This window comes from Flavobacterium gelatinilyticum, from assembly GCF_027111295.1.
GTDB classification, from domain to species: domain Bacteria; phylum Bacteroidota; class Bacteroidia; order Flavobacteriales; family Flavobacteriaceae; genus Flavobacterium; species Flavobacterium gelatinilyticum.
The window spans coordinates 3,344,945-3,460,287 of record NZ_CP114287.1; the positions used below are offsets into that span (position 1 = coordinate 3,344,945).

General features: G+C 33.1%; 111 protein-coding genes, 1 tRNA gene and 1 pseudogene (2 of these 113 running past the window's edge). 65 read left to right on the forward strand and 48 right to left on the reverse strand.

What is annotated here, in order from left to right; translation table 11 throughout:
* Positions 1 to 1,418 carry the 3' portion of a hypothetical protein gene (locus OZP11_RS14175; protein WP_281231207.1) on the forward strand. Its footprint begins 205 nt before the window's first position, so 1,418 of the gene's 1,623 nt are visible here — the last part of the coding sequence; its start codon lies off the left edge, out of view; it ends in the stop codon at positions 1,416 to 1,418.
* Between the two features lie 54 nt (positions 1,419 to 1,472).
* Here OZP11_RS14175 and OZP11_RS14180 read toward each other — a convergent pair.
* Positions 1,473 to 1,577 (reverse strand): annotated as a pseudogene (locus OZP11_RS14180) (transcriptional regulator); the annotation flags it as partial.
* Between the two features lie 59 nt (positions 1,578 to 1,636).
* Entirely contained in the window at positions 1,637 to 2,887 is a 1,251-nt protein-coding gene (locus OZP11_RS14185; RefSeq protein WP_281231208.1) for an NAD(P)/FAD-dependent oxidoreductase, read from the reverse strand.
* A gap of 101 nt (positions 2,888 to 2,988) precedes the next feature.
* Here OZP11_RS14185 and flxA point away from each other — a divergent pair, with 101 nt between their 5' ends.
* The 35 genes from flxA to dusB all read left to right on the forward strand — a co-directional run bounded on the left by flxA (position 2,989) and on the right by dusB (position 36,678).
* Complete coding sequence (gene flxA / locus OZP11_RS14190) at positions 2,989 to 4,509, forward strand: flexirubin biosynthesis tyrosine ammonia-lyase FlxA (protein WP_281231209.1); 1,521 nt, start codon at positions 2,989 to 2,991, stop codon at positions 4,507 to 4,509.
* Positions 4,510 to 4,608: 99 nt separating this feature from the next.
* Positions 4,609 to 5,775 carry a WG repeat-containing protein gene (locus OZP11_RS14195; RefSeq protein ID WP_281231210.1) on the forward strand — a complete coding sequence of 389 codons (1,167 nt, stop codon included), beginning with the start codon at positions 4,609 to 4,611 and terminating at the stop codon, positions 5,773 to 5,775.
* A 36-nt stretch (positions 5,776 to 5,811) separates the two neighbouring features.
* Positions 5,812 to 6,543 (forward strand): flexirubin biosynthesis SDR family reductase FlxB, encoded by a 732-nt coding sequence (gene flxB / locus OZP11_RS14200; RefSeq protein ID WP_281231211.1) that lies wholly within the window; start codon positions 5,812 to 5,814, stop codon positions 6,541 to 6,543.
* A 101-nt stretch (positions 6,544 to 6,644) separates the two neighbouring features.
* The gene (locus tag OZP11_RS14205) at positions 6,645 to 7,880 is read left to right on the forward strand and encodes a beta-ketoacyl-[acyl-carrier-protein] synthase family protein (protein ID WP_281235531.1); all 1,236 of its coding nucleotides are present in this window, start codon (positions 6,645 to 6,647) and stop codon (positions 7,878 to 7,880) included.
* Complete coding sequence (locus tag OZP11_RS14210; protein ID WP_281231212.1) at positions 7,873 to 8,127, forward strand: acyl carrier protein; 255 nt, start codon at positions 7,873 to 7,875, stop codon at positions 8,125 to 8,127. The genes OZP11_RS14205 and OZP11_RS14210 overlap by 8 nt, the downstream gene beginning before the upstream one ends.
* Positions 8,127 to 9,008 carry a lysophospholipid acyltransferase family protein gene (locus OZP11_RS14215; RefSeq protein ID WP_281231213.1) on the forward strand — a complete coding sequence of 294 codons (882 nt, stop codon included), beginning with the start codon at positions 8,127 to 8,129 and terminating at the stop codon, positions 9,006 to 9,008. Before OZP11_RS14210 ends, OZP11_RS14215 begins: the two co-directional genes overlap by 1 nt.
* Positions 9,009 to 9,164: 156 nt before the next feature.
* Positions 9,165 to 10,067 (forward strand): NADPH-dependent FMN reductase family protein, encoded by a 903-nt coding sequence (locus tag OZP11_RS14220; RefSeq protein ID WP_281231214.1) that lies wholly within the window; start codon positions 9,165 to 9,167, stop codon positions 10,065 to 10,067.
* 16 nt (positions 10,068 to 10,083) lie between these two features.
* Positions 10,084 to 11,217: a dialkylresorcinol biosynthesis protein DarB gene (darB, locus tag OZP11_RS14225; RefSeq protein WP_281231215.1), complete on the forward strand. Its 1,134-nt coding sequence runs from the start codon at positions 10,084 to 10,086 to the stop codon at positions 11,215 to 11,217.
* Positions 11,217 to 11,645, forward strand: coding sequence for a hotdog family protein (locus OZP11_RS14230; RefSeq protein ID WP_281231216.1), 429 nt, complete (start codon positions 11,217 to 11,219; stop codon positions 11,643 to 11,645). Before darB ends, OZP11_RS14230 begins: the two co-directional genes overlap by 1 nt.
* Before the next feature lie 8 nt (positions 11,646 to 11,653).
* Entirely contained in the window at positions 11,654 to 12,121 is a 468-nt protein-coding gene (locus OZP11_RS14235) for a hotdog family protein (protein WP_281231217.1), read from the forward strand.
* A 28-nt stretch (positions 12,122 to 12,149) separates the two neighbouring features.
* Complete coding sequence (DarG, locus tag OZP11_RS14240; RefSeq protein ID WP_281231218.1) at positions 12,150 to 12,554, forward strand: flexirubin biosynthesis protein DarG; 405 nt, start codon at positions 12,150 to 12,152, stop codon at positions 12,552 to 12,554.
* The gene (gene darH, locus OZP11_RS14245) at positions 12,554 to 13,552 is read left to right on the forward strand and encodes a BtrH-related acyltransferase DarH (protein WP_281231219.1); all 999 of its coding nucleotides are present in this window, start codon (positions 12,554 to 12,556) and stop codon (positions 13,550 to 13,552) included. The genes DarG and darH overlap by 1 nt, the downstream gene beginning before the upstream one ends.
* Positions 13,553 to 13,612: 60 nt before the next feature.
* The gene (locus OZP11_RS14250; RefSeq protein ID WP_281231220.1) at positions 13,613 to 14,311 is read left to right on the forward strand and encodes an ABC transporter ATP-binding protein; all 699 of its coding nucleotides are present in this window, start codon (positions 13,613 to 13,615) and stop codon (positions 14,309 to 14,311) included.
* Between the two features lie 7 nt (positions 14,312 to 14,318).
* Entirely contained in the window at positions 14,319 to 15,584 is a 1,266-nt protein-coding gene (locus OZP11_RS14255) for an ABC transporter permease (protein ID WP_281231221.1), read from the forward strand.
* On the forward strand, positions 15,559 to 16,008 hold the full coding sequence (locus tag OZP11_RS14260; protein ID WP_281231222.1) for an acyl-CoA thioesterase: 450 nt from the start codon (positions 15,559 to 15,561) through the stop codon (positions 16,006 to 16,008). Before OZP11_RS14255 ends, OZP11_RS14260 begins: the two co-directional genes overlap by 26 nt.
* Positions 16,009 to 16,131: 123 nt before the next feature.
* A complete protein-coding gene (locus tag OZP11_RS14265) occupies positions 16,132 to 17,271 on the forward strand; it encodes a beta-ketoacyl synthase N-terminal-like domain-containing protein (protein ID WP_281231223.1) in 1,140 nt (379 codons plus the stop codon).
* Positions 17,268 to 17,804: a hypothetical protein gene (locus tag OZP11_RS14270; RefSeq protein ID WP_281231224.1), complete on the forward strand. Its 537-nt coding sequence runs from the start codon at positions 17,268 to 17,270 to the stop codon at positions 17,802 to 17,804. Before OZP11_RS14265 ends, OZP11_RS14270 begins: the two co-directional genes overlap by 4 nt.
* Before the next feature lie 5 nt (positions 17,805 to 17,809).
* Positions 17,810 to 18,421, forward strand: a complete 612-nt coding sequence (locus OZP11_RS14275) for a hypothetical protein (RefSeq protein ID WP_281231225.1) — start codon at positions 17,810 to 17,812, stop codon at positions 18,419 to 18,421.
* A gap of 9 nt (positions 18,422 to 18,430) precedes the next feature.
* Entirely contained in the window at positions 18,431 to 19,045 is a 615-nt protein-coding gene (locus OZP11_RS14280; RefSeq protein WP_281231226.1) for a beta-ketoacyl-[acyl-carrier-protein] synthase family protein, read from the forward strand.
* A 2-nt stretch (positions 19,046 to 19,047) separates the two neighbouring features.
* A complete protein-coding gene (locus tag OZP11_RS14285) occupies positions 19,048 to 19,305 on the forward strand; it encodes a phosphopantetheine-binding protein (protein ID WP_068841663.1) in 258 nt (85 codons plus the stop codon).
* Between the two features lie 140 nt (positions 19,306 to 19,445).
* Complete coding sequence (locus OZP11_RS14290) at positions 19,446 to 20,645, forward strand: beta-ketoacyl-[acyl-carrier-protein] synthase family protein (RefSeq protein ID WP_281231227.1); 1,200 nt, start codon at positions 19,446 to 19,448, stop codon at positions 20,643 to 20,645.
* The gene (locus tag OZP11_RS14295) at positions 20,645 to 21,706 is read left to right on the forward strand and encodes a beta-ketoacyl synthase N-terminal-like domain-containing protein (protein WP_281231228.1); all 1,062 of its coding nucleotides are present in this window, start codon (positions 20,645 to 20,647) and stop codon (positions 21,704 to 21,706) included. Before OZP11_RS14290 ends, OZP11_RS14295 begins: the two co-directional genes overlap by 1 nt.
* A gap of 92 nt (positions 21,707 to 21,798) precedes the next feature.
* Positions 21,799 to 22,479, forward strand: a complete 681-nt coding sequence (locus OZP11_RS14300; protein WP_281231229.1) for a polysaccharide deacetylase family protein — start codon at positions 21,799 to 21,801, stop codon at positions 22,477 to 22,479.
* A gap of 119 nt (positions 22,480 to 22,598) precedes the next feature.
* Positions 22,599 to 23,225, forward strand: coding sequence for a flexirubin biosynthesis/transport protein LolA2 (lolA2, locus tag OZP11_RS14305; RefSeq protein ID WP_281231230.1), 627 nt, complete (start codon positions 22,599 to 22,601; stop codon positions 23,223 to 23,225).
* On the forward strand, positions 23,191 to 23,826 hold the full coding sequence (lolB2, locus tag OZP11_RS14310; protein ID WP_281231231.1) for a flexirubin biosynthesis protein LolB2: 636 nt from the start codon (positions 23,191 to 23,193) through the stop codon (positions 23,824 to 23,826). Before lolA2 ends, lolB2 begins: the two co-directional genes overlap by 35 nt.
* A gap of 37 nt (positions 23,827 to 23,863) precedes the next feature.
* Positions 23,864 to 24,469 carry a porin family protein gene (locus OZP11_RS14315; RefSeq protein WP_281231232.1) on the forward strand — a complete coding sequence of 202 codons (606 nt, stop codon included), beginning with the start codon at positions 23,864 to 23,866 and terminating at the stop codon, positions 24,467 to 24,469.
* Complete coding sequence (locus tag OZP11_RS14320; protein ID WP_281231233.1) at positions 24,469 to 25,080, forward strand: outer membrane beta-barrel protein; 612 nt, start codon at positions 24,469 to 24,471, stop codon at positions 25,078 to 25,080. Before OZP11_RS14315 ends, OZP11_RS14320 begins: the two co-directional genes overlap by 1 nt.
* A gap of 12 nt (positions 25,081 to 25,092) precedes the next feature.
* Positions 25,093 to 25,464 carry an ApeI family dehydratase gene (locus tag OZP11_RS14325; RefSeq protein ID WP_281231234.1) on the forward strand — a complete coding sequence of 124 codons (372 nt, stop codon included), beginning with the start codon at positions 25,093 to 25,095 and terminating at the stop codon, positions 25,462 to 25,464.
* Positions 25,465 to 25,466: 2 nt separating this feature from the next.
* Entirely contained in the window at positions 25,467 to 25,952 is a 486-nt protein-coding gene (locus OZP11_RS14330) for a hypothetical protein (RefSeq protein WP_281231235.1), read from the forward strand.
* 18 nt (positions 25,953 to 25,970) lie between these two features.
* Positions 25,971 to 27,155 carry a DUF2062 domain-containing protein gene (locus tag OZP11_RS14335; RefSeq protein ID WP_281231236.1) on the forward strand — a complete coding sequence of 395 codons (1,185 nt, stop codon included), beginning with the start codon at positions 25,971 to 25,973 and terminating at the stop codon, positions 27,153 to 27,155.
* Positions 27,156 to 27,243: 88 nt separating this feature from the next.
* Entirely contained in the window at positions 27,244 to 30,918 is a 3,675-nt protein-coding gene (locus OZP11_RS14340; RefSeq protein ID WP_281231237.1) for an MMPL family transporter, read from the forward strand.
* Complete coding sequence (locus OZP11_RS14345; protein ID WP_281231238.1) at positions 30,919 to 32,436, forward strand: phytoene desaturase family protein; 1,518 nt, start codon at positions 30,919 to 30,921, stop codon at positions 32,434 to 32,436.
* A gap of 6 nt (positions 32,437 to 32,442) precedes the next feature.
* Positions 32,443 to 34,107: a C45 family autoproteolytic acyltransferase/hydrolase gene (locus OZP11_RS14350; RefSeq protein ID WP_281231239.1), complete on the forward strand. Its 1,665-nt coding sequence runs from the start codon at positions 32,443 to 32,445 to the stop codon at positions 34,105 to 34,107.
* Entirely contained in the window at positions 34,104 to 35,390 is a 1,287-nt protein-coding gene (flxY, locus tag OZP11_RS14355; RefSeq protein ID WP_281231240.1) for a flexirubin biosynthesis putative acyl-CoA ligase FlxY, read from the forward strand. Before OZP11_RS14350 ends, flxY begins: the two co-directional genes overlap by 4 nt.
* Positions 35,391 to 35,685: 295 nt before the next feature.
* Positions 35,686 to 36,678 carry a tRNA dihydrouridine synthase DusB gene (gene dusB / locus OZP11_RS14360; RefSeq protein ID WP_281231241.1) on the forward strand — a complete coding sequence of 331 codons (993 nt, stop codon included), beginning with the start codon at positions 35,686 to 35,688 and terminating at the stop codon, positions 36,676 to 36,678.
* A 72-nt stretch (positions 36,679 to 36,750) separates the two neighbouring features.
* Here the strand turns inward: dusB and OZP11_RS14365 are convergent, their stop codons facing one another.
* The 5 genes from OZP11_RS14365 to rbfA form a co-directional block, all read right to left on the reverse strand.
* Positions 36,751 to 36,969, reverse strand: a complete 219-nt coding sequence (locus tag OZP11_RS14365) for a hypothetical protein (RefSeq protein WP_281231242.1) — start codon at positions 36,967 to 36,969, stop codon at positions 36,751 to 36,753.
* A gap of 16 nt (positions 36,970 to 36,985) precedes the next feature.
* A complete protein-coding gene (locus OZP11_RS14370; protein WP_281231243.1) occupies positions 36,986 to 37,528 on the reverse strand; it encodes a DUF6934 family protein in 543 nt (180 codons plus the stop codon).
* A gap of 96 nt (positions 37,529 to 37,624) precedes the next feature.
* Positions 37,625 to 39,052, reverse strand: coding sequence for an MATE family efflux transporter (locus OZP11_RS14375; protein ID WP_281231244.1), 1,428 nt, complete (start codon positions 39,050 to 39,052; stop codon positions 37,625 to 37,627).
* Positions 39,053 to 39,226: 174 nt separating this feature from the next.
* Positions 39,227 to 40,426 carry an ABC transporter permease gene (locus OZP11_RS14380; RefSeq protein ID WP_281231245.1) on the reverse strand — a complete coding sequence of 400 codons (1,200 nt, stop codon included), beginning with the start codon at positions 40,424 to 40,426 and terminating at the stop codon, positions 39,227 to 39,229.
* Position 40,427: 1 nt separating this feature from the next.
* Positions 40,428 to 40,820 (reverse strand): 30S ribosome-binding factor RbfA, encoded by a 393-nt coding sequence (gene rbfA / locus OZP11_RS14385; RefSeq protein ID WP_281231246.1) that lies wholly within the window; start codon positions 40,818 to 40,820, stop codon positions 40,428 to 40,430.
* 227 nt (positions 40,821 to 41,047) lie between these two features.
* Between rbfA and OZP11_RS14390 the strand changes: the two genes are divergently transcribed.
* Positions 41,048 to 41,467 (forward strand): CBS domain-containing protein, encoded by a 420-nt coding sequence (locus OZP11_RS14390; protein ID WP_281231247.1) that lies wholly within the window; start codon positions 41,048 to 41,050, stop codon positions 41,465 to 41,467.
* A 46-nt stretch (positions 41,468 to 41,513) separates the two neighbouring features.
* Here the strand turns inward: OZP11_RS14390 and OZP11_RS14395 are convergent, their stop codons facing one another.
* The 18 genes from OZP11_RS14395 to OZP11_RS14480 form a co-directional block, all read right to left on the reverse strand.
* Positions 41,514 to 42,764, reverse strand: coding sequence for a murein hydrolase activator EnvC family protein (locus OZP11_RS14395; protein WP_281231248.1), 1,251 nt, complete (start codon positions 42,762 to 42,764; stop codon positions 41,514 to 41,516).
* A gap of 23 nt (positions 42,765 to 42,787) precedes the next feature.
* Positions 42,788 to 43,567, reverse strand: coding sequence for a lipoprotein insertase outer membrane protein LolB1 (gene lolB1, locus OZP11_RS14400; protein WP_281231249.1), 780 nt, complete (start codon positions 43,565 to 43,567; stop codon positions 42,788 to 42,790).
* 12 nt (positions 43,568 to 43,579) lie between these two features.
* The gene (locus tag OZP11_RS14405) at positions 43,580 to 44,929 is read right to left on the reverse strand and encodes a tetratricopeptide repeat protein (protein WP_281231250.1); all 1,350 of its coding nucleotides are present in this window, start codon (positions 44,927 to 44,929) and stop codon (positions 43,580 to 43,582) included.
* Positions 44,930 to 44,979: 50 nt separating this feature from the next.
* Entirely contained in the window at positions 44,980 to 45,996 is a 1,017-nt protein-coding gene (locus OZP11_RS14410; protein WP_281231251.1) for a sugar phosphate nucleotidyltransferase, read from the reverse strand.
* 102 nt (positions 45,997 to 46,098) lie between these two features.
* Entirely contained in the window at positions 46,099 to 46,533 is a 435-nt protein-coding gene (gene dut / locus OZP11_RS14415; protein WP_281231252.1) for a dUTP diphosphatase, read from the reverse strand.
* A gap of 29 nt (positions 46,534 to 46,562) precedes the next feature.
* Positions 46,563 to 48,023 carry a lipopolysaccharide biosynthesis protein gene (locus OZP11_RS14420; RefSeq protein WP_281231253.1) on the reverse strand — a complete coding sequence of 487 codons (1,461 nt, stop codon included), beginning with the start codon at positions 48,021 to 48,023 and terminating at the stop codon, positions 46,563 to 46,565.
* A gap of 90 nt (positions 48,024 to 48,113) precedes the next feature.
* Positions 48,114 to 48,560: a GNAT family N-acetyltransferase gene (locus OZP11_RS14425; RefSeq protein ID WP_281231254.1), complete on the reverse strand. Its 447-nt coding sequence runs from the start codon at positions 48,558 to 48,560 to the stop codon at positions 48,114 to 48,116.
* Between the two features lie 735 nt (positions 48,561 to 49,295).
* Positions 49,296 to 50,156 carry an ATP synthase F1 subunit gamma gene (atpG, locus tag OZP11_RS14430; RefSeq protein ID WP_281231255.1) on the reverse strand — a complete coding sequence of 287 codons (861 nt, stop codon included), beginning with the start codon at positions 50,154 to 50,156 and terminating at the stop codon, positions 49,296 to 49,298.
* 89 nt (positions 50,157 to 50,245) lie between these two features.
* Positions 50,246 to 51,823, reverse strand: coding sequence for a F0F1 ATP synthase subunit alpha (gene atpA, locus OZP11_RS14435; RefSeq protein ID WP_281231256.1), 1,578 nt, complete (start codon positions 51,821 to 51,823; stop codon positions 50,246 to 50,248).
* 38 nt (positions 51,824 to 51,861) lie between these two features.
* Positions 51,862 to 52,395, reverse strand: coding sequence for an ATP synthase F1 subunit delta (gene atpH / locus OZP11_RS14440; protein ID WP_281231257.1), 534 nt, complete (start codon positions 52,393 to 52,395; stop codon positions 51,862 to 51,864).
* A gap of 4 nt (positions 52,396 to 52,399) precedes the next feature.
* On the reverse strand, positions 52,400 to 52,900 hold the full coding sequence (locus OZP11_RS14445) for a F0F1 ATP synthase subunit B (RefSeq protein WP_281231258.1): 501 nt from the start codon (positions 52,898 to 52,900) through the stop codon (positions 52,400 to 52,402).
* A gap of 121 nt (positions 52,901 to 53,021) precedes the next feature.
* Positions 53,022 to 53,213, reverse strand: coding sequence for an ATP synthase F0 subunit C (gene atpE, locus OZP11_RS14450; RefSeq protein WP_163409503.1), 192 nt, complete (start codon positions 53,211 to 53,213; stop codon positions 53,022 to 53,024).
* 96 nt (positions 53,214 to 53,309) lie between these two features.
* On the reverse strand, positions 53,310 to 54,464 hold the full coding sequence (atpB, locus tag OZP11_RS14455; protein ID WP_281231259.1) for a F0F1 ATP synthase subunit A: 1,155 nt from the start codon (positions 54,462 to 54,464) through the stop codon (positions 53,310 to 53,312).
* A 568-nt stretch (positions 54,465 to 55,032) separates the two neighbouring features.
* Complete coding sequence (locus tag OZP11_RS14460; protein ID WP_281231260.1) at positions 55,033 to 55,260, reverse strand: AtpZ/AtpI family protein; 228 nt, start codon at positions 55,258 to 55,260, stop codon at positions 55,033 to 55,035.
* Positions 55,226 to 55,636, reverse strand: coding sequence for a bactofilin family protein (locus OZP11_RS14465; protein WP_281231261.1), 411 nt, complete (start codon positions 55,634 to 55,636; stop codon positions 55,226 to 55,228). Before OZP11_RS14465 ends, OZP11_RS14460 begins: the two co-directional genes overlap by 35 nt.
* A gap of 4 nt (positions 55,637 to 55,640) precedes the next feature.
* Positions 55,641 to 58,247, reverse strand: coding sequence for a type IX secretion system periplasmic lipoprotein PorW/SprE (gene porW, locus OZP11_RS14470; protein WP_281231262.1), 2,607 nt, complete (start codon positions 58,245 to 58,247; stop codon positions 55,641 to 55,643).
* An 87-nt stretch (positions 58,248 to 58,334) separates the two neighbouring features.
* A complete protein-coding gene (locus tag OZP11_RS14475) occupies positions 58,335 to 59,030 on the reverse strand; it encodes an ABC transporter ATP-binding protein (RefSeq protein WP_281231263.1) in 696 nt (231 codons plus the stop codon).
* 64 nt (positions 59,031 to 59,094) lie between these two features.
* On the reverse strand, positions 59,095 to 60,564 hold the full coding sequence (locus OZP11_RS14480) for a DUF5687 family protein (RefSeq protein ID WP_281231264.1): 1,470 nt from the start codon (positions 60,562 to 60,564) through the stop codon (positions 59,095 to 59,097).
* A 130-nt stretch (positions 60,565 to 60,694) separates the two neighbouring features.
* On the opposite strand from OZP11_RS14480, the gene OZP11_RS14485 reads away from it, so the two are divergent.
* The 3 genes from OZP11_RS14485 (at position 60,695) to OZP11_RS14495 (ending at position 62,827) form a co-directional block, all read left to right on the forward strand.
* Entirely contained in the window at positions 60,695 to 61,747 is a 1,053-nt protein-coding gene (locus OZP11_RS14485; RefSeq protein WP_281231265.1) for a ferredoxin--NADP reductase, read from the forward strand.
* Between the two features lie 137 nt (positions 61,748 to 61,884).
* Positions 61,885 to 62,193 carry a hypothetical protein gene (locus tag OZP11_RS14490; protein WP_281231266.1) on the forward strand — a complete coding sequence of 103 codons (309 nt, stop codon included), beginning with the start codon at positions 61,885 to 61,887 and terminating at the stop codon, positions 62,191 to 62,193.
* A 391-nt stretch (positions 62,194 to 62,584) separates the two neighbouring features.
* Positions 62,585 to 62,827, forward strand: coding sequence for a hypothetical protein (locus tag OZP11_RS14495; RefSeq protein ID WP_281231267.1), 243 nt, complete (start codon positions 62,585 to 62,587; stop codon positions 62,825 to 62,827).
* 12 nt (positions 62,828 to 62,839) lie between these two features.
* Here OZP11_RS14495 and OZP11_RS14500 read toward each other — a convergent pair whose 3' ends face one another.
* Together OZP11_RS14500 and OZP11_RS14505 are read right to left on the reverse strand one after the other, a co-directional pair.
* Positions 62,840 to 63,835, reverse strand: coding sequence for a glycosyltransferase family 9 protein (locus OZP11_RS14500; protein WP_281231268.1), 996 nt, complete (start codon positions 63,833 to 63,835; stop codon positions 62,840 to 62,842).
* A 40-nt stretch (positions 63,836 to 63,875) separates the two neighbouring features.
* Positions 63,876 to 64,481, reverse strand: a complete 606-nt coding sequence (locus OZP11_RS14505; protein WP_281231269.1) for a DUF4254 domain-containing protein — start codon at positions 64,479 to 64,481, stop codon at positions 63,876 to 63,878.
* Positions 64,482 to 64,591: 110 nt separating this feature from the next.
* On the opposite strand from OZP11_RS14505, the gene upp reads away from it, so the two are divergent.
* Positions 64,592 to 65,245 carry a uracil phosphoribosyltransferase gene (gene upp, locus OZP11_RS14510; protein ID WP_281231270.1) on the forward strand — a complete coding sequence of 218 codons (654 nt, stop codon included), beginning with the start codon at positions 64,592 to 64,594 and terminating at the stop codon, positions 65,243 to 65,245.
* Here upp and OZP11_RS14515 read toward each other — a convergent pair.
* Positions 65,240 to 66,169: a DUF6427 family protein gene (locus OZP11_RS14515; protein ID WP_281231271.1), complete on the reverse strand. Its 930-nt coding sequence runs from the start codon at positions 66,167 to 66,169 to the stop codon at positions 65,240 to 65,242. The genes upp and OZP11_RS14515 overlap by 6 nt on opposite strands.
* 136 nt (positions 66,170 to 66,305) lie before the next feature.
* Here OZP11_RS14515 and OZP11_RS14520 point away from each other — a divergent pair, with 136 nt between their 5' ends.
* Complete coding sequence (locus OZP11_RS14520) at positions 66,306 to 66,536, forward strand: DUF6341 family protein (protein WP_025571310.1); 231 nt, start codon at positions 66,306 to 66,308, stop codon at positions 66,534 to 66,536.
* 41 nt (positions 66,537 to 66,577) lie between these two features.
* Here the strand turns inward: OZP11_RS14520 and purD are convergent, their stop codons facing one another.
* Positions 66,578 to 67,852, reverse strand: a complete 1,275-nt coding sequence (gene purD, locus OZP11_RS14525) for a phosphoribosylamine--glycine ligase (protein ID WP_281231272.1) — start codon at positions 67,850 to 67,852, stop codon at positions 66,578 to 66,580.
* 133 nt (positions 67,853 to 67,985) lie between these two features.
* Here purD and OZP11_RS14530 point away from each other — a divergent pair, with 133 nt between their 5' ends.
* Together OZP11_RS14530 and OZP11_RS14535 are read left to right on the forward strand one after the other, a co-directional pair.
* Positions 67,986 to 69,296 carry a phenylacetate--CoA ligase family protein gene (locus OZP11_RS14530; protein ID WP_281231273.1) on the forward strand — a complete coding sequence of 437 codons (1,311 nt, stop codon included), beginning with the start codon at positions 67,986 to 67,988 and terminating at the stop codon, positions 69,294 to 69,296.
* 40 nt (positions 69,297 to 69,336) lie between these two features.
* Positions 69,337 to 69,864 carry an ORF6N domain-containing protein gene (locus tag OZP11_RS14535; protein ID WP_281231274.1) on the forward strand — a complete coding sequence of 176 codons (528 nt, stop codon included), beginning with the start codon at positions 69,337 to 69,339 and terminating at the stop codon, positions 69,862 to 69,864.
* A gap of 36 nt (positions 69,865 to 69,900) precedes the next feature.
* Here OZP11_RS14535 and OZP11_RS14540 read toward each other — a convergent pair whose 3' ends face one another.
* Both OZP11_RS14540 and OZP11_RS14545 read right to left on the reverse strand, forming a co-directional pair.
* Positions 69,901 to 70,668, reverse strand: coding sequence for a glycosyltransferase family 2 protein (locus OZP11_RS14540; protein WP_281231275.1), 768 nt, complete (start codon positions 70,666 to 70,668; stop codon positions 69,901 to 69,903).
* A gap of 72 nt (positions 70,669 to 70,740) precedes the next feature.
* Positions 70,741 to 71,724, reverse strand: a complete 984-nt coding sequence (locus OZP11_RS14545; protein WP_012023123.1) for a UDP-glucuronic acid decarboxylase family protein — start codon at positions 71,722 to 71,724, stop codon at positions 70,741 to 70,743.
* A 183-nt stretch (positions 71,725 to 71,907) separates the two neighbouring features.
* On the opposite strand from OZP11_RS14545, the gene OZP11_RS14550 reads away from it, so the two are divergent.
* A complete protein-coding gene (locus OZP11_RS14550) occupies positions 71,908 to 72,984 on the forward strand; it encodes a glycosyltransferase (protein WP_281231276.1) in 1,077 nt (358 codons plus the stop codon).
* On the opposite strand, the gene OZP11_RS14555 is transcribed toward OZP11_RS14550, so the two are convergent.
* The 8 genes from OZP11_RS14555 to OZP11_RS14590 form a co-directional block, all read right to left on the reverse strand.
* Positions 72,961 to 74,160, reverse strand: coding sequence for an O-antigen ligase family protein (locus OZP11_RS14555; protein ID WP_281231277.1), 1,200 nt, complete (start codon positions 74,158 to 74,160; stop codon positions 72,961 to 72,963). The genes OZP11_RS14550 and OZP11_RS14555 overlap by 24 nt on opposite strands.
* Before the next feature lie 64 nt (positions 74,161 to 74,224).
* Positions 74,225 to 75,289: a hypothetical protein gene (locus OZP11_RS14560; protein WP_281231278.1), complete on the reverse strand. Its 1,065-nt coding sequence runs from the start codon at positions 75,287 to 75,289 to the stop codon at positions 74,225 to 74,227.
* Positions 75,290 to 75,304: 15 nt separating this feature from the next.
* Positions 75,305 to 76,606 (reverse strand): MATE family efflux transporter, encoded by a 1,302-nt coding sequence (locus OZP11_RS14565; protein ID WP_281231279.1) that lies wholly within the window; start codon positions 76,604 to 76,606, stop codon positions 75,305 to 75,307.
* A gap of 6 nt (positions 76,607 to 76,612) precedes the next feature.
* Complete coding sequence (locus OZP11_RS14570; protein ID WP_281231280.1) at positions 76,613 to 77,599, reverse strand: hypothetical protein; 987 nt, start codon at positions 77,597 to 77,599, stop codon at positions 76,613 to 76,615.
* 8 nt (positions 77,600 to 77,607) lie between these two features.
* Entirely contained in the window at positions 77,608 to 79,287 is a 1,680-nt protein-coding gene (locus tag OZP11_RS14575) for a DUF6909 family protein (RefSeq protein WP_281231281.1), read from the reverse strand.
* A gap of 123 nt (positions 79,288 to 79,410) precedes the next feature.
* A complete protein-coding gene (locus OZP11_RS14580; protein WP_281231282.1) occupies positions 79,411 to 80,016 on the reverse strand; it encodes a hypothetical protein in 606 nt (201 codons plus the stop codon).
* A 37-nt stretch (positions 80,017 to 80,053) separates the two neighbouring features.
* On the reverse strand, positions 80,054 to 81,538 hold the full coding sequence (locus OZP11_RS14585; RefSeq protein ID WP_281231283.1) for a GH3 auxin-responsive promoter family protein: 1,485 nt from the start codon (positions 81,536 to 81,538) through the stop codon (positions 80,054 to 80,056).
* 12 nt (positions 81,539 to 81,550) lie between these two features.
* The gene (locus OZP11_RS14590) at positions 81,551 to 82,051 is read right to left on the reverse strand and encodes a peptidase (protein ID WP_281231284.1); all 501 of its coding nucleotides are present in this window, start codon (positions 82,049 to 82,051) and stop codon (positions 81,551 to 81,553) included.
* 209 nt (positions 82,052 to 82,260) lie between these two features.
* On the opposite strand from OZP11_RS14590, the gene OZP11_RS14595 reads away from it, so the two are divergent.
* Together OZP11_RS14595 and OZP11_RS14600 are read left to right on the forward strand one after the other, a co-directional pair.
* Positions 82,261 to 82,437, forward strand: a complete 177-nt coding sequence (locus tag OZP11_RS14595; protein ID WP_035646675.1) for a Sec-independent protein translocase subunit TatA/TatB — start codon at positions 82,261 to 82,263, stop codon at positions 82,435 to 82,437.
* Between the two features lie 100 nt (positions 82,438 to 82,537).
* Positions 82,538 to 83,935 (forward strand): glycosyl hydrolase family 8, encoded by a 1,398-nt coding sequence (locus tag OZP11_RS14600; RefSeq protein ID WP_281231285.1) that lies wholly within the window; start codon positions 82,538 to 82,540, stop codon positions 83,933 to 83,935.
* 78 nt (positions 83,936 to 84,013) lie between these two features.
* Here OZP11_RS14600 and OZP11_RS14605 read toward each other — a convergent pair whose 3' ends face one another.
* Entirely contained in the window at positions 84,014 to 86,137 is a 2,124-nt protein-coding gene (locus OZP11_RS14605; protein WP_281231286.1) for a Tex family protein, read from the reverse strand.
* 116 nt (positions 86,138 to 86,253) lie between these two features.
* On the opposite strand from OZP11_RS14605, the gene OZP11_RS14610 reads away from it, so the two are divergent.
* Positions 86,254 to 86,523 (forward strand): DUF1294 domain-containing protein, encoded by a 270-nt coding sequence (locus OZP11_RS14610; protein ID WP_281231287.1) that lies wholly within the window; start codon positions 86,254 to 86,256, stop codon positions 86,521 to 86,523.
* A gap of 153 nt (positions 86,524 to 86,676) precedes the next feature.
* On the opposite strand, the gene rpiB is transcribed toward OZP11_RS14610, so the two are convergent.
* Together rpiB and OZP11_RS14620 are read right to left on the reverse strand one after the other, a co-directional pair.
* A complete protein-coding gene (gene rpiB / locus OZP11_RS14615; RefSeq protein WP_281231288.1) occupies positions 86,677 to 87,108 on the reverse strand; it encodes a ribose 5-phosphate isomerase B in 432 nt (143 codons plus the stop codon).
* 802 nt (positions 87,109 to 87,910) lie between these two features.
* Positions 87,911 to 88,144 carry a putative signal transducing protein gene (locus OZP11_RS14620; protein WP_281231289.1) on the reverse strand — a complete coding sequence of 78 codons (234 nt, stop codon included), beginning with the start codon at positions 88,142 to 88,144 and terminating at the stop codon, positions 87,911 to 87,913.
* 111 nt (positions 88,145 to 88,255) lie between these two features.
* On the opposite strand from OZP11_RS14620, the gene rnr reads away from it, so the two are divergent.
* From rnr to OZP11_RS14635, 3 genes are read left to right on the forward strand one after another with little or no spacing between them, the layout of a single operon-like run.
* Positions 88,256 to 90,439 carry a ribonuclease R gene (rnr, locus tag OZP11_RS14625; protein ID WP_281231290.1) on the forward strand — a complete coding sequence of 728 codons (2,184 nt, stop codon included), beginning with the start codon at positions 88,256 to 88,258 and terminating at the stop codon, positions 90,437 to 90,439.
* Positions 90,440 to 90,462: 23 nt separating this feature from the next.
* Positions 90,463 to 91,131, forward strand: coding sequence for a head GIN domain-containing protein (locus tag OZP11_RS14630; RefSeq protein ID WP_281231291.1), 669 nt, complete (start codon positions 90,463 to 90,465; stop codon positions 91,129 to 91,131).
* A gap of 12 nt (positions 91,132 to 91,143) precedes the next feature.
* Positions 91,144 to 91,824: a LysE family translocator gene (locus tag OZP11_RS14635; protein WP_281231292.1), complete on the forward strand. Its 681-nt coding sequence runs from the start codon at positions 91,144 to 91,146 to the stop codon at positions 91,822 to 91,824.
* Between the two features lie 212 nt (positions 91,825 to 92,036).
* Here the strand turns inward: OZP11_RS14635 and OZP11_RS14640 are convergent.
* Both OZP11_RS14640 and folB read right to left on the reverse strand, forming a co-directional pair.
* Positions 92,037 to 92,107: transfer RNA gene (locus OZP11_RS14640), tRNA-Cys, on the reverse strand.
* A gap of 94 nt (positions 92,108 to 92,201) precedes the next feature.
* The gene (gene folB / locus OZP11_RS14645; protein WP_095930566.1) at positions 92,202 to 92,561 is read right to left on the reverse strand and encodes a dihydroneopterin aldolase; all 360 of its coding nucleotides are present in this window, start codon (positions 92,559 to 92,561) and stop codon (positions 92,202 to 92,204) included.
* Between the two features lie 127 nt (positions 92,562 to 92,688).
* Here folB and OZP11_RS14650 point away from each other — a divergent pair, with 127 nt between their 5' ends.
* The 5 genes from OZP11_RS14650 to OZP11_RS14670 all read left to right on the forward strand — a co-directional run bounded on the left by OZP11_RS14650 (position 92,689) and on the right by OZP11_RS14670 (position 97,575).
* Positions 92,689 to 94,806, forward strand: coding sequence for a glutamine--tRNA ligase/YqeY domain fusion protein (locus OZP11_RS14650; RefSeq protein WP_281231293.1), 2,118 nt, complete (start codon positions 92,689 to 92,691; stop codon positions 94,804 to 94,806).
* A 1,195-nt stretch (positions 94,807 to 96,001) separates the two neighbouring features.
* Positions 96,002 to 96,481, forward strand: a complete 480-nt coding sequence (locus tag OZP11_RS14655; RefSeq protein WP_281231294.1) for a hypothetical protein — start codon at positions 96,002 to 96,004, stop codon at positions 96,479 to 96,481.
* Positions 96,482 to 96,560: 79 nt separating this feature from the next.
* The gene (locus OZP11_RS14660; RefSeq protein WP_281231295.1) at positions 96,561 to 96,887 is read left to right on the forward strand and encodes a YtxH domain-containing protein; all 327 of its coding nucleotides are present in this window, start codon (positions 96,561 to 96,563) and stop codon (positions 96,885 to 96,887) included.
* Positions 96,888 to 96,965: 78 nt separating this feature from the next.
* Positions 96,966 to 97,316 carry a competence protein gene (locus OZP11_RS14665; protein ID WP_281231296.1) on the forward strand — a complete coding sequence of 117 codons (351 nt, stop codon included), beginning with the start codon at positions 96,966 to 96,968 and terminating at the stop codon, positions 97,314 to 97,316.
* Between the two features lie 4 nt (positions 97,317 to 97,320).
* Complete coding sequence (locus tag OZP11_RS14670; protein WP_281231297.1) at positions 97,321 to 97,575, forward strand: DUF6327 family protein; 255 nt, start codon at positions 97,321 to 97,323, stop codon at positions 97,573 to 97,575.
* 20 nt (positions 97,576 to 97,595) lie between these two features.
* Here OZP11_RS14670 and OZP11_RS14675 read toward each other — a convergent pair whose 3' ends face one another.
* Positions 97,596 to 98,579 (reverse strand): SPFH domain-containing protein, encoded by a 984-nt coding sequence (locus tag OZP11_RS14675; protein WP_281231298.1) that lies wholly within the window; start codon positions 98,577 to 98,579, stop codon positions 97,596 to 97,598.
* Between the two features lie 254 nt (positions 98,580 to 98,833).
* Complete coding sequence (gene gltX / locus OZP11_RS14680) at positions 98,834 to 100,339, reverse strand: glutamate--tRNA ligase (protein ID WP_281231299.1); 1,506 nt, start codon at positions 100,337 to 100,339, stop codon at positions 98,834 to 98,836.
* A gap of 165 nt (positions 100,340 to 100,504) precedes the next feature.
* Between gltX and OZP11_RS14685 the strand changes: the two genes are divergently transcribed.
* The 8 genes from OZP11_RS14685 to OZP11_RS14720 all read left to right on the forward strand — a co-directional run bounded on the left by OZP11_RS14685 (position 100,505) and on the right by OZP11_RS14720 (position 112,546).
* Positions 100,505 to 103,918: a DUF4175 family protein gene (locus OZP11_RS14685; protein ID WP_281231300.1), complete on the forward strand. Its 3,414-nt coding sequence runs from the start codon at positions 100,505 to 100,507 to the stop codon at positions 103,916 to 103,918.
* Positions 103,915 to 104,334 (forward strand): rRNA maturation RNase YbeY, encoded by a 420-nt coding sequence (gene ybeY, locus OZP11_RS14690; protein ID WP_281231301.1) that lies wholly within the window; start codon positions 103,915 to 103,917, stop codon positions 104,332 to 104,334. Before OZP11_RS14685 ends, ybeY begins: the two co-directional genes overlap by 4 nt.
* A gap of 453 nt (positions 104,335 to 104,787) precedes the next feature.
* Complete coding sequence (mnmG, locus tag OZP11_RS14695) at positions 104,788 to 106,659, forward strand: tRNA uridine-5-carboxymethylaminomethyl(34) synthesis enzyme MnmG (protein ID WP_281231302.1); 1,872 nt, start codon at positions 104,788 to 104,790, stop codon at positions 106,657 to 106,659.
* Positions 106,660 to 106,751: 92 nt separating this feature from the next.
* Positions 106,752 to 107,225: a GNAT family N-acetyltransferase gene (locus OZP11_RS14700; RefSeq protein WP_281231303.1), complete on the forward strand. Its 474-nt coding sequence runs from the start codon at positions 106,752 to 106,754 to the stop codon at positions 107,223 to 107,225.
* Positions 107,226 to 107,303: 78 nt separating this feature from the next.
* A complete protein-coding gene (locus tag OZP11_RS14705) occupies positions 107,304 to 108,152 on the forward strand; it encodes a class I SAM-dependent methyltransferase (RefSeq protein ID WP_281231304.1) in 849 nt (282 codons plus the stop codon).
* 564 nt (positions 108,153 to 108,716) lie between these two features.
* Positions 108,717 to 109,292 carry an OmpH/Skp family outer membrane protein gene (locus OZP11_RS14710; RefSeq protein ID WP_281231305.1) on the forward strand — a complete coding sequence of 192 codons (576 nt, stop codon included), beginning with the start codon at positions 108,717 to 108,719 and terminating at the stop codon, positions 109,290 to 109,292.
* Positions 109,293 to 109,399: 107 nt separating this feature from the next.
* Positions 109,400 to 111,679: a helix-turn-helix domain-containing protein gene (locus tag OZP11_RS14715; RefSeq protein WP_281231306.1), complete on the forward strand. Its 2,280-nt coding sequence runs from the start codon at positions 109,400 to 109,402 to the stop codon at positions 111,677 to 111,679.
* A gap of 108 nt (positions 111,680 to 111,787) precedes the next feature.
* Positions 111,788 to 112,546 carry a hypothetical protein gene (locus OZP11_RS14720; RefSeq protein ID WP_281231307.1) on the forward strand — a complete coding sequence of 253 codons (759 nt, stop codon included), beginning with the start codon at positions 111,788 to 111,790 and terminating at the stop codon, positions 112,544 to 112,546.
* 257 nt (positions 112,547 to 112,803) lie between these two features.
* Here OZP11_RS14720 and OZP11_RS14725 read toward each other — a convergent pair whose 3' ends face one another.
* Positions 112,804 to 113,268: a hypothetical protein gene (locus OZP11_RS14725; protein ID WP_281231308.1), complete on the reverse strand. Its 465-nt coding sequence runs from the start codon at positions 113,266 to 113,268 to the stop codon at positions 112,804 to 112,806.
* Positions 113,269 to 113,394: 126 nt separating this feature from the next.
* Positions 113,395 to 114,357 (reverse strand): HU domain-containing protein, encoded by a 963-nt coding sequence (locus OZP11_RS14730; protein ID WP_281231309.1) that lies wholly within the window; start codon positions 114,355 to 114,357, stop codon positions 113,395 to 113,397.
* A gap of 238 nt (positions 114,358 to 114,595) precedes the next feature.
* Here OZP11_RS14730 and dprA point away from each other — a divergent pair, with 238 nt between their 5' ends.
* Positions 114,596 to 115,343, forward strand: partial view of a DNA-processing protein DprA gene (gene dprA, locus OZP11_RS14735; RefSeq protein WP_281231310.1) — the 5' portion only. The gene runs 353 nt beyond the window's last position; the window shows 748 of its 1,101 coding nt (coding positions 1-748); it begins with the start codon at positions 114,596 to 114,598; its stop codon lies off the right edge, out of view.

The window sequence follows — 115,343 nt, forward strand, 5'->3', positions numbered from 1 at the left end:
ATGCAGATAAGCCAGAATTTATTTCTGAAAAGGAATACGAAAAATACTTTCCAAAAGATCGTGTAATCGAAGCTGTTAAGGAAATCAACAACAATTTTTATATTTTCTATTCTATTTACGAAGATAAAAAAGAACAATTGTACAGCCAGCAGATTGATTTTGCAAAAGGAGAATTTTCAGGGAGCCCAAAACTTCTGATTACGGTTAACGAAAAAATAGTCCCAACTTATTTAGAGAGCGGCTACAAGTTTAACATTCTTCCCACTTTAGATAAAAAGTCTCTTTTGGTAAAATATCGTAAAAAACCGGAGTTTAAAAACGATAAAAAAAGTTTTGACATCATAGGATTATATGCTTTTGACGGAAACCTGAATAAAGTTTCAGACAAAGAAATTACAATGCCTTATACAGAACGCCGTATGGATAATCTGGATTACAAGATTGACAACAAATCAAATTTGTATATGCTGACCAAAGTATTTCATGATGACAGTAATGATGATAAAAAAAGTAAAAACGATACTGTAGCGAACTACCATATCGAATTGTTTACCATTTCGCCCGATTCTGAAAAAATGAACATTACAAAGATTGAGAATAAAGACAAATTTATTACCCGTCTCTGGATGTTTGATTCGCCTAAAGGAGGCGCATTTGTAGGCGGTTATTATAATAACGGAAAAGGAAAAGACTTTGCTGACAACTGCGATGGTATTATTTTGTATAAAATGAAAGAAGACGGCAGTTTGACTGATCAGTACAGTTATCAAATTCCTTTGGATTTAATTAACGAATACAGCAGCGAAAAAGAGAAGAAAAGAAACAACAAAAAAGAGGAAAAAGGCGAAGGTGCCAAAATAAAAAATTTAAAGCTGAAAGACCTTCATATGCGTGAAGACGGAAGCATTGTTCTCGTTGGCGAACAGGATTATACGGTTACCACAACCATAACCAGTTTCTCAAACGGAAGCACCAGTACGCATACCTCAACCAGTTATTATTTTAACGATATAATTGCTGCCAAAATTAACCCTGACGGAAAATTAGGATGGATGAAAAAAATCCCGAAGTTCCAAAGAGGTGGTGCCGGTCAGGGCAGTATGTCTTATAAATTTTTCTGTAACGATACCGATAATTTCTTCGTGTTTCTGGACAATGTAAAAAATATTGATCTTCCAATCGATAAAACACCTGCCATGCATTCAGACAAATACGGAGGTTACTTAACAGCGGTAAAGATCAATGATAAAACCGGAGAACTAAAAAAAGGTTCGATCATGAACCTGCGCGAAATAGAAGATTTTGAACTTTATCAGTTTTCTACAAAACGTTTAACCAAAACAAGCGACACGACTTTTGTGCTTGAAGCATACAAAAAGAAAAAAGAAGATGTAATGCTTAAAGTTACTTTAAAATAAAAAAAATAAGAGACCTACGGGTCTCTTATTTTTTTTATTTACTTTTATAAAGATCTATTTCTCTTTTAATAATTTTTCCAAATATTCAATTTTTTCTTTTTCAGCCTGAACCAAACGTTCATACAATTCAACAACTTTGTCAAGGGGATTGAATGTTGGCTGAAATTGAACATTTGAATTCATCGAAGCATTGTCATCTCAGCAAAAAAAAGCCCTGATTATTCAGAGCTTTGTTCTTTTTGCATATTTAGTAAATACGCCATATTGGCTATTACGTGATCGTGTTTTTTGACGAATGAATTTTCTTCGTCCCAGACATAACCCGCTAAAACAGCGCATATTTTTTCTTTTACTTCCGGGTTTTCGGGCTGATGGAAAAACAACGTCTGCAGGTTTCCTGTGTACCATTCTTGTACATAAGTAGTAAAAACTGCAATTCCGCGTTTCATGTATTGCGTGAATTCTTCCTCCCAATCAACAGGAATTCCTTGTGATTCTTTCAAATATAATTTTGCAGCCAGCATTCCGGACTCAGTTGCAAAAGCTACACCTGATGAAAATACAGGATCAAGGAATTCAGAACTATTTCCGGTTAAGGCAAAACCATCACCGTACATTCTTTTTACCGCTCTTGAATAGTTTTCAAGCTTTACAGGTTCAAATAAAAATTCTGTTCCTTTAAATCTTTTGATATAATAATCAGATTTCTGAATGGCATTTCGCAAAGCCTCAGCATTATCTTTATTTTCAGAAAGCGAATTGATAAAATCTGTTGGACCAACAACTCCTAAACTTGTATTTCCGTTTGAGAACGGAATTACCCAAAGCCAGACTTCGGTTTCCAGAATATCAAATGAAATTTGAGTTCCCTCTTCGCCTTCTTCTCTGTTAATGTCTTTTACATGAGTAAAAATAGATGAATGCGGATCTAATTTAGACGGCGTATCCAAATCTAAAAGTCTTGGTAAAACACGTCCGTATCCGCTGGAATCGATAATAAAATCAGCGTGGATTTCTTTTAAATTTCCGTCTTTATCTTTTACGATAGTTTTTGATTTTTTTCCTTCAAAAGAAACTTCCAAAACTTCGGTTTCAAATTCCAGATCAATACCTTTACGAACTACTTCCTGAGCCATAGTATTGTCAAAATCAGCACGCGGCACCTGCCAGGTCCAGTCCCAGCCTTCTCCAAATTTTTTACTGAAGTCAAAAACACATATTTCTTCTCCCCTGATAAAACGGGCACCTAGCTTTTTTTCAAAATTCATAGAATCAAGAGCTTCAAAAAGCTCAGCTTCAGCAAAATGATCCATTACACGAGGAATTAAACTTTCGCCAACCACAAGTCTCGGAAACTTTGTTTTTTCTACAACTTTTACTTTTACATTATTTTTATGAAGATATGATGCAGAAACACATCCTGAGGGTCCTGCCCCAATGACTAAAACATCTACAAACTCCTTTGTCATAATAAAAATATTATCAATTATTAACCTACATTTGCCATCATCAAAATAACTACATTTATTTTGATAAATAAAATTAAATTAGCACAACTAAAATCGATTTAATGAATACAATTAATGAATTTCTAAGTTTAGAAGAATTCGAGGCAATAATCTTTGGAAATCAAAAAGTTACAATTAGCGAAGTGGTTCTAAACCGAGTGAACGAAAGCTTTAATTTTCTAAAAGAATTCTCCGGAAACAAAGTAATTTACGGCGTAAATACCGGATTTGGGCCTATGGCTCAGTACAGAATTAAAGAATCCGATCAAATTCAGCTTCAATATAACTTAATCCGAAGCCACTCTTCCGGAACAGGAAAACCTTTAAGTCCGGCTTGTGCTAAAGCAGCGATATTAGCTAGATTGAATACACTTTCATTAGGAAATTCAGGAGTTCATCCTTCTGTAATTCATTTAATGGCAGAGTTAATCAACAAAGATATTACACCTCTTATTTTCGAACACGGCGGTGTTGGGGCAAGCGGCGATTTAGTTCAGTTATCACACTTAGCTTTAGTTTTAATTGGCGAAGGCGAAGTTTTTTATAAAGGAGACAGAAGACCAACTCAGGAAGTTTTTGAAATTGAAGGTTTAAAACCAATTCAGGTAGAAATCAGAGAAGGTCTGGCGTTAATCAACGGAACTTCTGTAATGACCGGAATTGGCGTTGTAAATATTCATCATGCCAAAAAATTATTAGACTGGTCATTAAAATCTTCATGTGCAATCAATGAACTGGTTCAGGCATATGATGATCATTTCTCTGCCGAATTAAACCAGACAAAACGCCATAAAGGACAACAGGAAGTGGCAGCGCAGATGCGTAAAAATCTTTCCGACAGTACTTTGATCCGTAAAAGAGAAGACCATTTATATTCTGGTGAAAATACCGAGGAAATCTTCAAAGAAAAAGTTCAGGAATATTATTCTTTAAGATGTGTTCCTCAAATTCTTGGGCCGGTTTTAGAAACTATCAACAATGTAGCTTCTATTCTGGAAGACGAGTTTAACTCTGCAAATGACAACCCGATTATCGACGTTAAAAACAAACACGTTTATCACGGAGGAAATTTCCACGGAGATTATATTTCGCTGGAAATGGATAAACTGAAAATCGTTATTACCAAATTAACGATGCTGGCAGAACGTCAGTTGAATTATTTATTAAATTCAAAAATCAACGAATTACTGCCTCCTTTTGTAAATTTAGGAACATTAGGATTTAATTTCGGAATGCAGGGTGTACAGTTTACCGCAACCTCAACCACTGCCGAAAGCCAGATGTTATCGAACCCAATGTACGTACACAGCATCCCGAACAATAACGACAATCAGGATATTGTAAGTATGGGAACAAATTCGGCTGTAATTACATCAAAAGTGATCGAAAATGCGTTTGAAGTATTAGCAATCGAGATGATCACCATTGTTCAGGCAATTGATTATTTAGGACAAAAAGACAAAGTTTCATCTGTAACCAAAAAATGGTACGATGATGTCCGCCAAATAATTCCAACATTTAAGGAAGATCAGGTTATGTATCCTTTTGTTCAAAACGTAAAAGATTATCTGATTAACAGTTAAAATTTTTTACCCTATATTATTAATATTGAATTTTAAATCATGAAAAAAACACTTATTTTTTTGCTGCTATTCTTTATTCAATTTGTTAATAGTCAAGAATTGGCATTAGTTAAAAAGAATTCAAAAATTGGATATATTTCCAAAGACGGATCTTTTAAAATCGAACCTCAATACAAATCAGCCAGAAGTTTTTCTGAAGGTTTAGCAGCTGTTGAAAACGGCGGCAAATGGGGATATATAGACTCTAAAGGAAGCTGGGTAATTCCTGCTGATTTTAAAGATGCCAAAGATTTTAACAACGGAATAGCAATCGTACAGAAAGATAAGGAATGGGTTTATATTAATACAAAAGGAGAAATCCAGAAAGCACCCGCTTCTGAAAAATTATATGATTTTAATGACGGTGTGGCTTTTATCAAACAAAACAATAAAATAGGGCTTATCAATAACAAAATGGCTGTGGTTTTAGAACCAAAGTACGATATGATCAAACCTTTTGAAAATGGTTTTGCAAGGGTCGAACTAAACAAAAACTGGGGAATTATTAATACCGACGGAAAAGAATTGGTAGAACCTGCTTATTCAGAAATTGGGAATTATTTTAAAAGTACAACCTGGGCCAGAAAAGACAAAACTTTCGGACTTGTAATTGGCGGAAAATTTGTTCCGGTTGATGGTGCTGAAAAAATATGGGATTTTGAAACTCAGGATCTCACATTTGCCAAAAAGAACGGAAAAATCGGGTATATTGATTTAAGAGGAAACTGGGCAATTCTTCCAATTTATGACAAAGGAAAAGCTTTTTCAAAAAATATGGCTCCGGTTCTGGTTGGAAAAAAATGGGGATTCATTAATCCGGAAGGAAAATTTATAATTGAACCAACGTACAGTGATGCCGAAGTTTTCAGTACAAACGGCCTTGCGCCTGTAAAAGAAAGCAATTGGGGATTCATTAACGAATCCGGCAAACTGGTAATCCCAACACAATACGGCATTACTACAAATGCTATTATTGCCATGTTTACAGATCAGGAAAAAGGATTTATAGGCGGAGTAGCAAGAGTAAAAAACGAAGGCAAATGGGGTTTTCTTAAACCAGATGGAACTGTTTTAGGAAATCAGTGGTTTGAAAATGCCGAATTGTTTTCTAAATCTGCCGAAAAAACTGCCAAAACCGAAACAGTTCAGGAAAAACCAAAACAGGAAGCAAAAGCTGAAACTAAAACAAAACCTGCGGCGAAACCTGCAGCGAAAAAAAAGAAGTAAATTTATCTCTGATAAAAAATAAAAATACCACACAATATGAAATGTGTATTAGTAACAGGCGGCTCAAGAGGAATTGGAAGCGCTATTTGTAAAAAATTAGCCGTTGAATCTAATTATCATATTCTGATTAATTATCATTCAAACAAAACCGCTGCCGAAGAAACACTTCAGGAAATACAAAAATTAGGTGCAACCGGAGAAATTTTAGGCTTTGATGTTTCAAATTTCGAAGAGGTACAAAATACTTTAACACAATGGCAGGAAGCAAATCCGGAAGCCATTGTAGAAGCGATTGTTAACAATGCCGGAATTACAAAAGACGGTCTTTTTATGTGGATGACTCCCGAAGACTGGAACGGCGTTCTAAACACAAGTGTAAACGGGTTTTTTAATGTAACGCAGTTTTTTATTCAAAAAATGCTGCGCAATAAATACGGCCGAATCGTAAATATGGTTTCGGTTTCCGGAGTAAAAGGAACTGCCGGGCAAGCCAATTATTCGGCTGCAAAAGGTGCCATAGTGGCCGCTACAAAAGCTTTGGCCCAGGAAGTGGCAAAACGCAATATTACAGTAAATGCCGTGGCACCGGGATTCATTAGAACCGATATGACCAGCCAGCTGGACGAAAAAGAATTACTAAAACTAATTCCTGTTAATCGTTTTGGGGAAGCCGAAGAGGTAGCTGATCTGGTAAGCTTTTTGATTTCAAAAAAATCGAGTTATATTACCGGAGAAATTATCAATATAAACGGAGGAATATATTCTTAAAGCCCAAACAAACAGAAACATAGATTTTCACAATGACGGCTCTGTTTCTAAGGGTTTAAAAACAATTACACCTAACGGTTAAAAAATTACTTTGAAAGATGATGAATAAGAGAGTTGTAATTACTGGAATGGGAATTTATTCTTGTATCGGAACTTCTTTAGATGAAGTAAAAGATTCATTATATCAGGGAAAATCTGGTATTCAGTTTGATTCTGAAAGAAAAGAATTTGGTTTTCAGTCGGCTTTGACCGGAATGGTGCCAAAAGCGGATTTAAAAAATTTACTGACCCGCAGACAGCGTATGAGCATTGGCGAAGAAACCGAATATGCTTATATGGCAACAATCGAAGCTTTGAAAAATGCAGGAATCGACGATGCTTTTTTTGATACTCGCGAAGTAGGCATTATGTATGGAAACGACAGTGTTTCTAAAGCTATTATTGATGCTACAGATATTGTACGCGAAAAAAAAGACACAGCCTTAATTGGTTCCGGAGCGATTTTCAAATCGATGAATTCTACGGTTACCATGAACCTTTCGACGATTTTTAAACTTCGAGGTATCAACTTAACTGTAAGTGCAGCCTGTGCAAGTGGTTCTCATTCTATCGGACTGGCTTATTTTTTAATAAAAAGCGGTTTTCAGGATATTATTATCACCGGAGGAGCACAGGAAATAAATAAGTATGCTATGAGCAGTTTTGACGGATTGGGTGTTTTTTCTAACAGAGAAATCGATCCTGAAAAAGCCTCAAGACCTTTTGATTCCGGTCGCGACGGATTAATTCCAAGCGGCGGAGGTGCGACTTTAATTCTCGAAAGCTACGAGTCGGCCATTGCGAGAGGCGCCAATATTATTGCCGAAGTTTCCGGTTACGGATTTTCATCAAACGGCGGTCATATTTCGACCCCAAATGTCGAAGGACCGGCAACAGCCATGAGAAGAGCCCTGGAAGAAGCCAATTTACAAGCATCAGACATTGAATATATAAATGCTCACGCTACCTCAACACCTGTTGGCGATGCAAACGAAGCCAAGGCTATTTTTGAAGTTTTTGGAGAAAAAAATCCCTATATAAGTTCAACAAAATCAATGACAGGCCATGAGTGCTGGATGGCCGGAGCCAGCGAAATCATTTATTCGATCATCATGATGCAGCACGATTTTATCGCGCCAAACATCAATTTAGAAAATCCGGACGAAGATGCTTCAAAATTAAATTTAGTTAAAACTACGTTAAACAAAAAATTTGACATATTTTTGTCCAATTCTTTCGGTTTCGGAGGAACCAACTCTGCGTTGGTGGTTAAAAAGTTTAAATTGAACGATGAATAAAGAAGAGATTATAGCAAAAATTAATGGTTTTTTAGTTGATGAATTTGAAGTAGACAATGACGACATTGAACCAAATGCTAATTTAAAAGATACACTTGGGTTAGACAGTCTGGATTATGTTGATTTGGTAGTTTCAATAGAGGCAAACTTTGGTGTAAAACTGGTAGAAGCAGATTTTGTTGGAATTTCTGATTTTCAAAGTTTCTATGACCTTATCGAAACTAAACTAAAAGCCAAATCAGCTTAATGAATCAATGGGATGGCAAATCAAAAGGAACTGTTTTAGGTTATAGGATATTCGTTTTTTTGATACGAAAAGCGGGTCTTAAATCTGCTTATGTTTTACTTTATTTTGTTGCCTCTTACTATTTTCTTTTCCTGAAAAAAAGTAACGGATCTATTTTCTATTATTTTAAAGAAAGGCTTCAGTATTCTTACTTTAAATCTAAAAAAATGGTTTTCAAAAGTTACTACACTTTTGGGCAGACCATTATTGATAAGGTTTCTATTTCGGCCGGAATGCGAAACAAATTCACTTACGAATTTGATGGAATCGAAACACTTAAAAAATTATTAGCCGAGAAAAAAGGCGGTGTTCTAATTAGCGCACATGTTGGTAATTTTGAAATTGCCGAACATTTTTTGGGAGATATTGATCTTAATTTCCAAATCAATCTTGTTACGACAGATTTAGAACATTCTGCAATTAAGAATTATCTCGAAAGTGTTTCTCAAAAACATACCGTAAAATTTATTATCATAAAAGAAGATCTCTCTCATATTTTTGAGATTAATGCCGCTTTGGCCAATAACGAATTAATCTGCTTTACGGGCGACCGCTATTTTGAAGGAACAAAATCGCTTTCTGAAACCCTTTTGGGCAAAGAAGCCCATTTTCCAGCTGGTCCGTTTTTAATTGCTTCAAGATTAAAAGTACCAGTCGTTTTTGTTTATGTAATGAAAGAGCCAAACCTGCATTACCATTTATACGCAAGAGAAGCCGAAGTAAAACACCGCGACGAAAAAGCACTTTTGAAAGAATATGTAAAAAGTGTAGAAAGCATTTTGAATCGTTATCCACTACAATGGTTCAATTATTTTGATTTTTGGAATGACATAAAATCTTAATTTTTATTAGCACAATCATTTATCACTGCAGTATTTTAAATAATTGGTAATCCCGATAGCTATTGGGAGCGGCTAACAAAGAGACCCTTCGTCGAAATAAGAAAATTCGTTTAAATAAATTTACTTACTTTTGCTGACGATCAAAGTCAAAATCTAATGAAAAATGTTCTCGTAATTTATTATTCTCAGTCTGGACAGCTGGAATCTATTGCAGAAAATATTGCAAAACCGTTTCTAAATTCGGAGGAAATAAATCTCACTTTTCACGAAATACAACTGGAAAAACCATTCCCTTTTCCGTGGAATAAGGAAGCATTTTTTGATGCTTTCCCTGAATCTTTTTTACAGATTCCAACCGCATTAAAACCTGTTCCCGAAGCAATCCTGAATACAAAATTCGACCTGATCCTTTTTCATTATCAAGTGTGGTATTTATCACCTTCGATTCCTATTAATTCATTTTTAAAAAGCTGGGAAGGAAAAAAAATACTCCATAATACACCTGTAATTACCATAAGCGGTTCGAGAAACATGTGGATTATGGCACAGGAAAAAATCAAAGTTTTACTTAAAGAAGCCAATGCAAAACTTGTTGGAAATGTCGCATTAGTAGACCGTGTTGGCAACTTAATCAGCGTTATAACCATTGTAGAATGGATGTTCTCCGGAGTTAAAAAAAAGTATCTTGGTATTTTTCCTTTACCTGGAGTTTCAGATAAAGATATTCAGGAATCTTCAAAGTTTGGAGAAGTAATGTTGTCTGAGTTTAATGCAGATAATTTAGATAATTTACAGTCAAAATTAGCCAAAATCGAGGCCGTAAAGATCAGTTCGTATTTAGTAACTGTTGACAAAACTGCCAATAAAATTTTCAATAAATGGTCAAACATCATTTATAAAAATCAAAAAAAACGAAAATTGCTTCTAAAAGTATTTAATGTTTATTTATTCCTGGCGATTTGGTTAATCTCACCAATAGTGTATATATTGCACCTTATTTTATATCCGTTTAAGTTAAAAATCATAAAAAAAGAAACTCAATATTATCAGGGAGTTTAGAAGACGTATTTAGATTATGTTTGAAGTATATATTACAAAAGCTGCAAAATATTTGCCAAATGAAGCTGTTTCTAATGACGAAATGGAAGCCTATTTAGGTCTTATCAATGATACTGCTTCAAAAGCAAGACGCATTATTTTGCGCAACAACAAAATTACAAGCCGATACTACGCTGTTGATAAAGAAGGAAAAAGCACTCACAGTAATGCAGAATTAACGAGAAATGCAATTTTGCCGTTATTCGACGAAAATTTTACGCCTCAGGATTTAGAAGTACTTTCATGCGGAACCTCAACTCCGGACATATTTCTGCCTTCGCATGCTGCGATGGTTCATGGTTTATTAAAAAACAAATCGGTAGAATTAAACTCTTCAACCGGAGTTTGCTGTGCCGGAATGAACTCATTAAAATTTGGTTTTCTTTCAGTAAGATCCGGAAATTCAAACAATGCAATCTGCACAGGATCAGAAAAAGTTTCGACCTGGCTGAATGCACAAAAATACAATCACGAGGCTGACAATTTAAAAAGCCTGGAAGAACAACCTATTATTGCTTTCAAAAAAGATTTCCTTCGCTGGATGTTATCTGATGGTGCAGGAGCTTTTCTTTTAGAAAACAAACCAAGAGGCCCAATATCTCTTAAAATAGAATGGATGGAAGCTTTTTCGTATGCTTACGAATTAGAAACCTGCATGTACGCCGGAGGTGATAAATTAGAAAACGGAGAAATTAAAGGCTGGAGCGATTATTCTCCGGAACAATGGCTGAATGAATCTGTTTTCTCTATTAAACAAGATGTTAAATTATTAGACGAATTTATCCTGTCTAAAGGTGCAGAAAGCATGAAAGACGCAATGGATAAAAACAATATAAAATCTGAAGATATTCAATATTTCATTCCTCACGTTTCTTCAAACTTTTTTGTTGAAGGATTGAAAAAAGGATTAACAGAAAAAGGAATCGGAATGAGTGATGAAAAATGGTTCATGAATCTTTCCAGAGTTGGAAATGTGGGTTCTGCCTCTATTTATTTGGCTCTTGAAGAATTAATGAATTCAGGAAATTTGAAAAAAGGAGATCATATCCTTTTATCTGTTCCGGAAAGCGGAAGATTTTCTTTTGCGTATGCGTATTTAACTGTTTGCTAATGGACGTTGTACTTTTAGAAAAAGAAGCTGTCGAAAATTTATTACCTCAAAAGTTTCCTTTTGTAATGGTAGACAGCATGCTTTCTTATAGTGAGACATCATTAGTTTCTGGTTTTAATATTAAAAGCGACAATATATTTTTTGACAATAATACTTTTTTAGAAGCTGGTTTAATCGAACATATGGCACAATCTGTGGCATTGCACACTGGTTATCAGTTTTTTCTAAAAAATGAAATTGCACCAACAGGTTACATCGGATCTATTAAAGAAATTGAAATTAAAAAACTACCAGAATTAAACGATATCATTCAATCTGAAGTTACCATTTTGCAGGAATTTGCAGGAATTACTCTGGTTGATATTGTGACGACTTTAAATAATGAAGAAATTGCCAGAGGACAAATGAAAACCGTTCTGGCAAAATAAAATCAATAATGAAAACCTCTTCTGCTGTTGACATACAAAATTATTTACCACACCGGGCACCAATGCTTATGGTGGATTTGATTTTGAATATTGATTCTCAATTTGTCGAAACAGTTTTTGAAATCAAACAAGACAATATTTTTGTACAAAACAATGTTTTTATAGAGGCAGGTTTAATCGAAAACACAGCACAAACTTGTTCATCTATTGTTGGAAAAAAGTATTTTTTTGAAGAAGACGGAACAGAAAATGAAAACGTAAATGTAATTGGATTTATCAGCGCTTTAAAAAATGTAAAAATTCACGCGCTTCCAAAAGCCGGTGATACTATAATTACCAAAGCCAATTTGGTTTCAAAATTCGTTGGCGACGATTACACTTTATGTACGATGAGCTGTAAAAGCTTACTTGGAGAACAAATACTCTTAGAATGCGAAATTAACTTGTTTATTCAAAAGACAGTTTCTGTTTCGTAGCAATTCCACTTGAAAATAAAACTAGGTAATGGAAAAAGACAAAGTACCTCAGGATCAAAGTAATTTAACGAAAAACAACGTTAAAGAACTTTTGTACGCAACAGATGAAAATGGCAATTACACCACAACCTTAAGCACAGGTTGGGAACCAAAAACAATTGCACTTTCCAATTCTATTGACGAAATAAACGAAAGAATCGCCGATGCTAAACAACAAGTTTTAAATGGCGAAGTAAGTCCGATTGTGTATTTTATGGAAATCAACAAAATGGATCTTACGATTTTATCAAGCTACGTAGGATTCTGGAAATGGCGCGTAAAAAGACATTTCAAACCAAGTGTTTTTGCGAAACTAAACGATAAGATCTTAAAAAAATATGCCGATACTTTCGAAGTATCAGTCGATGAATTAAAAAACAGCATTACCAAATAATGGAATTAAATTTCACACATCATCAGTCTGCTCATTGCGAGAATGGAGTAGCGTCAAATCTGCTAAAAAACAGCGGATTAAACATCAGCGAACCGATGGTTTTTGGTATTGGCTCTGGGTTGTTTTTTGTATATCTCCCTTTTATAAAAGTCAATTATGCGCCAGCAATTAGTTACAGAACTTTGCCTGGTCAGATTTTTAATAAAGTGGCAACCCGTTTAAATTTAAAAATAAAAAGACAAAAATTTTCTTCTGTATCAAATGCAACTAAAGCTTTAGACGAAAATTTAAAAAATAATATTCCAACCGGATTACAAGTTGGCGTGTACAATTTAAGTTATTTTCCAGACGAATATCGTTTTCATTTCAACGCACACAATTTAGTTGTTTACGGAAAAACCGAAACCGATTATTTAGTGAGCGATCCTGTTATGGAAACCGTTACAACGCTAACGCACGAAGAATTAAATAAAGTTCGTTTTGCCAAAGGTGCTTTTGCACCACGCGGTCAAATGTATTATCCGATTCAGATTCCTGCAAATGTCGATTTAAAAAGCGCCATCATTAAAGGAATTAAAAATACATGTCGAGATATGCTGGCGCCAATGCCAATTGTTGGTGTTCGTGGAATCAAATTTGTTTCGAAGCAAATTAGAAAATGGCCGATAAAACACGGAACTAAAAAAGCCAATCATTACTTGGCGCAAATGGTTCGTATGCAGGAAGAAATTGGAACTGGAGGCGGAGGTTTCCGTTTTATTTATGCCGCATTTTTACAAGAAGCTTCGGTTATTTTGGGTAATGAAGAACTGAAAGAACTTTCTAAAGAAATGACAAAAATTGGCGATTCATGGCGTGATTTTGCTGTAGAAGCTTCACGTATTTATAAAAACAGAAGTGCCAAAGAAGACGCTTACAACGCTATTGCCGATGAACTTTTGGACATTGCCAATAGAGAAGAAATCTTTTTCAAAAAACTAAAAAAAGCCATCAGCTAAGATATTTTGCAGTCTATCATTCAAATAGAATCCCTTTCGAAAAAGTACAAAAATGCAGAAATGTATTCTTTGAACAACGTTTCGCTAAACATAAATGAAGGTCAGATTTTTGGTCTATTAGGTCCAAACGGTGCTGGAAAAACCACTTTGATTTCAATGCTTTGCGGATTGGTAAAACCAACTTCGGGACATTTTACTATTGATGGTTTGGATTATCAGCATCATGCTTCAAAAATTAAAAAAATTATAGGCGTTGTTCCTCAAGAATATGCACTATATCCGACTTTGACGGCAAGAGAAAATCTGCATTATTTTGGAAGTATGTACGGTTTAAAAGGTTCTGATTTGAAAGATAAAGTAATCGAAGCTTTGGATCTTTTGGGTTTATTGAAATTTGCCGATAAACAAGTTCAGACTTTTTCTGGTGGAATGAAACGCCGTGTAAACCTAATTGCAGGAATTCTTCATAAACCAAAAGTTTTGTTTTTGGATGAACCAACTGTTGGTGTCGATGTGCATTCTAAAACTGCTATCATCGATTATTTAAAAGTTTTAAACCAAAACGGGACAACTATTATTTATACGTCGCATCATTTGGCTGAAGCCGAAGATTTCTGTACGCAGATTGCAATTTTAGATCAAGGACAGATTTACGCACAAGATACTCCGTCGGCATTAATTGAAGCTACAAAAGATGCCCGAAATCTCGAAGATGTTTTTATTTCATTAACCGGAAAAGCACTAAGAGATGGTATATAAAATTTGGATGTCAGTTGTAAAAGAATTTCTTTTATTGAGAAGAGATTTAGGCGGATTAATCATTTTATTTATCATGCCTTTGGTTTTGGTTATTACGGTAACCTTAATTCAGGACAGTACTTTTAAAGCTGTAACCGATTCAAAAATTCAGATTCTTATTGTTGATAACGACAAAGGATCTGTTTCGAAAACCGTTTTTGAAAATTTAGAAAAAAGCAATTTGTTTACTGTTGTAACACAAATTGACAACAAACCTATAACGGAAGAAATTGCCAAAGAAAATGTTCATAAAGGAAAATTTCAATTGGCGATTGTAATTCCGGAAAATTTAAGTGCTGATTTACAAGCAAAAGTAGATCAGAATGTAGAGAAAATCGTCAGCAGTTTAGGTTTGACAGACAGTACTGCAACTGCAAAACCTCACCGTGTTATTAAAGAAAAAGAAGTGAAATTGTATTTTGACCCAGCGGTTCAAATGAGTTTCAAAAATGCGGTGATGAGTTCGATTGACAAAATGATTTCGCAAATTGAAACCAAATCGATTTACAAAACTTTCGAGAATCAGTTGGGGGTTGAAACTGCCAATTTTGAACAGAAAAGTTTCATCTCTTTCAAAGAAATAATTCCGACAATCAATAACAAAGAAGTTCGTCCAAATTCGACACAACATAACGTTCCGGCTTGGACACTTTTTGCGATATTTTTTATTGTAATTCCGTTATCGATTAATATTGTAAAAGAAAAATCGCAGGGAACTTTTGTTCGATTGAGAACAAATCCTGTTTCTAATTTGGTTGTGATTATTGGAAAAACCATCACCTACTCGATCATTTGTATGATTCAGTTTTATATGATGGTTGCCGTTGCGGTATTTTTATTTCCGTCCATCGGATTACCTCCTTTAAACATCGAAGGACATTTATTGATGATGAGTGTCGTAGCTTTATTTTCTGGTTTCGCAGCCATCGGTTTTGGAATTTTATTAGGAACCGTGGCAAGTACGCAAGAACAATCTGCTCCGTTTGGTGCAACAAGTGTGATTATTTTAGCTGCTGTAGGCGGTGTTTGGGTTCCCGTTTTTGCCATGCCGAAAATTATGCAGTTTATCGCTAAATCTTCGCCAATGAACTGGGGATTAGAAGCTTTTTATGATGTTTTACTTCGAAGCGTCTCTTTCCTGGAAATCATACCAGAAATAAGTTTATTATTTTTGTTTTTCATTATTACAACTTGCATCGCATTATTTTATGATAAAAAGAAAAGAGCAGTTTAACGAGGCTGCAGACTTGACCGTTTCACACGAAATCAGAATTCGTTTTAACGAAACAGATCCGCTTGGAATTGTTTGGCATGGAAACTACATAACCTATTTCGAAGATGGACGCGAAGCATTCGGGCGTAAACATGGTCTTACTTATCTGGATATTGCAGCAACCGGTTACACAACCCCAATTGTAAAATCGACCTGCGAACATAAATTGTCTTTGCGTTATGGCGATGTGGTAACGATAGAAACAACAGTTGTAGACACACCAGCCGCCAAAATGATTTATCGTTTTAAAATTATTGATGATAAAGGAGAAATTGCCTGTACCGGAGAAACCGTTCAGGTTTTTTTAGATAAAGATGGAAATTTAATGCTGACAAATCCTCCTTTTTATGAGGAATGGAAACGAAAAGTTGGGTTGTTGAAATAGCACGTTTTCCTGCAAGGTTTTCAAAACCTTGTAGGTATAATTTCTAGACAAACCAGTAAAACAAAATCAAAGAGACCTACAAGGTTTTAAAAACCTTGCAGGAGAAGAAAATGAAAATTGAAAATGATAAGAGAAATATATATTACAGAAACGAATTGTATCACGCCTTTAGGTTTTGATGTTCCTTCGAATATAGAAGCGATCCTTCGCGGCGATTCTGGAATTCAGCTTCACAGCAATATTTCTTTAATGCCGAATTCATTTTATGCTTCTATTATCAGCGATGAAAAAATAAACAGTGCTTTTGCCAAAATCAGCACTGAAACCAAATATTCCCGTTTAGAAAAAATGATGATTTTGGCTTTAGAGCCGATTATTAAAAATTCTAAAATCGAATTAAATCCAAAAACCGCATTTATACTTTCTACCACAAAAGGAAATGTAACGTCTTTAAAAGACAATTCTGAAGAAAGTTTCAACAACGCTCATTTAGATGTTTTGGCAAAAAACGTTGCCGATTTCTTCGGATTCCAAACACAGCCAATCGTAGTTTCTAATGCTTGTGTTTCCGGAATTTTAGCCGTTTCTGTTGCTAAAAGAATGATTCAGTCAGAGCTTTATGATAATGTTTTTGTCGTGGCAGGCGACGAAGTTTCAGAATTTGTTTTGTCTGGTTTTAATGCATTTCAAGCGATGAGCGAACTGCCTTGCAAACCGTATTCTAAAAACAGAACAGGCGTAAGTTTAGGCGAAGCAGCTGCTGCCGTTTTAGTTTCGGCGAATCCGGCAACCGCGAAAATAAAAGTCATTGGAGACAGTTCGATAAACGATGCCAATCATATTTCCGGACCATCAAGAACAGGCGAAGGTTTGTTTAGAAGTATTCAGAATGCTTTGAAAGAAGCGCAGATTGACGCCAACAAATTAGATTATATTTCAGCACACGGAACCGCAACTCCTTATAACGACGAAATGGAAGCGATTGCTTTAAATCGTTTGGATTTACAGAATGTTCCAGTAAATAGTTTAAAAGGATTTTACGGTCACACTTTAGGCGCTTCGGGATTATTAGAAACGGTAATTGCAATAGAAACTGCCAATCAAAATAAACTTTTTGAATCAAAAGGTTTTGATGAAATTGGAGTTAGTGAAACTGTAAATGTTATTGAAAAAAATGAAGAAAAGAAGATTGATTATTTCCTGAAGACAGCTTCTGGATTTGGAGGTTGTAATACGGCTGTGGTTTTTGAGAAAATAAAATGAGACGTTTAAAAAACTTAAATTATAAAAAAAGTATTGAAAAAAATAAACTGATCTATTCTGAAGATTGGTTTGATAAATTCGATACCATTTCTATTTACATGTTTTATAGCGTTCTATTTTTGATGCCTTTTTTAGTTTATTTTAATCCACATCGTGATTATTCAAAAACTGGAATTGAATTTTATTTGCTTTTTATTTTTAGTTTTTATGCTTTATATACAATTTATAGAAAGGCAACAGAAAAACTACTCACAAAAATTGTAAGTAAGTATGATGTCGAAAAAAACAGAATTCTTATTAATGAATATTGCAAAAAAAATGGATTTGAAAAATATAGAGATGCAAAAAATATTATAGTTTATAATAATCTAAATTATCTCGCTATTAATCCGAGATTTCAAACAAGCAGAATATTTATTCTAGATAAAAATGATATTTATTTGACGATGATAAAAGAAAATCAAAAAATGAATATTCCAGTTCTTTTTTCGCAAATAAGCTTAAAAAGAGATATTAAAAATTTGTGTCAATAAGGTTAATGAAACTATCAAAATTCATATTTATAACTCTAGTTCTTCTTTCATCTTTTGGATGTAAAAAGAAAGTAGTTCCTGAATCTGATTTTGAAAAAGAGGTTTTGAATAGTGTCTTTGTCGAAATTGTAGATTCTATTTATATGGATAGGAGAATTGTAACTCCACCGCCAATGCCAAGGAGAGATTTTAAAACTAATAAAGAAGATACAATTGGATATGATGCTAAACTAAAAAAATACGAGCATTTTCAGGATAGTATAAAAAAAGATACAACGAGAATATTAATTGGTGTTTATGATTATGTCGTTAATAACAAAATCAGAAATGAAAAGTTTGATTTAACACCTTTTAAAAACAATAAAAAATTTAATTTTCAATATACATCTAAATTTCCTAATGAATTAATTTGGATAGTACACGATTATAATAGTGGAATGCCTGTTGGCACAATTGAAATTTCCAATATTAGGTTTAATAAAGACAAAACCTCAGGAATTATCGAAGCAACTGCTTCTTGCGGGGGCGGAAAATGTGGAAGAGGATTTGAAATTAAAATTGAAAATAAATCGGGAGAATGGCATATCATAAAAGTTTTTCAAACCTGGGTTTCTTAAATTAAAAAAATGACTCAAAAAACCAACATACAATCCTACATCAAAATTGAAAACAACGAAATTGTTCTCAACGGAACTTCTGTATTCAAAATTGAACCGACAGATTTTGCCGATTTTGCCAAACAAGCCTATCGTAATTTTGAAATGCAGTATCCAAAGTTTTTCAAAATGGACACTTTAAGCAAGTTGGCTTTTTTGGGTTCAGAATTGCTTTTGAGTCCTATTACCTCAACGGAAGAGGAAAATAATATCGCTTTGGTTTTGGCGAATAAATCGTCGAGTTTAGATACCGATGTAAAATATCAGGAATCCATTTCTGACAAAGAAAACTATTATCCGAGTCCGGCGGTCTTTGTTTATACGCTTCCAAATATCTGTTTGGGCGAAATAAGTATCCGTCATCAGCTGAAAAGTGAAAATTCTTTCTTTATATTTGATGCTTTTAACACCGAATTTATGTCGAATTATTCGAATATTCTTTTGAATACCAATAAGGCAGATACGGTTTTATGCGGCTGGGTAGAATTTTTCAATGACAATTATAAAGCTTTTCTTTGCACTATAAACGCAGACGAAAACACCGAATATAAAAACGAAACAATCAATACATTATACAATAAATAATCATGGAAGCATTAAAAGAAGAATTAAAAAATAAAATCATAACGACTTTGAACCTTGAAGATATCGCAGTTGAAGACATTGCTGATAACGATCCTTTGTTTGGAGACGGTTTAGGTTTAGACTCGATTGATGCACTTGAATTGATCGTGATATTAGATAAAGATTACGGAATTAAATTAGTTGATCCGAAAGAAGGAAAAACAATTTTCCAATCTATCGAAACGATGGCGGCGTATATTAGTGCTAACAGAACTAAATAAATTTTAGATTTCAGACTTTAGATTTTAGATTTCTTAAACCGAAATATTAAAATCTAATTCAGATACTACATCAACTTTATCAAAGTTTTAAACTTTGACAAAGTTCAAGAAAATCTAAAATCATAAATCTAAAATCTAAAATGACAAGAGGTGTTGCAATAACGGGAATGGGAATTATTTCTGCGATTGGTAATTCGGTTGAGGAAAACTATATTTCTTTGATCGAAAACAAAATCGGTGTTTCTCGCATTCAGAATATTTCGACTGTTCATGCAGATGTTATCAAAGTTGGTGAAATCAAAAAAACCAATGAAGATCTTGTGTCTGAACTGAAATTAAACGAGGATAATAATTTCTCAAGAACCGCTATGATTGGTACTTTGGCAGCAAAACAGGCTGTCGAAAATGCCGGCATTACCGCTATCAATGAATTTAGAACCGGGCTTATCTCTGCTACCAGTGTGGGCGGCATGGATATGACGGAAAGACATTATTACGATTATTTCGAAAAACCGGAATTAATAAAATACATTACCTGTCACGACGGAGGTGATGTTGCCGAAAAAATTGCCGAAGAATTAGGTTTAAAAGGAATGGTTACGACGATTAGTACTGCTTGTTCCTCTGCAGCCAATTCTATTATGTTGGGCGCAAGATTAATCAAAACCGGAAAATTAGATCGTGTAATTGTAGGCGGTGCTGATGCTTTGGCAAAATTTACCATCAACGGGTTTAAGACTTTGATGATTTTATCTGACGATTATAACAAACCTTTCGATAATAATAGAAAAGGATTAAATCTTGGAGAAGCTGCCGCATTTTTGGTTTTAGAATCGGATGAAGTTGTAGCAAAACAAAACAAAAAAGTATTGGCAAGAGTTTCAGGTTACGGAAATGCAAATGACGCTTTTCACCAAACTGCTTCTTCAGAAAACGGAGACGGCGCTTTTCTGGCAATGAAAAAAGCCTTTGAAATTTCGGGTTTAAAACCTTCTGAAATTGATTATATCAACGTTCACGGAACCGCAACGCCAAATAACGATTTATCTGAAGGAAGAGCTTTAAAACGTATTTACGAAAACGAAAAAGTTCCTGATTTCAGTTCTACAAAACCTTTTACTGGTCACACTTTGGCAGCAGCAGCAGCGATTGAAGCGGTTTACAGTGTTTTGGCAATTCAGAATAATGTGGTGTATCCGAATTTGAATTTTGAAACTCAAATGGAAGAATTTGATTTGACGCCGCAAACTTCTCTAAAAAATAAAAACATCGAACACGTTTTATCCAACTCTTTTGGATTTGGAGGAAATTGTTCAACCCTTATATTTTCAAAAAGCTAATGAAAAAAACATATATAAATGGAGTAGGCTGTATTTCGACTCAAAAAACATTTGATACTGTTTTTTTGGAAGAAGCTGTTGTAAACCATGACGAAAATGTACTGGCGATTGTTCCGCCGGCATACAAAGAATACATTTCTCCCGCTGCCAGTCGAAGAATGGCAAAAGGTGTAAAAAACGGAATCGTTGCTTCGGCTTTGGCCATGAAAGATGCCAATGTTGAGAATGTTGATGCCATTATTACCGGAACGGGTTTAGGATGTATCGAAGATTCTGAAAAATTCCTAAAAAGTATTTTAGATAATAAAGAAGAGTTTCTTACTCCGACTTCTTTTATTCAATCAACTCATAATACCGTTGGTGCGCAAATTGCACTTTTACAGCAATGTAAAGGGTATAATTTTACGTATGTAAACGGTGCAGTTTCTTTTGAATCGGCACTTTTGGATGCTAAAATGCAGATTGAAGAAGATGAAGCGAATTCAATTTTAGTTGGTGGTGTCGACGAAAATGGAGATTATACAACTGCTCTTTTCAAACTAAACGGACGTATTAAAGCAGATAATACCGCACCTTATGATGTTTTAACTTCTAAAACTAGCGGTGCCGTTTATGGAGAAGGCGCTAGTTTTTTTGTTTTAGAAAATGAAAAAAAAGACAATACTTACGCCGAACTTTTGGATGTTGCTATTGTTAATGCTTTAGAAGAAAATGAAGTTGAAGCTTCAATTGTATCTTTTCTAAAATCAAATAATTTAGAGATTTCAGATATCGATGCTTTGGTTTTAGGTTTTGATGGAAATGCAGATTTCGAAAATTATTACAGAAATCTTGCTGAAAAATCGTTTGCTCAAACTCCTGTTTTGTATTACAAACATTTAAGCGGTGAATACGATACAGCTTCGGCATTTGCTTTTTGGATGGCTTCAAAAATTTTAAAAACACAGGAAATTCCAGAAATTATAAAAGTAAACTCGGTTACAAAATCAGCTTACAAAACTATTTTATTGTACAATCAATTAAGCGGAAAAAATCATAGTTTTACGTTACTTTCAAAATGATAACGCATAAAAACATCTCGATATTTTTTATCTTTTTATTGCTTTTATTGTTTCTTCTGAATCTTTATATCGCAATAAGTATATGGTGTTTTTTGGCTGTAATTTTTATTTGGATTGGAATAAATGCATTCGGTTCGGCCCGGATTTCTTCCAATTATCATATAAAAACGTTTTGCAGTAATCCGTTAGAAACTGAGAAAAAAATTGCCCTGACTTTTGACGACGGCCCAAGCATTTATACTTTGGAAGTTTTAAATCTTCTTAAAAAATACAATGCAAAAGCGACTTTCTTCTGCATTGGAAAAAATATCGAACAACATCCTGAAATTCTCCAAAAAGTGATTGATGAAGGTCATTTGCTTGGAAATCATTCCTATTCGCATTCTAAGTTTTTTGATTTTTATAATGCAAAAAAAATAACCGAAGAACTTCGCAAAACAGATGAGCTTCTGGAAAAATTTACTTCCAAAAAAATCAACTTCTTTCGTCCACCTTATGGAGTTACAACACCTTCAATTCGAAGAGCTTTAAAAGTTACCCAACATAAAACAATTGGCTGGAATATTCGTTCTCTTGACGGAGGAACTACAAATGTGGAATTGATTTTGAGTCGAATTAAAAAACGTGTTTCTCCCGGCGGAATTGTACTTTTGCATGATACAGGAACACATTCTGTTTTTGTCTTGGAACAGTTTTTGCAATTTTTACAGCAAAATAATTATCAAGTCGTTTCGATTGAAGAGCTTTTGAATTTTAAAGCTTATGGAAATTGAACGCGGATGAAACGGATTCGCTTATGCGAAGACGCGGATAAAAACGGATTTTTTAAATAATAATCTGTGTGAATCACTTTATCCCGATAGCTATCGGGAGTGGCAAAAAAATTTAAAACATGAAAACTAAAATAGCAATACTAATTCTTTTTATTTCAGGCAGTTTGTTTGCTCAGGAACAAAAAATGACTGCTGTAGAAATAGCTCAATTTAAAGAAGATGTAAATGTGGTCGCGAAAAAAATCAAAACCTTAAGTACAGATTTTGTGCAGTATAAACATTTGGATTTTTTGTCGAAAGACATCGAAACTTCTGGAAAAATGGTTTTTAAAGAACCTTCACTCCTTCAATGGCAATATAAAAAACCATACAATTACAGCATTACTTTCAAAAACGGAAAAATCCTGATTAACGACGAAGGAAAGAAAAGCGCCGTTGATATTGGCGACAGTAAAATCTTTGCTCGAATCAATAAATTAATAGTTGGAAGTGTGAGCGGAAATATGTTTGACGATAAAGAATTTACGATTTCTTATTTTAAACTAAAAGGTCAGAATCTGGCGAAATTTATTCCCAAAGATGCTACGCTGAAAAAATACATCAAACAAATCGAACTGACTTTTGATAAAGAAGAAGCAACTGTGGTTCAGGTAAAACTTTTAGAATCATCTGAAGATTATACCCGAATTGTACTCAAAAATAAAGTGATCAATGCAAAAATCGACGATTCAGTTTTTACTAATTAATTGCTTTCTGGCAGTTTTTTTAATTTCTTGTGGTTCGGTCACAAAAAATTATACACCAAAGAAATTAGACAAAACGTCTTATACTGTTCCTTATTTTGCAGATTCCAAAACCGATTATGTTTACAAAACCAATATCAGCGTTTACGGAAATGAATTATCGGGAATTTTTATCGCCAAAAAAATAAACGACACCACACACCGAATTGTTTTTACAACCGAATTTGGAAATAAATTAATGGATTTTGAAATTTCTGAAAGTGATTTTAAAGTCAACTCGATTGTATCAGAATTAGATAGAAAAATATTTATCAACACCTTAAAAAAAGATTTTCGATTACTTCTTAAAAAAGAATATCTAATTGAGGAACAATTTGAAAATGAATCGGCAGACATTTATAAATCAGCAGATGGCAGACGCGCTAATTATATTTTTATCTCAAAGAAAGATCAAAAATTAGAAAAGATCGTTCATGCCTCTAAAACAAAAGAAAAATTTACACTGATTTTCAATTCAGAAAACAATATTTTTGCCGAGAAGATTCAGATCATTCACCAGAATATAAAGCTTAAAATTGAGCTAAATTATTTTAAATCAGAATAGAAATTTAAACTAACCATAAAATTAAACTAATCAAGATATGAAAAAAATAGCCTTAATTGCATTTGTTTTATGTATAGGTCTTGCAAAATCGCAGGCGCAGGTAAAAGTTAATCCCGGACTTAGAGGCGGTATAAATTTTTCGACATTAACCAATATTGATGATAATAGAGCAAAAACTGATTTTTATGTCGGCGGATTGGTGAATATTAAATTTAATAAATATTTTTCGTTACAGCCTGAGGTAACCTATTCAAGACAAGGCGATGAAGGAAGAGAATATCTTGGAAACGGTTATAGTTATCGTTATATAAATTATGAATTAAACTACTTAACACTTGGAGCGGTTGCAAAATTTAATATTGGCGGTAAAGGTTTTCACATTTTAGGAGGTCCGTCTTTAGATTTTAAAATTTCTGATAACTATATCAACACTAAACCTGAAAATTTTGATCTTGCTATTGTTGGAGGTGTTGGATATTCACTGCCAAACGGATTAACGTTTGAAGCCAGAATTAAACAAGGATTAGTTGATATTTATGGTTACGACGGTATTGATTATGATGATAACGATTATTATTATAATGATGTTATTTTAAATCAGGTTTTCCAAATTGGTATCAGTTATACTTTTAAAGTAAAATAATGAAGAAACTAATTCTACTCGCTTTTGTTTTATTTATTGGATTTTTTTCATCAAATGCTCAAGTAACTTTCAGACCAGGACTACGAGGTGGATTAGGACTTTCTAATTTGGGAGGTCATGGCGATTTTAAACCTGATTTTTATGTTGGAGCTTTTGGGCAGATAAACTTAACGAAAAGATATTCGCTTCAGCCTGAAGTTACTTACAGCCGTCAAGGAGCAAATAATTGGGAACAGAAACAGGTATATTTTAATAATGATACTTACGAATCTTATAAAATAAGTACATATAAGGATATAAATATCGATTACTTGTCGGTTGCCATGATAAATAAATTCTCGTTTAAAACAGGATTTTTATTAGAATTTGGTCCAACACTTGATTTCATAGTAAATACAAATTTACCATATTCTAATCATGATGTCGATCTTGGATGGGTTTCCGGAGTTGGTTATAAACTGCCTTCAGGCCTTTTGATCGAAGCTCGATTTAAAGCCAATATCATCAATAATTACGACAGTATTAATGACGGATATAATTATGATGAAAATCAATACAGTCCAAGTATAACATTTCAATTAGGAGTTTCTTACACTTTTGGTGGGAAATAAAAAAATAAAAATATGGTTTTAAAAGACTTTTACAAAGTACTTTCAGAAGAGAAAACAGGCGATGCTAAATATAATTTTCGTATATTAGTTAATGCCAATCATGAGGTTTTTAAAGGTCATTTTCCTGGAAACCCAATCATGCCGGGCGTTTGCATGATTCAGATTATTAAAGAATTAACAGAAAAAATTACAGAAAGTTCTCTAATGATACAATCTTTGTCTAACGTAAAATTCATGGCATTGATAAATCCGGAAATCAATCCGGAACTTCTTTTAGAACTTGACATTGTAACCACAGAAGATGATTTGGTAAAGGTGAAAAACACCACATATTTTAACGAAACCACAGCTTTGAAATTAAGCAATGTGTATAAAAAAATATAATTATGAAATTACTCATATCATTACTTCTATGGATCAATTTTGCCAATACTCCGGATTTGGCATCGATCCGAAAAATGTATCCTGATGTTGCAAAATCAGAAACCAATGCGAAAGAATTTACAGATAAACTTTCGGGAGTTTCAAACAACGACGAGAAAATCCTTGTAGCGTATAAAGCGGCTTCAATTTTAGTAGATTCTAAATTTGAGAAAAAAATAGGCGAAAAAATCGAACGTTTTAAAGAAGGTGCAAAACTTCTTGAGGCAACTATAAAAAGTGACCCAAGTAATATCGAAATGAGAATGATCAGACTGAGTATTCAGGAAGATGTTCCGGGTATTACGGGTTATAAAAAAAACATTAAAGAAGATAAAAAATTCATTACCTCTTATTATGCAGCCCAGAGCGGTGCTTTAAAAGAATATCTAAAAGAATTTGTTTTACAATCTAAAAGCTTCTCCGAAAAAGAGAAACAGTTTGTAAAGTAAGCCCACGAAAAATTCCAAATGAAACCTATTTTATCAAGGCAGGAACTGCTTAGTTCTATTTCGTTTTGTGTTATTGTGCCTACCTACAATAACCATAAAACATTGAAAAGAGTGCTCGATTCTATTTTAGATTTCACTTCAGATATTATTATTGTCAACGACGGTTCTACAGATGAAACGCCTGAGATTTTAAAACAATATTCGCAGCTTACCCAAATTCACCATCCTAAAAACTTAGGCAAAGGAAGGGCGCTGCGAAATGGTTTTAGAAAAGCCATCGAGCAAAATTTTGAGTACGCCGTTACAATAGATTCTGACGGCCAGCATTTCCCATCAGATATTCCGGTTTTTCTGGAAGAAATACACAATCAGCCCAATTCGCTTTTAATTGGAAGCCGAAACATGACGCAGGAAAATGTACCGCGAAAAAGCAGCTTTGGAAACAAATTCTCTAACTTTTGGTTTAAGTTCGAAACCGGAATCAAACTCGAAGACACTCAATCCGGTTTTAGATTGTATCCGTTAAAATTAATTCCGAAACGATTTTGCACCAATAAATTTGAGTTCGAAATTGAAGTAATCGTGCGTTCTGCCTGGAAAGGGATTCCGGTAAAAAATGTTCCGGTTCAGGTTTTGTATGATCCGGCTGAAAGAGTTTCGCATTTTCGCCCGTTTCAAGATTTTACCCGAATCAGTATTTTGAATACAGTTTTGGTAACCAATGCTTTGCTTTACATAAAGCCGAGAGATTTTTTTAGAAGAGCAAAAAAAAAAGGTTTTAAAAGATTCTTTCTAGAAGATATTTTAGAAAGCAACGATTCTAATTTTAAAAAATCTGCCGCAATTGCTTTAGGTATTTTTATCGGACTTTCGCCTTTTTGGGGATTTCAAACCGTACTCCTTTTTACTTTTGCCGCTTTGTTCAGACTCAACAAAGTCATTGCTTACCTTACGTCAAACGTAAGTTTTCCGCCTTTTATTCCGTTTATTATTTATGCTTCGCTTCAAGTCGGCAGTGTTTTTGTTTCCAGTAATGCGCCACTGGTTTTAGACAGTTCGATTACACTCGACGATATTCAAAAAAATGCAACGCAATATATCGTAGGAAGTCTTATTTTAGCATCCGTTTCTGCACTAACCGTTGGCTTGATAAGTTATTTACTTTTAACGGCTTTTAGTTCTAAAAACGAAACAAATATTTAAGTTATGTTTTCTACTAATTTCACAAATTAGCACAAATTAATTCGTGAAAATTAGTGAAATTCGTGGCTAAAAAACTTAAGCGATAATCATGCACCAATATTTCTACGCCATTCATTTGTTTGTAACCCGAAGAAAAACGCTGTCGGTTCTTTTGGCTGTTTTGATGCTTGTGGTTTTTGGTTTCTTTGCTTCGAGATTAAAATTTGAAGAAGACATTACCAAACTTATTCCGACCAACGACAAAACCGATGTTACCGCCAAAGTTTTAAAACAATTAAATTTTGCCGATAAAACAACTGTAATTTTCAGCTTGGATAAAAACGGTTCTGCCGAGGATTTAAAAGAAATGGCAACTGTATTTTCGGACAGTGTTTCTAAATCCTGTAAACCTTACATAACTGGAATTCAGGGAAAAATTGACGAAGAAAACATTCAGGAAACCATCGATTTTGTTTACAATAATCTCCCTCTTTTTCTAGACGATAAAGATTATGCTGCTATCGAAAAGAAGCTTCAAAAAGACAGTATTGCAGCGACCGTTCAGGGAAATTACAAATCGATTATTTCTCCGTCTGGATTTATTACCAAAGATTTTATTCTGCAAGATCCGTTTGGAATTTCATTTATCGCTTTAAAAAAATTACAGCAATTAAATATTGGCGACGATTTTACGCTGGAAAATGGTTTTGTAATGACAAAGGATAAAAAGAAATTACTGCTTTTTATCACTTCGAATATTCCTTCGAGCGAAACGGAAAAAAATACCATTTTCGCCGAAAAACTAAAATCGATTCAGGAAAATCTAAATCAGAAATTTAAAGGGAAAACTTCTATCAGTTATTTTGGTTCGGCGTTGATTGCCGTTGCCAATGCCAATCAGATTAAAGGAGATATTATTTTGACAACATCAATCGCGATGTTTACCTTAATGCTGATCTTGATTTTATTTTACCGAAAAGTTTTAATCCCGCTGATTATTTTTCTTCCAACAGTTTTTGGAGGTTTGTTTGCAGTTGCATTTTTATATTTCGTTAGAGAACAGATTTCGGCCATTTCATTAGGAATTGGTTCTATTTTATTGGGAATCACGATTGATTATTCTATTCATATTCTCACGCATTACAAACACAACAGCGATGTAAAAACTTTGTACAAAGACATTACAATGCCCGTGATTATGAGTAGTTCTACAACTGCGGTTGCGTTTTTATGTCTGCTTTTTGTAAAATCGGATGCGTTGAATGATCTCGGAATTTTTGCAGCCGTTATCGTAATGGCTTCGGCTATTTTCTCGCTTTTGATTATTCCTCATTTATATAAACCAAAAGAAAATCCGGCAGAACACAAGAAAAATTTGATCGATAAAATGGCTCATTTTTCTTTTCACAACAATAAAATCTTAATCGGACTTTGTGTTATCATCACCATTATTTGTTGTTTTACGTATAATGATGTTGGTTTTAATAACGATTTATCGCAGCTAAATTTTATTCCGAAAGACATTAAAGCTGCCGAAAAACAATTGGAAGAAAGTACAAGTTTAACTTCCAAAACCATTTACGTGGCTTCTTACGGAAAAACAATGGAAGAAGCTTTGCAGCATAACAGTCGTCTTTTCGAAAATTTAAATACAGAGAAACAACAACATAAAATTTTAAATTTCAGTTCGGTTGGCGGAATTGTGCTTTCCAAGGCAGCACAACTACAAAAAATCGAGAAATGGAATTCATTCTGGAATTCGCAGAAAAAACAATTCGTTAAATCAGAATTAATTGCTGAAGGCGCTAAACTTGGTTTTAAACCAACAACTTACAATTTGTTTTTTGATCAGTTAGATTCTGATTTCAAACCAATTTCTGCCAAAGATTATCTTCAAATAAAAGCACTTCAGCTGCAAGAATTCATTACAGAGAAAAATGGTTTTTATACCGTTTCGACTTTAGTAAAAGTTGCTCCGGAACAGCGCGATGCTTTTGTAAAATCTACTTCTAAAACAGAAAACGTAATTGCAATCGATCGTCAGCAAATGAACGAAACGTTTTTCAGTACTTTAAAAACCGATTTTAATTCGCTTGTAAATTATTCTTTTGTCGCCGTAATTTTAATTCTGTTTTTCTTTTTCAGAAGAATCGAATTGGTCATTATCAGCTGTATTCCAATTGCTTTAACGGGAATTGTAACGGCAGGAATTATGGGCATTTTTGGCATTCAAATGAATATTTTCAGCATGATAGTCTGCACCCTGATTTTTGGTCACGGAGTCGATTTTAGTATTTTCATGACGAGCGCTTTACAAAAAGAATACACAAACGGAAAAAACGAAATTGCCATTTACAGAACATCGATTATTCTGGCGGTAATTACAACTATTCTCGGAATCGGAGCGATGATTTTTGCAAAACATCCTGCTCTGACTTCTATTTCATCTGTTTCCTTAATCGGAGTTTTTGCCGCATTGATTATCACTTTCATTTTTTACCCAATTCTGTTCAAAGTCTTTTTATCAAATCGTCCGAAAAAAGGAAATCCTCCTTTTCAATTGCGAACTTTTACTCATGGTGTAATTTCGTTTGCTTATTATGGTTTGGGCGGAATTGTAATGTCGATTTTCAGTTTTACCATAATGCCGATTCTGCCATTGAACAAAAAAACCAAAATGCAGGCTTTTAGATACGTGATTTCAAAATTCATGAAATCTGTCTTGTACTCGAATCCGTTTATTCGCAAAAAAGTCATTAATAATTTCAACGAAACATTCGAAAAACCAGCGGTAATCATTGCCAATCATTCTTCGTTTCTAGACATTTTATCGATCGGAATGCTGAGTCCAAAAATCATTTTCTTGGTAAGCGACTGGGTTTATAACTCTCCTATTTTTGGCGGTGTTGTTAGAAAAGCAGGTTTTTATCCCGTTTCTGAAGGTCTTGAAGGCGGCGTTGAACATTTACGCAAAAAAGTAAATGAAGGATACTCGCTAATGGTTTTTCCCGAAGGAACGCGATCAGAAAACAATGTTATCAAAAGATTCCACAAAGGTGCATTTTTCCTTGCCGAAGAATTTAAAATAGATGTTCTTCCTGTTGTTATTCATGGTGCTTCAGAGTTAATTCCGAAAGGTGATTTTGTTATTCATCACGGAAAATTAACGGTTACCATTTTAGAAAGAATCACACCAGAAAATCTTTCGTTTGGAAGCAATTATACAGAAAGAACCAAACAAATAAGTTCGTTTTTTAAAGCCGAATATCGCAAAATCAGACAAGAACTAGAAGGTCCGGATTATTTTAAAACGATGCTCGTTAACAGTTACGATTATAAAGAAATCGAAATTGGAAATAGCGTAAAGAAAGATTTAAAACAGAATCTCGAAACGTATTACAATCTAAATAAACACATTGGCCCAAAAGTAAAAATGCTTCATTTAGGAAACGATTACGGGCAATTGGATGTTTTACTGGCGCTGCAGGAACCACAGCGAAAAATAGTTTCTTTTATAAATGAAGAAGAAAAATTGCTGGTTGCCAAAACGAATTATTTAGTCAAAAAGAGAAAAATAATATATCTCGAAAAATTAGAATCAGCACTTGAAAATCATTACGATATACTTTTAATTTCTGATGAAAATTATCAAGAGGAAATCGAAAAAGTAATTTCAACCGCTTCTTCTATAATTTTAGTGAATTGTTCTCGTTTAAAAAATCAGTTGAAGGATTTCGAAATTGTTTTTGAAGAAAATACTTTAATCGTTTTTAAGAAAAAATAAATGAAAAAACAGTACGATGTAGTCATCATTGGCAGCGGTTTAGGCGGATTGGTTTCTGCTGTTATTCTGGCAAAAGAAGGCTGCAGCGTTTGTGTACTCGAAAAAAACAATCAATATGGCGGCAATCTGCAGACTTTCGTTAGAGATAAAACCATTTTTGATACCGGGATTCATTACATCGGAGGTTTAGGCGAAGGCCAGAATCTGCATCAATATTTCAAATATATTGGAATAATGGATCATTTGAATCTGAAAAAATTGGACGAAAATGGTTTTGATATTATTTCTTTTGATGATGATAAAACCGAATATCCGCATGCGCAAGGTTTCGAAAATTTCATTGAAAAACTAACTCAATATTTCCCAGAAGAAAAAGAAAATCTTGAAAAGTATTGCCAGAAAATAAAAGCGGTCTGCAAAACATTTCCGCTTTACAATCTGGAATCTGAAGGAAAATATGATGATGAAATTTTAACGCTTAACGCGAAAGAAACGATCGATTCTTTTACTCAAAATGAGAAGCTAAAAGCGGTCTTGGCAGGATCTAATTTTCTTTATGCCGGCATAGCCGAAAAATCGCCGTTTTATGTTCACGCACTTGTTGTCAATTCGTATATCGAAAGTTCGTGGCGTTGCGTAAATGGCGGAAGTCAGATTACGAAACAGCTTTTGAAACAGCTCAAAAATTTTGGAGGCGAATTCTTCAAACATAAAGAAGTAACCCAATTTGAAGTTGAAAATCAAAAGGTAAATTCGGTTAAAATGAAAGACGGAACAGAAGTTTCCGGAACGTATTTTATTTCGAACATTGAACCAAAAACAACTTTGAAAATGGCGGGTCAGGAAAACTTTAGAAAACCCTTTTTCAATAGAATTCAAAATCTGGAAAGTGTACTTTCTGCTTTCAGTTTGTATATCGTTTTTAAGCCGAAAACTTTTAAATATATCAATCATAATTATTACCATTTTAAAAGTGCCAATGATGTTTGGACTTCGTATGAATACGACGAAAATTCTTGGCCCAAAACTTTTATGGCTTCTATGAATCCGTCAAAAAAAGATGAAGAATGGGCAGACGGAATGACGTTTTTAACGTACATGAAATATGATGATGTTAAAGCTTGGGAAAACACGTTTAATACCACTTCTGAAGAAAACGAAAGAGGCGAAAGTTACGATGAATTCAAAGCCAAAAAAGCAGCAAAGTTTTTAGACGAAATCGAGAAAAAATTCCCCGGAATAAGAGATTGCATCAAATCAGTGCATACTTCTACTCCACTTTCATATCGTGATTATATTGGCGGAGACGGCGGAAATATGTACGGGTATGTTAAAGATTCAAATAATCCGATGAAAACGATGATTCCGACTAAAACTAAGGTAGAAAATCTTTATCTTACAGGCCAAAGTATTAACATGCACGGTGTCTTGGGAGTTACGGTTGGAGCAGTCATAACTTGCTCAGAAATTGTAGGAAAAGAATATCTGCTCGAAAAAATTAAAAAAGCATCTGAATAAGTAATCATGAAAAACCGAATTTTTTACCTCTTCCTTATCGGTTTTTTAAGCTTGCTGACTTCCTGCGGTACTTCAAAATCAAAAAAACATACGCCTGATATTACGGCTTTCAACAATTCAAAACCTGTTGTTGAGAAATTATCAGACAGTCGTTTTCTTTCCGGAAAAAATTCGTTTTTAAAAAATAAACAAGGTCTTTGGGAATTGTATGTCGAAGGAGATCCGCTCGAAATTGGACTTTCAACCGGCGCTTTGACTGATTCGCTTTTGCAAAAACAACAACGTATTTTTTTCTCTAAAATAACCGATCTTATTCCTTCAAAATTTCAGCAGAAACTGCTTCGCCATTTTCTAAAATGGTACAATCGCAAACTGTATTTAAATGTTCCCGACGAATATCAAACGGAGATTTACGGCGTTTCTCAATATACTTCAAATGAATTTGACAATATCGCGCCACAATATCAACGCGGTTTGTATTTGCATGCGGCACACGATATTGGTCACGCGTTGCAGGATTTGGCTTTGGTCGGCTGTTCGTCTTTTGCTGCTTGGAATGAAAAATCGGAAGATGGAAATTTAATCTTAGCACGAAATTTTGATTTTTATGTAAATGACGCTTTCGCGGAAAATAAAATTGCAGCCTTTATCAAACCAGAACAAGGATTTCCGTTTATGATGGTGACTTGGCCAGGAATGATTGGTGCCGTTTCCGGAATGAATCTCGAAGGTTTGACCGTTACCATAAACGCTTCAAAATCTAAAATTCCGCTTAGCGCGAAAACTCCGATTTCGATTTTAACTCGTGAAATTTTACAGCACGCCAAAAATCTGGATGAAGCAATTGCTATTGCAAAAAAACGAAAAGTATTTGTTTCTGAATCGATTATGGTTGGAAGTGCAAACGATAACAAAGCAATTCTAATTGAAGTTTCTCCCAATAAAATGGATGTTTACGATGTTCCAAACAGCGATCGATTAATTTGTTCAAATCATTTTCAAGGCGAAGCTTTTGCAGGAGACAAACGAAATATGGAGCAAATTGCCAACAGCCATTCTGAGTATCGCTATGAAAGAATGCAGGAATTGCTGTCTGAAAATTCAAAAGTAAATCCTGAAATCGCTTCGAAAATTCTTCGAAATAAAGACGGTTTAAAAAATGAAATTTTGGGTTTTGGCAACGAAAAAGCATTAAATCAGCTTTTGGCACATCACGGAATTATCTTTAAACCAAAAGAAAAATTGGTTTGGGTTTCGGCAAATCCGTTTCAATTGGGCGAATTTGTTTGTTATGATTTGAATTCGATTTTTGGTGAAAACCAAAATACAACAAAATCATTTCAGAAAGAAAATCTGAATATTGCCAAAGATCCTTTCTTGGAAACGGCTGCTTTTCAGAATTTTAAAAAATTTAAAATTGAAGATCATAAATTAGATTCGATTTTAGAAAAAAAAGGAACTGTTGCTCCAGAGTTTCTTCAGAATTATCAAGCGTTAAACCCCAATTATTGGGTTGTATATTATAAGACAGGATTGTACTTTTACCAAAAAAAGGAATTTCTTCAGGCAAAGCTGAATTTTGAAAAGGCTTTAACCCACGAAATCACTACAGTTCCTCAGAAGGAAGAAGTTGAAAAATATTTAAAAAAAGTCAAAAGAAAATTACAATGATTCCAGCAATAGAAAAAGATTCTTTAGAAGAAATTAAAATTTTTCAGGAAAAAAAATTAGTTGAACTTCTAGAATATATCAGTGAGAATTCTCCTTTTTACAAAAGACTTTTTGCTGGACAAAATATTGATATTTCGAAAGTTAAAACGCTGGAAGATTTACAGTTTTTGCCTGTTACAACCAAAGAAGATTTACAACAATATAACGATGATTTTTTGTGTGTTCCGCAACATAAAATTATCGATTACGCTACAACATCCGGGACTTTAGGAGATCCTGTTACTTTTGGTTTAACCGATTCTGATTTAGACAGACTGGCTTATAATGAAGCCATTTCGTTTGCCTGCGCTGGAATTGCAGAAGGAGATGTGGTACAATTAATGACTACAATTGATAGAAAATTTATGGCTGGTTTGGCTTATTTTCTTGGTCTTCGAAAATTGAAAGTTGGAGTTATCCGTGTTGGCGCTGGAATTCCGGAAATGCAATGGGATTCAATTTTAAAATACAATCCGAGTTATTTAATTACGGTTCCTTCTTTTCTTTTGAAATTAATTGAATACGCCGAAATGCACGGAATCGATTATAATAATTCGAGCATAAAAGGCGCAATCTGCATTGGAGAATCTTTGAGAGAACAGGATTTTTCGATGAATATTCTATCGAAAAAAATCACGGATAAATGGAAAATTAAGTTGTTTTCGACTTATGCTTCTACAGAAATGAGCACCGCTTTTACAGAATGCGAACATGGAAAAGGCGGGCATCATCATCCGGAATTAATTATTGTTGAAGTTCTGGACGAAAATAATATCCCGGTTAAAAACGGCGAAACCGGCGAACTTACTTTTACTACTTTAGGTATTGAAGCAATGCCTTTACTTCGTTTTAAAACGGGAGATATTGTACAGTTTCATGATGAACCTTGCGAATGCGGACGAAATACGTTGCGCGTAGGTCCAGTCGTTGGGCGTAAAAAGCAAATGATCAAATATAAGGGAACAACCTTGTATCCGCCTGCTATGAATGATGTTTTGAGCAGTTTTGATAATATCGAAAATCATCTTATCGAAATCTCTACCAATGATTTAGGTACAGATGAAATCGTGATTAAAATTGCGGTGAAAAACCAATCTCCAGAATTTTTACAGGAAATAAAAGATCACTTTAGAGCTAAATTAAGAGTAACTCCAAAAATAGAATTTGTTCCAAAAGAAATTCTAAATCCGATAGTTTTTAATCCAATGAGTCGAAAACCAATTCGATTTTTTGATTACCGATAATTTTTTAAAGGTACAAAGCTAGAAAGTTTCAAAGGAGCAAAGGCTCCTAATCTAACTTAAGTTTTATTGTCATTTCGACCGAAGGGAGAAATCACACTCGCAAATCGGCAAAGATTGGATATACTTTGTGGAGTTTCTAGTGTGATTTCTCCCTTCGGTCGAAATGACAAATATTTGACTATAAACAATTTATCAAACAACTTCAAAAACTTTGTTACTTTGTCACTTTGAACCTTTGATCCTCAATTTGGTACAAATTGAACTAAAAATTGTAATTTTGCAAAAAATATTGAAGATGGTCAAGATTGGCAACATAGAATTACCCGAATTTCCTTTATTACTAGCACCGATGGAAGACGTTAGTGATCCGCCGTTTCGCAGATTATGCAAAACGCACGGTGCTGACATGATGTACTCTGAATTTATTTCATCGGAAGGATTGATTCGTGATGCTATTAAAAGCCGTATGAAGCTGGATATTTTTGATTACGAACGTCCGGTTGGAATCCAGATTTTTGGTGGTGATGAAGAGGCCATGGAAATGTCGTCTAAAATTGTTTCTACTGTAAAACCGGATTTGGTTGATATCAATTTTGGATGTCCGGTAAAAAAAGTAGTCTGCAGAGGTGCAGGAGCCGGAGTTTTAAAAGATGTTGATTTAATGGTTCGTTTAACTCAAGCCGTTATCAAGGGAACTAATTTGCCTGTTACGGTAAAAACGCGTTTAGGCTGGGATGAAAACTCTATTAATATTGATGAAGTTGCTGAAAGACTTCAGGATATTGGAGTTCAGGCTTTAACGATTCACGCCAGAACCCGTGCTCAAATGTACAAAGGTCATTCTGACTGGTCGCACATTGCCCGAGTAAAAAACAACCCAAGAATTACAATGCCTATTTTCGGAAATGGCGATATTGACAGCCCGGAAAAAGCATTAAAATATAAAAACGAATACGGAATTGACGGTATCATGATTGGTCGTGCTGCGATTGGTTATCCGTGGATTTTTAATGAAATAAAACACTATTTTAAAACGGGTGAACACTTACCTGCTCCAACGGTTATTGATCGTGTTGAAGCAGCCAGAAATCATTTGCAATGGTCAATGGACTGGAAAGGCGAACGTCTTGGAATTGTAGAAATGCGCCGCCATTATACTAATTATTTCAAAGGAATCCATTCGTTTAAAGAATTCAAACAAAAATTAGTTACTACTGACGCTCCTGAAGATTTATTCGCTATTATGAAAGAAATCGAACAGGTTTATGCAGGATACGAATTTGTTTAAATTAAGATTTAAAAAATAAAAAAGACCTTCAATATTGAAGGTCTTTTTTTATATTGTTTAAGCGAAATTATTTTAAACTTTTTTTGCAAAATTTCTTTTGGCTAAATCAATAGCTAAATTTAGCTCAGAAAAAAATAATTCAGCTTCTTTCGCATTTCGAATAGATCTAGTCAAATTGTCATTATTATGTGTTTCTATAACATCTTCAATACCAGCAATATTTCTCTGCGATGTAGAAGCTAATGCAGTCTCCTGTATCTTATTAATTTTATTTTGAATAGATTCTTTCATAAAGCAAATTTAAACATTATTGATTTAAATTAAACATATAATATCTGTAAAGATCATTAGTTTTTCTTTGAAAATCAAAAGGTTCTGGTTTTGGTTTAAAAAATACCAATCCATTATCATCTAATTCAATTGTTCCATTTCTAAGTAATCTTACATACCAATCCACTCCAATAATCACTAAAAAATCTTGTAAATCTTTGTAATTATATCTAAACATTCGATGATAGAGATTAGCTCTTAAATCATCTGAACCATCAATACCAATTGTCATACGAGGATTGTTTTTTAAAAAAGTTATCGCAAATAAAATAATTGTGGAAAAGACTTTATTACTATCCTTGTGTTTAAGATTTATAGAATCATTAATTTTTCCATTTACATCAAATGGACCAAAAGCTAAATTATAAACATTCGGTAATAATGATTCAGCGATATTTGTAAACTTAACTTTAAGTTGAATTATGGTATCATCTTTTAATGCAGATTCAAAAATGTATTGATCAAAATTCGCACTCACATATATTGCTTCAAAAGTGTTTTCTAAATTAATTTTAATCATAAGAAATATTAATTCTATCTAAATGCAAAAAACAAATTTAGTATAAATTTCTTACAAATAAAAAGACCTTCAAAATTGAAGGTCTTTTTATTTGTATTAGACTTGAACTCGTTTCCACTTTCCTCTTTTATAGAAAAAGATTCCGGCTAAGGTTATGGCAGTTTCGGCAACCGGAATAGCGATAAAAACTCCGGTTGGTCCCATATTGAAATGTTTTGCCAATACGTAAGCTAATGGAATCTGGAACAGCCAAAACCCAAAGAAATTAATTCCGGTTGGTGTCCAGGTATCTCCTGCTCCATTAAACGTATTAATTAGAACCATACCTATTCCGTAGAAAATAAATCCGATACTCATGATTTGCAATGCTTCTATCGCAACGGTTTTTACCTGTTCATCATTCGTGAAAAACGAAATAATATATTGTCCAAAACCCAAAGTAATTATCATAATCGAAGCCATGAAAATTACATTATATCTTGCTGTTGTATAAACCGATTTTTCAGCGCGTTCAATTTGTTTGGCTCCTAAATTCTGCCCCACTAAAGTGGCTGCCGCATTACTTAATCCCCAGGCAGGAAGAATGAAAAACATCATAATTCTCAATGCCGTCTGATAACCCGCAGAACCATGGTCGCCTCCTGTTGTTGCTACTAATTGTGCCAGGAAAATCCAGCTGCAGGAAGCGATTACAAATTGTAAAATTCCCGGTGCAGCAATTTTAACTAATGCTTTTATTTGTGTAAAATCTGGAGCAAAATATGGAATTTTGATTTTTAAAATTCCATTTCCGAAAAATAAATGATATACCTGATATATAACTCCAATACTTCTTCCAATAGTAGTTGCCAAAGCAGCGCCGACTAATCCAAAAGCCGGAACGGGTCCGAAACCATTAATTAAAATCGGACATAAAATGATATTGCAGATGTTAGCAATCCAAAGACTTTTCATAGCGATTGCAGCATTTCCTGCTCCGCGGAAAATTCCGTTGATTAGAAACAAAAGCATAATACACAAACTCGAACCAATCATGATTTGGGTAAATACGAAACCGTGCTCGGCTGATTCTATTGAGGAACCCATTAAAATCAAAATATCTTTTGCATAAATAATTCCGAAAATACTCAAAACACAGTTCACAGCAAATGCTACGATTATTGCCTGCATTCCGGCTTTTGCGGCGGCGACAGGATCTTTTTCTCCAATTCGTCTTGCTACCACTGCGGTTGCGGCCATACTCATTCCGATGGCAATTGAATAAATAACGGTTAATACAGATTCGGTTAAACCAACAGTCTGAATCGCAAAACTGCTGTGTTCCAAATGGCCTACAAAATACAAATCGACCAAAGCAAAAACCGATTCCATCATCATTTCCAAAACCATGGGAATGGCCAGCAGAATTACGGCTTTTTTAATACTTCCGGCAGTATAATCGAATGATTCGTCTCCTTTTAAGGCTTGTTTTAATGTGGTAAAAAATTTAGAAAAGAAACTTTTCTTTATAGTTGTTTCTGTCATGATATTTTAGGATAAATGATAAAATGGTCCAGATATTTTTTTCAATCTGAACTAAAAAATAAAGCGTAAAGTATCCTAATTATTATAAAAAATAAAATAGGATTAGGCAGAAACAATCATATGCTGTAGTTATTTGAGGCGATAAATATAAGTAATATTTTTTAGTACGAAATATTAATCTAATAACTTTTTACTTACACGGCTGCTTGCAATAAGTGAGGCAGCAAATCCAAGAGAAATAATAGTCGCCATAACAATCAGGACATTTTCGAGTGTAAAAACTACAGGATATGCTAATGTTTGTGTAATCATTATTAGCTCGTATTGTTGTTGTAAAATGACTAAAATAATTCCCAAAGCAAGTCCGATCAGACCGCCAAAAATACTTAGCAGAGTTCCCTGCAGTAAAAATATTTTTCTTAGACTGTTTATTTCGGTTCCCAGATTAAAAAGGGTTTTAAGGTTTCCTTTTTTATCTAAGATCATCATAATCAAAGCGCCAATCAAATTAAAAAGTGCCACAATAATAACGAGAGTAAAAATGAGGTAAACAGCAATATTCTCTGTATTAAGCATTTTATATAAAGATTCGTTAAGCTGGGCCCTGTTTTTTAAAGTAACTTTATCTTTAAAAATGTTTTTCAGCTGGGCTATAACGGCACTTTCATCTGCATTTTCTTTGAGGTGAAATTCCATTCCTGAAATCTGATTTGATTTATACATCAATAAATCCTGAACCAAACCTAAATCTGCGAAAACATATTTTGAATCCAGTTCTTCACTGATAGAATAAATTCCAACCGGCAGTACATCTGTTTTATTAAAAGCTTCTTCAGGATTTTCTATTGCTCCTTTTCCCGGTTTTGGTGCAAATACCTGAAGCGGATTTTCAAAATCCAGAATTCCCATCGAAAAATCCTGTGCAATTCCGTACCCAATAACAACCTGATAAGAATCCGGTTTTAACCATCGGCCGTTAAAAAGTTTTACCTTAATATTATTAACTACAGGATAAAGGCTGTCGACTCCTTTTAAATAGGTAACGTGTTGTTTGTCTTTAAACAAAAACAAAACCCGTTCTTCTATGATTTTGGTGTAAGAGGCAACACCGTTTATTTTTTTTATTTGGTTTTCCTGTTCCGGCGAAATAAAAAATGATTTGCCATACATAGTTGTCATTTTCAAATCAGGATCAATCTCATTTGTAAAAGACAAACTGAAAACCTTCAGACCGCTAAAAACAGATAAAACCACAAACAAAGCCATTGTACCAACAATGATTCCCATACTGGCAATTCTATTGATGATATTGATTGCATTATTTTTGCTTTTGCTAAAGAGATAACGCTTGGCTATGTATAAGGGGAAATTCAATTTATGATTTTCTTCTTTTATCTAAAAGATCACGGTTTTCTATTGGGTTTTCTTTTCCTGCTAAAGCATTGTCTATTTTCTCGATATAATCTAATGAATCATCGATAAAGAAAACCAGATTGGGTACACGACGCAGCTGCAGGCGAACACGCTGTGACAAGTCATGTTTTATTAAAGTTGTATTTGATTTTATTCCTTCTAATGTTTCTTTTGCTTTTTCCTGAGGAAAAATACTTAAATATACTGTTGCCACAGATAAGTCTGTAGTAACACTTACTTTGGATACCGAAATTACCAAATTGCTAATTCCATTTTTTCTCACTTCACCCTGCAGAATGTCAACCAGATCCTTCTGGATTACAGTGCCTATTTTTTTCTGTCTATTTGTTTCCATACTGCAAAAATACTATTTTTAAATTCAATCGTCACAATTTCAAATTAACTAAAGAATGAATTTATAATTATGCCGTATTAAATCTTTATTTAACAGCTTTATTTTCGAAAAAACGATTGAAATTTAGCTTCTTACGATCTCCTTGTTTTCTCCTCAAACATGATAAAGATCATATGTTTTATCAGAAATATTTGACATATTTGATAGAACATAAAACTAACATTATTATGAAAAAGAGAGAACCAATCAGCCACATTATGACCAAAACTGTGGTAACTGTAAATCTAAATGATGATTTGACTCAGGTAGTAGACAAACTAAAATCAAATTCAATCCGACACATTCCGGTTGTTAACGGTAAAAAAGTAGTCGGGATTATAAGCCGTACCGATATTAACCGACTTACTTTTGGTGCTTTATTCGAAGGACAGGAAGGCAGTGACGAAGCGGTATTACAAATGCTGACTATTCCGCAGGTAATGACCGCCAAACCTAAAACAGTTACTTCGACTGCCATTATCAGGGATTTGGCTGAAATTTTTTCGAAAGAAGAATTTCATGCACTTCCTGTTGTAGATAATGATGAGCTGAAAGGAATTGTAACTACAACAGATGTTATTAGATATTTTCTGGAACAATATGATTAAATTATAAAAAAGAAAAACGGGACTTAAATTAAGTCCCGTTTTTATGTTATCTGTTTTGAAGCCAGTTTTCCGGATCGGCATTTGTTGTGTTTTGAAGAATCAAAAATTTTATGATGGTTTTTCCCGTATCACCACTGGTTCTTACTTTTCCAATATTTTGTTTAATCGAAACTTTATCGCCCTGGCTAACAGAAACCGAACTTAGGTTTTGATAAACTGTAAAGAAATCCCCGTGCTGAATTACTACTGCTTTATTAACCGGAGATAGAACGATTACTTTTGAAACTTCTCCTGCGAAAACTGCTCTTGCACTGGCACCATCCTCGGTTGTAATTTCAACTCCTGAGTTATGTACTGTAATTGAAGGGTGCAGCGGGTGGGGCTGATCTCCATAACCCAGAGAAATAAATCCTTTTTCTACCGGCCATGGCAATCTTCCTCTATTGGCTTTAAAATCTGCAGCCAAAACTTTATCTTCCGGCGTCATGGCAATTTTAGAAGACGAAACAGGCGCTTTTGCTGTAGATCCCGGATTTTCTTTTGCTTTTTCAAGAGCCGCTTTTCTATTGGCTTCGGCAATTGCTTCACGAATTAAACGGTCGATTTGTCTGTCGATTCTTTTGGATTCGCTTTGTTTCGATTTAATATCGGCCGCAATTTTATTTTTATCTTTTTTAAGTGCATTAACCAGTTTCTGCTGTTCTTTTTTCTCTACTTCCAGACCCTGTTTTTCTTTTTCGTTTTCTGCAATAATCTTTTTCTTAACCTGTCTTTGGCCATCCAGTTTCTTATTATAATCGACTAATTCTGCTGATTTTGACTGGATTTCTAACCCCTGGTTTTTTCTAAAACTTGTATATTGCTTTAAATATTGCGCTCTTTTGTAAGCTTGTAAAAAACTTTCTGAAGACAAAATAAACATAGCCCTGCTTTGTTCAGAACGGCTTTTATATGATTTCAGGATCATTTTTGCATAATCTTCTTTTAATACCGCCAGTTCTTTTTTTAGTTTATTAACCTTTACCTGATTAATATACATATCATTGCTCAAGACTTTTTCCTGCTTTGCCGTTGTATTGATCAGCTTTTCTTTCAGCTTAATTTTGTTTGCCTGGATTAAATACTCATTTACAGCTGATTTTTCTTTTTTTCTAACCGACTGTAACATTTTTTCATTGTCTTTAATTTCCTGAAGAATCTGAGCTTTACGCTGCTCCAGTTTTTCTTGCTGCGAATCCTGCGCCCATACAAATGTAGTGGCACAAACAAAAATTAGGCTTAGGAGAAATTTTGGCATGTTTAAATTTTCTTTTTGCAAATTTACTTAATTAAAACCTTTTTATACCCGCTCGGCACACTATAAGGAAAAGAAAGTTCTTCGTTGAACGAAATATTATTGTAATTCAGATTAATATTGGTTGTTCCTTTTGGCTGTACTGCATTTATCGTAATAGCGGTTGGAATTGTTCCCTGACTAAAAGTTTTAGCATCAAAATAATTGATTTCTAATTTTCTGTTTTCAGCCGGCTGTGAAATTTCTTCTTTCTGAACCAAATATTTCTCAGGATCTAAATAAAATGCTTTTTTGATGTTTTGGTCTTTTTCATCTTCCAGACGGAAAAGATTTTCTACAATAGTCTGCGTGTATTTTCCTTCTCTTAAATCATCAAAAGCTTCACCTACTAATAAATTCTGAACTTTAGTATAATCCAGTTCTGTACCCAGCCATTTACTTAAACTGCTGAAATCGCCTTCGTAATACGTACTATTTATTTTTTCGTAATAGCTTACAGTTGTTGGTGTTATTAAAGCTTTTGCCATAGTGATTCCTAAGAATCGAACACTGATTAAAATTTGTTTGTCTTTTTCAATTCTAATTTCAGCTGTTACATTCTGACTTTGTTTTTCGTCAGCGTATTTTGCTGCTGCTTTGATATATAATGTCGAAAAATCTAATTTGTTTTCGTAGTGTTTTTCAATTGCTTTATTGTCTTTTTTCGTAACAACTTCGGCAGTGTTGCTACTCTGGACAGCAACGGCTTTTGATTTGCATGAGATCACAAAAACAGACATCAATGCAATTATAATATATTTTTTCATCGTAATTTCTCCTTATTTCTTTTGTTTTACTAACTCATTTGCTTTCAAAAAGTATTCCTCTTTTTTCTTAGCATCACCTAGTCCATTATAAGCTTCACTCAGCTGCATATTAAAATCTGCTTCAAGCTTTTTATCTTCCACAACATAATCAAGTCCCATTTCGAGAACGGTTTTGGCATTTTTAAATTGTTGTAACTGATTGCTCCCCAATCCGGCATAATAATAAAACTGAGGCTGGCTTGGATATACTTCAATCATTGTCATCGCCCTTTTGGTCATCGGAGCAAACTGTTTTGCTTTGGAATAGGCTTCAAGCAAAAGCAGATTCGTTTCTCGGTCTGTATCTGAATTTGTACTTAAATCTTTTTCGTAATATTTAATTGCATTTTCAAACTGGCCTTTACTGTGATAAAATTTTCCAATTTCTTTGGAAACATCCACATCTTTATCATTGTCAAAATAAGAAATTGCTTTTTCTAAATCAGATGCATACTGCGGATTTTTATTGGTATAGATTAAAAATTCATTCAAAGTTCTGTGTTTGATTTTTGAATCAATTTTTGAACTCGACAAAATCACATTCATCGACTTTATGGCTTTATCGGCCTGATTGGCATCTAAATACGTTTTGAACAAACTCACTTGTCCCCATTCAGAATCCGGAATTTCTTTTGCCAGTTGTTTGGCAGCTTCTACAGCTTTTTCAGGTTCCTGCGATTTTGAATATAAAGAAATCAGACTTATGTAATTGGATTCTTCTTTCGGGTTCTTTTTAATTTGTTCGATTAAGTTCCCAATTTCTGCATTCTGATATTTTCCCTGTGATAAAATCTGGCTTTTATAAATTTCACGATCTGATGATTTCCCGAATTTATCATTCATTTCATTAATAGCAATAAGTGCCTTATCATATTGATTGGTAATCATATACAACGTAATCAGATCGTCCTTGTATTCTTCATCAAAAACAATAATTTTCTGAATCGTTTCTATCGCCAGAGGATAATTTTTGGTTTCAAAGCTTACATCGTAAATTCCTAACCAGAACCATTTGTTTTTAGGGTTTAATTGTGTGGCTTTTACAAATGCATCATTTGCGTTTTGATATTCTTTTAAAGCAAAGTAATTTTTTCCTAATTCAAAATAAGCAACAGCATCATTAGGTTTTAGCTTGATGCATTTCTCTAAAGAAGCTATAGCTTTATCGTAATTTTCAATTCCTTTTTGTTTCAAAGATTCATAAAAAGCATCCTGATAATCATCCGGAACCATCGCAATATCCTCAGGTTCTGTTTGAGAAAAAACCGAAGTTGAATTGCCCAGAAGCGCAAAAAATAAAAATATCAGAATGCTTTTTTTCATCTTTTATATGATTTCATTTTTTAGAAAAACGAATTTGTTTTTACTATATCTTATTCTAAAACTGAATAGTCACCAATGCTGATACTGGTAAATTTACCATCATAACTTACATGATTTCCAATCATTGCGTTATCTAAGTTAGCATTTTTTATTTGAGAATACGTCTGTATTAAGCTATTTTTAATAGTACTGTCGGTTACGTGGCATCCTTTTCCAATAGAAACATTCGGACCGATTGTAGTGTTTTTTAACACAACATTTTCTCCAATATAACATGGCGGAATGATCACTGCATTATCTAATGTTACATTTTGGTCTACTAAATGTTCTCCGTCATTATGTAAAAAACCTAACATTCTGCTATTTGTTTCAACTGTAACATCTTTGTTTCCGCAATCCATCCATTCGTCAACACTTCCGGTTTTAAAAACTTTTCCATTGGCCATCATGGCCTTAATTCCATCATTGATTTGGTACTCACCTCCATTTTGAATATTATTGTCTAAAACATTCTGAAGCTCTTTTTTCAAATCTCCAACTTCTTTAAAGTAGTAGATGCCAATAACAGCTAAGTCACTTACAAACTCTTTTGGTTTTTCAACTAATTCTATAATTTCATTATTCGGGTTTAGTTTTACAACGCCAAAAGCTTCCGGCTGATCTACTTGTTTTACCCAGATTACAGCATCGGCTGAAGGATCTAATTCAAAATCGGCTCTGATTAAAGTATCTGCATAAGCGATAACTGCCGGCCCTGACAACGATTCTTTGGCACACATAATTGCATGTCCAGTTCCTAAAGGCAAATCCTGACGGTATATAGAAGCTTTTGCTCCCAGTCCTTTTGCCAGATCCTGAAGGCTTTCTACTAAATCAGCTCCAAAGAAAGCTTCGTCACCAAGAATAAAAGCAACTTCTTCGATTGGTTCTTTTAATATTTTGGCAATATCTTCGACCAAACGGTGAACGATCGATTTTCCTGCAACAGGGATTAATGGTTTTGGAACTGTTAAAGTATGAGGACGCAGTCTCGACCCGCGTCCTGCCATTGGGACGATTATTTTCATGTAATATCTATTTTAAATATGGGAAGATTTCAAATCTTCTATTTGGTTTAGTTCAAGTTTAAATTTTTAAAATCAGGAGAAATTTTACAGCCAGACTGAAAACTATTTTACCCCTGTACTTCCAAATCCGCCGGCTCCTCTTGAAGTTTCAGAAAGTTCTTCTACTTCAATCCACTCAGCTCTTTCATGTTTGGCAATAATTAGTTGTGCGATTCTTTCTCCGTTTTCAACTACAAATTCTTCATTTGATAAATTTACAAGAATCACTCCTATCTCACCTCTGTAATCAGCATCGACAGTTCCCGGAGAATTTAAAACGGTTACTCCTTTTTTTGCTGCCAGACCGCTTCTAGGTCTTACCTGTGCTTCGTAACCAATTGGCAATTCGATAAAAAGTCCGGTTTTTACAATGGTTCTTTCTAAAGGTTTTAACGTAATTGGTTCAGAAATATTGGCACGCAAATCCATTCCTGCAGATGCAATAGTTTCGTAATTTGGTAAATCGTGTTGTGATTTATTGATAATTTGAATTTTCATTTTTTATTTAAAAGATTAAAAAAGCACGTTTACTTTCTATTCATAATTCCTTTGATGGTGTCTTTTTCGTTATGGTAGACAAAATACATAAACGCTAGTAATAACGGAATTCCCACGAAATAATTTTCTCTAAATCCATAAAATGAAATAGCCGAAAATAAAATTGAAATCCCCAGATAAGCCGAGATTTTATTCATGTCGTAAGGTATTGGATAATATTTATTTCCCAAAACATACGAAATCAACATCATACTTCCGTAAGCAGAAATTGTAGCGATAGCCGAACCGTAATAACTGTATTTTGGAATTAATAAATAGTTTAAAATAAGTGTTACAATTGCTCCTACTATGGAAATATAAGCCCCTATTTTTGTTTTGTCTGTTAGTTTATACCAAACCGATAAGTTGTTGTAAATTCCTAAAAAGAAGTTTGCCAGAATAATTAACGGCACTACTTTCATTGCTTCCCAATAGGATTTGTTGTCGAGCAGTAAGAATTTTAATATATCGGCAAAAACAATAACTCCCAGTAAAATAAGTGAACCAAAAATTACAAAGTATTTCGTGATTACGGCATAAGTCTGAGGTGCGTTTTCGTTTTTGGCATGGCTGAAAAAGAAAGGTTCGATTCCTAACCTAAAAGCTGTTGCAAAAAGAACCATGAATAATCCCAGCTTGTAACAAGCTGAATAAGCTCCTACTTCTGACTTTGCCAAATTCTCAGGAAGCAGATATCCTAATAAGATTTTGTCGAAATGTTCATTAACAGCAAAAGCCAGTCCGGCAACGAGAATAGGCAGTCCGTATTTCATCATTTTTTTCCAAAGTACCGGATCAAATTTTCTTCCAAGTGAAAGATAATTTGGAGAAAGAACAATAAAAGTGGCTAAACTTGCCAATAAATTTGCAATGAAAATATAGGCGATCTGGAAATTTTCGACATATAAATTATCCCAAACTGAATTTGGATTTGAAGCTGCCAGTTTTGGAAGATACATCAGGAAAAAGATATTCAATAATAAATTAATAACCACATTTCCTATTTTAATTGCTGCATACACCATAGGCCTCTGGTTGGCTCTCAGCTTAGAAAATGGTACCAAAACCAAAGCATCTAAAACTAAAATCCAAACTGAATAGGTAATGTATTGCGCATCTACTTCGGCCCAGTTTGCCAGCGTATTTCTAAAAATTAAAGCTGCGAATAAAAATCCGATCGATGACCAAAAAATTGATATTGTAGATGTTGCGATAACATTTTTCTTATCTTCCTCGGCACTGTAAAATCTAAAAAAAGCGGTTTCCATACCGTAGGAAAGAACGACATTAAAGAAAACCATCCAGGACAAAACAATCGAAACTTCGCCATATTCTGCAGTTGGTAAAATACCTGTATATAATCTGACCAATAAAAAACTCAGCATTCGCGGTAAAACGGTTGCCAGTCCATAAATTGCAGTTTGTTTGAATAGATTTTTATATAATCCCAAAATAATTAGTAATAAAGTTCGGAAAACAAAAATAACCAATTCTTTGGTTTATTAATGCTTTTAGAGGTTCAATAAAAACTTAAATTCTATTTAATGTGTCAGTTTATTTTCGTCTAAAACTTTAACAAAATGAAAGCCTTTTGGAGAATATCCCTGATTGTAATAAAATCGATGCGCTCCAAAATTTCCTGTAAAAGCATCAAGGACAATACTGCTGCATCCTATATCTAAAGCTTTTTTTTCTACAAAATCCGTAAGCAGTTTTCCAATTCCTTTTGAACGGTATTCCGGATTAACCACAAAATTGTCGATTTCCAGATATTTACCTGTCCAGAGTTTTGTAGCAGACCAACAACCTGTTATGCCCAGACAGATTTCATTTTCGAAAACTCCTATCTGGATATAATTATGAGGAATCATTTCAGAAAGAAATGAAGTATATTTTTCAAGGGAAATATTAGGATATAAAAATCGGATCGTTTCTATTTGAGCGGTCATTTCTTCAATGGTGGTAAGCTCTCGTACTTGTAAAGTCATTGTTCTAAAGAATAATATTCAAAAATACTTAAAAATCTTCTAATATTATGTTTAAAACCTGTAAAGGACTTTCATCTGCGATTTTGTCAAAATTTTTACTATCTAAAAAATTATATGTCATCTAACACTAAACATACATTAAACTTCGTTTCTTTAAAAGAAGACTTCATATTAGCATAACAAAATGAAACTTATAGAAAAGAAAATGCATCAATTTGACTTTTACAAAAAATAGACATCTAATTAACTTCCTTTGTATTAAAATGTTACATGATTTTTTAATACGACATGTGAAATGTGTAAGAATCTATAAAAATTATATAAATTTTTAGAAGTACTTCTATGCTAACTTTGTATCAAAGGGAATGAGAAAAGCTAAAATACAACCCTTTAAAAACTAAAAGCAAAGCATTGGGACTAATAAAGCTTGTTTGTTCCCACAAAAGACAAAGCAAAGGGATTGATTCTGCTGAAATGTAACCCTTACCAAAAAAACAGAGCATTGGGATTAATAAAGCTAGTTTGTTCCCATGAAAGACAAAGCAACAGAGTGATAAAATCTGTGTCAATAATTTTATAAAATGGTATTTGATTCTCAATTTTTGGGTAAATTGAGAATCACCATTTTATAAACTTTGTTGTTTATAGATGTCTTGAAAAAGAGAACTTCCAAAAAAACAGCCGGTGTAAAATATTTTACACCGGCTGTTTTTTTATTGAGTATTTTGAGATTTCTTATCCGTTCAAAGCTTCTGCTCCACCAACGATTTCTAAGATTTCGTTTGTAATTGCAGCCTGACGTGCTTTGTTGTAAGTTAATTTCAATTGGTTTCTTAATTCTGTTGCGTTATCAGTTGCTTTGTGCATAGCTGTCATACGTGCTCCGTGTTCTGAAGCAAATGAATCGCGGATACCTTTGTATAATTGTGTTTTTAAAGACTTAGGAATTAAAGTCAAAACGATTTCCTCTTTTGAAGGTTCAAAAATATAATCTCCGGCAGAAGCAGATTCATCAGATTTGATTGGTGCTAACGGTAAAAACTGTTCTGTCTGAACAATTTGTGTTGCAGCATTTTTAAACTGATTGTATACTAATTCGATTCTGTCATATTCTCCAGATAAGAATTTTTCAGTCAAATTATCAGCAATTCCGGCAACATTTTCGAAAGTCAGGTGATCAAAAATTGCATTATGATGACCGTGAACTTTATGAGTTTTACTTAAAACATCGTTTCCTTTTTTACCAATGGCAAAAACATCAACCTGTTTTCCAGCATAAAAATCAGTACGATTTTTAATCTCTTTAATAACATTTGAATTGAATGCACCACATAAACCTCTGTTTGAAGTTATAGCTACAAGCAATACTTTTTTTACTTCACGTTGTGTTGTGTAATTTCCTCCTACTTCACCATCAAGTGTAGCAGAAAGATTTTGCAGTAACTCCGTTAATTTCTCGGCATAAGGGCGCATTGCAGTGATTGCATCTTGTGCTTTCTTCAGCTTTGCAGCAGAAACCATTTTCATTGCCGATGTAATCTGCATCGTCGATGAAACGGAAGTAATTCTATTACGGATTTCCTTTAAATTTGCCATCTATTAATTAGAAAATGTGACAATTTGATAATTAGATAATTAGAATAATCCTAAGATTTTTCTAATTATCTAATTGACCAATTATCTTATTAGTTATATTTTGCTGAAACTTCTTTTGCTGCTTTTTCGATAACATCAGTAATGCTGTCATCCAGTTTCCCAGCTTTCAACGCATTAAGCGTATCTTTGTGTTTACTGTTTAAGTAAGCAATGAAATCTCCTTCAAATTCTTTTACCTTATTTACAGGAACGTTTCTTAATAAGTTTTTAGAACCAGCATAGATAATCGCTACTTGGTTTTCAACCGGGTAAGGATCATTTAAGCCTTGTTTCAAAATCTCAACGTTTCTTTTTCCTTTTTCGATTACGTTTAAAGTAACAGAATCTAAGTCAGAACCAAATTTAGCGAAAGCTTCTAATTCACGGAATTGAGCCTGATCTAATTTTAAAGTTCCAGAAACTTTTTTCATTGATTTAATCTGTGCGTTACCTCCAACACGAGATACAGAGATACCCACGTTAATTGCAGGACGAACCCCAGAGTTAAACAAATCTCCATCAAGGAAAATCTGACCATCTGTAATCGAGATTACGTTTGTTGGGATATATGCAGAAACGTCACCAGCCTGAGTTTCGATAATTGGTAATGCAGTTAAAGAACCGCCGCCTTTTACGATAGATTTGATAGAGTCTGGTAAATCGTTCATGTTTTTAGCAATTCCATCATCAGCAATTACTTTACAAGCACGCTCTAATAAACGAGAGTGTAAGTAGAAAACGTCTCCAGGATAAGCCTCACGTCCCGGTGGTCTTCTTAATAAAAGAGAAACCTCACGGTAAGCAACAGCTTGTTTAGACAAGTCATCATAAACGATAAGCGCAGGACGACCTGAATCTCTGAAGTATTCACCAATTGCAGCACCCGCGAATGGAGCGTAAACCTGCATTGGAGCTGGGTCAGAAGCATTAGCAGCAACGATAACTGTATAAGCCATTGCTCCTTTTTCTTCTAACATTTTTGCGATTCCTGCTACAGTTGACGCTTTTTGTCCAATTGCAACATATATACAGAATACAGGTTTTCCTGCATCAAAGAATTCTTTTTGATTTAAGATTGTATCGATACAAACAGTTGATTTACCTGTTTGACGGTCACCAATTACAAGCTCACGCTGTCCACGACCTACCGGGATCATAGCATCTACTGCTTTTACTCCAGTTTGTAATGGTTCAGTTACCGGCTGACGGAATACTACACCAGGTGCTTTTCTTTCTAACGGCATTTCGTATAAGTCACCACCAATTGGTCCTTTTCCATCAATTGGAAAACCAAGTGTGTTAACAACACGTCCTACCATTTGTTCACCTACTTTAAGAGAAGCAATACGCTGAGTTCTTTTTGCAGTAGATCCTTCTTTGATTCCAGTTGAAGGTCCTAAAAGTACCACCCCAACATTGTCCTCTTCAAGATTCAATACGATACCTTCCATACCGTTATCAAATTCTACTAACTCACCATATTGTACATTAGATAGCCCGTAAACACGAGCAATACCATCTCCAACCTGAAGTACTGTTCCTACTTCCTCTAGCGTAGCACCAGATTCAAAACCTTCTACTTGCTTTCTTAATATTGCTGAAATTTCAGCAGGTTTGATTTCCGCCATCTTAATTTATAATTTAGACACTTTTTGTGTTATAAAAACTAATTACTTAACTCTCTTTTTAATACTTGTAATCTGTTTGCAACAGAAGCATTGTATTGGTTATCACCTATTCTTAAAATAAACCCGCCGATAATTGCAGGATCTACTATATTTTCAATCGTAATTTTTTTATCCGATAAAGTTGCAATTTTAGCCAAAACTTTAGCTTCTAAAGCTGCATCCATAGGAACAGCTGTAGTTACTTTTGCTACTTCAACTCCATTGCTTTCGTCATATACTTTAGTATATTCTGATGCAATTCCGGCTAAAATTTCAAATCTTTTGTTTTCAAATAATAAACGAAACAATCCTTTGGTTACATCATTTACATTTGCAAAAACTTCTAAAAGAGCATTTTGTTTAACTTCAACAGTAGTTGTTGGGTTTTCAATAAATGTACTCAATTCTAAATTTGTTTCAATTGCAGAAGCAATTGACTTCATATCGTTATTTACAGCTTCGGCAACACCTTTAGAGTTTGCTAAGTCCAGAATTGCTTTTGCATAACGAATTGCTGCTCTTGTACTTGCCATAATCTTAGTTTAACTTTACGTCACCTAACATTTTCTCAACCAATTTGGTTTGAGATTCTTTGTTAGATAATTCTTCTTTCAATAATTTTTCAGCGATACTTAATGATAATGTTGAAACTTGAGATTTCAATTCTGCCATTGCAGCATTCTTTTCGCTTTCGATAGCAGCTTTAGCTTGCTCGATCATTTTTTGACCTTGTGCTTGTGCTTCGTTTTTAGAATCAGCGATCATTTTCTCTTTCATTTCGCGAGCTTCTTTTAGCATCGCATCACGCTCAGCACGAGCTTCGTTCAAAATTCTTTGATTGTCAGCTTGTAAATTTTGCATTTCTTGTCTTGCATTTTCAGCAGAAAGTAATGCATCTTTAATCCCTTGCTCTCTATCATTTACTGCATCAAGAATTGGTTTCCAAGCGAATTTTTTCAACAAAAATATTAATCCAACAAATATTAATACTTGCCAAAAGAACAAACCGAATTCAAACTGATTTATTAACTTATCCATTATATATGATTATAAATTTTATTTTTTGTCTATCTCTATAATTGCCAAAGCAATTTCAATGTTTTAATTTTAAAACAATAGTTACAACCAACCGTTGCAACTATTGCTTTTTGTGTTTTAATTAAGATGCGAATAACGCAGCGAAACCAATACCTTCAATAAGTGCAGCAGCGATAAGCATAGCTGTTTGGATTTTTCCTGAAGCTTCTGGCTGACGAGCGATAGCGTCCATTGCTGAACCACCGATTCTACCAATTCCTAATGCTGCTCCGATTACGATTAATCCTGCTCCAATGATATTTGGAATTTCCATAATATATAAATTAAAAATTAAACATTCAATTTGATAATAAATTTACTCTGAAGATATTTAGATTTAAAAAGAAACCTAATACCTTCTCAGGAAATTTTAATGGTGATCACCTTCTTCATGATGGTGCTCTTCTACTGCTGAACCAAAATAAAGTGCAGACAGCATTGTAAAAATATAGGCTTGTAAAAATGCTACTAAAATCTCTAATATAGAAAGTGCAAATGATAATCCGAAAGATAATGTACTACCGATCCAGCTTTTAAAAATAAACATTAATCCGATGATACTCATCAATACGATGTGACCTGCAAATATATTTGCGTACAAACGAATCATTAATGAGAATGGCTTAATGAAAACTCCTAACAATTCGATAGGTGCTAAAACGATTCTCATTGGTTTTGGCACACCTGGCATCCAGAAAATGTGACCCCAATAATTCTTATTTGCAGAAATGTTTGTAATTAAGAAAGTAATAATTGCTAAAGCAAATGTAATTGTAAAGTTTCCTGTTGCGTTAATTCCTAGTGGTGTCAATCCGAAGATATTTAAAAACAATATGAAGAAAAATATTGTCAACAAATAACTCATGTATTTTTTATAATGCTTTTCTCCAATGTTTGGAATTGCAACATCATCTCTGATGAAAAGAACAAGTGGTTCAAAAAATCTTCCAACTCCAGAAGCAATTGCTCCATTTTTAGCGTAAGATTTTGCTAAACTTGTAAATAACCAAAACATTAATAAAGCTGCAACAAAAATAGAAAGAACTGTTTTTGTAATAGAAAAATCTAAAGGACGAACATTTGTTGGGTGACCTGTTTTTTCGTCTTCGTGAATTTCTCCAGAAGCTTCTGTTCTGTAAATTTTACCATCGTGGTGGTTAATTACATAATAGTTTCCGTTTGATTCGGCTACTTCATGACCGTGGTGAAATTTAGAAGAAGAAAAAATGTGTAAACCATTATCCCAGATAATAACAGGTAAAGGGAAACCATAATATTTTCCAGTTTCATCATCTTGTGTTAAAGTAAAGTCGTGAGAGTCTAACATGTGGTGACCAATAAATGCTTTAATCTTAGATTTAACATCTGTTGGTTCTGCCGAATGATGACCTTCTGAAGCACCTTCGTGAGCTACTTCAGTTTGAACATGCGCTGAGTCTTTTTCAGAATTTGAAAAACTCATTAATGGAAGACAAGCTACTAAAGCTGCAAGAAAAAATCTGCGTGGTTTGTTTGAAATAACCATATCGTGGAAAATCTTATTTTTTTACGTTTCTAAAATTCGGTGCAAAGGTACATTTTTTATTAATATTCAAAAGGATATGAAAAATTATTTTTAAACCTTGTTTTGAAGAATTGTTATTTTAATGCTTTTCATTTAGTAATCGGATAGTTAAAATGGTTTCAAATAACAAAAACAAAATAAATGTTACAAAAAAGTTCCTTTTTTCAAATGCGATGTTATGAATCTTATCTGACAAAATAGGTCGCATCACCAAATATGACAGAACCATTTGAACACCAGTCCCAAGCATAAAGAACATTCCTATGCTGTCGAATTTATCTCTTTTGAATTTTAATGCGATTATTAATAGTATCAATGCAAATACTGAAAATATTGCATACAGTACTTCTAAACTGTAATGAAAATTATGATCATCCAATTTAAAAAAAGAAAAAACTGCCTTATGTAATATATAGGTAGTAACTACCAGACAAAACAGATGTAAAATTGATTTGTATTTTTTAAAAAGCATTTTCAATAATTTTATTACAAATATGCAACTTTTATTATATGCTTTTAATGATAAAAATCACTTTGTGTTATTAATTTCGTTAACTTGTCTTATTACATTGTATAATGCTACAGCAACTCCAACTATAACCAGGATTTTATTATAGTAGACTTTTTCGCTTGGATGGTTTTCGTCTAACCAGGTTCCGAGATAGGAAAATAAAAAAATAATCGCACCCATCTGAATTGGAATATTGATGAGTGCAATCCATTTATTCTTTTGATTTTTGTTCGGTTCCTTTTCCATCTTCTAATAATATCTGATTAGAATTTGCCAGCATGGTACAGGTTGCTGTGAAGTCAGCTCCAGGTTCTATCGAAAGTTTTCCAACAACTACTTCTCCGTGGATTTTTGCTGTTGCTTTAATATTAAGGACTTCAAGTACTTTTATTTTTCCGTGAAATTCTCCTTCTATATCGGCATTGTTGCAGATGATTTCTCCTTTTACTGCGCCGCTCATTCCAATTACCAATTTTCCCTGCGATGTAAAATTTCCAATTAATTCGCCGTCCAGCCTAAAATCAGCTTTTGACACTATATCGCCTACAATCGAGGTTCCTTCAACAATTCGGTTAGTTTTTCCTAAAAGTTCTGTTCCGTTTTTCTTTACTTTATCAAACATTATATTATGGGGTTTTGGGGGTCAGATAGGCTTCGAGGTTTTTCTTGATTTGAACCACTTTGTAATTATCACTTGATATAATAATTGCCGGATTGGCAATTTTATATTTATCATCTTCTTTTAAAACTCCCGCAACATCTTGTGCGTAAGCTTCAGACTTTAAACCATGAATAACTACAAAACTCTGCGTTTTATTGTATTTATCAAAAGAAGTTGTCAGTCTTTCGTAATTTTCAACTAATAAAAATACTCTAATTGCTTCTTCTATTTTTTTAACTGTTTTAGTGTCATTTTTAGAAACTGAATATACGATTTTCCAGTTCTTGTTATCTACCGTTGTAAAATTAAGGCGTTCTAAAACCGGAACTTGTTTTTCTAAATTTTCTCTGGCATCTTTTCCTTCTTCACTATTCGGATAATTATCGGCAACATTTTCAAGGCCTTTTTTATAGGCTTCAAGTCCGTCAACTTTCCCTAAAGTATTTGCTTTTAATAGTTCATACTTAGAAACAATCTCGTCTCCTGAATATTGATTTATCAGGTTGTCGATATTATCTAAAACAACTTCAAACTGTTCTTCTTCAAAAAGTTTGTACCATTTTTTATATTCTTTATCCGCCGAAGCCAGATCCTCAGAATTTGTATTGTTTAAAATCTGAGCATATCTCGAATTAGGATAATTGAGTGTTATATCTGATTTTATCTTTTCGGCTTTTGCCGGATCTGTTATCTGATAAATTTTATACAAATTATACATCGAAGGCAGAATCAGTTTTTCTTCGGGATTATTTTTTAATAATTGTTCCAGCTTACCGCTTGCCAACGCATATTCTTTAAACTTCTCCTTATATATAAGTCCCAATTGATAATAGGCAAAATTGCGTTCTTTACCAATACTGTCAATTGCTGTCTGCGTTTTTGGAAGCTGTTTTTCATAAAATGCAGTTGTGTATTTTTCAATAACAATTGTGTCGGCAGCTTTTGATGCTGTAACATCATTTAAGGTATCATTCATTATGGCATCATTCGCAGATTTTATTGCTGCTAAACGCCAGTTTCCTCCCAGTGTTCTGGTACCCCACATTTTTTTGAACTGTAATTTTCCATAAGCCACCGTTGTTGGATTATAAAAATAAAATGTACTTACGTTTTCATTCCCGGGAGGGCGAATACCTCCGCCGTCAAAATCTGCAGGTTTTCCTAATGAATTTGGGTTAACCGCCGTTGGAGCATTTGATGCACTGTTATTACGATCGATGTTGGCTAATTTTTCTTTTTCCTTTTCTTCTAAAATCCTTTTCGCTTCATCTTTCTTTTTAAGCTCTGTTATATAATTTTCGAAGTAAATTTTTCTGTCGCCGTCCGGCATTCCGTATACCTTAATAATACTGTCATTGCGTTTTGCAATTCCTTCGTATTTAATTACGTTATCAAGATTTTTTCTGTTTTTTTCTATAAAAGCGTATTCCCTTGTCTTTGGGTTGAGTTTGGTAAGCGTACTGTCATAATATTTTGCTGCCATAGTATAATCTGTAGCTTTAAAATACATGTTGCCAATATTTCTATAAGCAGATGCCATCAAATAAGGATCTTTGGATTTTCTACCTAAAGATTTATTATAGAATTTTAACGCATTTTCGTTGTCTTTCTTTTTGTCGTAAAATATTCCCATTTCATAAAAAAGGACATCATAATATGGTCGGTTTTCACGATCTGCAACTAACTTATTATATGTTTTTAGGAAAATAGTATCGTTTCCGTTTTCATAATCATACATCTGTGCTTTTTTTGCATAAGCATGCATCATGTATTTACGGTCTGCTTTACGGTTCATATGTATTACACCATCGTAAAAATAAGCTGCGCTGTCTTTTTTTCCATCTTCCTGATACATTTGTCCCAAAATAAAACGGTATCTGGCTTTTTCTTCATTTATTCTCGAAAATTTCTCGGCCACTCGAAGTCTGGCAACAGCACTGTCTCTTTGTTCTAAATTTAAAAAAGCTTCTGCCAGTAAGGCATTCGCATCAGAAAATGTCTGCTTGTCAAGATCTGTCTTTTTTAATAACTGATTTATATTTTTAACCACAATAGCATCATTTCCAAGGCGCATATTGGTTTTTTCGCGCCAGATTTTTGCGGTATAAATATTACTGCTGTTTGGGTATTTGTATAAAATATAATTGAAGGCTTCCAGCGCAGGAATAAAACGCTGATCATAATATCGGGCTTTTCCAAGCATTAAGTATGCCTCGTCTATCTGGTAGTTTCTTTCTCTTCCTCCAATATTCATGGAGTGTTTCTGAATTGCTTTTGTAGCTTTGGTTTCGGCTAACTCAAAATCAGCATTTTTTGTTTTTTCTCCTTCCGAAAAATTTTCATCAAACTGCATTTTTTCAATTGGGAGTGTTTTCCAAAAATTATCCTGATTATTGGACTGAATAGATTTCAGACCTTTTTCAAGACCAATTCCTCCATTATACAAAATGTTGTATTTTGTACTTAATGCATGGGAATTTCTGTTCACGAAGGTATTATTCTTGGTAGAGCACGCTATCAAAAAGAATAAAAAAATGAGAAATAAACTATATTTAAGAGTATTCTTTTTCAATAGACCAGATTTTAAAGCATAAACTTATAAAAAGCATTTTTAGTATAAAAGACCCGTAAAAATACGCTTTTTTTGAAATATAAAAAGTTATACAGCAAAAAAGGATTCGAGTTCTTGTAAGGTTTCTTTTGATGTTTGAATATCTTTTACAATTTCACCTTTATTTAAGACCACAATTCGATCGCAGACTTCGACTGTATGCTGTAAATCATGGCTGGAAACAAGTACGGTAACATTGGGATCTTCAGCCAGTTCTTTTATAATTTTTTTCAGCCTGCTTACTGTTGTCGGATCCAAATTTGCAAAAGGCTCATCTAAAATTATAACTTCGGGATTTCCTATCAGTGTGGCAATTATCCCTACTTTTTTTTGATTTCCTTTTGATAAATCTCTCAAGTATTTTTTGTTCTTTAAAATTTCGCCATTAAAAAATTCTTCATGTTTCAGCAAAAGTGCATCAATGTCGGCTTTATTCTGATGGCGTAAATCGCCTATAAAATAAAAATATTCTTCGGGCGTAAGATAACCAATGAGGAAACTTTCATCTAAAAAAGATCCTGTAAAGGATTTCCAGTTTTCGCTTGTATTTACCTCAATTCCATTACTTTTTACATTTCCGGTTGAAGGTTTGATAAGATCTAAAAGAAGACTGAAAAAAGTTGTTTTTCCTGCTCCGTTATTTCCTACCAGTCCAAAACTCTGTCCTTTTGGAATTTCAAGATTTGGCATATTTAAAACTACCGTGCCGTTATATTTTTTTGAAAGCTGGTTTACTTGTATCATAGGGTGGAATTTTAGTTTAAAGTTTGGTTTAAAGTTTTTACAGCTGATTTTCTAAATTATCTAATTAACTCGTTTGTTTGTAAGCTTTTATAGTGCTGTACTTTTCTATTTTATATCTTTTTTCTATTAATGAAAAAACTTTATCCTTAAAAATAAAACCTAAGACACCCGCGCCGGCAACCAGCAGTAAACCAAGATTGTCGTTGTCAAAATAAAGGCCTATTCCGTAAAGCAGTAAGGGCACTGCAATTTTAGGAATCGTTAATAACATAACGCTCACATTAAATGCCTTTTTATCTCCAAAAGCACCTCCGGCATTGCTTAAATCAATTGGGGTTTTGGTAAATGCACCGCCCAAAAGTACCAAATGCGAGTTAACTCCAATATTATAAATTGCTGCAACAACGATCGTTAAATAAATATGCCAGCCAAAATAAATATAAAAAGAGGCCAGAATGGTAGTAATAAAAGTTGTAATAACTATCAGCCACCATTTAGACATTATATAACCACGATACGGAATATTCTGTGTCATCATTAATTGATAATACGAACTATCCCAGCTTGGCACAAACTGGCCAAAGACAAATAAAAAACCGCCCGAAACAAATATACCGGCCAAAAGATGCATTACCGGTTTGTCGTACGTTTCTATTCCTCCTGAGTAAAATAATAATCCGTAAAACAAGAAAAGAACGCTCATGAAAATTGTGGTTTTGGATCTTTTATTTCTTTTAATGAGTTTAATATCATTTTTAAGAAATGTTCCTAAAGTTCCAAACTGATTGAGCCATGCAAGATTTTCGGTTGACGCAATATCTTCTTTTACAGAAAGACCGGCGTCGAGATATAAGTTATTCTTAAAGTATTTAAAGGTGAAAATATATAAAGCAATTAAAGCCAATACCGGAATTAAAAACAAGCCTTTGATAGTATAAAAGCCATGAAAAAAGGGAGTTGTAATTTTTGTTACATCAAATACATTATAAAATTGTGCTCCGCCAAAAAGCAGGATCAATACAATAAATACAACAAATAATTTATCGATATTACTTAAAATGATATTCAGGAAGTTATTAATGTATACCAATGCCATTGCTCCTGTATACCAAAAAACAATTCCAACAACATCATAACCATTCAAAATTAATACTACTGAAAAAGGAACAAAAAATAATGTGTGCACCAGATTAAAAAATGACAATGCTGTTTTGCCCAATGAGAAATGAACAATTACAGTTTTTTTAAATGGTAAAACCAATAATGGCTTAATATTTAAAACCGGAATGGACTGCATCATTAACCGGATTATTAAATCGAATAAAAAATAATAGATCAAAAACCGGTTGACTGTTATAAAAGGTTCCATTCTCATATCCTTAAGAATATAAAATACGCCAACACCCATCCCAATAAAAAGTACTGAAAAGTAAATCATTAGAAACCCCAAAATAATCTTCATTGTCAGGTTTTTACCAAAAGATGCCGATCTTACGAAAGCTTTCCATTCGAGGTAAATAAACTTTTTAATCATGGTTTAAGGTTTTAGTTTTTTATATAGTTAAGATGTCAAATGTAGGAAAACGTTACGAAAAAAGTTAAAAAAAATATTTTAGTAAGTGTCAATTAGTTACTCTTTGCTACTTTTGCAAAAAAATTAAACCATGCCTTCATTCTTAAAACTTATAATTAAAGAGGTTAAACGCGAAACTGCCGATGCTGTTTCTATCCTTTTTAATGTTCCTGAAGAACTTAAACCGGACTATAAATTTGTTGCGGGACAATACATAAATTTAAAATTAACTCTTGATAATCAAGAAATTCGTCGCGCATATTCTATTTGCTCTGCGCCAGACAGCGGTGAATTACGAATTGCGGTTAAGGCTGTAAAAGGCGGGCTGTTTTCTCAATTTGCTAATACTAAATTAAAAGCAGGTGATGTTCTTGAAGTAGGACAGCCGGAAGGAAAATTCACTTTTGAACCTGATGCCGAAAGACAAAAAAACTATGCTGCGTTTGTGGCAGGAAGCGGTATTACTCCGGTACTTTCTATCATAAAATCTGTTTTAAAAAATGAGCCAAAAAGTTCATTTGTATTGGTTTATGGAAACAAAACTCCCGAAGAAACTATTTTTCACCAGGAACTTCATGATCTGCAATTACAATACGTAGGCCGTTTTTTTGTGCATTATGTATTTAGTCAGGCAAAAGCCGAAAATGCTTTGTTTGGAAGAATCGAAAAATCGGCGGTTAATTTTGTGCTGAACAACAAACACAAAGAACTTGAATTTGATAAGTTTTACTTGTGCGGACCCGAAGAAATGATCAACACGGTTTCTAATGTTTTGAAAGAGAAAAATGTAAAAGAATCAGCAATTAAGTTTGAACTTTTTACATCGTCTACAGAAGAAAACGTAATTCAGGGTTCTCAGGAAGGACACACAAAAATTACGGTTTTGGTTGATGATGAAGAGACTACTTTTGAAATGTCTAAAAAACAAACTATTCTTGATGCTGCTCTAAAACAGGGTGTTGACGCTCCTTACTCCTGCCAGGGCGGAATTTGCAGCAGTTGTTTAGGACGTGTTACAACCGGAAGTGCCGAAATGACAAAAAATTCTATTTTAACCGATAGAGAAATTGCCGAAGGTTTAATTTTAACGTGTCAGGCTCATCCAACATCTGAGACTATTTATGTGGATTACGATGATGTATAGTCTTTAAAATTCCAATAAAAAAATTCTAAATTCCAAACAGGGATACTTCAATATAAAATTCCAAATTCCAAGATAAAAATTGGGATTTGGATTTTTTTTATTTTTAGAATTTGATTTTTAACTATTAAAAACTTTTTATGAAATCAATACGAGAAATTTTTAAAGATAAAAAGTATCTTTTGGAAGAACCTGAGGTTGAAAAACTTATGGAATACTGTGAAGAACTGCAGGACGAAATGGTGGAATTAAAATTTCAGAAGAATAACAATAAAGAACTCGCCATGCTCGACATGATTAAAGAAGTAATCAAGGGATGCGATGCCATCGAAAAAGAACAAATGGAACATGAACGATATGGTTACGATGCTCCTGATTATATAGCCACAATTGCAGATCTTAAAAGATATATTTACAGCAGATGTCGTGATGAGAAGATTTGGCTTTAGGTAAAATTTCAACCCGAAGAATTCGATTTTTACAATTCTTTCTTTTGTCTGAATTTTCTAGTGTATTTTTTATTTTAAAAAATACGCAAAAAAGCGTACTCATATTTAAATATTTTTTAAAATATAAGCTGATAATTGATTATATTAGTAGTGCAATTACAATTGATACCTCTTTGGGCCTTAGGGATAACTTTTGTAAACTGCATTAATTGTCAACACGTTTAAAAAATTAATTATTATGGCAATGCATCACTATCTCCGCCTCACTTTTATATTACTTTTTGTAATAACTTCTTTCGTTTGTATCTATTTCATAATTAAAAAGAGGAAAGAAAAAAAAGCTCCTAAACTGCTTTCAAAAGAAAAGTATAATTCCTCAATTATTGGAGGAATGAAAGAAATATCAATCTCTGATAATTTTTTCAATATCTGGCCGTATGTAAGCGAATTAAAAGCGGCTAAAATTTTATCGAAAAAAATTAAGGAATCGGAATTGGTGCATAAAGTCTACAGAAATTCTACCGAAGATTTTGAACACATTTTACTGGCTACAGAAAAAGAAAATCAGTTTGTTAAACTTGTAGTTGATAAAAACAAAAAGAAAGTATTGGGTTATCTATTTCTAAGTTTATAAGAAATCGATTCTTTATGTTTTTTCGATAATCTTTGCTGGAGAAATACTTCTCATTGCATCTTCATAGCCTTCAACAATTTTATTTCCGTAAACCGAAGTTGGCAGTTTTGGATATTGACTTCGGTCTGAAGTCAGTGCGTTTTCCAGACTTTGATTGAAAGGCAAAAATCCTGCATATGGATGTGTTGCACCCCAAAGTGTTATAACTTTAACTCCCAGCATAGCAGCAATATGAGCATTTCCTGAATCCATCGAAAGCATGACATCAAGATTGCTGATCAATTGTAATTCCTGCTTAAATTTAATTTTTCCAGCCATGTTAATTACATTTTCAAATGGCTGCGCAAGAGATTCTAAAATTTCGATTTCTTTTTTTCCTCCGCCAAAAAGTAAAATTTTATTTGCCGGATTTTGGGCTAATTTTTCAATTACTTCTTTCATTAAATCTAAAGGATAAACTTTAGAATCATATTGAGCAAAAGGTGCAATCCCTACTAGTTTTTGATTTTTAATTCCGATAATTTCCAGTATTTCAGCACTTAATTGTGCCTTTTCAGGAAATTCCGGATTGGATAAATCTAAAGGAAAACCGAGTTCTTCAAACACTTTTGCGTGTCTTTCGAACATCGTTGGCAATTGTTTGAAAATTTTATTTTCGGCTCTGGTTAATTCTTTTTTTCCTTCTCGGCCTTTGTCAACAGTGGCTCTTTTTTTTCCGCTTAAAGCAAAAAGTAAGCTTACAATTTTAGATCTTAAAACATTATGAAGATCTGCAAAGGCATCAATTTTCAATTTTTTTACATCTCTAAATAATCGTAAAAGTCCGGGAAATCCTTTATGCCTTTCCTTTTCATCAAAAGCAAAAAATTCCAGATTTGGAATTCCATCGAAGAAAGGTTTAAAAAAAGGACGTGAAATAACGGTTAGTTTTACCGCTGGATATTGTTTTACAAAAGCTCGTAAAACAGGAACCGTCATGGCGACATCTCCCATTGCGGATAGTCTCATGACGGCTATATGCTTAATTTTGCTAGACAAGTCTGCCAAATTATTTTTTATTTTGATATAATACCGGGTTCAATTCGTCGTCGTTGTACATTTTCATCTGCTTGTACACTTTCATGAATTTATCACCATTTTCGATATCTGTCAGTAATTCTTCAATTGCTGTAGATAAGTCTGTTCTTTGTTCTAAAAGTACATTTAATTTTTCCTGACATTTATCTCTGTGTTCCTGAGTAGCTTCTGCACGAGTTGCTTCTTCATTCATGTGATAAATTTTCAGTGCTAAAATAGACAATCTGTCGAATGCCCATGCCGGACTTTCAGAATTGATTTTTGCTCCATCTTTAGCTTTTACATCGCTGTACTTTTGTAAAAAATAGCTGTCGATATATTCCACCATATCAGTACGTTCCTGATTTGATGCATCGATTCTTCTTTTTAAAGTTAAAGCAGCAACGGGATCAATCTGCGGATCACGAATGATATCTTCAAAATGCCATTGAACAGTATCAATCCAGTTTTTTAGATATAATAAATGTTCAAATTTATCTTTTGGATACGGATTGTTAATTGGCTGGTCAACATTATCAAACTGATGATAATCTTTAATGCTTTGTTCGAAAACAGAATATGCTAATTTTGAAAACATGTCTTAATTTGTTAGAGTTACAAAGATACTTTTTATACTTTTATACTGCGAAAAAAAGCATATAATTTTCGTTTTTTAAATATTATTAGTTGATAAATCAAAAAATCAGCATGAAAATTCATTATATATCAGAAAATAACAGCATCCTAAATCATTTTCTTGGACAAATTCGGAATGTAAATGTGCAGAATGACAGTATGCGTTTTAGGAGAAATATTGAACGTATTGGAGAAATAATGGCGTATGAGCTGAGTAAAATTTTACCTTATAAGGAAGTTGAAATCCAGACACCGCTCGCTATTAAAAAAACAACTCAAATTGATACTGATTTGGTTTTGTGCCCCATTTTAAGAGCCGGTTTACCGCTTCATAACGGTTTCTTAAATTATTTTGATCATGCCGAAAACAGTTTTGTTTCTGCCTGCAGACACCATCCAAACAACGATGATGAGTTTGAAATTTTAGTTGAATATCAGGCTATTTCGGATTTAAACAATAAAACCGTTTTACTTCTTGACCCAATGCTGGCAACGGGACAGTCTATTGTTGCTGTTCACAAAAAACTGGTTGAAAATGCTGTGCCGACAGAAATTCACATTGTAGTTGTTATTGCTGCACCTGAAGGTGTTGCACATCTTGAAAAACATCTACCAGAAAACTGTCATTTATGGGTAGCTTCTCTCGATGAAAAACTCAACGAGAAAAATTACATTGTTCCGGGTCTGGGCGATGCCGGCGATCTTGCTTACGGAAGCAAATTATAATTGTGAGAAAAAAGTAAACAAACTGCACAGAATTAATACGTAAAATGCAATTTCGTTATTAAGTTTCTGGTGCATGTATTCTACGTGACTTGTTGCCATAATGGTCAAAGGCGCAATGCTGAATAACAACAGGTCATTACTTTTGTCCGGAGAAACAATAAATACCAATGCTGCAATAAAAAAACAGGCTACAACTTTTTTATAAGAACTATGTACAATTTGTGGTCTGTTTGATAGTGTTGATAACATCGAAACGACAAAAAATAATGCTGCCGCAACATAAATTGATAAAGCACCGTTTTCGTAATTGTTTTTGAAATAGTCTATTTTAAAATCGATTACGGCACGTGTTTGAAAAAACTCAATTACATCTATTTTGAATATAAAGGAGATCATTAAAAAAACAATCCCAACGGCCAAAAGTGCTATAAATGGTAAAACCCAGTTTCTATAATCCCTTGAAACGTGAAAAATTATAGATATAAATACCAAAATCAAAAACAAAATACTCCAGAATTGAAATAAGGCCGCTACAAAAATCCAAAACGAAGCATCGAATATTTTTTCTTTTGACGCTTTTAAGGATTGCAGCGAAATTAATCTTCGCAATGCCAGCAGTACAAAAAAATTAGCATATACTACATTTGGATTATTAAATATCGTGGGAAAAAACAATAAAAATAATAAGTAGAAAAATATCGAGTATCCGTTGTCTTTACTGAGTCCGTTTTTCTTTACGATAAAATTTACCATGAAAAAAGAAGCCAAAATAAAACACAATAAACTCACTTTTTGGAATATTGTGAAATAAGAATTTATCCAAGACGTTTCCCTAATTTGAAACATAAAAAAGAAAACCAGTATCAAAATTACAACCAATGAATAATTTAATGGCGTAGATTTTTTAAAAACACTTGTTATCATAAGGATATTTTATACTTTTGTGATTGTAAATATAATACTTGTTTAAAAAGGAAACCAACAAGTTGAAGAAAGATTCTTCTTTTGAATTTTACTTCAATACGTTAAAACAATAATAATCTATAATTTAATAAAAATTATGACAGCTTTTTTTGAAGGAATACAATACTTATTCGTTAACATTTTGTTTGCTCCTCTTGACTTTTTACGTCGTTTGGAATTAATTACATGGTTTGGTGCAAACACGATCAACTGGATTTTCATGATCATCTGCTCTGCTGCAATTGTTTATTGGATTAAACAATTACGTATTTTTGATGATGCCGGAACAGAAAACCAAGATACAACAGCTCATTCATTCTTAAAATAAGAAAACCAAACCCTTAATTAAAAGGGTTGGTGCATTTATTTTTAGATTAAATCGAAGCCAATATCTTTTCTAAAATACATCTTATCAAAATTTAGTTTATCTATATTTTGGTAAGATTTTTTTATGGCCTGTTGAAAATCATCTCCGTATGATGTTATTGCCAAAACACGTCCTCCATTAGTAACGACATTTTCATTATCTAATTTTGTTCCTGCGTGAAAAACTATCGAATCAGTAATATTTTCTAATCCCGTAATTACTTTTCCTTTTTCAAAATCTTCAGGATATCCGCCAGAAACCACCATGACAGTTGTTGCGCTTCTTGGATCTACTTCTAAATTAAAATCTCCTAATTTCTGATCTGCAACAGACAAAAACAATTCGACTAAATCTGATTTCAGTCTCGGAACCACAACTTCAGTTTCCGGATCTCCCATTCTTACGTTGTATTCGATAACGATTGGTTCATTTTTTACATTGATCAAACCAATAAACACAAAACCTTTGTATTCGATTCCGTCTTTTTGGAAACCTTCGATAGTTGGTTTTACGATACGCGTTTCAATTTTTTCCATTAAAACTGCATCTACATAAGGAACCGGAGAAACTGCTCCCATTCCGCCTGTGTTTAAACCTGTATCTCCTTCTCCAATACGTTTGTAATCTTTTGCAGTTGGAAGAATTTTATAGCTTTTTCCGTCTGTTAAAACAAAACAGCTCAATTCGATTCCGTCCAGGAATTCTTCGATAACCACTTTTGAACTTGCTGCTCCAAATTTTTCATGAACCAACATATTTCTCAATTCTGTTTTTGCTTCTTCAAGATCCTGAATAATCAAAACTCCCTTTCCAGCTGCTAATCCGTCTGCTTTTAAAACGAATGGCGGCTGCAATGTTTCAAGAAATTTACATCCTTCTTCAACCGTTTCGGCAGTAAAACTGTCGTAAGCCGCAGTCGGAATATTATGTTTCATCAAGAATTCTTTTGCAAATTCTTTACTTCCTTCTAATTGTGCACCAAGTTTTGATGGTCCAATTACAGGGATATGTTTTAAACTTTCGTCATTTTTAAAATAATCATAAATACCTTTTACCAACGGATCTTCAGGTCCTACGACTACTAAACTTATATTTTCTTTAAGTACAAGAGCTTTTACGGCTTCAAAATCTGTAGCAGATATTGCCACATTCTCGGCAATTGCAGCTGTTCCTGCATTTCCAGGTACTACAAAAAGTTTTTCGCAAAGCGGGCTTTGAGTCATTTTCCATGCAAAAGCATGCTCTCTTCCGCCTGATCCCAATAATAAAATTGTCATGGTGTTGTTGTATTTAGTTGTGGTGCAAAAATACTTGCTTTTGTACGTAAAAAATAATTAAATCTCTAAAAAGTTGTTGGTTCTGTTCTGTTAGTAATTCGTAAATATTATTTTTGATGAAAATTTTCCGAAAATGATTCGTCTTTTTGATCTTTCCCTTCAACTAAATGGTTTTCCGATAAAGAAAGCTAAAGCCGAATTGGATAAAATTGTCCATTTTTCTGAAGAAGAATATGTTACATTTCTTGAAAATAAAAAGAAGGAAATTGTTGACTTTCATCTAAAAAACAATGCTTTTTACAAGGAATTAGTAGGAAATACAAATGTTGAAAAATGGGAAAATCTACCTATTTTAAACAAGCAAAATTTACAGAAGCCTCTAGACGAAAGACTTTCAAAAGGGTATTCTAAAAAAAACATTTACCTCAACAAAACATCAGGCTCAAGCGGAACGCCTTTTGTTTTTGCAAAAGACAAATATTCGCATGCTTTAACCTGGGCATCAAACATCATGAGATTTGGCTGGTTTGGAATTGATTTTAATCATTCCTATCAGGCTCGTTTTTATGGCATTCCGATGGATTTTATTGGATATCAAAAAGAACGTCTAAAAGATTTTCTGACGCATCGTTTCCGATTTCCAGTTTTTGATTTATCTGATGAAGTTTTGGAAAAATTTCTTCAAAAATTCAAAACCAAAAAATTCGATTACATCAACGGCTACACAAGTTCTATTGTATTGTTTGCTAAATATTTGGAACAAAAAAATATAGTTCTAAGTGATATTTGCCCCACTTTAAAAGCTTGTTTTGTTACATCAGAAATGCTTTTTGAAACGGATAAAAAATTGCTGGAAAAACAATTCCGTATTCCAATTATCAGCGAATACGGCGCTTCTGAATTAGATTTAATTGCTTTCGAAAATCCTCAAGGCGAATGGCAGGTAAATGCTGAAACATTATTTGTCGAAATTTTAGACGAAAAAAATAATCCTGTTCCACATGGAACAGAAGGAAAAATTGTAATTACTTCCTTATTCAACAAAGCAAACCCTTTCATTCGATATGAAATTGGCGACATTGGAATTCTCGATGAAAAAAGCACGCCTCAAAAACCAATTCTGAAAAAACTTATTGGAAGAACTAATGATGTAGCCCTTTTGCCAAGTGGAAAAAAATCGCCGGGATTGACATTTTATTACGTTACCAAAAGCATAATCGAAGATGATGGAAACGTAAAGGAGTTCATTATCAAACAAACCAAATTAGATACTTTTGAAATTGAATATGTTTCTGAAAATGAATTAGCTTCAGAACAAATCGAAAAAATAAAACAAGCGATAGATTTATATCTGGAACCCTATTTAAAGTTCAGTTTTACAAGAAAAACGGTTTTAGAAAGAACTAACCGCGGTAAATTAAAACAATTCAAATCGTATTTATAAAATAAATAAAATCTTACATTTGTTTTTCAATTAAAAACTTATGGACAATCATTCTCTGCTTTCTGAGGAAACAATTTCTAATAAAATATATTTTATTCGTGGACAAAAAGTGATGCTTGATCGAGATCTGGCTTTGCTTTATGGAATAGAGACTAAAGTTCTCAAACAATCTGTTAAAAGGAATATCTTAAGATTTCCAGAAGATTTTATGTTTGAACTTAACAAAACTGAATTTGAAAATTGGAGGTCACAATTTGTGACCTCCAATTCTGATAAGATTGGTTTAAGATATTCACCAATGGCTTTCACAGAACATGGCGTTTTAATGCTTTCAAGTGTCTTAAAAAGTGATAAAGCAATTCAAACCAATATTCAAATTATGAGGATTTTTACGAAAGTGAGACAAATGCTTTTGGATACTACAGAAATAAAAGTTGATATTCTTCAGATTCAAAAGAAGTTGGAGAATCATGATAAAAATATAGAGTTGGTGTTTTCTTATTTGGATGAATTAACCGAAAAGAAAGAAAACGAAACTAAAAGAACTAAAATTGGATATAAAAAGTAATTCTTTAAGGTCGCAAATTGCGACTTCAAGATGAATTTAAATCTTCTTTATATATCGCTGTTTTACAACCAACTGTGTATACAAAAACCGAATCATTAGCAAAACAGAAAACACAAAATTGTATCTGTGGAATTCTCTGTAAACACCAAAATTGTGTTTAATCAATTTGAATTTTGAAGAAGAAATAGAATCTTTTCTAATTCTGTAAAAAGCCAGTGGTTCCGGAACTGGTTTTGCAGTTTTAATTTTCTTTAAAATGGTAAGCCATATTCTCCAATCCTGACGTTTTTGCGAAGTTTCCAGAATAATTTTTCCAAAATAATCTGCATTGTAAATGGCCGTTAAATTGCCAACATAATTGCAGAAAAATAATTGCTTATACGTTAATGGATTTGGTGATTCGACTCTTCTGTTTAAATTATTTCCTTCTTCATCGATTGAATCATAAAAGCTAAATGTGAAGTACAAATCATTCGATTTTAAAAAATGAATTTGCTTTTCGAGTTTCTCCGGAAACCATAAATCATCTGCATCTAAATAGGCTATATATTTTCCTGTAGCTTTTTCTAAAGCGAAGTTTCTGGCAAAACCATTTCCGCGATTTTGAGGTAATTTAAAGAGTTTTATTCGGCTGTCTTTTTGAGAAAATTCTTCAATTATAGATACCGTTTGATCTGTTGAAGCATCATCAGCCAAAATCATTTCCCAATTGGTATACGTTTGATTTTGAACAGATTCAATTGTTTGTCTAATGAAATTTTTAGTATTATATGCGGGTACAATAATGGAAACTAATTCATTCATTTGAAACTGACTAAATTTGGAGTTTATTAAAAACAGCTCAAATTCAATTAAAATTTGAGCTGTTTGAGATTATTATTTTATGTAACTAGAAAAGTCTTTGTGTTCCTCTTTGGCAAGTTCTTCAGGAGATAATGATTTGAAATATTCATACGTAATTTTCATTCCCTCTGCACGGCTTACTTTTGCTTCCCAGCCTAGTAATTCTTTTGCTTTTGTTGTGTCTGGCTGACGCTGTAACGGATCGTTTATTGGCAGCGGGTGATACACTACTTTCTGGTTTGTTCCTGTCAGTTTTATAATTTCTTCTGCAAAATCTTTAATTGTGATTTCATCCGGATTTCCAATGTTTACCGGATAAACGTAATCTGAATGCAGTAATCTGTAAATACCTTCAACCTGATCGTCTACATAGCAAAAAGAACGTGTCTGCATTCCATCACCAAAAATCGTCAAATCTTCGCCTCGAAGTGCCTGTCCTATAAATGCCGGAATTACACGTCCGTCGTTTAAGCGCATTCTTGGTCCGTATGTATTAAAAATACGCACGATTCTGGTTTCTACACCGTGAAAAGTATGGTACGCCATTGTGATGGATTCCTGGAAACGTTTTGCTTCATCATAAACCCCACGCGGTCCAATTGTATTTACATTTCCATAGTATTCTTCTGTCTGTGGATGTACCAAAGGATCTCCATAAACTTCAGATGTCGATGCAATCAAAATTCTGGCTTTTTTAACTCGTGCCAAACCTAATAAGTTATGCGTTCCCAACGATCCCACTTTAAGAGTCTGAATTGGGATTTTTAAATAGTCTATTGGGCTTGCCGGCGAAGCAAAGTGTAATATATAATCAAGATCGCCAGGAATATGAACGAACTTAGTAATATCATGATGATAAAACTCAAAGTTTTCCAGTTTGAATAAATGCTCTATATTTTTAAGATCTCCTGTAATCAGATTATCCATCCCAATAACAAAGTATCCTTCTTTTATAAATCTGTCACATAAATGCGATCCTAAAAATCCTGCCGCTCCGGTAATAAGTATTCTTTTCATGAACTGTATTTAAACATTTTGAAATCAATTTCTTAACTAAAACAGTCCAGAAATCCCTGCAAATGTAATAAAATATGATTCTTTAGTAAACAATAGTTTAAATCATAATTCAAAATAAATTAATTCATTTCAAATCAATATTAATCTTAATTATATATTTTTACTACAAAATAATTTATTCTTTTGAAAGTTGTACATATTATAGAAGCTCTTGGCGGAGGCGTTCACACCTATTTTAGGGATTTATCAACTTATTTTGGCAGTGATGAAATAAAACAAAATATTGAAACCACCATAATCTATAGTGGAAACAGAAAAGAAATAGATCGAGAGAAAATTAAATCTGAATTTTCTGGTAACGTCAACTTATTAGAAATTGATATGTTGCGCAATTTTTCTTTTCTAAGAGATTTAAAATCCGTTATTCGGTTAACGAAAGAACTGAAAAAATTAAATCCTGATATAATTCATCTTCATTCTTCAAAAGCAGGTGTTTTAGGCAGAATTGCCAATTTTTTCTTATTTAAAAAAAAGAAACTCTTTTATTCACCGCATGGTTATTCTTTTCTTAGGACAGATATTTCAAAACCTATTCAAAAATTCTATTGGCTGATAGAAAAGAGCATTCAGGCTTTATTTGGAGGAATTACAGTAGCATGTGGAGATACTGAATTTGAAATTGCTAAAAAAATTGGTCATTCAAAATTGGTCCGAAATGGTGTTGACATTGATAGTATCCGCCAAAATTTTACAGAAAATAAAAGTAACAAACTTACAATCGGAATCTTAGGCAGAATAACTTATCAAAAAAATCCGGATATATTTAATAAAATAGCACTTAATTTCCCCGATTTTAATTTTGTATGGATTGGAGATGGCGAGTTAAATACTTTGCTTACAGCTCCCAATATACGAATTACGGGCTGGCTTTTTGATAAAGAAAATGTTTTAAAAGAATTGAATCGCATCGATGTTTATCTACAAACCTCATTATGGGAAGGTCTGCCAATCGCTGTCTTAGAAGCAATGGCTTTAGAAAAACCTGTCATTGCCTCAAATGTTATTGGCAATAAAGATATTGTGCTTCATAACGAAACAGGATTTCTATTTGATGATATTTCAGAATTAGAACTGTATTTTCAAATTCTAAACGACTTCGAAAATAGAGATCTATTTGCTAAAAAAGCTTTTGAGAGATGTTTAGAGGTATTCGATAAAAACAAAAATTTTCAAGAATTAACCGCCATTTACAAGAGCTGATTTTTGCTGCATCCAATAACTTGCGAAAATAGAAAACCAGAATCCGCTGAAAGCAATTCCATCAAAACGAAGCAAAAAATCATCAATTAAATTAGATGTAAAAAAGATCACGAAAAACGAAAGTATAACAGCGTTCTTTAGATTATACCCCAAATATCCAATTACAGAAATATAAAAAATTACAACTAGAGGTCCAAGAATTCCAAATTTCAATAAAAAATCAAGAAACTGGTTATGGGTTGGAAATTCATATTTAGCTAAAAACTGCTGATTGGTTTCTTTATAATATTTATTTAATTCCGATTTTCCATCAGAAGCTCCTACGCCAAAAGGCAGGTTTTTTAAAGACAGCTCCCAGGCTGATTTCCAAATTGATACTCTGGTAACCAAAGAATTAAAAACTTTAACCTCCGGATGATCGATTTCATCAAGCTTTCCTACTTTATCCATATAGGCAAAACTAACACTTGAATATTTTTCTTTCATATATGGATCTTTCTGAACAAATAAGAACAAAACAACAGCCAACAATGCAAATAATGGTAATACTTTTAAAGCAATTTTCTTAAAATTATAATGATTAACGGCGTAAAAAAGTACAATCAAAAAACCTATAAAAACGTTTACTAAAGCCATTCTTGTATTAACAAATAATACAAAGAAAAATGAAAGTAAAAAAATTAACGTTCTAAGAATCTTGAATTTAAGTTCTTCATGTTCTTTAAAACCTTTAATCACGAAATAAAAAGCAGTAATGGTTACAAAAGCCAAATGCATATTTAATGCCGGAGCATGAATTCCAATACTAATTCCAAATTGATATCCCATTTCCCATAAATGAATGCCATTTAAGTATTTATGCATTAACTCAGGAAACAAAACATTAAAACGTATAAAGAAAAAAAGCAGAACCAAAGTTGTACCTAACATATAGATTTGTAAGAGTTTTAAAAAATTTACGCGCTGGAAATTTCCAATTATAAACAATGGAAAAATCATTAATGAAGTGCTTTTTTCTATTGCTTTTAATCCTTTTGCAAAAGAATCATTATTCCAGAAAAGTAATAGTTCTAATATAACTGGAGAAGCTATACAGGCAGTCAAAATCAATACTGTTTTTGTATAATACAGCTTTTTATAAAAAACTAAATTAAAGACTGCAAATAGTATAATCATTAGTGAACATGGTTTTCTAAAGATCATCAAAATGGCAATCAAACACAAAAAAACATTGAAGATTTTATTGAAGTTCTTTTCGGAAATATTCATGATATAATGTAAAATAAATTAAAGGAAAAATGCCTATTTTATGTCTAATCGCTGATCCTAAATCGGGTTCAAAAACACCCTGAACAATAAAAAATGAGAACAGTATAAAAAATATAAAAAGCTCATATTTGTAGTATTCTCTCTCTTTTAAACATTTAGCAAAGCGAACCAGTAAAATATAAAACAGTAAAAGCTGCCACAGCACAAACAATATAATTTGAGGAGACAAAATATGTTTTAGTCCATTTACAGGAAGATTTACAGTAAAAAAACCATAAAAAATAGCAACCGCTTCACCATACCATGTATCGGGTTTTAAAGGTGGGGTAATCATAGAATTTGCATCTGCAGAACCTATCCGTTCTTTGTTAACCACCTCACGACTCATTTCAGAAAAATATTTTCCTTTTAAAACACCATAACTCAATGATAAAAAAAAGGCAATTAATAATCCGTAAAAAATCGTTGTTAGTGTTTTGTTTTTAAAATTAATAAAACTTATTAAATACATACCACCTGCAATTACAGGAATCAGAACAAAATAAGGCCTGTATAAAGCCCCAAAAAGCACTAAAAGGAATATGGATAATATAACGGTTTTTTGAAAAGAATACTGTCTGTTTTTACATAAAAGAATAATTGGTGTGATGTATAAAAAAGTAATAAACTCTTTTGAAGGCATTGCTATAAAAATAGCAATCATAAAAATTCCTAAATATACAATCCCGTTTTTTATGTTTACTTTTTCGAAAGAAGCCGGAATTCCTATTTGATACAAAACATACATTAAAATAGGAAATTGTATAAGCGCAATCAGCGGGAAAGGAAGATAACGCAGACCTGTAACTTTATAAAATAAAATAGTTAGCGGATAACTTCCTAAATAACCTATTTCATTGTATTTATCATAAATAATAATTGTAGAATCGTAAAAAAACTTAGGTGGCAAAACAAAAAAAGTACTAAAAGCAACAACCAAATTAGCTAGTGCAATAAGTAAAAATGATGCTGTACTTTTTTTAATTATTCTCTGCATATTAAAATTAATTTCTTAATGAATAAAAATCTTGATTTTATCTCTTCTAAATATAATAACCGCAGAAACAAAATTCCAGAAAAAAGAGCTGCAAAAAAAAGCTATCGCCCCACCCGTCATCCCATAAACTGGAATTAAAAATCGATTTAATATAAAGTTAATAATCACTGCTCCTAGTAAAATAATCTGAAAAATATGCTGTCTTCCAGTCATATTCAAATAAACCGGGGCAGAACCAAATAAAGAACAAATCCCCTGTCCTATTATTAAAATTAGAAAGGATTTTTGGGCTATAATATATTGATGCCCAAAAAATGACAAAACATGCTCTGAAAATACACAAATTAAAACAATCACCGGAAAGCCTATACAAAATATTAATCGAGAACTATTTTTTAATGTCTTTTTTAATTCTGTAATATTTTTAGCCGAAAAATACTCTGCGATTTTTGCAGAAACAGTGATGTTTATCGTCAAGATGATTACCGAAACAATGGTCATTATTTTAACTCCAACCGAATAAAAAGCTACTGTTTCATCATTTTGATATTTTTTCAAAAACATAATATCAAACGACATTAATAAAAACATCGCCATACCGCTTATTGCAATTGGATATGATTTTGTAAAAATCTCTTTTGAGGTAAATATTTCTTCTGATGATATTTCTGTCCTATTAAAATAAATGAATACCAAAATAGAACTTACCAGTGCTAAAAAAACAAAACCAACTAAAAAAACATCGATTAAGTAAACTTCTAAATGCCAATAAAATAAAACTATCGAACCAATTATCAACGGAATATACTTGATGATATTTCGAAATAATTCGGCAACATATAATTTGTCTAATGCTCTGAAAACTTCAGTGTTTAAAAGCGATAATCCATGAAAAAAAAGTATAAATGAACTTTTTAAAAGTATCGAATATACCTCATCATCCAAAAAATAAGTATTGATTGTTTTTTTATCAATAAGAAGAAAAAGTATTAAAATTAAGAGTGAGGCTAAAAATAGCATACCAGCCATTTTATAGTACACTTTTTTCAATTGTTCAAGTTTATTCAGGCTGGCCAATCTTCCTTTAAAATATAAAATAGACTGATCAAAACCTAATAAACAAATACTTCCTATAGCCAAAAGATAAGAACGCACAAAATCATACTGTCCAACCAATTTTGGACTATATGATTTTGTTAAAAACACTGTAAAGCCAAATAACAAAAGAACTCCGAAAATTCGCAAAGCTAAAGTTCCTAAACTTTGTTTTATGAAGGAGCTTTTTGAAATTCTTGCAATGATTTTAAATGCTTTCAAAATATATTATTTAGCCTGAGCTTTTAAAAGCTGGCTGCGATAAAACTTTTTAAATTTACAAATCAAAATAAAAAGGAAAAGGAATATAAACGGAAACAAAAATTTAAAATTACCGTTAATAATTTTAGTTTTATTGATGTTTAAGGTTGAATTTATGTCTTTAATTGCTTTATCATAATTAACCATTTTTTGTTTGTTTTTACCCTGATCAATAATCAAATACTGTTTTGTTTTAATAATATCGTTCAGCTGAGTATTCTCATTGTAATAAACAAGCTTATCGTTTTTTGCACCATTTTTTACAGAATTTGAAAAACCATTTAATACCTGGTCAATTTGAGCAATAATTGTATCGTTTTTAACAATTTGATCCTCAAGATTTTTATATCCAATTTTTTGAAGCGCATTAAAATACTCAGAGCTGTTTAAGTATTTTAATAACGGTTCTACAATTTCCTTTTGATCCGTAATTTCGTTGGTTACAAAAGTAATTGAATGAAAAGTATAGTTTTTACTTGTTACATTGTCTTCCAATACTTTTTTTATTTCGCCCACCTCAGCCATTAATTTGATCAGCTCGAAATTTTGCTCTTTGTCTTCAATAAATTTATAAACATCCGCAATAGGTTTTATTTCGATTTTTTTGATCAATTTAGGCTTATTTATTCCAACTTCATTTTTTAGAAAAGCAGTATCTCCGGCAATAATTTTAGATTCGATCAAATCTATCTTAGAATAAAGATAATCTACGCTGCCAAAATTTGGAGTTACAATAACTTGATTATCAAACGATTTTTTACTTGAATCCAAATACCATCCAATACCAAACCCTGCAATGACTAAAATTAAAACAATAATCCAATTGCGGACAAAGAAATGGATAGATCGAAAAATCATGGTATTAATTCTGTCAAAAAAACTACCAATACTTTTTGAAAGCTGAAAAATATCAATCTCCTGATCCGGGTTATGCTGCGGTACTTTTGTACTCATTTATGATTTTATTTTATGTTAAAAATCTGTTCCAAAATTTTAATGGTAATCAGGTAAGTTGGCTTTACACCGGTTGTTCCTAACCCGCCTGAAGCTAAAGTACTTCCAGTTTCTAAAGGATTATCCGAAGCATAATAGGCATAACGAACTTTAATATCGTGAGGCACGCTTTTTCTAATTTTTGATGCCGACTGAATTGCTTTTTGGTAATATGATCCTTCCATTTCTAGTCCGATTACACCCCAAGTCGATTCGTGGAAAAACTTCAATAAATCTCTGTTTTGCAACGAAGTTCCTAAAACGGTAACCATTGCACCTTCATAAATATCAATTTCATTTCCTTCGAACATTGAACCTGTAAGTTCGTTTTCGAAGAAATAATTATCAGCTGTTCCTTCGTTGATATGTGCCGTTGGAATCATGATATCTCCTTTTCCGCCTTCCAGAATTCCGGCTTTCCCCATAATAGAAACCGATTTTACATTTAGTAAAGTTTCTTTTTTGTATGGTTTTAAAAGTTCATCGATTGTTTCATAAGCCTGCTCTCCAAAAGCATAATCCATCACTATAATAACCGGTTTTTCTTCTCCAACATTGGCGTGTGAAAATGCTGTTTTAGACCAGTCAATTTTAGCTGTATCAAAAATCTGAACATCAATATTCGTTCCTGAGCAGTCCGGCAGCGAAATCATTCCGTTTTTCAGCGCCAGTTCTTCAACCTCATTTCGTATCTCTTTAGAACCGGATCCGCTTAATTCTTCGTAAATAAAGAAATCGCTTTTTCCTTTATATTTTGGTGTTAATAAAGGTGTTGCAAAAATCGAATTCATCACACTGTGCATATTGGCACTAATTACATGAATTGGTCTTTGCAATAATTTATTTTCTTTTAAAACTTCTTTGATATTTGTCGCCCAGATTTCCCCGTGAATATGATGCCCAAGACGTTCACGCAAAACAGGACTAAAGGTGATCGTACGTTTATTATTATCAACAATTTCCTCGATTGCCAATTTTCCCAGCCAGTAAATAACATGCAGGAAGCGATCCGGAGCATTTTCGGAACCAAAAGCATCGTAAATATCTAAAACTTCTTCAAATGTTCTGGCTAAAATATTAGCAACATGAGAAATAGCTTTTTCTTTTTCGATCTGCGAAAGCTTTTTTGTCTGTGTGATAGCCTGCTCTAATTTCTGCCAGTCACGGGAAACTTCGCCGCCGTCATCTAATAAAACTCTGTTTTTAATTTTATGAGATTCTATGAAAATGAAAGTCAAATGCGTCAGGATATCGTAAATATCTGAACGTCCACGTGTGATTTCGACATTCATTTGTTCTTCGTCGATTCTGTAACAGTTTCTTCTTCTCTTTGGAGGAACAATTGGCTGAAAATGCGATTTAGAATAGCCTTCGTCTGAGGTCAAATTGATGAATCTGCATTGTTCGATTCCTATCGGAAGGCGTTCTATAACGTACAAAAGTCCATTTAGTTCTACCTTTTCTTCAGCTATATTTCCATAAATTTCAGGGCGTAACGCCAATAATGATTCTCTTAAACTATCGCCCGAAACTCCCATTGGCTTATAAAAACCACGGTTGAATAAATGGCGCATTGTAATGTACATTTTTTCTATAGCTGCAGATGATTCCTGGGCTCTTGATCTTGATATATGTTTGGTTTCTTTCATGTCTTTTTTATTATAAAATCTTCTCTAAAAGAAGATTACTTCGAGTATTTCGATAAACGAAATTAGGAATTTAATATATAACATTCATGCATTTTCATTTAACAAATTGTTAGAAAGCATAAGTTATTTGTTTTCTTTATATTGATCAAAAATTTTTACAATATCTGGATTTCTATTCGAATAAATAATTTTAATAGTATCATTTAATTTTAAATAATCTGAACGAAAATTCACTGAACACTTTCCATCTTCATATTCAATAAAAACATATCTATTCTTTTTTATGTCTTTATTAATTTTTTTTACGACAATACTTTCAATCACTCCATTTATTTTCAGTTCTCTATTTTCGTAAATTCCTATTGAAAATCTAAATAAAAAAATTGTTAAAAACAACATTGGAAACCCAATAAAAATAAGTGATTTTTTTAATTTTTTAGCTTTATTCATGCCTATTTCTGAAGTATAATAGTTATTATTTATTAAATCTAATGGAGAAATAAACTGAGGATTTTCAATTTTAACAATTAAAAGTCTTGTTATAAATAAAGCAAAAAATAATATTCCCATCCAGCATATTCCGACAGAAAATAGCAAAATAATCGTAAATTTATTTAAACTCGAAAGAATTAATGAATCAGTCCACCAATACTTAATGGCTAGAAAAATACCTATTACATTTAATATTAAATAAATCGATAAATATTTGACTTTTGTTTTTAAATTCATTCAATTCTATTTTAAACTAAAAGTATAGGATTTTTCTTTAACTCAAATTATCCGCAATATCCCTGTTATTTGATAATCGAGGAATTTTGTTCTGTCCGCCTAGTTTTCCCTGCGATTTCATGTATTCCTGAAATCCGTTTTTTGAAACTTTGGTAATCACAACTTTCTGCAGCACATTTCCGGTAATTAAATCGTCGTAATAAATATTCTGTTTTCGCATCGAGTCGTCTATTGCTTCGGCGAAAGTCTGCATATTTTCAGGCTCTTTTTCAAACTCTATAAACCATTCATGATAAGGTAATCCGTTTGCAGGCGTTATTTGCGGTGCTACAGTGAATTCGTTTATTACAATGTTAGTTCCGGCAGTTGCTTCTTTCATTGCATTTTCGACTTCATTGGCAATAACGTGCTCTCCAAAAGCAGAAATATAATGTTTGATTCGTCCCGAAACTATAACACGATACGGTTTTAGAGATGTAAACTGAACCGTATCTCCAATATTATATCCCCAAAGTCCGGCATTTGTCGAAACAATGAGCGCATAATTTACACCTGTCTCAACTTCGCCAATCGTATATCTTTTTGGTTTTTCGGTAAAGAATTCATCAGCTTTTATGAATTCATAGAAAATACCTGCGTTTAAAAGCAGCAGCATTCCTTTTTCCTTTTGAGAGTCCTGATAGGCAAAGAAACCTTCTGAAGCCGGAAACAACTCAATGCTGTCCACTTTTTTGCCAATCATCTGCTCAAATTTGGCGCGATAGGGTTCGTAATTTACTCCTCCGTAAATAAACAAGTTGAAATTTTTGAATATATCACTGATTTTCTTCCCGCCGCTTTTTTCCTGTAAGCGCTCAAAATACATTTGAACCCAGGACGGAATTCCGGAAATCACCGACATATCTTCTTTAATGGTTTCGTCTACGATAGCATTTACTTTGGTATCCCAGTCTTCAATACAATTGGTTTCCCATGATGGCATTCTGTTTCTCTGGAGATACTTCGGAACAAAATGCGCTACAATTCCTGAAAGTCGTCCAAATTTAATTCCGTATTTTTCAGTCAGAATAGGACTTCCCTGTAAAAAAATCATTTTCCCATCAACAAAATTCGCGTTTCCGGTTTCGTGAATGTAATGCAGAATCGCATTTCGGGCAGCGTTAATGTGCGAAGGCATGGATTCTTTTGTCAGTGGAATATACTTCGCTCCCGAAGTAGTTCCCGAAGTTTTAGCAAAATAAATGGGTTTTCCTTTCCAAAGAATATCCGCTTCACCTGTTTTTACTTTCTCTATATACGATTTCAGATCTTCATAATCCCGAACCGGAACGTTTTTTTGAAAATCGGCAATAGTATATATGGTATCAAAATGATGATCTTTCCCAAATTGGGTTTCTTTGGCATTTTTTATCAGACTCTTAAAAACTTCTAATTGAGTTTCAACTGGTTTATTAGACCACGCAAGAGTTTGATTGTATATTCTTCGGGCAAAAAGTTTTGCCGCTATCGACTTAATTGACATTTTTTTGTGGTATTACTTTTTGTCGCTTTTCTTCTTTTCAGTTTTGCTTTCACCCTGCTCCTTCTCTATTTTAGCAACCTCCTCTCTAAGTTTGATTTCTTCTTCGGTAGCTTTCATATCAACATTTGGATGTTCTTCTACATCGGCTATAATCGAATCTTTACTAAATTTGGCATATTCCAGTTCTCCTTTTAAAACTTTTTGAATTCCTTTTATATAAGCTTCATTCTGTTTTAATGCTTTTTCAAGAGAATCTGATTTTATGGCCAGTTCTGTAGCGTTTCTTTTTAATTCGGAAGAAGAATACCCCGGAATAAATTCGCGTAAGGGAGTAAAAGCAATAATGTAAGTTGTAATTGAAATTAAAAATATACCACCTAATGTAAACGTCACAAAGACATTCATTAAATTAAGTTTTAGAGAAAAAATTTCTTCAAAAGTATCTTCGTTAAGGATTACCAGTCTGTTTTTGGTGAATAATTTCTTTCTGAAACTGCGTTTTTTCTTTTTCATTTTCTTCATTATACGAGCAAATATAAGAATTAATAGTATTTCTGATGTTGGATAAAAATAGGCAAATACTGTAATCTAGTGATTTTATAAAATATTTAACGCACTTAAAAATAAATATTTTAATCCAAAAGCACTTCTTGTTCGTATATTCTATATACCTTTGCGGTTAAATTCAAAAATCAATTTGCTTCGGCGTTAAATATAAAACCATGGGAAGATTAGGTCTTACAGAAATCCTTGTTATAGTAGGTATTGTGATATTACTTTTTGGAGGTAAAAAAATTCCAGAATTAATGAAAGGTTTAGGAAGCGGTATTAAAGAATTTAAAAATGCTGCTAAAGATGATCAGCCTGCTGCTTCTAAAAAAGAAGAAGAGACTAAATAATAAACTCTAACGTATTTTAAAATCCCAGATTACAAATGTAGTCTGGGATTTTTTTTGTATCTAAAAAATCTTACTTTTATACTCCCTAAATTTTTTACATATGAAAAACCTACTTTTAGCGGTGGCTTTTCTGTTTGCAGCAGAAAGTCAATCGCAGACACAGCCCTTTCCGGCCAATAAGGTATACGGAAATGGACTTATGGCAGCATCTAAAAACAGCCAGGATGCACAAGAAAATTACAATACCTGGAAAGCCAATTTTACAGAAACTTGTTCTAACGGAAGATACCGAGTAAAATTTGACGCTTCGTGGGAAACGGTTTCTGAAGGTATTGCTTACGGAATGCTGCTTTCTTCTTACATGGCAGACAAAGCACTTTTTGACGGACTTTGGCTGTATTACAAAGACAATGTAAACGCAAACGGTGTTATGAACTGGAAAATCAACGGCTGCTCCGGAGCAATTGGTTTTAACGGCGCAACCGATGCCGAACTTGATGCTGCTTTTGCTCTTATTATAGCCGATTATCAATGGGGAAGCACTGGAACCATTAATTACAAAAATGATGGTAAAACCTTAATCGCTGCGATTAAAAATCATGAAGTTGAAGCCAATACTTATGTTTTAAAACCCGGAGACCAATTCGGTGGCAGCCAAATAACAAACATATCGTACTTCTCGCCTGCTTATTACAGAGCTTTTGGTGCTTTTACAAATGATGAAGCCTTTTGGAATCAGGTTGCTTCAAAAGCATATACAATAATCAACAATAATTTAACGCAGAATAATGCCGTTGGAGGTTTAGTTTCTGACTGGTGTGAAGCATCGGGAGCATACTCATCTCAGGCTGGCGGTTATAATCAGGGAGGAAGAACGTATTCTTATGATGCAGCCAGAACTCCATGGAGAATTGCAGTTGATTATGTATGGAATGGAAACGCAGATGCAAAAATCTATTTGAAAAAATCATCAGATTTTGTTCGTGTAAACTTGGGCGGTACATCTAATATTAAAGATGGTTATAACCAAAACGGAAGTGTAAGCGGTCAATGGCATAACGCTACTTTTGTGGGTGCATTTGCCTGTGCAGCGATGGCGGGTGAAAATCAGGAACATTTAAATGCTTCTTACAATGATTTGAAGAATCTGAATGAGCCAAACAGTTATTTTAATCACACCCTGAAAACCTTATACTCCTTTTTACTAACCGGTAACTTTTATCTGCCCCCAACAGCTTCTTTGTCTAATGATACTTTTGATATTGAAAAATCTACTGTCACGCTTTTCCCAAATCCGAGCGCTGATCGAATCACAATTAACGCGCCTCAGCAATCAACTATTTCAGTAATTTCTCCATCCGGAAGTATTATATCAAAGCAAAAAACAACTTCTGAAACAACAGAAATGAATTTAGCCAATCAGCCCCGAGGCATTTATTTTATAAAGATATCTAACGACAATTTTAAAAGTGTTACCAAAAAAGTAATTCTGAAATAATCTTAAAAACAGAAACGCCCAAATTACGAATGTAATTTGGGCGTTTTTTTATTTAACCAAGCAAGCATTTGGCATTTTTTATAAAATCATCGTCAGCTGGATTCTCTTTCTATCTTCATCAACCTCAGTAACCTTAACATCAACATGCTGGTGTAATTTTACCACTTCGTTTACGTCGCTCACAAAGCCGGCTTTTAATTGTGAAATGTGAACCAATCCGCTTTCTTTAATTCCGATGTCAACAAAACAGCCGAAGTTGGTGATGTTATTAACAATTCCCGGTAAAATCATTCCGGTTTTTAAATCCTTGATTGATTTTACGTTGGCATCAAACTCAAAAACCTTAGCCGACTTTCTTGGATCTAATCCAGGCTTTTCAAGCTCTTTTATGATATCTTTTAGCGTAAGTAGACCTATTTCAGGCGTCACATACTTTTCGGCCTTAATAAGCGCTGTTTTCTCTTTGTTGGCAATTAAGTCGTTTAAAGAAACATTCAGGTCTTTCGCCATCTTTTCAACAACCGGATAAGCCTCCGGATGCACTGCCGAATTATCCAGCGGATTTTTAGCATTTGTAATTCTAATAAACGCCGCTCCCTGCTGATAGGCTTTATCTCCTAGACGAGGCACTTTTTTCAGCTGTTTTCTATCTTCAAAAGGTCCGTTTTCAGAACGGTATTGTACAATGTTTTCAGCCAGCTTCTCCCCGATGCCGCTCACATAACTTAATAAGTGCTTACTAGCGGTGTTGATGTTAATTCCAACCGAGTTTACGCAGCGAATAACCGTATTATCTAATTCCTCTTTTAATTTCGTTTGATCCACATCATGCTGATACTGCCCTACTCCAATTGCTTTTGGATCTATTTTTACCAATTCGGCCAACGGATCAGAAAGTCGTCTTCCAATAGAAACCGAACCACGAACTGTTACATCATAATTAGGGAATTCTTCTCTCGCAATTTTTGAAGCCGAATATACTGATGCTCCAGCCTCAGAAACCACAAATACCTGAACTGGTTTGTCAAACGCGATTTTTTTGATGAAAAATTCGGTTTCGCGCGAAGCTGTTCCGTTTCCAATCGAAATTGCATCAATCTGATACGCATTTACCATCGAACGCACTTTTTTAATCGCCATAGTTTCCTCGTTTTGAGGCGCGTGCGGATAAATTGTTTCATTGTATAATAAATCGCCTTTTTCATCCAGACAAACTACTTTACAACCACTTCTAAATCCCGGGTCAATTGCCAAAATACGTTTTTCTCCCAACGGCGGCGCCAATAATAACTGACCTAAATTATTAGCAAAAACCTGAATAGAATTCGCATCGGCTTTTGCTTTTGCTTCTTGCAGCGTTTCGTTTCCAATTGCCGGATTCAATAAACGTTTATAACTATCTTCTATCGCCAGCTGTAAATGCGCTGTTGTATTATTTTGTTTTTTAATGATGATTTCGTCAATTACATCGTAAGCATCGTCGATATCAACATCAATTTTCATTTTTATAAAACCTTCATTTTCTGCACGAAGCATCGCTAACAATCTGTGCGCCGGCGCTTTTGTTAACGGTTCTTCCCAATCAAAATACTGATCGAATTTTTTTGCTCCTTCTTCTTCGGCTTTCTTTTTAACCACTTTTGTAGCAATGGTCGCTTTTCGCTGAAACAATCTACGAAGCTGTTTACGAACATAAATATTCTCGTTTATCCATTCGGCTACAATATCTCTTGCGCCCTGAATAGCGGCTTCTTCGTTAATAACATTTTCATTAATGTATTGCGTCGAAATAAAATCGATATCGGCATCACTTTCAGATATAATCAGTTTTGCCAAAGGTTCCAGACCAAATTCGCGCGCGACATCGGCTTTTGTTTTTTTCTTCTTTTTGTATGGAAGGTAAAAATCTTCGATTTCCTGTAAATCAAAACTGTCTTCGATCTTTTTCTTCAATTCCGGCGTAAGTGCTTTTTGCTCTTCGATCGATTTTAAAACTGCTTCTTTACGTTTTATAAGTGTATCGTATTCTTTCTGCAGTTTAGCAATCTGTTCAATAACAGTTTCATCAAGGTTTCCTGTCGCATCTTTTCGGTAACGCGAAATAAACGGAATTGTACAGTCTTCCTCTAATAATTTTACTGTGTTTTGAATACTGACTGCGGGCGCCTGAACAGACTTGGCAATGAATTGAATATTAGTCATACTTTTAATGAAATGATTTTCTTACTTAAAAATGATATAATTTACTTGTTAAAGCGTTTCTGCAAAATAGTAAATCATTCGGCTAAAATAATATCTTTGTTTTTAATTTTTAGCCAATGGAAGTTTTATTACTATATTTTTTATTTATAAATGTACTGGTTTTTATTTTCGCCGGATATGATAAGTCTCAGGCACGAAAAAATAACCGGCGTATTCCTGAAAAAACCTTGTTTCTAATGGCCTTAACCGGTGGTTCACCAGGGTTATTAACAGCGATGTTATTATTTAAACATAAAACGAGTAAAACTTCTTTTATTGTAAAATTTGCTGTGATTTTAGCGATTCAAATTGCGCTTATAATTGTATTTCTGAATTATAAAAAGTAGTTATTAACATTGTTGATAACTCAAAAAATGGTGATTTAAAAGTATATTAAAACACTGAATTATAAATAATTAAATAAAAAACCGGACAAATTAATAAATCCGCCCGGTGTGTTTATGAATAGGTGCGAAGCACCGAATTTTTTTTTTGACTTTTTATGCGCAGGCAATTTTGTTTACTCTATTTTGGTGTCTTCCACCTTCAAAAGCCGTATCAAGGAAAGTTTCAACGATTTCGACAGCTTGGTGAATAGATGTAAACCTTGCCGGAATACTCACAATGTTTGCATCGTTGTGTAAACGAGTTAAATACGCGATTTCTTTCGTCCAGCATAAACCAGCTCTTACTTTCGGGTGTTTATTAACAGTCATTGCAATTCCGTTACCGCTTCCGCAGATTACGATTCCAAAATCAGCTTTTCCTTCAGATACATCATTAGCAACCGGATGTCCAAAATCAGGATAATCTACAGAAGCATCAGTATCTGTACCGTAATTGGTTACATCATATCCTCTTGCTTTAAGCATTTCAACAATTGCCTTTTTATATTCTGGTCCTGCGTGATCGTTTCCTATCGAAATTTTCATTTTTATTACTATTAAGTTGTGTACAGCAAATTTACTCAATAAAAAGATGTTCGCTACGAATTACACTAATTTTCACAAATTTTTTTCTTTTTAAATACAATGTAAACATCTACTATTATAATTACTGTACATTCGTAAAATTCGCAGCTAAAACTCACATTACACAATCATCTTAATTTCAAAGCCTTATAGGGTTATCAACAATTTTAATAACTTCATAAGTATCTCACAATCAATAAATAATGTTTAGAATATTTGTTAAAATTTTAAGGTGTTAATACGAGTTCGTAATTCGTTGATATTCAGTTAACTTTAAATTAACAGAAAATGTTAATAAGTTCGAAAAGAAAATTAGAAGTTTTTTTTGGTTGTTTAAAAAAAATACCTAATCCAAAACCGGAATTAAATATGCAAGAAAAGTTTCGTGAATTTTTGGAAAAGTTATCAATATCAAAAATACCATTTTCAACAACTATGAACATATCAACTTATCTACAAAATCAATCAAAATTTGGTTGTCAACCGTTGTTAATTAAAATACAAAAAGTCTTATAAATTAATTATTTAGCTAAAAATAACTATGTTGATAACTCAGAATAACTAAGTAAAACGAGAATCCAATGGCTCCTAAAAAAAATTTATTCGACATATTAACACACTATAATAACCATCAAATTTTTTTAAATTTTTAAAAATCTTTTTTATTGTATTTAATATATGTTGAAAACTAAAAAAGGTTGAAAAAGAAAAAAAATTTTTTGATTTGAATTTTTGTTTTGATTTGAATTTGTCCTGAGTTGTTTCAGACGATTTTGAGAGGATTGTTGAGATTGTCCAGAATTTCCTGAACGTGTTCGAAATCGTTGGGATGAACTTTGAGTTTGATGCCGCCGAGTGCATTGGAGTAAAACGGCATGACTGAAAGCGTCATTTCGTTTTCGAGAAAATAAGGGATTCCTTCTTGTTCCAGTAAGTGTTTGAGAACTACAGTTTCGTGCAGATAATTGAATACGGCGATCGTTTTAAAACTTTCCATTTTAGGTCTTTTTGTAAATGTACGAAAAGTTATATTTTTAATAATTCTGTCTTCTGAAAAAGAATTATCTGATTTCTTATTTGTAATTTTAAACCTTATAAGAAAAGATATATGAGTAAGAAAATTAGAAAGCCGATAAAAAAGGAGAAAGATTTCTCTGGAAAAATACTTAAAATTTTATCGCAAAATGCTAATAAACCTTTCAATTACAAACAAATAGGAGCTAAGCTAGAATTAGACGATACCAAAAGCAGAAACCAGATTATAAAAGATTTAAAAATTCTGGCAGCTCAAAAAAAGATTATAGAAACAGAACCTGGAAAATACTTAATTAAAGCAGTGAGCCAGGATTATTACGAAGGAACAATAGATATGACGAGCAGAAAAACGGCATATTTTATTTGTGATGAGTTTGAAGAAGATGTTTTTATTCCAACCAATAATTTGAATCGTGCGTTAGACAAAGACAAAGTAAAAGTATACGTTTATAATAGAAGAAAGGGGAAGAAACCTGAAGGTGAGGTTATTGAAGTTCTTGAAAGAGATAAAACAGAGTTTGTAGGTGTAATTGATATGCAGCCAAACTTTGCTTTTGTATCTACTGCAAATCCTAAAATGTATACCGATATTTTTATTCCAAAGGATAAAATTGGTGAAGCCGAAAACGGAGATGTAGTTTTAGTAAAGATTGAAGACTGGCCAAAAAGAGCAGATAGTCCGTTTGGATCTGTAATTCGAGTACTCGGAAAACCAGGAGAACACAATACAGAGATTCATGCGATTTTAGCAGAGTATGGTCTTCCGTCTGATTTTCCGGTAGAAGTAGAGGTTTTTGCACAAAAACTGGATACTTCAATTCATGAATCTGAGATTGCAAAACGTCGTGATATGCGTGATACGCTTACGTTTACAATTGACCCGAAAGATGCAAAAGATTTTGATGATGCCTTGTCTTTCAAAAAGTTAGAAAACGGAAATTTTGAAATTGGTGTTCACATTGCCGATGTTTCCTATTATTTAGAAGAAGGTACAATCCTGGATGATGAAGCGTATCAAAGGGCTACTTCGGTTTATTTGGTAGACAGGGTAGTGCCAATGCTTCCGGAAGTATTGTCGAATTTTGCCTGTTCACTTCGTCCAAATGAAGAAAAATATACTTTCTCAGCTGTATTTGAAGTTTCTCCGACAGCTCAGGTTATTAACCAATGGTTTGGAAGAACTGTAATTTATTCAGATCAGCGTTTCGCTTACGAAGAAGCACAGCATATTATTGAAACAAAAGGAAATAATACGATTCCGGTTGATATTTCTATTACCGGGGAGTCTTATGTTGTTCCAGATGAAATTGTCGAAGCTACTTTAAAACTTGATGAATTAGCTAAGATTTTAAGAAAGAAAAGAATGCAGCAAGGTGCCATTTCTTTTGATAAAGTCGAAGTAAAATTTAATCTTGATGCAGAAGGGGAACCAGAAGGAGTTTATTTTAAAATTGCTAAAGATGCCAATCATCTAATTGAGGAATTTATGCTCTTAGCGAATAGAAAAGTAGCAGAGTATATTGGGAAACAAAAGAAAACCTTTGTATATCGTATTCACGACGAACCAAATGAAGATAAACTTATTGCCATGCAAACTGTGATTGCTAAGTTTGGTTATAAGATTGATTTTAGAAATAAAGGCGATATTGCAAAATCTCTAAACTCTTTAATGGAAGAAGTAAACGGTAAGAAAGAACAAAATCTTATTGATACTCTTGCTATTAGAAGTATGAGTAAAGCCAAATATTCGACTGACAATATTGGTCATTACGGTTTGGCTTTTGATTATTACAGCCATTTTACATCGCCAATTCGTCGTTATCCGGATGTAATGGTACATCGATTACTGCAGTATTATTTAGATAATGGCACATCTGTTGATGAGGAAGAATATGAAACAAAATGTCTGCATTGTTCAAATATGGAAAGTTTAGCTACCAATGCTGAGCGTGACAGTATTAAATACATGCAGGTAAAATACATGCAGGATCATCAGGAAGAGGAATTCCTTGGCGTTATTTCTGGTGTTACTGAATGGGGAATTTATGTTGAAATCGTTTCTAATAAATGCGAGGGAATGGTGAGAATCAGAGAAATAAAAGATGATTATTATACTTTCGATGAAAGGCAGTATGCTTTGGTTGGAGCCACTTCAAACCGTTTATTACAATTAGGAGACGAGATTTATGTTAAAGTAAAAAATGCCGATTTAGTTAAAAAACAACTGGATTTTCATTTTTTACGACGAGCAGAATAACTATTAATTTTTAAAATAAAAGTATGAAAAAGCTAATTATAGGAGCAGCAATTTTATTTGTACAAATGTCTTTTGGTCAGGTTACCAAAGAATTAGGAGATTTTGATACCGTAAAAGTATTTGATAAATTAACCGTAAAACTGGTTCAGGGATCTGAAAATAAAATTGTTGTAAAAGGAGCAAGAGAAGCAGAGTTAGAAGCTGTAAACAAAAATGGAATTCTAAAATTAAGAATGCCTTTTCCAAAACTTCTTTCAGGAAATGATCTGGATATTACATTGTATTACAAACACATAGAACTTATTGATGCCAATGAGGGAGCTTCTGTAACAAGTAATGAAACCCTTAAAGCAACTTCTTTTAAAGTAAGTGCGCAGGAAGGTGCAAAAATTAACGTAGATTTGGAGGTTGATAAACTGAAAGTAAGTTCGGTTTCCGGAGGAGAAATCACCGTAACCGGTAAGGCAGACAACATGGATGCAGGACTTGGAGCAGGTGGATATCTTCTGGCAAGTAAATTAGCCACGTCTCAAACGAAAGTAAGCGTTTCTGCGGGCGGAAAAGCCGATGTTAATGCTTCGACCCTTGTTGATGCAAAAGTGAGCGCAGGAGGCTCTATTTACATTTATGGAAAACCAAAACAAATTAATCAGAAAACAGTTTTAGGTGGTAAAATTGAACAAGTAAAATAATATAGTATTTTGATGATAAATGATATTCTGGCTGGACTGCCATGGGGGCTTTTTCTTAGCTTTATGGTAGGTCCGGTATTTTTTATACTGCTAGAGACCAGCATTACCAAAGGTTTCAGAGCTGCACTGGTCTTTGATTGTGGTGTCGTATTGGGTGATGTTTTTTTTATAGCAATTGCTTATTTAGGAAGTTACCGATTGATTTCGAGCTTAAAAGATAAGCCGGCACTGTTTATTTTTGGAGGCATTATAATGCTGGCATACGGTATAATTTCTTTTATCAGATTAAGAAAAGAAGAAAAAATAAACGATGAAGAAATTGATCGTGATATTATCAAAAGAAACTACGGAAGTTTATTTGTAAAAGGTTTTTTACTGAACGTTATTAACATAGGTGTTCTAGGTTTTTGGTTAGCAGTAATTATTTCTGTAGGACCAAAACTAGAAATGCAGAACTCAAGAATGATTACTTTTTTTACTTCTGTGATCATTGCTTATTTATTAGTTGATTGTATCAAAATACTATTAGCCAAACAATTAAAATCTAAAATGACACCAACTAACATCCTTAAAATTAAAAAAGGAATTAGTATTGTTTTAATGGTTTTTGGAGTAGTGTTAATAACTCAGGGATGGTTTCCAAAAGAAAAAGAAATGGTTAAAAATGCTTTTGAAAGAATAGAAAAGAAGTAGTTGTTAATAACTCAAATTATATCAAAAAAGCCTCTGATTTTCAGAGGCTTTTTTGTGTTAATAATGTTCGTTTAGAACTTTATCAAAGTTTTAAACTTTGACAAACTTGTGAAGAAAATAAGAAACCCGACGGGTTATAAAACCTGTCGGGCTTCTTATGAAATCTAAAAATTAGACATAAAAAAAAGAGACACATTTCTGTATCTCTTTTGAGGCATCGTCCGGATTCGAACCGGAGTAGGAGCTTTTGCAGAGCCCAGCCTAGCCGCTCGGCCACGACGCCATTACTTGAACGGATGGCAAAAGTAACTAAAATCTTTAAATTTCAAAAGTTTCAACTAAACTATTTTAAAAAAATACAGATTTAATTGTAACAATTACTTTCTAATTTCCGTCATTTTTATAGTAACTGACTCAACATCACCACCAATAGGAGGATTAATTTTAGAAACCCAAACTGTTGTTTTTTCTACCGTTTCTATCTCTGCCAGCACACGAATATTGATTCTTTTGGCTACATGTTCTAATAAATGCGAACGAATTGCCATTTCTTCAGCTACAATTTTGTTCAAATGAACGTAATCAACAGTGTCTAAAAGATGATCTGTTTCGGCCGATTTCTGTAAATTGGTTTTAATTTTTAGATCAACAGTATAATCAGATCCAATTTTTCCTTCTTCAATTAAACATCCGTGGTAAGAAAAAGTACGGATATTTTTCAGTTTTATAACTCCCATTTTTATTTTTTAGTTTCAAGTTTTATGTTTCAAGTTGCACGTTTACTGATAAGTTTCCAAAGAAAACCATAAACCATAAACTATAAACTATAAACTTTTTTATCTTTGCTAAAATTACTATAAAATAATGGCATCAGAAGAGAAATCACTCAATTTTATTGAACAAATCATAGAGGAAGACGTAAAATCAGGTCTTTCAAATACTAAACTTCGCTTTCGTTTTCCACCAGAACCTAATGGTTATTTACACATTGGGCACGCAAGTTCTATTGCTTTAAATTTTGGTTTAGGAATTGATTATCAATCTCCTGTGAATTTACGTTTTGATGATACAAACCCTGAAAAAGAAGAACAGGAATTTGTTGATGCTATTAAAAAAGATGTAGAATGGTTAGGATATACCTGGGCAGAAGAATGTTATGCTTCAGATTATTTCCAACAATTGTACGATTGGGCAGTTTTATTAATTAAAAAAGATAAAGCGTATGTAGATAGTCAATCTTCTGAAGAAATGGCGGTTCAAAAAGGAACTCCAACAACTCCAGGAACTGATAGTCCATACAGAAATCGATCTGTTGAAGAAAACCTGGATTTGTTCGAAAGAATGAAAAATGGTGAATTTGAGGCTGGTACACATATTCTTCGTGCAAAAATTGACATGAAATCAACAAACATGTTAATGCGTGATCCTATCATGTACAGAATTTTGCACAAACATCACCACAGAACCGGAGATGCCTGGAAAATCTATCCAATGTACGATTGGGCACACGGACAAAGTGATTATTTGGAACAAATTTCACACTCATTTTGTACGCTTGAATTCTTGCCTCACCGTGAATTATACGATTGGTTTTTAGATCAGATTTTCGACGATAATAAGCTTCGTCCAAAGCAAAGAGAATTTGCTCGTCGTAACTTATCGCACACAGTTGTTAGTAAAAGAAAATTACAGCAACTAGTTAAGGAAAAGCATGTTAACGGTTGGGATGATCCAAGAATGTCAACCATTTCTGGATTAAGAAGACGTGGTTATACTGCTGCTTCGTTACGTAATTTTGCTAACACAATTGGTATTGCGAAGCGTGATAATTTAATCAATGTATCGGTTTTAGAATTCTGTATTCGTGAAGATTTGAACAAAATTGCACCTCGTGTAATGGCTGTTTTAGATCCTGTAAAATTGGTGATTACCAATTATCCAGAAGATAAAGAAGAGTGGTTAGAAGCTGAAAATAATCAAGAAGATGAGAATGCAGGTTTCAGAAAAGTACCTTTTTCTCGTGAATTATACATCGAAAGAGAAGACTTTTTAGAAGAAGCTCCGGCTAAATATTTCCGTTTGACTTTAGGAAAAGAAGTGCGTCTTAAAAATGCGTATATTATTAAAGGAGAATCAGTTATAAAAGATGCTGAAGGTAATATTACAGAAATTCATGTTACTTATGATACCGATTCTTTAAGCGGAAGCGGAACAGAAGCAAGTCAAAGAAAAGTATCTGGAACCTTACATTGGGTTTCTATAAAACATGCTTTGGAAGCAGAAGTTCGTTTGTACGATCGTTTGTTTACAGATGAAGCTCCGGACAGTTATAAAGAGAAAAATTTCTTAGATTTTGTGAATCCAAATTCGTTAGAAATCGTAACCGGATACGTTGAACCAAGTTTATCAACAGCTCAAAATGAAGATAAATTTCAGTTTCAACGTTTAGGATATTTTACTGTTGATAAAGACTCAACTCCTTCAAAATTAGTGTTTAACAAAACTGTCGGATTGAAAGATGCCTGGGAAGAAAAAGGTAAAAAAGAAGAAAACAGCATCAATAATTCTTTGAAAGAAATCAACAAATACTTCAAAGTTGAAACTAAACCAGAACGTATTGCAATTGAAAGTGCAATAGGGGAGAACATCAAAAATGTTTCAAGTTTCTCTTTGATACAGAATTCATTGAAGAAAAATATCAACAATAATAAGGCTTCGCTGTTGTTTTCTCAGTTTATTTTGAAATATTCAAACTGGAAATCTGTTGATTTTGAAGAAGAAGATATTAAAAAATTATATTCAATGTCTTTAAAAAGTGAATCGACTTATGTAAGATCAAAAGCACTTTTAAATTTAAGAGATATTGAAAATGAAAGTTTGAGAAATCAATATGATGACGAAATTTTGAAATTATATTCAAATCCACCAAAAAATGCTTCAGAAAGAGAAAATGAAATTCTTGCTGAAATGGTAAAGAAGTAATATCAACCAAATTTATGAAAAAGCGCTTTTATTAGCGCTTTTTTTATTATATAGATTTACTATTGAAATTTTAAATTTTATAATTTTTATAGATTAAAAATGACTTTCATAAATTGATTTTAAGGTAAAATAAAAAAGTGATGGATAGATAACTCGTTTTTTAAATTATAATTCAATAAAAGTCTTTATTTGATTTTTTATAGTTTTTAAGTAACAAATTTGTTTCATTTTATATATTTAATAAAGTATATTTATTGTAATTTTTTATTTTAAATATTTTATTTATTATTAATATTATCTATTTTAATTTATTATATAATAACTTTTATTAATTACAATTAGTCTTCATAAATTAATTTTAATAGAATAAAATTTATATTTGGATAATATATATCTATTTTTAATTTTTAAAGCTTAAAACCTTTTATTTTACTTTTTCTCTTTTTTTGTTTATAATATAAGTATTATTTATCGATTTATTTATTAATTATGTTTTATACTATTATTTATAAAATCGATTTTATTTTTATTTTTAATTACTTTAAATAATTTTATTCAAAATTTATATTATTTAAGTTTTTTCCTATATATTTGAATTTTGAATTCTAAAGTAGATTTTGAAATATAATATAGTTTTTAATAATTAATTAAATTATTTTTTAAGTTTTTATTTATTATTTATAAAATTGATTGTTATTTTTATTTTAATAAATTAGAATAATTAATTTTAGCTTTCATAAATCGTTTTTAAGATGATTATTTAAAATGTCTAATAGATAACTCATTTTTATTTTTTTCTTGTCTTTACGGTCTTAATATTAATTTTTCTTGTTATTTGGGTCAGTTTAACGGGTTGTTAACACACAATTCTATATAAAACTGCTATTTTTAACTCAATACCAAAAGTCAGAGATGATTTTATAAAAATTACTATTTCCGTAAGATTCTAAAAAGAGAAATATTGGAATTAAAAAATGCAAATTTTTTGTTTTAATGTTAATTTCTGAATTGAATTCTTGAAAAGACAAATTTATGATCCAATTTTTATTGTGATGTAGTTTTGATAATATTTCGCGTAAAAGGTATTTTTCAGATTACTTCATAATTATGAGTTTTCATAATATTGGTTTTAGGCTGTTATAATTTTTGTATTCAATCTGGCAGTTTCTAAATTTTAATTTAAAAATCAATTATTATGAAAGTATTATATTTTACGCTGGCACTGTTATTTGCAAATGTTGCAATTTCACAGACACATCAAATTACAAAACACAATGGTGAGCAACTTGATGTAAATTTTATAAAAAATGAAAATGGTCTGATTTATTATTCTTTAAACGGAAGTTCTGAAGAAGTGAAAATTAGCAAACATGCGGTTTCATCAATAACAAATAAACAGACAAAACAAACTCAGAAAATTTCTGATAAAATAGTAGTAGATTCAAAAGACGATTACAAAATGGTAACTGTTCTGCCTCAGGAAAAGACAATAGGATTGAAACAGACAGGAACATTTACAGGAGTTTCGACCAGGACAAAAGGTGAACCGCCAATTGCAAACCAGAATCAGACTGCTATGAGAATTAAAAGTAAATCAGCTTTAAATGGTTCTCCGTTTGTAAGTATTACTGAAAAAGCTGACGGGAAGTACGAAGCAGTTACTTATGTGTATTAAGTTTATGTAAAATACTTTTAATCAGTTATTTGTAGTTTAAAAATAAGTAACTTTATTAATCACTTTAAATAAAAAAAATATGTCAAATAATTCAAATACAGTTGCAGCTATTTTAGCTGGCGCTGCAGTAGGAGCAGCACTTGGAATTTTATTTGCTCCGGATAAAGGATCTAAAACACGTGCTAAAATTAAAGAAGGAATTGATGATGCTAAGCATAATCTGCAGGATTCTTTCGAAGCAAGTTCTGAAGTTCTTCGAGATAAATTTACAAGTGCAACACAAAATATTGACGGAACTTTGACTGATTTACTTTCAAATGTAAGTCATAAAACAGAAGAAGTGATTACTTTTTTAGAAACTAAATTAGCTGATTTAAAAGCACAGAACGCTAAACTTCAAAAATAATATTCATTTTCTAGAACACATTACCAGCTTATTTCGATAAGATGGTAATGTGTTTTTTTATTATCTAAAAATTCAATTATGGCTTTTGAAGAATTAAAAGAAAACACCGAAAAGATTCAGGAACAAACTAAAGTTTACATAGACAGTCATTTAGCCTATTATAAACTTTGGGGTTTTAAAGTTGCAATGAAATCGACGACTTTAATATTAAAGTTTATCCTGATCCTTTTATGTTTTAGTATGGTTTTAATCTTTGGATCTTTTGCTGCAGCATATGCTTTTGGTTCACTATTGGAAAGCAATGCTCTTGGATTTTTGGCAGTAGGAGGGATCTATTTAGTGTTTACTATTTTACTTTTCTTTATAAAAGATAGAGTGGTGGAAGGTCCGATTTTAGAAAAATTTTCAGAAATATTTTTTAATGACTAATGCTATGGAAAAGAAAAAATACTCATCTTATGCAGAAATCGACCGGGATTTAGAAATCCTGAAGTTAGAAAAAGAGATCAATTATCAGAAATTGGTTTTAAGTTTTCAGAAAACTAAAGAAAATATCACACCTCAAAATATAGTAAACGGATTTGTTTCTTCTTATACAGATTACTTTTCAAATTCCTATTCCAGAATCATTCAATCTGTTTTACCGTACATAGTAGGTTGGTTTATAAATAAAAAAAGAGGCCGTTAAGCCTCTTTTTTTGTTTATAATTATTGTTGTGGATTATCTTGTACATCGTCTTCATAACCGGATTGTGGCTGAATTGGTTTTGGTTTCTCAACCTTTTTATGATTTTTTTTCATCATTTCGCCAACCTGATTTGATGCTGAAAACGAAGCAACCATATTATTCAACATATCACTTCCGGCTTGTGGAGAATTTGGAAGTAAGATTAAGTTTGAATTTGTATCAGCTCCAATAGATTGTAAAGTATCATAATGCTGCGTTACAACAATTAGGGCAGAAGCTTCCTGAGAGTTTATACCAACATTGTTCAAAACTTCAACACTTTCTACAAGACCTCTTGCAATTTCACGACGCTGATCTGCAATACCTTGACCTTGTAAACGTTTACTTTCTGCTTCAGCTTTTGCTTTTGCAACGATTCTGATTCTTGAACTTTCTGCTTCAAATTCAGCAGCTGTTTTTTCTCTATCAGCAGCGTTGATTCTGTTCATTGCATTTTTTACCTGAATGTCCGGATCAATATCTGTAACCAAAGTATTGATGATATCGTATCCGTAAGTTGACATCGCTTCATTTAATTCACGTTTTACAGCTACGGCAATATCATCTTTTCTTTCAAAAACATCATCCAGTTTTAGTTTCGGAACTTCGGCACGAACTACGTCAAATACATAAGAAGTAATCTGATCGTGTGGATATTCTAGTTTATAAAAAGCTTCGTAAACTTTATCCTGGATAACTTTAAACTGAACTGAAACTTTCATTTTGATAAAAACGTTGTCTCTTGTTTTAGTTTCGATAATAACATCCAGCTGTTGAATTTTAAGATTTACACGTCCGGCCAATCTGTCAACCAACGGAATTTTAAGTTGTAATCCTGAGTTTCTTACGCTCTGAAATTTTCCAAATCGTTCGATAACGACCGAAGTTTGTTGTTTTACAGTAAAGAAAGACGACATAAAAATGAAGAATGCCAATACTAAAAAGATAATAAATGCTGTACTCATGGTTATTTAATTTATATTTATGATTTTGGTAAATTACGAAAATTCCTCTAAAATAAAAGTTTTAGGCATTAAAAAAACGCTAAGAACATTTTTGAGATGTTACTTAGCGCTTAATTTTTTGAACCATTAAGGACATTTAGAAATTAAGATTAAAGCTTTGTCAAGATAATTAAGCTAAGCTTTATGAACTTAAAAACTTTCCTTTTTTACCATTAAGTTGAGCTTAATTAACTTAATATCTTAATGGTAAAATCTTATAACGTTGAAATTGCTTTCTGAATTCTCGAAATAGTTTCTTCTTTTCCAATGATTTCTACAATGTCAAATAGGTGAGGACCTTTCAAAGCTCCAACCAAACTCAAGCGGAAAGGCTGCATTACTTTACCCATTCCAATTTCATTTTTGGTCAGCCAATCTTTTACGATTGCTTCGATATTTGCTGAAGTAAAATCTTCAATATTTTCTAAAACAGAAATCAATTCCTGCATTAAAGCCGGTGTTTCTTCCTTCCAGTTTTTGCTTGCTTTTTCATCATAAGATGTAGGCGCTTGGAAAAAGAAATCGGTTAAATCCCAAAATTCAGATACAAAATGTGCTCTTTCTTTAATCAAAGAAACAATTCTTGTAATGTCAAATTTGGAAATATTAACGCCTTTTTCTTCTAAAATAGGAGAGAAGGTCTTAGCTAAATCAGCATCATTTTGTTTAATTAAATACTGGTGATTGAACCATTTGTTCTTTTCAGGATCAAATTTTGCTCCGGCTTTATGAACTCTGTTCAAGTCAAAAGCTTCAACAAGTTCTTCAAGAGAAAATAATTCTTTATCTGTTCCGTCATTCCATCCAAGTAAAGCAAGGAAATTTACAACTGCTTCCGGGAAAAATCCTTTCTCTCTGTAACCAGATGAGATGCCTTCTTCAGTTTTCCATTCTAATGGAAACACAGGAAATCCTAACTTATCACCATCTCTTTTAGATAATTTTCCGTTCCCAACCGGTTTTAAAATCAAAGGTAAGTGTGCAAATTCTGGTGCTTCCCAGCCAAAAGCTCTATATAATAAAACGTGAAGTGGCATAGATGGTAACCATTCTTCACCACGAATTACATGTGAAGTTTCCATCAAATGATCATCAACAATATTCGCTAAATGATAGGTTGGCATTCCGTCACTTTTAAAAAGAACTTTATCATCAAGTAAGTTAGTTTCGAACTTAACATCACCACGGATAATATCTTTTAAATGTAAAGTTTCATCAACCGGAGTTTTAAAACGAATTACATAATGTTCTCCATTTGCAATTCTTTTAGAAACTTCTTCCGCAGAAATTACCAAAGATGTATCTAGTTTTTCACGATTGTGATGATTGTAAATAAATGTTTTTCCTTCTGCCTCGTGCTGTTTTCTATGTGCATCCAATGCTTCAGGAGTATCAAAAGCATAATACGCCCAGCCAGAATTTATCAATTGATCGGCATATTTTTGATATAAATCTTTACGATCACTTTGTCTGTACGGACCAAATTTTTCATTTTTTCCAACAGTTTCTTCAGGAGAAATTCCTAACCATTCTAATGCTTCCATGATGTATTCTTCGGCACCAGGAACAAAACGAGTCTGATCTGTATCTTCAATTCTCAGATAAAAAACACCGTTATGTTTTTTTGCAAATAGATAATTAAATAGGGCAGTACGAACACCACCAATATGTAATGGTCCTGTTGGACTTGGTGCAAAACGCACACGAACTTGCTTTGACATTTTGTTTAAATTTTGTTGCAAAGATACAACATTAGTCAAAAGTCAAAAGTCGAAAGTCTGAAAGCTTTTAGCTTGATATGTAAACTTTTGACTTTCGGCTTTTCACTTTCAAACTTAAAGTTATAATTACTACTTTTATGGGTTATAATTATAAGAGAAATTATTTTGAAAACATCGTCTGCAATTTACCAGAAGTTAGAAGGATTTATTAGAAAATATTATACAAATGAATTGATAAAAGGAGCGCTTCTCTTTATAGGATTTGGGTTATTATATTTTCTATTTACACTTTTTATAGAATATTTTCTATGGCTGAAACCATTAGGAAGAACACTATTGTTTTGGATATTTATTGTTGTAGAGGTTTTTCTACTCTTTAGATTTATAATATTTCCAATTTTTAAACTATTCAAACTTCAAAAAGGAATAGATTACAATCAAGCTTCGGCTATTATTGGAAACCATTTTACTGAGGTAAGCGATAAGCTGACAAACTTTTTACAGCTTTCATCTAATGAAAATTCAGGTGAAAGTTCAGAATTAATGTTAGCTTCTATAGAACAAAAAGCAAATTCTTTGCAGCCAATTCCGTTTGGAAATGCCATCAATTTTAAATCAAATAAGAAGTATCTGCCATTGGCTTTGATTCCGGTTTTACTGTTTGCTGTATTTTTTATCTCCGGAAACAGCAACATAATTTCTCAGAGTTTTAATAGAGTAGTACATTTTAATGCTTCGTTTTTACCGCCGGCTCCTTTCAAATTTGTAGTGCTGAACGATAATCTGCAGACAGAACAAAACAAAGATTTCATTGTAAAAGTAGAAACAGAAGGAAATATTGTTCCCGAAAATGTCATGATTCATATTGGTAACGAAAGCTATTTTATGGAATCTTCGCAGACAGGGAAGTTCGAATTTAAGATTGAAAAGCCTACATCGGACGTTGCTTTTTCTTTTGAAGGAAATTCAGTTTCATCAAACGAATACGAATTGAAAGTAATAACAGTTCCTTCGATTGCCAATTTCGAAATGATTTTAAACTTTCCATCATACCTAAAAAAGAAATCAGAAACCATTCAGGGAACAGGAAATGCAATTGTCCCGGAAGGTACAACGGTAACCTGGAGAATGAATACACAGTCTACTCAGGAGGTGGTTTGGAAAGATGAGAATGCTGCGTTTAATTTTAAGAAGAATGAGAACGAATTTAAACTTTCAAAGAGCATAGTTCAGAATACAGAATACCAAATTCTCACTTCAAACAGCAAGGTTAAAAACTATGAAAAACTGGATTATCAATTATCAGTTATCAAAGATCAGTACCCAACGATTACAGTTTCGCCAGCACCGGATAGTTTAAAATTAGATAAGAATTATGTTTTAGGAAGACTGGGAGATGACTATGGATTATCAAAATTGCAAATTGTTTACTACGAGCGTAACAAACCTCAGACTGCAAAACGAGGAACCATTCCGGTAAAGCAGGCAGTATTCGATCAATTTGTTTTTAACTTTCCAAGTAACCTTTCCGTTCAGGAAGGCGTTTCGTATGAATACTATTTTGAAATTTTTGATAACGATGCACTCCACGGATTCAAGAGTACAAAGTCTTCTACATTTTCAGACCGAGTTTCTACGACAGATGAAATTCAGGATATGGAATTACAACAGCAAAATGCTAACATAAATAGTTTATCTAAATCATTAAAGAATCAGGAAAAGCAATTTTCTGAAATGGATAAACTAAAGAATACAGGTAAAGAAAAAGATAATTTAGAGTTTAAAGATCAGCAGAAGATTAATGATTTTATCAAACGTCAGAAACAACAAGACGAAATGATGAAACAGTTTGCTGAAAAAATGAACAAGAATTTAGATAAATATAGTTCTGAGAAAAAGGATAAAACTGCCGATGATTTGCAAAAACGTTTAGATAATGCAGAGAAAGATTTAGAAAAGAATCAAAAACTATTAGACGAACTTAAGAACCTAAACGATAAATTAAACAGTGAAGAACTGTTTGATAAGATGGAAAAGTTCAAACAAATCAGTAAAAATCAATCTTGTAATCTAGAACAATTAGTTGAATTAACCAAGCGTTTTTATGTAGAAAAGAAAGCAGAGCAGGTTGCAGAAAAACTAAATAAACTGGCAGATCAGCAGGAACAACTTTCAAATAAAGACAAAGAAAATACCAAAGAGAAGCAGGATGATATCAATAAATCATTCGATAAAATTCAGGAAGACCTTAAAGATTTAAAAGAAGAAAACAAAACTTTGAAATCTCCATTGGATATTCCGTCTGATGCATCAAAAGAAAAAGATGTGAAAAATGATTTAAATAAAGCTTCAGAAGAACTAAGTAAAAACAATTCTTCATCTGCAAAACAAAAACAAAAGAGCGCTTCAAAGAAAATGAAGAGTATGGCTGAGCAAATGAGTGCAGGAATGGAAGGTGGAGAACAAGAACAATTGGAGGAAGATGTTGCTATGCTTCGTCAGATTCTGGATAACCTTTTAGCATTTTCATTATCTCAGGAAGATGTAATGAAACAGTTTAGATCGATGAAATTAGGATCTTCTGCCTTTACAAAAAACATAAAAATACAGCAGAATTTAAAACAACAGTTTCGTCATGTCGATGACAGTTTGTTTGCAATGTCTCTTAGAAATCCAAAAATTGCTGAAGATGTAACCAAAGAAATTGGAAACGTACAATATAATATGGACAGAGCAATTGATGTTTTAACCGATGTTCAAATACCAAAAGGAGTTTCTCACCAACAGTATGCAGTTTCATCTGCCAACAAGCTGGCCGATTTTTTAAGTGATCTTTTAAATAATATGCAGATGTCTATGTCTAAACCGGGAGGTGGAAAACCAAAACCGGGAGACGGACAAGGAATGCAATTACCGGATATTATTCAAAAACAAAAAGGTCTTGCTGATAAAATGAAAGAAGGAATGAAACCGGGTAATAAACCAGGAAGCGGTCAGGGTGGAAAAAGCGGAGACCCAAAACAAGGACAAGGTAATGAAAAAGGTCAGGGCAAAGATGGAAAAGGTAAAGGTGAATCTGGTAAAGATGGTAAAGACGGACAAGGAAAAGATGGTCAGGGAAATAAAAATGGAGGTAAAGGTAATGACGGAAATGAGGGAGATGATGGAGAAGGAGATGCCGAAAAGATCATGGAAATTTATAAAGAACAGGTAAAACTTCGTGAAGCGCTGCAAAAAGAATTAGCGAAGAAAGGATTAGACGGACAAGGTAAATTTGTAATTGATCAAATGAAAGCTTCAGAAAAGCAGATTTTAAATAAAGGATTCAAGAATGAAAACCTTCAAAGAATCTTAAACATCCAACAAGAATTATGGAAATTAAACAATGCAGTACAAGAACAAGGTCAGGATACCAAGCGTCAATCTGAAACAAATAAGGCAGAATTTTCGAATCGATCAAATGCTTTACCAAGTTCATTAACTGAATATTTAAACAGTGTAGAAATTTTAAATAGACAATCGCTACCTTTGCGCTCAAATTTTAATCAAAAAGTTCAAGAATATTTTAATACAAAATGATAAACTTTAATTACGAAACCGAGTTTACTTTAGAAAACGAACAAGCTTATAACGATTGGTTAAGTGCTGTAATAGTTTCTGAAAAGAAGAATGAGGGAGAAATCAATTATATATTTTGTGATGATGAATACCTTCATAAGATAAATGTAGAGTATTTAGATCACGACACTCTTACCGATATTATCAGTTTTGATTATACAGTAGGTAATGAAATCAGCGGAGATATTTTTGTTTCTGTAGAAAGAGTAGAAGATAATGCAAAGGATTTTAATGTTTCTTTTGAAGAAGAATTAAAGCGAGTTCTTGCTCATGGTATTTTACATTACTGTGGATACAAAGATAAAACAGATAAAGATGCTGAATTAATGCGTTTAAAAGAAGATGAAAAAATTAGTATGTTTCACGTGAAACAATAATTAAACATCTAAAATAATTGATTGAAAAATAAGTTCCACGTGAAACATTTAAATAAAAGAAATTAGAATTTTATAAATCGTTCCACGTGGAACGATGAATTAAGATTAGAAATTTTAGTATTATTTCAGGAAAGCAAACGTTCCACGTGAAACCTTTTTTATATAAATGATAGATTAATTTTTGAATCTTGTTTTTTAAAATTACGTTCCACGTGGAACGTTTGAATTAAGATTTTGGTTTTAATTTTTAGATTTAGTGAGTATCGTTCCACGTGGAACGATATGGTAAGTCCACGATTTGTGGATTGAAATTTGAATAATTCGTTCCACGTGGAACGTTTTAATTTGAATGTGTTTTTTTAAATTTTAGAATTTCGTTCCACGTGGAACAGAAAAGAAAAAGTAATTCTGAAACGTTCGTAGAACGATTTTCGGAGAAAAAATAAAACAAAAATGTTTTTAGAAGAATACGATGTTATTGTTGTGGGTGCCGGTCATGCCGGTTCCGAGGCCGCGGCAGCGGCAGCAAATTTGGGTTCCAAAACTTTGTTGGTTACCATGAGTCTGCAAAACATTGCACAGATGTCATGCAATCCTGCAATGGGAGGAATCGCAAAAGGACAAATCGTTCGTGAGATTGATGCGCTTGGAGGATACTCCGGAATTGTGTCAGATCGAACGGCGATTCAGTTCAAGATGCTGAACAAATCAAAAGGACCTGCAATGTGGTCGCCGAGAGTTCAAAGTGACAGAATGCGTTTTGCAGAAGAATGGAGATTGATGCTGGAGGGAACTCCAAATTTGGATTTCTACCAAGAGATGGTAAAAGGTCTGATTATCGAGAACGGAAAAATAATAGGGATCAGAACTTCTCTTGGAGTTGAGATTCGTTCAAAATCTGTAGTATTGACAAACGGAACTTTTTTGAATGGTTTGATTCATATTGGAGAAAAACAATTTGGTGGAGGAAGAGCAGGTGAAAGTGCTGCAACCGGAATTACCGAAGATTTGATCGCCGCAGGATTTGAAGCCGGAAGAATGAAAACAGGAACACCTCCAAGAGTAGATGGTCGTTCTTTGGATTATTCTAAAATGAACGAAGAAAAAGGAGATGTAAAACCGGATAAGTTTTCTTATTCGGATTTAACCGTTCCGTTAACGCATCAGCGTTCTTGTCATATGACATATACGTCATTGAATGTTCATGATATTTTGAGAGAAGGTTTTGATCGTTCGCCAATGTTCAACGGAAGAATAAAAAGTTTAGGACCGAGATACTGTCCTTCGATCGAAGATAAGATTAATCGTTTTGCAGATAAAGAACGTCATCAGCTTTTTGTTGAACCGGAAGGTTGGAAAACTTGCGAGGTGTATGTAAACGGATTTTCAACTTCGCTTCCGGAGGATATTCAGTTTAAAGCTTTGCGTTCTGTTGCCGGTTTTGAAAATGTGAAATTTCTTCGTCCGGGTTATGCAATCGAATATGATTATTTCCCGCCAACGCAATTGAAACATACTTTGGAAACAAAGTTAGTTGAAGGTTTATATTTTGCCGGACAGATTAACGGAACAACAGGATATGAAGAAGCAGCTTCGCAAGGTTTGATGGCCGGAATAAATGCGCATTTGAAAGTGCATGAAAAATCACCTTTGATTTTAAAACGTGATGAAGCCTATATTGGAGTTTTGATTGACGATTTGATTACGAAAGGAACAGAAGAACCTTATCGTATGTTTACATCAAGAGCAGAATATAGAACATTGTTGCGGCAAGATAATGCCGATTTCAGATTGACGCCAATGTCATTTGAAATTGGTTTAGCTTCTGAAGAAAGAATGCGAAGAATGGAACACAAATTAAATGAGTCCGAAAAGATGGTTGCCTTCTTTAAAGAAACAAGTGTTACGGTTGCAGAAACAAATCCAATTTTGGTTGAGAAAGAATCTGCACCAATTTCGCAGGGAGATAAAATGTTTAAAGTTTTTTCTCGTCCGCAGATCGAATTGGAGGATATGTTGAAATTCGAAAAAGTAGATGCATATATTAAAGAAAATGATCTTGATGAAGAAATTGTAGAACAAGCCGTAATTCAGGTTAAATATTCCGGATACATCGAAAAGGAAAGAAATAATGCTGATAAACTAAATCGTTTAGAAGAAGTAAAAATTCCGGAGAATTTCGATTACCATAAAATTAAATCAATGTCAATTGAGGCGAAACAAAAATTAAGTAAAATTCGTCCCGTTACAATTTCGCAGGCATCAAGAATAAGCGGCGTATCACCAAGTGATATTTCCGTGCTTTTGATTTATATGGGAAGATAGGTTTTTTTAGGTTTCACGTGAAACATTATAAAGTTAAACCTGAAACCTGAAACTTGAAACTTGAAACAAAATAATTTGTTCCACGTGAAACTATGAAAGTTGTACAAAAAAGTATTTTATCAGAAAGTGAAAAGAGGATTATCTGGCAGCTTCGCAATAATGAATATCCGTTGCAATTTGGTTCAAAAACTTTTCAGGAATTTGAAATGTATTTAGAAAAATTAATCGATCTAAAACATTTCTTTTTGTTTGATCAAAAAAATGAAATAATAGGCTGGGCGTTTAGTTTTTTTAGAGAAGAAGAAACCTGGTTCGGATTTATGATCGATAATCGATTTCAAGGGAAAGGTTATGGAACTTTTTTACTGAACGAAATGAAAAACAATTTTGACGATTTGAATGGATGGGTTATTGATCATGAAAATGATAAAAAACTAAACGGTGAAAAATATAAATCGCCTTTGCCTTTTTATGTAAAAAATGACTTTAAAATTTTTTCCGACATCAGAATTGAAAATGAAATAATCTCTGCTGTCAAAATAAATTGGAAGAATAAAAAAATATAAAATAGAAATCCTAAAAATGAAATTTTCGTTTTTAGGATTTGTTATACAATTAAACCAAAAAATAATTAGAATTTAAAAATGGACGTTTTAAACAAAAAACATTTTCTTACTGTAAAAGACCATTCTGTTTCAAAAGAAATTTTCGATTTGTATTATGATGAAAACCTGGATATGCTGATTACTTCTCCGCAGCCGGATTTAGAAAATTTAGGAAGATATTACGAAAGCGAAGATTACATTTCGCACACAGATAACAAACGTTCTGTTTTTGAAAAAGCCTATCATTTTGTAAAAAGTATTGCTTTAAAAAATAAACTGAATTTGATCAATTCCGAACAATCTGAAAAAGGAAAAATTTTAGACATTGGAGCCGGAACAGGAGATTTTTTATTAACGGCAAAAAATAACGGCTGGGAAACAATTGGAGTTGAACCAAGCGACCGTGCAAAAAATATTGCAAAGCAAAAAGGAATTCCGTTTGTTGAAGAAATCAGTTCACTCGAAAATAATTCTTTTGACGTAATTACGATGTGGCATGTTTTGGAACACGTACCAAATTTAGAATTACAAATTAAGGAATTAAAAAGATTATTAAAGCCAACTGGAACATTAATTGTTGCGGTTCCAAATTTCAAATCTTACGACGCAAAACATTACGGAGAATTTTGGGCAGCTTTTGATGTACCGATTCACTTCTGGCATTTTTCAAAAAAAGCCATTCAATCGCTTTTTGAAAAAGTCGATATGAAATTAGAAAAAGTACTTCCAATGAAATTTGATTCTTTTTACGTGAGTCTTTTGTCTGAAAAATACAAAACCGGAAAAATGAATTTTATCAAAGCATTTTTTGTTGGTTTACGATCAAATCTTAAAGCGGGAAGTACAAAGGAGTATTCATCGCACATTTATGTCTTAAAAAACAAGTAAAACACAAAATAAGCGCGTTTAAGGCAGTTTCTCAGTCAGGTTGAGTATTTGTATTGTCTTTTTAATTAAAACCTCTTAAAATTGAGCTGTAAAAGCCACTTTTAATAGGGTTATTTTATAGTTGAATTTTCTTTGATAAAGAAAATCAATATCAGAAAAAATGGGCATTTTTTGAAATTTTTCTTTTGAATTCTGTCTAAAAAATACTAAACGAAAAGATGCGCCCAAAACGCATCTTTTTTTTTGAAATTGATGAAATTTTAGAACTACATCAGGAAAAGTTATTTCAAATTCTTTTTTGTGCTAAAAAAAGAGTCAAAACGTAAAATAAGCCTGTTTAACGCATTTTTTACTGGTTATTGAGTATTTGTATCGTCTTTTTTAAAATAATCGCACAGAGAAAGGCTGTGAAAGCCACTTTTAATAATGATACTTTATGGTTTGATTTTGCTCGATAAAGAAAACTAATATCATAAAATTAGCGCATTTTTTAAAGTTTATGTTGATGCTATTTATTTTTTTATATTTTTGTCTTCAATACATAAAAAAATAGAAATTTAGAAAATGAAAAAAGCATTAGTAATTATCGGACTTTCAATTTTAGCTGTTTCTTGTGATAAAACAGCAGAAGTTAAGGAAGTAAAAACAGCTTATATCGATACTTCAGTTTTAATGAAAGAATACACAGAAGCAAAAGATCTTGAAGCTAAATACAAAGCGCAGGCAGAAGAAAAAGGAAGACAATTACAAGCTGAAATCAACCGTTTTAAACAAGACGCACAAAATTTTCAAAGCCAGGCACAGGCTAACGGCCAGCAATGGGCGCAACAAAGAGGTGCTGAACTACAAAAAAGAGAGCAGCAATTAGGATATGCTCAGCAGCAATTATCGCAGCAATTACAGCAGGAAAGCGGTGTAGAAATGGATTCTCTTGTAAGCGGCGTGAAGAAATTCATCAAAGAATACGGTAAGAAAAACGGTTATTCTTATATCTACGGTACTGGAGATGCGGCAACAGTATTATATGCTGAAGATAAATATGATATCACAAAGGAAATCATTAAAGCTTTGAATGATAAGTACAAAGCAGCTCCTAAAACTGAAGAAAAACCTGCAGTAAAAGAGGAAGCTAAAAAATAAAAACTGCCAAACTAACTAAAACTAAAATTGAAAAACCTAAATCAGTCTTGATTTAGGTTTTTTTCTTTTATAAAAATGCGATATTTTTGACGTTTAATTCCTGCATAATGCAAAACGTTTCTCAAGCAGCAGCTTACACCTTACAATTCATAAATCAAACACAGAAATCGATCTTTTTAACCGGTAAAGCCGGTACCGGAAAGACAACTTTACTGCGTGAAATTATAGCTACAACACACAAAAATACAGTAGTTGTGGCACCTACAGGCATTGCTGCGCTGAATGCAGGCGGTGTTACCATACACTCGATGTTTCAGCTGCCGTTTTCGGCCTTTTTGCCCACTTATGAAGAGGCTTCTCAGTTTACAGAAACAGTAAAATTCGAAAACAAAGAATCACTTCGCAGACATTTCAAAATGAACAATGTAAAGCGAAATGTGATCCGAAATATGGAACTTTTAATCATAGATGAAGTCAGTATGCTTCGTGCTGATCTGCTGGATGCTATTGATTTTATGATGCAGACAGTCCGAAGAAATACACGTGCTTTTGGAGGTGTTCAGGTGCTTTTTATTGGCGATTTATTGCAGCTGCCTCCGGTTATAAGGGATGAAGAATGGCGTACACTGCGCAATTATTACAAAGGAAAATTCTTTTTTCACTCCCATGTAATTCAGCAGAATCCGCCTCTTTACATCGAATTATCAAAGATTTACCGCCAGAGCGATGATGTTTTTATTTCGGTTTTAAACAATCTTCGAAACAATCAGATCAGCCAGCAGGATATCGAGGTTTTAAACCAGTATGTAAAACCCGATTTTGATCTCAAAATGAATCCGGGTTATATAACGCTCACAACCCACAACGCAAAGGCAGATGCGATTAACGAGCAGGCTATTCTAGATCTGCCGGGCAATGAATTCAGTTATCTGCCCTTAATTGTAGGTGATTTCCCTGAAAAGATCTTCCCTGTAGAAGAAAATCTGAAACTCAAAACAGGAGCACAGGTTATGTTTGTCAAAAACGATTTGTCATTTGATAAACGCTATTTCAACGGTAAAATGGGCGTAGTTAAATCCCTTTCAGAAGGGGAAATATTCGTTCATTTTCCAGAAGAAAACAAAACCATCGAAGTAGAGAAATACGAATGGAAAAATATCCGCTACAAAGTAAACGAGCTCACAAAAGAGATAGAAGAGGAAGTTTTAGGCACATTTGCGCATTATCCTATCAAACTGGCCTGGGCAATTACGGTTCATAAAAGCCAGGGTTTAACTTTTGAGAAAGCTGCGCTCGATGTATCGCAAGTTTTTCTTCCCGGGCAGGCCTATGTAGCACTTTCGCGTTTAACGTCCTTAAATGGGCTTATTTTGCTTTCTACGATGAAAATGAACGGGCTTTCGAACGATCAGGATGTAATGGATTATGCTTTGAACAAAGCAACCGAAGATGATTTGAAGAATTCCCTTCATTTTGAAACTAAAAATTTTATCCATAATTATTTGATTCATAGTTTTAATTGGACAGATTTAGCACAGGAATGGCGCAATCATCGTTTTAGCTATAATGAAAATGCAGCAGCTTCAGAAAAATCAAAACATTCAGTCTGGGCACACAAACGTTTGGATTCAATTGAATTATTGCTTGGCCCGTCACAAAAGTTTATTCTGCAGCTCAACAAGCTTTTCAGCAATGAATCGGTTGATTTGTTGTTTGTAAAAGAGAGGGTAGAGGCGGCTTATGAGTATTTTTTCAAGCCGATGGACAAACTGGTAACGGATCTTTTAAGTAAAATGGCTGAAATCCAGAAATTTAAAAAAGTTAAAGAATTTTACGAAGAATTAGCCTTTTTAGATGATCTGCAGACCAAAGCTGTTTTGCGCCTTATGAAAGCCCGATTATTAATGGAAATTGTTGTTTCACGTGAAACAATCAGCAAAGAAAGCCTGACTTCTCCGGCTATAAAAAACTACAAAACAGATAAAATTTCGAAAATTCGCGACGAATTTAAAACTACGAATACGGACATGTTTCAGGTTGAGGAACCCCTTAACAGGTATACAGCTAAAAAAGTCGATAAAACAGCCGAAAAAGGCCCTAAAAAGACAACTGTGGAGGAAACTTACGAACTTTGGATTCAAAAAAACTCAGTTGAAGACATTGCACGCATCAGAAAACTGACAGTTCAGACCGTCGAAACCCATTTGGTTAAACTAATTCAGGCAAAGAAAGTTGATATTTCAGATGTATTGCCGTATGATAAAATACTCGCACTTCGCGAAGCCTTTCAATTTTATCAGGAAGAATCTCTTTCTCCGTTAAAAGAAAAATACGGTGATGAATTCAGCTGGGATGAACTCAAAATGTTTAAAGCCAGCTTAAATTGATTTTATTTCAAATCCACAAGGCAATTAAATTCTAAATTTTGTAACTTTAGGTTTATACTATATAAATTTTAGAAGATCTTATAAAAACATTATGTAAAATAGAAAAACATGAAATATCTATTATATATCACATTATTAATTTGTTACAGTTACAACGTAACGGGACAAAATTTGAAACCGGAATATCAAAAGTTTATTCAGTCGTTTATAACCGATATAAAAGCAGATAGGAAAGAGGCTATAGCCAGTGCTGTTCAATATCCGCTAAAGCGGGAAAATCCGATTCCTTCAGTCAAAAATAAAGCTGATTTTATCAAAAGATATTCAGAGATTTTTGATGCTGATCTGAAAAAAGAAATAATATCGTCAAACATCGATAAAGACTGGCAGGAAATGGGCTGGCGAGGGATTATGCTGAACAGCGGTACGATTTGGTTTGATTTAGACGGAAAACTAACCGCTGTTAACTATGAATCGAAATATGAGAAGGATCTGAAGACTAAATTGATATTGTCTCAAAAGAAAAAATTACATTCTAGTATTGCTGTTTTTAAAGAGCCGGTTTATGTTCTGGAGACTTCAAAATTCAGAATCCGAATTGACGATCTTGGAAATAATAAATACCGATATGCTTCCTGGTCGGTTAAAAAAAGCATGAGCGAAAAACCGGATTTGGTGATCCAAAACGGAAAGCTAATCGCAGACGGTACTGCCGGGAACCACCAGTATGAGTTTAAAAAAGGAAACTACGTGTACCAATGCGCTATAATAATTTTAGGCGAAAAAGACGCGGCTCCGGCCAGATTGGTCATTTATCAGAACGGAAAAGAAATTCTTATGCAAGACGCTAAAATTGTTTCACGTTAAACAATTAAATACATCTTGTGGATATGCTTTGATTTATGACGCAGAAATATAAAATTTTAATGTAGAAGTACAGAGATTGTTCCACGTTAAACATAAAACAAAAACGCTATTTAATTCAAATAGCGTTTTTGTTTTACAGAGACAAAAGTTATGTACAGGATCTTTTTGCTGCGATATCTTCGTCAATTATAGTTTTTTAATTTTTCTGTTTTTTATAAATCCTGAGATTGTTCCACGATAAACATAAAAACGTTTATTTATTTACGGCTAGTACTTTCTTTCTGTAAAGCATTAATAGCATTTTCAAGCTCTTTTTGCTGCGATATCTGCGTTAATTTTAATTTTTGGATATTCACATCGTTTTCTTTCGTTTTAATCCTTTGCTTCTGGATTTCTTCATCTGTTATTGCAGATGTACTTATTTGCTTTTCAATTTTTAGATTGGCCAGTTCCATCTTGTCTATTTTTTCTCTGGTAGATTTTAGTTTGCTTTCAGATTTGGATAGATTTTTCTTTTTAGCCTCAGTGTCTTTAAGCTGTTTTTTTAAATCTGAAATTTTATCATCCAGTTTTCGCTGATATTCAGCACAAGTTTTTTTTAAATCGTTTTCAATTCTTTTTTGTTCCAGTTCCTCGTTTTGATTTACAGTTTGTTGTGCAAAGAATTGCTGTGAATGCATTACGAATAGAAACAATACTGCAGTTTTAAAAATTTTACTCATCTTTTAAAAATTTAATATGAGTTAAAATTATAGCTGCTGTGTATTAGAATTGGCCTGTAAAGTATTTTAATGTAATAGAATAAGACAAAAAAAAACCTATTCGTTGCGGAATAGGTTTTTTAATTATTATAGGTTTTCAACCAGAATCCAGGCATCTGGATTTTCGCCTTTTTGTATTTCTTTCTGAGCTTTTTCAGCTTCATTCATAGTGGCATAACTTCCGTATAAAACTGGAAATAAACCATGTTTGTTTTCTCCAAGCATTCTGGCTTTGTAACCGTCTTTAATAAGCTGGTCGTATGCCTTTTTTGCATTGGCTTCACTTCTGAAAGCACCTGCCATAATGTGATAAGGCATTAGTTTTTCTTCTGAATCTACCTTTGAAGAATCTACGGCTAAGCTTACGGCCGGTAATGGATTTTGTATTACGAAGGTTGCTTCCTGAATTTTATTCTGAACTTTTTTCTGTACGTTTCCTTCAACTACAAGTGTCTGTACGGCAATTTGATTTTGGTATAATGGATATCCGATACTTCCGGTTACACCAAGACCCAATACAAATATGGCAGCGTATTTAAGGAATGAATTTGAAGATTTTGGTTCATCATCATTATGCAGCGAAATAGGTTCTTTTTCTGCAATCTGTTCAATTTTTTTCTCGAAAACTTCTTTTTTAACAAGAGGAGAAACAAACGGACTTAACCCAAAAGAAGCGGCTAAATAATTAACCTGTTCATTTGGTGTGAAGATGATATTATTTTCAGAATTAAGACGCAAATCACCAATGTTTTTCAAAGTGATCGTACCGCTTTCTTCCAGTGCTTTTTTCCAGTTAGAAACTTCGATCGCAATACCGTTTACAGCAGAACCATAAGAGATATTTTCTGCTTGTGCTACGTGATTTGCCAGCAGTCCGTCGTTGTTTTTCAGGCGGCTGTTAAAAGAAATCATTTTTTTTGGAGGAAAAAATGAATTGGTACTTTCATTAAGCTGCGCCGATTGAATTTCGGTTAAAAATGCTCCAAATCCCGGAACCGTTACGCATTGGTAACGATACAATAACTGTGCTATGTAGGTTTCGATTTTCATAAGAGCAAAGTTAGGTAATGAATATAGTTATCAAAATTTTATTCACAATTTTTATTAACAATTCACCTTTTTTTACATATTGTTAATTTTCAATATTTTAAGTACAAAGTTATTATCGATGTTGATTAGTTAGTATTAAAATATTGCATTTTTATTAGGAAATTACTTTGTTTATATGATATTTGTACACTTAAAAAAGGAAACTTATTATTTCTATTTTACATAATATTTTTAAACAATGTCAGATCAGGATTTATTTAATTTATTGGCTTTAATGAAAGTGGAAGGTGTGGGTGATATCATGGCTAAGAAGCTATTGAATCATTTTGGGAGTGCCGGGAATATTTTTAAAGCCAAAACGAGCCAGCTGGCTGTAATAGATGGAGTTGGAACTGTTCTATTGAAAAATTTAAAAGATAAATCTGTTTTTGAAAGTGCAGATCAGGAACTTAAATTCATTAAAAAGAATAACATTGATGTATGTTGTTATAATGAAAACACTTATCCTGATCGTCTTAAACATTGTATTGATTCTCCGGTTCTGATTTTTTCCGGAGGGAATATAGATTTGAAGAATAAAAAAATTATTAGTATCGTGGGAACAAGACAAATAACTTCTTATGGAACAGAGTTCTGCCGAAAGTTAATTGAAGATCTTGCACCTTTAAATCCTGTTATTGTAAGCGGATTTGCTTATGGTGTTGATATCGTGGCACATCAGGCCGCGATGGAACATAAGCTTCAGACTATTGGAGTTTTAGCACATGGACTAAATCAGATTTATCCTAAAACGCACAAAAAATACATGGCGAAGATGGAGGAAAACGGAGGTTTTATTACTGAATTCTGGAGTAATTCAAGTCCTGATAAAGAGAATTTTGTGCGTAGGAATCGTATCGTTGCCGGCATTAGCGAAGCGACCATTGTAATTGAATCTGCTGATAAGGGCGGATCGCTTATCACGGCTAACTTGGCGGGTGATTACT

Coding starts and splice junctions, on each gene's coding strand:
- OZP11_RS14220 (WP_281231214.1), top strand. CDS start 9,165: ATGAAAAATGTTCTCGTAATTTATTATTCTCAGTCTGGACAGCTGGAA.
- OZP11_RS14595 (WP_035646675.1), top strand. CDS start 82,261: ATGGGAAGATTAGGTCTTACAGAAATCCTTGTTATAGTAGGTATTGTG.
- OZP11_RS14270 (WP_281231224.1), top strand. CDS start 17,268: ATGAGACGTTTAAAAAACTTAAATTATAAAAAAAGTATTGAAAAAAAT.
- OZP11_RS14650 (WP_281231293.1), top strand. CDS start 92,689: ATGGCATCAGAAGAGAAATCACTCAATTTTATTGAACAAATCATAGAG.
- OZP11_RS14325 (WP_281231234.1), top strand. CDS start 25,093: ATGGTTTTAAAAGACTTTTACAAAGTACTTTCAGAAGAGAAAACAGGC.
- OZP11_RS14280 (WP_281231226.1), top strand. CDS start 18,431: ATGACTCAAAAAACCAACATACAATCCTACATCAAAATTGAAAACAAC.
- flxY (WP_281231240.1), top strand. CDS start 34,104: ATGATTCCAGCAATAGAAAAAGATTCTTTAGAAGAAATTAAAATTTTT.
- OZP11_RS14500 (WP_281231268.1), bottom strand. CDS start 63,835: ATGAGACTATCCGCAATGGGAGATGTCGCCATGACGGTTCCTGTTTTA.
- OZP11_RS14520 (WP_025571310.1), top strand. CDS start 66,306: ATGACAGCTTTTTTTGAAGGAATACAATACTTATTCGTTAACATTTTG.
- OZP11_RS14540 (WP_281231275.1), bottom strand. CDS start 70,668: ATGAATGAATTAGTTTCCATTATTGTACCCGCATATAATACTAAAAAT.
- OZP11_RS14670 (WP_281231297.1), top strand. CDS start 97,321: ATGGAAAAGAAAAAATACTCATCTTATGCAGAAATCGACCGGGATTTA.
- purD (WP_281231272.1), bottom strand. CDS start 67,852: ATGACAATTTTATTATTGGGATCAGGCGGAAGAGAGCATGCTTTTGCA.
- gltX (WP_281231299.1), bottom strand. CDS start 100,339: ATGTCAAAGCAAGTTCGTGTGCGTTTTGCACCAAGTCCAACAGGACCA.
- rpiB (WP_281231288.1), bottom strand. CDS start 87,108: ATGAAAATTTCGATAGGAAACGATCACGCAGGACCAGAATATAAAAAG.
- lolB1 (WP_281231249.1), bottom strand. CDS start 43,567: ATGAAAAAATATATTATAATTGCATTGATGTCTGTTTTTGTGATCTCA.
- OZP11_RS14560 (WP_281231278.1), bottom strand. CDS start 75,289: ATGCAGAGAATAATTAAAAAAAGTACAGCATCATTTTTACTTATTGCA.
- OZP11_RS14570 (WP_281231280.1), bottom strand. CDS start 77,599: ATGAGTACAAAAGTACCGCAGCATAACCCGGATCAGGAGATTGATATT.
- OZP11_RS14370 (WP_281231243.1), bottom strand. CDS start 37,528: ATGATTAAAATTAATTTAGAAAACACTTTTGAAGCAATATATGTGAGT.
- OZP11_RS14545 (WP_012023123.1), bottom strand. CDS start 71,724: ATGAAAAGAATACTTATTACCGGAGCGGCAGGATTTTTAGGATCGCAT.
- OZP11_RS14575 (WP_281231281.1), bottom strand. CDS start 79,287: ATGAAAGAAACCAAACATATATCAAGATCAAGAGCCCAGGAATCATCT.
- OZP11_RS14605 (WP_281231286.1), bottom strand. CDS start 86,137: ATGACTAATATTCAATTCATTGCCAAGTCTGTTCAGGCGCCCGCAGTC.
- OZP11_RS14265 (WP_281231223.1), top strand. CDS start 16,132: ATGATAAGAGAAATATATATTACAGAAACGAATTGTATCACGCCTTTA.
- OZP11_RS14630 (WP_281231291.1), top strand. CDS start 90,463: ATGAAAAAGCTAATTATAGGAGCAGCAATTTTATTTGTACAAATGTCT.
- ybeY (WP_281231301.1), top strand. CDS start 103,915: ATGATAAACTTTAATTACGAAACCGAGTTTACTTTAGAAAACGAACAA.
- OZP11_RS14535 (WP_281231274.1), top strand. CDS start 69,337: ATGGACAATCATTCTCTGCTTTCTGAGGAAACAATTTCTAATAAAATA.
- OZP11_RS14655 (WP_281231294.1), top strand. CDS start 96,002: ATGAAAGTATTATATTTTACGCTGGCACTGTTATTTGCAAATGTTGCA.
- OZP11_RS14185 (WP_281231208.1), bottom strand. CDS start 2,887: ATGACAAAGGAGTTTGTAGATGTTTTAGTCATTGGGGCAGGACCCTCA.
- darB (WP_281231215.1), top strand. CDS start 10,084: ATGTTTGAAGTATATATTACAAAAGCTGCAAAATATTTGCCAAATGAA.
- OZP11_RS14425 (WP_281231254.1), bottom strand. CDS start 48,560: ATGACTTTACAAGTACGAGAGCTTACCACCATTGAAGAAATGACCGCT.
- OZP11_RS14600 (WP_281231285.1), top strand. CDS start 82,538: ATGAAAAACCTACTTTTAGCGGTGGCTTTTCTGTTTGCAGCAGAAAGT.
- rnr (WP_281231290.1), top strand. CDS start 88,256: ATGAGTAAGAAAATTAGAAAGCCGATAAAAAAGGAGAAAGATTTCTCT.
- darH (WP_281231219.1), top strand. CDS start 12,554: ATGGAATTAAATTTCACACATCATCAGTCTGCTCATTGCGAGAATGGA.
- OZP11_RS14705 (WP_281231304.1), top strand. CDS start 107,304: ATGGACGTTTTAAACAAAAAACATTTTCTTACTGTAAAAGACCATTCT.
- flxB (WP_281231211.1), top strand. CDS start 5,812: ATGAAATGTGTATTAGTAACAGGCGGCTCAAGAGGAATTGGAAGCGCT.
- OZP11_RS14580 (WP_281231282.1), bottom strand. CDS start 80,016: ATGAATTTAAAAACAAAAGTCAAATATTTATCGATTTATTTAATATTA.
- OZP11_RS14345 (WP_281231238.1), top strand. CDS start 30,919: ATGAAAAAACAGTACGATGTAGTCATCATTGGCAGCGGTTTAGGCGGA.
- OZP11_RS14475 (WP_281231263.1), bottom strand. CDS start 59,030: ATGATACAAGTAAACCAGCTTTCAAAAAAATATAACGGCACGGTAGTT.
- OZP11_RS14230 (WP_281231216.1), top strand. CDS start 11,217: ATGGACGTTGTACTTTTAGAAAAAGAAGCTGTCGAAAATTTATTACCT.
- OZP11_RS14210 (WP_281231212.1), top strand. CDS start 7,873: ATGAATAAAGAAGAGATTATAGCAAAAATTAATGGTTTTTTAGTTGAT.
- upp (WP_281231270.1), top strand. CDS start 64,592: ATGAAAATTCATTATATATCAGAAAATAACAGCATCCTAAATCATTTT.
- atpH (WP_281231257.1), bottom strand. CDS start 52,395: ATGGCAAGTACAAGAGCAGCAATTCGTTATGCAAAAGCAATTCTGGAC.
- OZP11_RS14365 (WP_281231242.1), bottom strand. CDS start 36,969: ATGAAAGAATCTATTCAAAATAAAATTAATAAGATACAGGAGACTGCA.
- OZP11_RS14295 (WP_281231228.1), top strand. CDS start 20,645: ATGAAAAAAACATATATAAATGGAGTAGGCTGTATTTCGACTCAAAAA.
- OZP11_RS14260 (WP_281231222.1), top strand. CDS start 15,559: ATGATAAAAAGAAAAGAGCAGTTTAACGAGGCTGCAGACTTGACCGTT.
- OZP11_RS14215 (WP_281231213.1), top strand. CDS start 8,127: ATGAATCAATGGGATGGCAAATCAAAAGGAACTGTTTTAGGTTATAGG.
- dut (WP_281231252.1), bottom strand. CDS start 46,533: ATGAAAATTCAAATTATCAATAAATCACAACACGATTTACCAAATTAC.
- OZP11_RS14250 (WP_281231220.1), top strand. CDS start 13,613: ATGTATTCTTTGAACAACGTTTCGCTAAACATAAATGAAGGTCAGATT.
- mnmG (WP_281231302.1), top strand. CDS start 104,788: ATGTTTTTAGAAGAATACGATGTTATTGTTGTGGGTGCCGGTCATGCC.
- OZP11_RS14675 (WP_281231298.1), bottom strand. CDS start 98,579: ATGAGTACAGCATTTATTATCTTTTTAGTATTGGCATTCTTCATTTTT.
- OZP11_RS14410 (WP_281231251.1), bottom strand. CDS start 45,996: ATGAAAATAATCGTCCCAATGGCAGGACGCGGGTCGAGACTGCGTCCT.
- OZP11_RS14485 (WP_281231265.1), top strand. CDS start 60,695: ATGCCTTCATTCTTAAAACTTATAATTAAAGAGGTTAAACGCGAAACT.
- OZP11_RS14460 (WP_281231260.1), bottom strand. CDS start 55,260: ATGGAAAAGGAACCGAACAAAAATCAAAAGAATAAATGGATTGCACTC.
- atpE (WP_163409503.1), bottom strand. CDS start 53,213: ATGGAAATTCCAAATATCATTGGAGCAGGATTAATCGTAATCGGAGCA.
- OZP11_RS14465 (WP_281231261.1), bottom strand. CDS start 55,636: ATGTTTGATAAAGTAAAGAAAAACGGAACAGAACTTTTAGGAAAAACT.
- OZP11_RS14490 (WP_281231266.1), top strand. CDS start 61,885: ATGAAATCAATACGAGAAATTTTTAAAGATAAAAAGTATCTTTTGGAA.
- OZP11_RS14405 (WP_281231250.1), bottom strand. CDS start 44,929: ATGAAAAAAAGCATTCTGATATTTTTATTTTTTGCGCTTCTGGGCAAT.
- OZP11_RS14555 (WP_281231277.1), bottom strand. CDS start 74,160: ATGATTATACTATTTGCAGTCTTTAATTTAGTTTTTTATAAAAAGCTG.
- dusB (WP_281231241.1), top strand. CDS start 35,686: ATGGTCAAGATTGGCAACATAGAATTACCCGAATTTCCTTTATTACTA.
- OZP11_RS14235 (WP_281231217.1), top strand. CDS start 11,654: ATGAAAACCTCTTCTGCTGTTGACATACAAAATTATTTACCACACCGG.
- OZP11_RS14710 (WP_281231305.1), top strand. CDS start 108,717: ATGAAAAAAGCATTAGTAATTATCGGACTTTCAATTTTAGCTGTTTCT.
- OZP11_RS14635 (WP_281231292.1), top strand. CDS start 91,144: ATGATAAATGATATTCTGGCTGGACTGCCATGGGGGCTTTTTCTTAGC.
- atpG (WP_281231255.1), bottom strand. CDS start 50,156: ATGGCAAATTTAAAGGAAATCCGTAATAGAATTACTTCCGTTTCATCG.
- OZP11_RS14515 (WP_281231271.1), bottom strand. CDS start 66,169: ATGATAACAAGTGTTTTTAAAAAATCTACGCCATTAAATTATTCATTG.
- OZP11_RS14730 (WP_281231309.1), bottom strand. CDS start 114,357: ATGAAAATCGAAACCTACATAGCACAGTTATTGTATCGTTACCAATGC.
- OZP11_RS14480 (WP_281231264.1), bottom strand. CDS start 60,564: ATGATTAAAAAGTTTATTTACCTCGAATGGAAAGCTTTCGTAAGATCG.
- OZP11_RS14660 (WP_281231295.1), top strand. CDS start 96,561: ATGTCAAATAATTCAAATACAGTTGCAGCTATTTTAGCTGGCGCTGCA.
- OZP11_RS14340 (WP_281231237.1), top strand. CDS start 27,244: ATGCACCAATATTTCTACGCCATTCATTTGTTTGTAACCCGAAGAAAA.
- OZP11_RS14390 (WP_281231247.1), top strand. CDS start 41,048: ATGAAAAAGAGAGAACCAATCAGCCACATTATGACCAAAACTGTGGTA.
- OZP11_RS14495 (WP_281231267.1), top strand. CDS start 62,585: ATGAAAGAAATATCAATCTCTGATAATTTTTTCAATATCTGGCCGTAT.
- OZP11_RS14290 (WP_281231227.1), top strand. CDS start 19,446: ATGACAAGAGGTGTTGCAATAACGGGAATGGGAATTATTTCTGCGATT.
- OZP11_RS14715 (WP_281231306.1), top strand. CDS start 109,400: ATGCAAAACGTTTCTCAAGCAGCAGCTTACACCTTACAATTCATAAAT.
- lolB2 (WP_281231231.1), top strand. CDS start 23,191: ATGCAAAAATCGACGATTCAGTTTTTACTAATTAATTGCTTTCTGGCA.
- OZP11_RS14275 (WP_281231225.1), top strand. CDS start 17,810: ATGAAACTATCAAAATTCATATTTATAACTCTAGTTCTTCTTTCATCT.
- OZP11_RS14395 (WP_281231248.1), bottom strand. CDS start 42,764: ATGCCAAAATTTCTCCTAAGCCTAATTTTTGTTTGTGCCACTACATTT.
- OZP11_RS14585 (WP_281231283.1), bottom strand. CDS start 81,538: ATGTCAATTAAGTCGATAGCGGCAAAACTTTTTGCCCGAAGAATATAC.
- OZP11_RS14320 (WP_281231233.1), top strand. CDS start 24,469: ATGAAGAAACTAATTCTACTCGCTTTTGTTTTATTTATTGGATTTTTT.
- OZP11_RS14205 (WP_281235531.1), top strand. CDS start 6,645: ATGAATAAGAGAGTTGTAATTACTGGAATGGGAATTTATTCTTGTATC.
- lolA2 (WP_281231230.1), top strand. CDS start 22,599: ATGAAAACTAAAATAGCAATACTAATTCTTTTTATTTCAGGCAGTTTG.
- OZP11_RS14700 (WP_281231303.1), top strand. CDS start 106,752: ATGAAAGTTGTACAAAAAAGTATTTTATCAGAAAGTGAAAAGAGGATT.
- OZP11_RS14590 (WP_281231284.1), bottom strand. CDS start 82,051: ATGAAAAAGAAAAAACGCAGTTTCAGAAAGAAATTATTCACCAAAAAC.
- atpB (WP_281231259.1), bottom strand. CDS start 54,464: ATGGTTATTTCAAACAAACCACGCAGATTTTTTCTTGCAGCTTTAGTA.
- flxA (WP_281231209.1), top strand. CDS start 2,989: ATGAATACAATTAATGAATTTCTAAGTTTAGAAGAATTCGAGGCAATA.
- OZP11_RS14330 (WP_281231235.1), top strand. CDS start 25,467: ATGAAATTACTCATATCATTACTTCTATGGATCAATTTTGCCAATACT.
- OZP11_RS14375 (WP_281231244.1), bottom strand. CDS start 39,052: ATGACAGAAACAACTATAAAGAAAAGTTTCTTTTCTAAATTTTTTACC.
- OZP11_RS14350 (WP_281231239.1), top strand. CDS start 32,443: ATGAAAAACCGAATTTTTTACCTCTTCCTTATCGGTTTTTTAAGCTTG.
- DarG (WP_281231218.1), top strand. CDS start 12,150: ATGGAAAAAGACAAAGTACCTCAGGATCAAAGTAATTTAACGAAAAAC.
- OZP11_RS14665 (WP_281231296.1), top strand. CDS start 96,966: ATGGCTTTTGAAGAATTAAAAGAAAACACCGAAAAGATTCAGGAACAA.
- OZP11_RS14315 (WP_281231232.1), top strand. CDS start 23,864: ATGAAAAAAATAGCCTTAATTGCATTTGTTTTATGTATAGGTCTTGCA.
- OZP11_RS14720 (WP_281231307.1), top strand. CDS start 111,788: ATGAAATATCTATTATATATCACATTATTAATTTGTTACAGTTACAAC.
- OZP11_RS14505 (WP_281231269.1), bottom strand. CDS start 64,481: ATGTTTTCAAAATTAGCATATTCTGTTTTCGAACAAAGCATTAAAGAT.
- OZP11_RS14445 (WP_281231258.1), bottom strand. CDS start 52,900: ATGGATAAGTTAATAAATCAGTTTGAATTCGGTTTGTTCTTTTGGCAA.
- OZP11_RS14620 (WP_281231289.1), bottom strand. CDS start 88,144: ATGGAAAGTTTTAAAACGATCGCCGTATTCAATTATCTGCACGAAACT.
- OZP11_RS14610 (WP_281231287.1), top strand. CDS start 86,254: ATGGAAGTTTTATTACTATATTTTTTATTTATAAATGTACTGGTTTTT.
- OZP11_RS14255 (WP_281231221.1), top strand. CDS start 14,319: ATGTCAGTTGTAAAAGAATTTCTTTTATTGAGAAGAGATTTAGGCGGA.
- rbfA (WP_281231246.1), bottom strand. CDS start 40,820: ATGGAAACAAATAGACAGAAAAAAATAGGCACTGTAATCCAGAAGGAT.
- OZP11_RS14725 (WP_281231308.1), bottom strand. CDS start 113,268: ATGAGTAAAATTTTTAAAACTGCAGTATTGTTTCTATTCGTAATGCAT.
- folB (WP_095930566.1), bottom strand. CDS start 92,561: ATGGGAGTTATAAAACTGAAAAATATCCGTACTTTTTCTTACCACGGA.
- OZP11_RS14530 (WP_281231273.1), top strand. CDS start 67,986: ATGATTCGTCTTTTTGATCTTTCCCTTCAACTAAATGGTTTTCCGATA.
- OZP11_RS14285 (WP_068841663.1), top strand. CDS start 19,048: ATGGAAGCATTAAAAGAAGAATTAAAAAATAAAATCATAACGACTTTG.
- OZP11_RS14335 (WP_281231236.1), top strand. CDS start 25,971: ATGAAACCTATTTTATCAAGGCAGGAACTGCTTAGTTCTATTTCGTTT.
- atpA (WP_281231256.1), bottom strand. CDS start 51,823: ATGGCGGAAATCAAACCTGCTGAAATTTCAGCAATATTAAGAAAGCAA.